Annotated in this window: 95 protein-coding genes, 12 tRNA genes and 6 pseudogenes (1 of these 113 cut by a window edge); 51 read left to right on the top strand and 62 right to left on the bottom strand. The window is 56.9% G+C overall.

Annotated elements, in window-relative coordinates; translation table 11 throughout:
- Positions 1–209: 209 nt before the first annotated feature.
- Complete coding sequence (locus tag ACTG2O_RS07440) at positions 210–833, bottom strand: helix-turn-helix transcriptional regulator (protein WP_439975536.1); 624 nt, start codon at positions 831–833, stop codon at positions 210–212.
- A 106-nt stretch (positions 834–939) separates the two neighbouring features.
- Between ACTG2O_RS07440 and ACTG2O_RS07435 the strand changes: the two genes are divergently transcribed.
- Together ACTG2O_RS07435 and ACTG2O_RS07430 are read left to right on the top strand one after the other, a co-directional pair.
- Positions 940–2,169 (top strand): MFS transporter, encoded by a 1,230-nt coding sequence (locus ACTG2O_RS07435; protein WP_439975535.1) that lies wholly within the window; start codon positions 940–942, stop codon positions 2,167–2,169.
- Between the two features lie 109 nt (positions 2,170–2,278).
- Positions 2,279–3,097: a Cof-type HAD-IIB family hydrolase gene (locus ACTG2O_RS07430; RefSeq protein ID WP_088868474.1), complete on the top strand. Its 819-nt coding sequence runs from the start codon at positions 2,279–2,281 to the stop codon at positions 3,095–3,097.
- Positions 3,098–3,148: 51 nt separating this feature from the next.
- On the opposite strand, the gene ACTG2O_RS07425 is transcribed toward ACTG2O_RS07430, so the two are convergent.
- Positions 3,149–3,712: a DUF2799 domain-containing protein gene (locus ACTG2O_RS07425; RefSeq protein ID WP_058056590.1), complete on the bottom strand. Its 564-nt coding sequence runs from the start codon at positions 3,710–3,712 to the stop codon at positions 3,149–3,151.
- Positions 3,713–3,919: 207 nt separating this feature from the next.
- On the opposite strand from ACTG2O_RS07425, the gene ACTG2O_RS07420 reads away from it, so the two are divergent.
- Positions 3,920–4,759: an isopenicillin N synthase family dioxygenase gene (locus ACTG2O_RS07420; RefSeq protein WP_421209596.1), complete on the top strand. Its 840-nt coding sequence runs from the start codon at positions 3,920–3,922 to the stop codon at positions 4,757–4,759.
- Positions 4,760–4,970: 211 nt separating this feature from the next.
- The gene (locus tag ACTG2O_RS07415) at positions 4,971–6,284 is read left to right on the top strand and encodes a sodium-dependent transporter (RefSeq protein ID WP_202005356.1); all 1,314 of its coding nucleotides are present in this window, start codon (positions 4,971–4,973) and stop codon (positions 6,282–6,284) included.
- A gap of 3 nt (positions 6,285–6,287) precedes the next feature.
- On the opposite strand, the gene ACTG2O_RS07410 is transcribed toward ACTG2O_RS07415, so the two are convergent.
- Positions 6,288–7,007 (bottom strand): substrate-binding periplasmic protein, encoded by a 720-nt coding sequence (locus ACTG2O_RS07410; protein WP_021229589.1) that lies wholly within the window; start codon positions 7,005–7,007, stop codon positions 6,288–6,290.
- A gap of 432 nt (positions 7,008–7,439) precedes the next feature.
- Between ACTG2O_RS07410 and ACTG2O_RS07405 the strand changes: the two are divergent.
- Positions 7,440–8,752: pseudogene (locus tag ACTG2O_RS07405) on the top strand (sodium-dependent transporter).
- Positions 8,753–9,057: 305 nt separating this feature from the next.
- Here ACTG2O_RS07405 and ACTG2O_RS07400 read toward each other — a convergent pair.
- From ACTG2O_RS07400 to ruvA, 25 genes and pseudogenes are all read right to left on the bottom strand, one after another.
- A tRNA-Val gene (locus ACTG2O_RS07400) sits at positions 9,058–9,133 on the bottom strand.
- A 17-nt stretch (positions 9,134–9,150) separates the two neighbouring features.
- Positions 9,151–9,226 (bottom strand) — tRNA-Lys (locus ACTG2O_RS07395).
- 36 nt (positions 9,227–9,262) lie between these two features.
- Positions 9,263–9,338: transfer RNA gene (locus ACTG2O_RS07390), tRNA-Val, on the bottom strand.
- Between the two features lie 16 nt (positions 9,339–9,354).
- A tRNA-Lys gene (locus ACTG2O_RS07385) sits at positions 9,355–9,430 on the bottom strand.
- A gap of 36 nt (positions 9,431–9,466) precedes the next feature.
- Positions 9,467–9,542: transfer RNA gene (locus ACTG2O_RS07380), tRNA-Val, on the bottom strand.
- Positions 9,543–9,558: 16 nt separating this feature from the next.
- Positions 9,559–9,634 (bottom strand) — tRNA-Lys (locus tag ACTG2O_RS07375).
- Between the two features lie 35 nt (positions 9,635–9,669).
- A tRNA-Val gene (locus tag ACTG2O_RS07370) sits at positions 9,670–9,745 on the bottom strand.
- A gap of 16 nt (positions 9,746–9,761) precedes the next feature.
- Positions 9,762–9,837 (bottom strand) — tRNA-Lys (locus ACTG2O_RS07365).
- A 23-nt stretch (positions 9,838–9,860) separates the two neighbouring features.
- Positions 9,861–9,936, bottom strand: a tRNA-Val gene (locus ACTG2O_RS07360).
- 16 nt (positions 9,937–9,952) lie between these two features.
- Positions 9,953–10,028 (bottom strand) — tRNA-Lys (locus ACTG2O_RS07355).
- Between the two features lie 23 nt (positions 10,029–10,051).
- Positions 10,052–10,127, bottom strand: a tRNA-Val gene (locus ACTG2O_RS07350).
- Between the two features lie 31 nt (positions 10,128–10,158).
- Positions 10,159–10,234, bottom strand: a tRNA-Lys gene (locus ACTG2O_RS07345).
- A 174-nt stretch (positions 10,235–10,408) separates the two neighbouring features.
- A complete protein-coding gene (ybgF, locus tag ACTG2O_RS07340) occupies positions 10,409–11,209 on the bottom strand; it encodes a tol-pal system protein YbgF (protein WP_064339412.1) in 801 nt (266 codons plus the stop codon).
- Positions 11,210–11,367: 158 nt separating this feature from the next.
- Positions 11,368–11,892, bottom strand: a complete 525-nt coding sequence (pal, locus tag ACTG2O_RS07335) for a peptidoglycan-associated lipoprotein Pal (RefSeq protein WP_005304908.1) — start codon at positions 11,890–11,892, stop codon at positions 11,368–11,370.
- Between the two features lie 49 nt (positions 11,893–11,941).
- Entirely contained in the window at positions 11,942–13,267 is a 1,326-nt protein-coding gene (gene tolB / locus ACTG2O_RS07330) for a Tol-Pal system beta propeller repeat protein TolB (protein ID WP_005335728.1), read from the bottom strand.
- Positions 13,268–13,362: 95 nt separating this feature from the next.
- Positions 13,363–14,454 carry a cell envelope integrity protein TolA gene (gene tolA / locus ACTG2O_RS07325; protein WP_439975534.1) on the bottom strand — a complete coding sequence of 364 codons (1,092 nt, stop codon included), beginning with the start codon at positions 14,452–14,454 and terminating at the stop codon, positions 13,363–13,365.
- A 5-nt stretch (positions 14,455–14,459) separates the two neighbouring features.
- A pseudogene (gene tolR, locus ACTG2O_RS07320) lies at positions 14,460–14,905 on the bottom strand (protein TolR).
- Positions 14,905–15,592: pseudogene (gene tolQ / locus ACTG2O_RS07315) on the bottom strand (protein TolQ). Before tolQ ends, tolR begins: the two co-directional pseudogenes overlap by 1 nt.
- On the bottom strand, positions 15,582–15,989 hold the full coding sequence (gene ybgC / locus ACTG2O_RS07310) for a tol-pal system-associated acyl-CoA thioesterase (protein WP_064335446.1): 408 nt from the start codon (positions 15,987–15,989) through the stop codon (positions 15,582–15,584). The pseudogene tolQ and the gene ybgC overlap by 11 nt, the downstream one beginning before the upstream one ends.
- 105 nt (positions 15,990–16,094) lie before the next feature.
- Complete coding sequence (locus tag ACTG2O_RS07305) at positions 16,095–16,406, bottom strand: cyd operon YbgE family protein (RefSeq protein WP_041202810.1); 312 nt, start codon at positions 16,404–16,406, stop codon at positions 16,095–16,097.
- Complete coding sequence (cydX, locus tag ACTG2O_RS07300; protein ID WP_005304933.1) at positions 16,393–16,509, bottom strand: cytochrome bd-I oxidase subunit CydX; 117 nt, start codon at positions 16,507–16,509, stop codon at positions 16,393–16,395. The genes ACTG2O_RS07305 and cydX overlap by 14 nt, the downstream gene beginning before the upstream one ends.
- Positions 16,510–16,523: 14 nt before the next feature.
- Positions 16,524–17,657 carry a cytochrome d ubiquinol oxidase subunit II gene (gene cydB, locus ACTG2O_RS07295; RefSeq protein WP_439975533.1) on the bottom strand — a complete coding sequence of 378 codons (1,134 nt, stop codon included), beginning with the start codon at positions 17,655–17,657 and terminating at the stop codon, positions 16,524–16,526.
- Positions 17,658–17,668: 11 nt separating this feature from the next.
- Positions 17,669–19,225: a cytochrome ubiquinol oxidase subunit I gene (locus ACTG2O_RS07290; protein ID WP_005335743.1), complete on the bottom strand. Its 1,557-nt coding sequence runs from the start codon at positions 19,223–19,225 to the stop codon at positions 17,669–17,671.
- A gap of 934 nt (positions 19,226–20,159) precedes the next feature.
- Positions 20,160–21,170: a Holliday junction branch migration DNA helicase RuvB gene (ruvB, locus tag ACTG2O_RS07285; protein ID WP_005335744.1), complete on the bottom strand. Its 1,011-nt coding sequence runs from the start codon at positions 21,168–21,170 to the stop codon at positions 20,160–20,162.
- A gap of 8 nt (positions 21,171–21,178) precedes the next feature.
- Positions 21,179–21,793, bottom strand: a complete 615-nt coding sequence (gene ruvA / locus ACTG2O_RS07280; protein WP_005335746.1) for a Holliday junction branch migration protein RuvA — start codon at positions 21,791–21,793, stop codon at positions 21,179–21,181.
- A gap of 260 nt (positions 21,794–22,053) precedes the next feature.
- Between ruvA and ACTG2O_RS07275 the strand changes: the two genes are divergently transcribed.
- Positions 22,054–24,063 (top strand): methyl-accepting chemotaxis protein, encoded by a 2,010-nt coding sequence (locus ACTG2O_RS07275; RefSeq protein WP_019445707.1) that lies wholly within the window; start codon positions 22,054–22,056, stop codon positions 24,061–24,063.
- Positions 24,064–24,144: 81 nt separating this feature from the next.
- Here the strand turns inward: ACTG2O_RS07275 and lysE are convergent, their stop codons facing one another.
- Together lysE and ACTG2O_RS07265 are read right to left on the bottom strand one after the other, a co-directional pair.
- Positions 24,145–24,753, bottom strand: coding sequence for an L-lysine exporter (gene lysE, locus ACTG2O_RS07270; protein ID WP_026034965.1), 609 nt, complete (start codon positions 24,751–24,753; stop codon positions 24,145–24,147).
- A gap of 195 nt (positions 24,754–24,948) precedes the next feature.
- A pseudogene (locus ACTG2O_RS07265) lies at positions 24,949–25,724 on the bottom strand (LuxR family transcriptional regulator).
- A gap of 62 nt (positions 25,725–25,786) precedes the next feature.
- Between ACTG2O_RS07265 and ACTG2O_RS07260 the strand changes: the two are divergent.
- The 6 genes from ACTG2O_RS07260 (at position 25,787) to ACTG2O_RS07235 (ending at position 33,329) form a co-directional block, all read left to right on the top strand.
- Positions 25,787–26,425 carry an acyl-homoserine-lactone synthase gene (locus tag ACTG2O_RS07260; RefSeq protein WP_026034966.1) on the top strand — a complete coding sequence of 213 codons (639 nt, stop codon included), beginning with the start codon at positions 25,787–25,789 and terminating at the stop codon, positions 26,423–26,425.
- A 209-nt stretch (positions 26,426–26,634) separates the two neighbouring features.
- Positions 26,635–27,534: a LysR family transcriptional regulator ArgP gene (locus tag ACTG2O_RS07255; protein ID WP_019445711.1), complete on the top strand. Its 900-nt coding sequence runs from the start codon at positions 26,635–26,637 to the stop codon at positions 27,532–27,534.
- A 99-nt stretch (positions 27,535–27,633) separates the two neighbouring features.
- Positions 27,634–29,670, top strand: coding sequence for an exoribonuclease II (locus tag ACTG2O_RS07250; protein ID WP_439975532.1), 2,037 nt, complete (start codon positions 27,634–27,636; stop codon positions 29,668–29,670).
- A gap of 254 nt (positions 29,671–29,924) precedes the next feature.
- Positions 29,925–31,565, top strand: a complete 1,641-nt coding sequence (locus ACTG2O_RS07245; RefSeq protein WP_439975531.1) for a sensor domain-containing diguanylate cyclase — start codon at positions 29,925–29,927, stop codon at positions 31,563–31,565.
- Between the two features lie 4 nt (positions 31,566–31,569).
- Positions 31,570–32,673 carry an EAL and HDOD domain-containing protein gene (locus ACTG2O_RS07240; protein ID WP_058056448.1) on the top strand — a complete coding sequence of 368 codons (1,104 nt, stop codon included), beginning with the start codon at positions 31,570–31,572 and terminating at the stop codon, positions 32,671–32,673.
- A 65-nt stretch (positions 32,674–32,738) separates the two neighbouring features.
- On the top strand, positions 32,739–33,329 hold the full coding sequence (locus tag ACTG2O_RS07235) for an HAD family hydrolase (RefSeq protein WP_439975530.1): 591 nt from the start codon (positions 32,739–32,741) through the stop codon (positions 33,327–33,329).
- Between the two features lie 132 nt (positions 33,330–33,461).
- Here ACTG2O_RS07235 and hfq read toward each other — a convergent pair whose 3' ends face one another.
- Positions 33,462–33,821 carry an RNA chaperone Hfq gene (hfq, locus tag ACTG2O_RS07230; protein WP_005335772.1) on the bottom strand — a complete coding sequence of 120 codons (360 nt, stop codon included), beginning with the start codon at positions 33,819–33,821 and terminating at the stop codon, positions 33,462–33,464.
- A 176-nt stretch (positions 33,822–33,997) separates the two neighbouring features.
- Here hfq and ACTG2O_RS07225 point away from each other — a divergent pair, with 176 nt between their 5' ends.
- From ACTG2O_RS07225 to ACTG2O_RS07215, 3 genes are read left to right on the top strand one after another with little or no spacing between them, the layout of a single operon-like run.
- On the top strand, positions 33,998–35,269 hold the full coding sequence (locus tag ACTG2O_RS07225) for a paraquat-inducible protein A (RefSeq protein WP_058059687.1): 1,272 nt from the start codon (positions 33,998–34,000) through the stop codon (positions 35,267–35,269).
- Positions 35,262–36,911, top strand: a complete 1,650-nt coding sequence (gene pqiB, locus ACTG2O_RS07220; protein ID WP_005335774.1) for an intermembrane transport protein PqiB — start codon at positions 35,262–35,264, stop codon at positions 36,909–36,911. The genes ACTG2O_RS07225 and pqiB overlap by 8 nt, the downstream gene beginning before the upstream one ends.
- Positions 36,908–37,474 carry a PqiC family protein gene (locus ACTG2O_RS07215; protein ID WP_075116002.1) on the top strand — a complete coding sequence of 189 codons (567 nt, stop codon included), beginning with the start codon at positions 36,908–36,910 and terminating at the stop codon, positions 37,472–37,474. Before pqiB ends, ACTG2O_RS07215 begins: the two co-directional genes overlap by 4 nt.
- 79 nt (positions 37,475–37,553) lie before the next feature.
- On the opposite strand, the gene rlmD is transcribed toward ACTG2O_RS07215, so the two are convergent.
- The gene (gene rlmD / locus ACTG2O_RS07210; RefSeq protein ID WP_047434556.1) at positions 37,554–38,906 is read right to left on the bottom strand and encodes a 23S rRNA (uracil(1939)-C(5))-methyltransferase RlmD; all 1,353 of its coding nucleotides are present in this window, start codon (positions 38,904–38,906) and stop codon (positions 37,554–37,556) included.
- Between the two features lie 274 nt (positions 38,907–39,180).
- Between rlmD and ACTG2O_RS07205 the strand changes: the two genes are divergently transcribed.
- A complete protein-coding gene (locus tag ACTG2O_RS07205) occupies positions 39,181–40,905 on the top strand; it encodes a proline--tRNA ligase (RefSeq protein WP_139461079.1) in 1,725 nt (574 codons plus the stop codon).
- A 92-nt stretch (positions 40,906–40,997) separates the two neighbouring features.
- Here the strand turns inward: ACTG2O_RS07205 and ACTG2O_RS07200 are convergent, their stop codons facing one another.
- The 3 genes from ACTG2O_RS07200 to ACTG2O_RS07190 form a co-directional block, all read right to left on the bottom strand.
- On the bottom strand, positions 40,998–41,678 hold the full coding sequence (locus tag ACTG2O_RS07200; RefSeq protein ID WP_439975529.1) for an SDR family oxidoreductase: 681 nt from the start codon (positions 41,676–41,678) through the stop codon (positions 40,998–41,000).
- Positions 41,679–41,709: 31 nt separating this feature from the next.
- Positions 41,710–42,342: a TIGR04219 family outer membrane beta-barrel protein gene (locus ACTG2O_RS07195; RefSeq protein WP_019445720.1), complete on the bottom strand. Its 633-nt coding sequence runs from the start codon at positions 42,340–42,342 to the stop codon at positions 41,710–41,712.
- Between the two features lie 95 nt (positions 42,343–42,437).
- Positions 42,438–42,887: a copper chaperone PCu(A)C gene (locus ACTG2O_RS07190; RefSeq protein WP_005335782.1), complete on the bottom strand. Its 450-nt coding sequence runs from the start codon at positions 42,885–42,887 to the stop codon at positions 42,438–42,440.
- Between the two features lie 90 nt (positions 42,888–42,977).
- Between ACTG2O_RS07190 and ACTG2O_RS07185 the strand changes: the two genes are divergently transcribed.
- Positions 42,978–43,727 carry an enoyl-CoA hydratase-related protein gene (locus tag ACTG2O_RS07185; protein WP_019445721.1) on the top strand — a complete coding sequence of 250 codons (750 nt, stop codon included), beginning with the start codon at positions 42,978–42,980 and terminating at the stop codon, positions 43,725–43,727.
- A gap of 17 nt (positions 43,728–43,744) precedes the next feature.
- On the opposite strand, the gene ACTG2O_RS07180 is transcribed toward ACTG2O_RS07185, so the two are convergent.
- Complete coding sequence (locus ACTG2O_RS07180; protein ID WP_005335785.1) at positions 43,745–44,173, bottom strand: DUF2753 family protein; 429 nt, start codon at positions 44,171–44,173, stop codon at positions 43,745–43,747.
- A gap of 285 nt (positions 44,174–44,458) precedes the next feature.
- Here ACTG2O_RS07180 and ACTG2O_RS07175 point away from each other — a divergent pair, with 285 nt between their 5' ends.
- Entirely contained in the window at positions 44,459–45,118 is a 660-nt protein-coding gene (locus tag ACTG2O_RS07175) for a CatB-related O-acetyltransferase (RefSeq protein ID WP_439975528.1), read from the top strand.
- A gap of 101 nt (positions 45,119–45,219) precedes the next feature.
- On the opposite strand, the gene ACTG2O_RS07170 is transcribed toward ACTG2O_RS07175, so the two are convergent.
- A complete protein-coding gene (locus tag ACTG2O_RS07170) occupies positions 45,220–45,927 on the bottom strand; it encodes a ParB-like protein (protein ID WP_439975527.1) in 708 nt (235 codons plus the stop codon).
- A gap of 184 nt (positions 45,928–46,111) precedes the next feature.
- Here ACTG2O_RS07170 and ACTG2O_RS07165 point away from each other — a divergent pair, with 184 nt between their 5' ends.
- From ACTG2O_RS07165 to ACTG2O_RS07155, 3 genes are all read left to right on the top strand, one after another.
- Complete coding sequence (locus tag ACTG2O_RS07165; RefSeq protein ID WP_439975526.1) at positions 46,112–47,716, top strand: peptide ABC transporter substrate-binding protein; 1,605 nt, start codon at positions 46,112–46,114, stop codon at positions 47,714–47,716.
- 118 nt (positions 47,717–47,834) lie between these two features.
- Complete coding sequence (locus ACTG2O_RS07160) at positions 47,835–48,134, top strand: hypothetical protein (RefSeq protein WP_005335795.1); 300 nt, start codon at positions 47,835–47,837, stop codon at positions 48,132–48,134.
- 137 nt (positions 48,135–48,271) lie between these two features.
- Positions 48,272–49,831, top strand: a complete 1,560-nt coding sequence (locus ACTG2O_RS07155) for a methyl-accepting chemotaxis protein (RefSeq protein WP_439975525.1) — start codon at positions 48,272–48,274, stop codon at positions 49,829–49,831.
- Positions 49,832–49,894: 63 nt separating this feature from the next.
- On the opposite strand, the gene dusA is transcribed toward ACTG2O_RS07155, so the two are convergent.
- A complete protein-coding gene (dusA, locus tag ACTG2O_RS07150; RefSeq protein ID WP_338773705.1) occupies positions 49,895–50,947 on the bottom strand; it encodes a tRNA dihydrouridine(20/20a) synthase DusA in 1,053 nt (350 codons plus the stop codon).
- Between the two features lie 232 nt (positions 50,948–51,179).
- Here dusA and ACTG2O_RS07145 point away from each other — a divergent pair, with 232 nt between their 5' ends.
- The 5 genes from ACTG2O_RS07145 (at position 51,180) to ACTG2O_RS07125 (ending at position 58,651) form a co-directional block, all read left to right on the top strand.
- Positions 51,180–52,136 carry a tyrosine-type recombinase/integrase gene (locus ACTG2O_RS07145; protein ID WP_303844259.1) on the top strand — a complete coding sequence of 319 codons (957 nt, stop codon included), beginning with the start codon at positions 51,180–51,182 and terminating at the stop codon, positions 52,134–52,136.
- Between the two features lie 137 nt (positions 52,137–52,273).
- Positions 52,274–54,373, top strand: a complete 2,100-nt coding sequence (locus ACTG2O_RS07140; protein ID WP_275057432.1) for a RecQ family ATP-dependent DNA helicase — start codon at positions 52,274–52,276, stop codon at positions 54,371–54,373.
- Entirely contained in the window at positions 54,370–55,686 is a 1,317-nt protein-coding gene (locus ACTG2O_RS07135; RefSeq protein ID WP_275057431.1) for a DNA-processing protein DprA, read from the top strand. The genes ACTG2O_RS07140 and ACTG2O_RS07135 overlap by 4 nt, the downstream gene beginning before the upstream one ends.
- Positions 55,687–55,819: 133 nt before the next feature.
- On the top strand, positions 55,820–56,896 hold the full coding sequence (locus ACTG2O_RS07130; protein ID WP_275057430.1) for a DUF4297 domain-containing protein: 1,077 nt from the start codon (positions 55,820–55,822) through the stop codon (positions 56,894–56,896).
- Between the two features lie 51 nt (positions 56,897–56,947).
- Positions 56,948–58,651, top strand: a complete 1,704-nt coding sequence (locus ACTG2O_RS07125) for a hypothetical protein (RefSeq protein WP_303844251.1) — start codon at positions 56,948–56,950, stop codon at positions 58,649–58,651.
- Between the two features lie 477 nt (positions 58,652–59,128).
- On the opposite strand, the gene ACTG2O_RS07120 is transcribed toward ACTG2O_RS07125, so the two are convergent.
- Together ACTG2O_RS07120 and ACTG2O_RS07115 are read right to left on the bottom strand one after the other, a co-directional pair.
- Positions 59,129–61,513 carry a DUF262 domain-containing protein gene (locus tag ACTG2O_RS07120; protein WP_439975524.1) on the bottom strand — a complete coding sequence of 795 codons (2,385 nt, stop codon included), beginning with the start codon at positions 61,511–61,513 and terminating at the stop codon, positions 59,129–59,131.
- Entirely contained in the window at positions 61,510–63,300 is a 1,791-nt protein-coding gene (locus ACTG2O_RS07115; RefSeq protein ID WP_275057426.1) for a DUF262 domain-containing protein, read from the bottom strand. The genes ACTG2O_RS07120 and ACTG2O_RS07115 overlap by 4 nt, the downstream gene beginning before the upstream one ends.
- Positions 63,301–63,925: 625 nt before the next feature.
- Here ACTG2O_RS07115 and mobI point away from each other — a divergent pair.
- From mobI to ACTG2O_RS07070, 9 genes are all read left to right on the top strand, one after another.
- Positions 63,926–64,501, top strand: a complete 576-nt coding sequence (gene mobI, locus ACTG2O_RS07110) for a conjugative transfer protein MobI(A/C) (RefSeq protein ID WP_239052880.1) — start codon at positions 63,926–63,928, stop codon at positions 64,499–64,501.
- A gap of 657 nt (positions 64,502–65,158) precedes the next feature.
- Positions 65,159–66,016, top strand: coding sequence for a hypothetical protein (locus ACTG2O_RS07105; protein WP_275057424.1), 858 nt, complete (start codon positions 65,159–65,161; stop codon positions 66,014–66,016).
- A 274-nt stretch (positions 66,017–66,290) separates the two neighbouring features.
- Positions 66,291–66,638 carry a hypothetical protein gene (locus ACTG2O_RS07100; protein WP_045523225.1) on the top strand — a complete coding sequence of 116 codons (348 nt, stop codon included), beginning with the start codon at positions 66,291–66,293 and terminating at the stop codon, positions 66,636–66,638.
- A 341-nt stretch (positions 66,639–66,979) separates the two neighbouring features.
- A complete protein-coding gene (locus ACTG2O_RS07095; protein WP_139394201.1) occupies positions 66,980–67,204 on the top strand; it encodes a helix-turn-helix transcriptional regulator in 225 nt (74 codons plus the stop codon).
- A gap of 11 nt (positions 67,205–67,215) precedes the next feature.
- Entirely contained in the window at positions 67,216–68,898 is a 1,683-nt protein-coding gene (locus ACTG2O_RS07090) for a DUF927 domain-containing protein (RefSeq protein WP_275057420.1), read from the top strand.
- Between the two features lie 50 nt (positions 68,899–68,948).
- The gene (locus ACTG2O_RS07085) at positions 68,949–69,212 is read left to right on the top strand and encodes a pyocin activator PrtN family protein (RefSeq protein ID WP_045523228.1); all 264 of its coding nucleotides are present in this window, start codon (positions 68,949–68,951) and stop codon (positions 69,210–69,212) included.
- Positions 69,213–69,794: 582 nt separating this feature from the next.
- The gene (zur, locus tag ACTG2O_RS07080) at positions 69,795–70,253 is read left to right on the top strand and encodes a zinc uptake transcriptional repressor Zur (RefSeq protein WP_005335805.1); all 459 of its coding nucleotides are present in this window, start codon (positions 69,795–69,797) and stop codon (positions 70,251–70,253) included.
- Positions 70,243–70,704: a chemotaxis protein CheX gene (locus tag ACTG2O_RS07075; protein WP_005335807.1), complete on the top strand. Its 462-nt coding sequence runs from the start codon at positions 70,243–70,245 to the stop codon at positions 70,702–70,704. The genes zur and ACTG2O_RS07075 overlap by 11 nt, the downstream gene beginning before the upstream one ends.
- Positions 70,705–70,708: 4 nt before the next feature.
- The gene (locus tag ACTG2O_RS07070) at positions 70,709–70,939 is read left to right on the top strand and encodes a hypothetical protein (RefSeq protein WP_026034968.1); all 231 of its coding nucleotides are present in this window, start codon (positions 70,709–70,711) and stop codon (positions 70,937–70,939) included.
- Between the two features lie 73 nt (positions 70,940–71,012).
- Here the strand turns inward: ACTG2O_RS07070 and brnQ (ACTG2O_RS07065) are convergent, their stop codons facing one another.
- The 3 genes from brnQ (ACTG2O_RS07065) to ACTG2O_RS07055 form a co-directional block, all read right to left on the bottom strand.
- Positions 71,013–72,290 carry a branched-chain amino acid transport system II carrier protein gene (gene brnQ / locus ACTG2O_RS07065; RefSeq protein WP_439976649.1) on the bottom strand — a complete coding sequence of 426 codons (1,278 nt, stop codon included), beginning with the start codon at positions 72,288–72,290 and terminating at the stop codon, positions 71,013–71,015.
- Positions 72,291–72,739: 449 nt separating this feature from the next.
- The gene (gene brnQ / locus ACTG2O_RS07060) at positions 72,740–74,044 is read right to left on the bottom strand and encodes a branched-chain amino acid transport system II carrier protein (protein WP_040067130.1); all 1,305 of its coding nucleotides are present in this window, start codon (positions 74,042–74,044) and stop codon (positions 72,740–72,742) included.
- 191 nt (positions 74,045–74,235) lie between these two features.
- The gene (locus tag ACTG2O_RS07055) at positions 74,236–74,946 is read right to left on the bottom strand and encodes a tRNA1(Val) (adenine(37)-N6)-methyltransferase (RefSeq protein ID WP_139402735.1); all 711 of its coding nucleotides are present in this window, start codon (positions 74,944–74,946) and stop codon (positions 74,236–74,238) included.
- 119 nt (positions 74,947–75,065) lie between these two features.
- Between ACTG2O_RS07055 and srmB the strand changes: the two genes are divergently transcribed.
- On the top strand, positions 75,066–76,289 hold the full coding sequence (gene srmB, locus ACTG2O_RS07050; RefSeq protein ID WP_005335816.1) for an ATP-dependent RNA helicase SrmB: 1,224 nt from the start codon (positions 75,066–75,068) through the stop codon (positions 76,287–76,289).
- 72 nt (positions 76,290–76,361) lie between these two features.
- Here srmB and ACTG2O_RS07045 read toward each other — a convergent pair whose 3' ends face one another.
- The 3 genes from ACTG2O_RS07045 to rlmB are packed head-to-tail and all read right to left on the bottom strand — an operon-like array spanning position 76,362 to position 78,198.
- On the bottom strand, positions 76,362–76,817 hold the full coding sequence (locus tag ACTG2O_RS07045) for a GNAT family N-acetyltransferase (protein ID WP_439975523.1): 456 nt from the start codon (positions 76,815–76,817) through the stop codon (positions 76,362–76,364).
- A gap of 56 nt (positions 76,818–76,873) precedes the next feature.
- Positions 76,874–77,446 carry a Crp/Fnr family transcriptional regulator gene (locus ACTG2O_RS07040; RefSeq protein WP_439975522.1) on the bottom strand — a complete coding sequence of 191 codons (573 nt, stop codon included), beginning with the start codon at positions 77,444–77,446 and terminating at the stop codon, positions 76,874–76,876.
- Positions 77,447–77,448: 2 nt separating this feature from the next.
- Positions 77,449–78,198: a 23S rRNA (guanosine(2251)-2'-O)-methyltransferase RlmB gene (rlmB, locus tag ACTG2O_RS07035; RefSeq protein ID WP_439975521.1), complete on the bottom strand. Its 750-nt coding sequence runs from the start codon at positions 78,196–78,198 to the stop codon at positions 77,449–77,451.
- A gap of 1,018 nt (positions 78,199–79,216) precedes the next feature.
- On the opposite strand from rlmB, the gene ACTG2O_RS07030 reads away from it, so the two are divergent.
- From ACTG2O_RS07030 to ACTG2O_RS07020, 3 genes are all read left to right on the top strand, one after another.
- Complete coding sequence (locus ACTG2O_RS07030; protein WP_128834192.1) at positions 79,217–79,570, top strand: hypothetical protein; 354 nt, start codon at positions 79,217–79,219, stop codon at positions 79,568–79,570.
- 162 nt (positions 79,571–79,732) lie between these two features.
- A complete protein-coding gene (locus ACTG2O_RS07025) occupies positions 79,733–80,494 on the top strand; it encodes a hypothetical protein (RefSeq protein WP_439975520.1) in 762 nt (253 codons plus the stop codon).
- Complete coding sequence (locus ACTG2O_RS07020; protein ID WP_439975519.1) at positions 80,418–81,185, top strand: AIPR family protein; 768 nt, start codon at positions 80,418–80,420, stop codon at positions 81,183–81,185. The genes ACTG2O_RS07025 and ACTG2O_RS07020 overlap by 77 nt, the downstream gene beginning before the upstream one ends.
- A gap of 609 nt (positions 81,186–81,794) precedes the next feature.
- Here the strand turns inward: ACTG2O_RS07020 and rnr are convergent.
- On the bottom strand, positions 81,795–84,188 hold the full coding sequence (gene rnr, locus ACTG2O_RS07015) for a ribonuclease R (RefSeq protein ID WP_021231727.1): 2,394 nt from the start codon (positions 84,186–84,188) through the stop codon (positions 81,795–81,797).
- A gap of 134 nt (positions 84,189–84,322) precedes the next feature.
- Between rnr and ACTG2O_RS07010 the strand changes: the two genes are divergently transcribed.
- Positions 84,323–85,345: a GGDEF domain-containing protein gene (locus tag ACTG2O_RS07010; protein WP_439975518.1), complete on the top strand. Its 1,023-nt coding sequence runs from the start codon at positions 84,323–84,325 to the stop codon at positions 85,343–85,345.
- Between the two features lie 131 nt (positions 85,346–85,476).
- On the opposite strand, the gene ompA is transcribed toward ACTG2O_RS07010, so the two are convergent.
- Both ompA and ACTG2O_RS07000 read right to left on the bottom strand, forming a co-directional pair.
- Positions 85,477–86,514, bottom strand: a complete 1,038-nt coding sequence (gene ompA / locus ACTG2O_RS07005; RefSeq protein ID WP_005335824.1) for a porin OmpA — start codon at positions 86,512–86,514, stop codon at positions 85,477–85,479.
- Positions 86,515–86,779: 265 nt separating this feature from the next.
- Positions 86,780–87,817, bottom strand: a complete 1,038-nt coding sequence (locus ACTG2O_RS07000) for an SGNH/GDSL hydrolase family protein (RefSeq protein ID WP_439975517.1) — start codon at positions 87,815–87,817, stop codon at positions 86,780–86,782.
- Positions 87,818–88,071: 254 nt separating this feature from the next.
- On the opposite strand from ACTG2O_RS07000, the gene ACTG2O_RS06995 reads away from it, so the two are divergent.
- The gene (locus ACTG2O_RS06995; RefSeq protein ID WP_005335826.1) at positions 88,072–88,458 is read left to right on the top strand and encodes a YgiW/YdeI family stress tolerance OB fold protein; all 387 of its coding nucleotides are present in this window, start codon (positions 88,072–88,074) and stop codon (positions 88,456–88,458) included.
- Positions 88,459–88,543: 85 nt separating this feature from the next.
- Here ACTG2O_RS06995 and mltC read toward each other — a convergent pair whose 3' ends face one another.
- The 3 genes from mltC to mutY form a co-directional block, all read right to left on the bottom strand.
- A complete protein-coding gene (mltC, locus tag ACTG2O_RS06990; RefSeq protein WP_005354839.1) occupies positions 88,544–89,647 on the bottom strand; it encodes a membrane-bound lytic murein transglycosylase MltC in 1,104 nt (367 codons plus the stop codon).
- Between the two features lie 117 nt (positions 89,648–89,764).
- Positions 89,765–90,037: an oxidative damage protection protein gene (locus ACTG2O_RS06985; RefSeq protein WP_005335828.1), complete on the bottom strand. Its 273-nt coding sequence runs from the start codon at positions 90,035–90,037 to the stop codon at positions 89,765–89,767.
- 8 nt (positions 90,038–90,045) lie between these two features.
- On the bottom strand, positions 90,046–91,098 hold the full coding sequence (mutY, locus tag ACTG2O_RS06980; protein WP_019445740.1) for an A/G-specific adenine glycosylase: 1,053 nt from the start codon (positions 91,096–91,098) through the stop codon (positions 90,046–90,048).
- Positions 91,099–91,335: 237 nt separating this feature from the next.
- Here mutY and ACTG2O_RS06975 point away from each other — a divergent pair, with 237 nt between their 5' ends.
- The gene (locus ACTG2O_RS06975) at positions 91,336–92,574 is read left to right on the top strand and encodes a multifunctional CCA addition/repair protein (RefSeq protein WP_019445741.1); all 1,239 of its coding nucleotides are present in this window, start codon (positions 91,336–91,338) and stop codon (positions 92,572–92,574) included.
- Between the two features lie 118 nt (positions 92,575–92,692).
- Here the strand turns inward: ACTG2O_RS06975 and ACTG2O_RS06970 are convergent, their stop codons facing one another.
- Positions 92,693–94,291: a BCCT family transporter gene (locus ACTG2O_RS06970; RefSeq protein WP_019445742.1), complete on the bottom strand. Its 1,599-nt coding sequence runs from the start codon at positions 94,289–94,291 to the stop codon at positions 92,693–92,695.
- A 9-nt stretch (positions 94,292–94,300) separates the two neighbouring features.
- The gene (locus ACTG2O_RS06965; protein ID WP_069526903.1) at positions 94,301–94,828 is read right to left on the bottom strand and encodes a hypothetical protein; all 528 of its coding nucleotides are present in this window, start codon (positions 94,826–94,828) and stop codon (positions 94,301–94,303) included.
- A 163-nt stretch (positions 94,829–94,991) separates the two neighbouring features.
- Here ACTG2O_RS06965 and ACTG2O_RS06960 point away from each other — a divergent pair, with 163 nt between their 5' ends.
- A complete protein-coding gene (locus ACTG2O_RS06960; protein WP_013723454.1) occupies positions 94,992–95,471 on the top strand; it encodes a MarR family winged helix-turn-helix transcriptional regulator in 480 nt (159 codons plus the stop codon).
- A gap of 122 nt (positions 95,472–95,593) precedes the next feature.
- Here the strand turns inward: ACTG2O_RS06960 and ACTG2O_RS06955 are convergent, their stop codons facing one another.
- The 3 genes from ACTG2O_RS06955 to ACTG2O_RS06945 form a co-directional block, all read right to left on the bottom strand.
- Positions 95,594–96,727 (bottom strand): glycerate kinase, encoded by a 1,134-nt coding sequence (locus ACTG2O_RS06955; RefSeq protein WP_439975516.1) that lies wholly within the window; start codon positions 96,725–96,727, stop codon positions 95,594–95,596.
- 9 nt (positions 96,728–96,736) lie between these two features.
- A complete protein-coding gene (locus tag ACTG2O_RS06950) occupies positions 96,737–97,999 on the bottom strand; it encodes a GntP family permease (protein ID WP_439975515.1) in 1,263 nt (420 codons plus the stop codon).
- Between the two features lie 118 nt (positions 98,000–98,117).
- Positions 98,118–99,233 (bottom strand): sugar diacid recognition domain-containing protein, encoded by a 1,116-nt coding sequence (locus ACTG2O_RS06945; protein WP_439975514.1) that lies wholly within the window; start codon positions 99,231–99,233, stop codon positions 98,118–98,120.
- A 209-nt stretch (positions 99,234–99,442) separates the two neighbouring features.
- On the opposite strand from ACTG2O_RS06945, the gene ACTG2O_RS06940 reads away from it, so the two are divergent.
- A complete protein-coding gene (locus ACTG2O_RS06940; RefSeq protein WP_031227767.1) occupies positions 99,443–99,817 on the top strand; it encodes a YacL family protein in 375 nt (124 codons plus the stop codon).
- Between the two features lie 66 nt (positions 99,818–99,883).
- Positions 99,884–100,180: a hypothetical protein gene (locus ACTG2O_RS06935; protein WP_005340323.1), complete on the top strand. Its 297-nt coding sequence runs from the start codon at positions 99,884–99,886 to the stop codon at positions 100,178–100,180.
- Positions 100,181–100,247: 67 nt separating this feature from the next.
- Here ACTG2O_RS06935 and ACTG2O_RS06930 read toward each other — a convergent pair whose 3' ends face one another.
- The gene (locus ACTG2O_RS06930) at positions 100,248–100,985 is read right to left on the bottom strand and encodes a substrate-binding periplasmic protein (protein WP_439975513.1); all 738 of its coding nucleotides are present in this window, start codon (positions 100,983–100,985) and stop codon (positions 100,248–100,250) included.
- A 120-nt stretch (positions 100,986–101,105) separates the two neighbouring features.
- Between ACTG2O_RS06930 and ACTG2O_RS06925 the strand changes: the two genes are divergently transcribed.
- The 3 genes and pseudogenes from ACTG2O_RS06925 to ACTG2O_RS06915 all read left to right on the top strand — a co-directional run bounded on the left by ACTG2O_RS06925 (position 101,106) and on the right by ACTG2O_RS06915 (position 104,234).
- Positions 101,106–101,936 (top strand): lysostaphin resistance A-like protein, encoded by an 831-nt coding sequence (locus ACTG2O_RS06925; protein WP_439975512.1) that lies wholly within the window; start codon positions 101,106–101,108, stop codon positions 101,934–101,936.
- Positions 101,937–102,134: 198 nt separating this feature from the next.
- Positions 102,135–103,452 (top strand): annotated as a pseudogene (locus tag ACTG2O_RS06920) (sphingomyelin phosphodiesterase).
- Positions 103,449–104,234, top strand: coding sequence for a hypothetical protein (locus ACTG2O_RS06915; RefSeq protein WP_439975511.1), 786 nt, complete (start codon positions 103,449–103,451; stop codon positions 104,232–104,234). The pseudogene ACTG2O_RS06920 and the gene ACTG2O_RS06915 overlap by 4 nt, the downstream one beginning before the upstream one ends.
- Positions 104,235–104,236: 2 nt before the next feature.
- Here the strand turns inward: ACTG2O_RS06915 and ACTG2O_RS06910 are convergent, their stop codons facing one another.
- Positions 104,237–105,457, bottom strand: a complete 1,221-nt coding sequence (locus tag ACTG2O_RS06910) for a DEAD/DEAH box helicase (RefSeq protein ID WP_439975510.1) — start codon at positions 105,455–105,457, stop codon at positions 104,237–104,239.
- Positions 105,458–105,600: 143 nt separating this feature from the next.
- On the opposite strand from ACTG2O_RS06910, the gene ACTG2O_RS06905 reads away from it, so the two are divergent.
- On the top strand, positions 105,601–106,428 hold the full coding sequence (locus ACTG2O_RS06905; protein ID WP_439975509.1) for an ABC transporter substrate-binding protein: 828 nt from the start codon (positions 105,601–105,603) through the stop codon (positions 106,426–106,428).
- A gap of 58 nt (positions 106,429–106,486) precedes the next feature.
- Here ACTG2O_RS06905 and tpx read toward each other — a convergent pair whose 3' ends face one another.
- Entirely contained in the window at positions 106,487–106,987 is a 501-nt protein-coding gene (tpx, locus tag ACTG2O_RS06900) for a thiol peroxidase (RefSeq protein WP_151286196.1), read from the bottom strand.
- Positions 106,988–107,171: 184 nt separating this feature from the next.
- Between tpx and ACTG2O_RS06895 the strand changes: the two are divergent.
- Positions 107,172–109,636: pseudogene (locus ACTG2O_RS06895) on the top strand (zinc/cadmium/mercury/lead-transporting ATPase).
- A gap of 195 nt (positions 109,637–109,831) precedes the next feature.
- On the opposite strand, the gene pulA reads toward ACTG2O_RS06895, so the two are convergent.
- Positions 109,832–113,866 carry a pullulanase-type alpha-1,6-glucosidase gene (gene pulA, locus ACTG2O_RS06890; protein WP_439975508.1) on the bottom strand — a complete coding sequence of 1,345 codons (4,035 nt, stop codon included), beginning with the start codon at positions 113,864–113,866 and terminating at the stop codon, positions 109,832–109,834.
- A 263-nt stretch (positions 113,867–114,129) separates the two neighbouring features.
- Here pulA and ACTG2O_RS06885 point away from each other — a divergent pair, with 263 nt between their 5' ends.
- On the top strand, positions 114,130–114,543 hold the full coding sequence (locus tag ACTG2O_RS06885; protein WP_181269257.1) for a hypothetical protein: 414 nt from the start codon (positions 114,130–114,132) through the stop codon (positions 114,541–114,543).
- Positions 114,544–114,590: 47 nt separating this feature from the next.
- On the opposite strand, the gene dmeF is transcribed toward ACTG2O_RS06885, so the two are convergent.
- Positions 114,591–115,343, bottom strand: the 3' portion of a protein-coding gene (dmeF, locus tag ACTG2O_RS06880; RefSeq protein ID WP_203119323.1) for a CDF family Co(II)/Ni(II) efflux transporter DmeF. It continues 213 nt past the right edge of the window; 753 of the gene's 966 nt are visible here — the last part of the coding sequence; the start codon falls outside the window, past its right edge; it ends in the stop codon at positions 114,591–114,593.

Genomic DNA, 115,343 nt, shown 5'->3' with positions numbered 1-115,343 from the left:
CACGGGAGGGATACTATGGTTACATCTTCCGGTGGCAAAGCAGATACCTGACCGGGTCTCTGCGGTGAAGGACCTTACCGGGTCAAGAGCCCCATCAGCCGTCTTACCTTATCGGGAAACGACGGGCTGGAACGAGAGAACCCCCTCCCCGAAGGCAACAAAGCAGGCATCCCGGCGCCTGCTTTGTTGTTTTTGGGCGTTTGGCGCAATCAGAGCGCGGGCGGCGTGATGCGATAGAGGCAGCGATGCGCCCCCTCCAGCAGATATTGCTCCCGCTCCACCGTCGCTGGCGCCAGCAGCTGGCGAAACAGCGCCAGCTCGCTGCGACAAAAACCGCGGCAGGCGCGCGCCGCCGCACAGATGGGGCAGTGGCTCTCCCACAGCAGCCAGCTGCCATCCTCCTCACGGCGGATCTCCGCCATGTAGCCTTCGCGGCTGCGCAGCTCCCTGAGCGCCTCCAGCCGACCGGACAACCCCTTGTTGCCCAGCGTCTGCTGATAGCGCGCCAGCATCTGCTGCTCCCGCTGCAGGATCAGCCGCTCCATCCCCTCCTCGCCAAACAGCTCGCGCACGTTGTCGATCAGCTGCACGGTCAGGTCGCTATGGGTATCGGGGAAGCGCTGCCAGGCCTGCTCGGTGAGCTGCCACAGTCGCACGGGACGACCGCGTCCGCGCGCCTCGTCGCTGAATGTGACCCACCCCTCCTGCTCCAGTGCGAGCAGGTGCTGGCGGGCGCCCATGGAGGTCATCTGCAACTGCTCCCCCAGCGCGGCGGCGCTCTGCGGGCCATGGCTCTTGAGCAGAAACAGGATCTTGTCGGTGCTTGCGTTCATGACCCCATTATGGGGAGCCCCCTTTATTAAATCAACAATTCACTTTACTTAATGCCAATTATCACCCAGCATAAATAAACCAATTACTTTACTTAATAGGTGCGACATGGCGAAACAACAGCCCAAAAACCCCCTCTGGGTGCTGGTGATGACGGTCACGCTGGCGGTCGCCGGCTTCAGCCTCCCCTCCCCGGTATTGGCCCCCTTGCTGCTGGATCCGGCACAGGGGATGCTGACGCCGGAAGCCTCCGACTGGAGCCGCAAGGTGTGGCTGGGGGTCATCATGGGGCTCTATCCCCTGTTCCAGCTGGTGGGCAGCCCCTGGCTCGGTCGCCTCTCCGACCGCTATGGCCGCAAGCCACTGCTGTTGCTCTCGCTGGCGGGGGTACTGGCAGGCTATGCCCTGATGGCACTCGGTATCACCTGGCGCTCCCTCCCCCTGTTGCTGCTCAGCCGGATTGTGGAGGGGCTGTGCAACGGCAACATCGCCATCGTGCAGGCGATGGCGGCGGATCTCGCCGGCAAGGAGCACAAGGCGCGCAGCTTCGCCTGGATCAACATCGGCATGAATCTGGGCTGGGTCGTGGGACCGATGATCGGGGGCTACGCCGCGGTGATCTCGGGGGATTACAGTCTGGCCGCCTGGCTGGCGGTAGGAATGACCCTGCTCAACCTGCTGCTGGTCTACTGGCTGATCCCCTATCGTCCGCCGGTGGCGGCCACCCGTCAGACAGCGACCCTCTCCAGCCGCCAGCTGTTGTTGCAACCGGCCCTGCTCCCCTACTTCGCGCTCACCCTGATCAGCTATGGCGCCGTGCAGCTCTATTTCACCTACTTCAATATCTGGCTGGTGGAGCGGCTGTCCTGGGATCCGGCCCAGCTGGCGCAGGCAGCGGTGCTGGTGAGTCTGCCGATGATGGCGGGCTCCTGGCTCGGCTCCCGCATCGCCCGTCACTGGCGCGGCAGCTCCCTCGGCATTGTCGGCCATCTGGTGATGGCGAGCGGCATGCTGCTCTTTATCCTGCCCGTGCACTGGTGGGGGCTGGCACTAACCTTCGTTCCCGCTGGCATCGGCATGAGTCTGGGGGAGCTGGCCACCTCGGTGGCGATCTCCAACCGCAGTCACCCGGAGCAGCAGGGGCAGGCGATGGGGCTCTACCGCGCCCTCGCCGTGGGCAGCGAGATCCTGGCGGTGCTGCTCGGCAGTCTGGTGCTGCTGGCCGGTACCGAGTGGCCCTTCTATCTCGCCACCCTCTGCTCCCTTGCCAGTGCCGCCGGTTTCTATCTGCTGCGTCGCCGTGCCGACCGTCGTCAACAGCTGGCCAGCTGCACCTGAGCCACGAAGGGATCACAGTTCGGCGCTTCGGCCGCGGGCAAGACTTGCATCGGGGCGCCGGGTCTGGGACGGTAAGGCTCTTGCGGATTTGTTCGATGCTGGAGGAGTTATGAGTGAGTACAAGGCCATCGCCCTCGATATGGATGGCACCCTGCTGACCCGGGATCACAAGATCTCGTCGGCCACCCGGGCAGCCCTGGCGCAGGCCCGCGCCCACGGCATCAAGGTGCTGCTGGTCACGGGGCGCCACTACATGACGGCACGTCCCTTCCACCACGAGCTGGCCCTCGATACCCCTCTCATCTGCAGCAATGGCGCCTATCTCTATGATCCGGTGCAGAACCGGATCCTAAGTGGCGACCCGCTGGCGGCCGCCCCGCTTACCGAGCTGTTGGCCGCGGTCGAGGCACAACAGATGGGCGCCCTGTTCCACCTGAGCGAAGGGATCGGCTACATCGGCTGCGAAGAGCATGTCACCCGCATCCGCCACTGGTCGGCCAATCAGCCGGACCACCTCAAGATCGCCCTCCACCCGGTCGAGGAGCTGGCAGGCTGGCTCGACAACCCGGTCTGGAAGCTGGAGCTGTTCAATCAGGATCCGGCGCGCCTGCACACCTTTATGGGCGAGGTGGTCGAGCAGATGCCCTTTACCCGCGACTGGGCGGCCCCCTATGCGGTAGAGCTGGTACAGCCCGGTTGCAGCAAGGGCAACCGGCTGGCCCAGTGGGCTGCCAGCGAAGGGATTGCGATGGATCAGGTGGTGGCGTTTGGGGACAACAACAACGACATCAGCATGTTCGAGCAGGTGGGGCTGGCGGTGGCCATGGGCAATGCGGCCCCGCAGATCCAGAGCCATGCCCACCGGGTCACGGCCGACCACAACGAAGATGGTATCGCACTGGCGCTGCAGCGCTGGGTACTGCCCTGATCTGACGGGATGCAACATGGCCAGCACGCGGGCTGGCCATGAAGAGAGGGATTAACCGCCGAAGGAGAACTGGATCACCCGATCCGGATAGCGCAGACGGTTGTACTCCCGGCGCAGGGATTCGTAGTGGCGAATGGCCCGATCGCGCTTGGCGCGGTAGTAGTCGCGCTGTTCCGTGTTGGTTTCGTTGCGGATGCTGCGCTCCAGCGTATCGATATCCCGCTCGGTACGCTCCAGCTCGTCGCTGATCTCCCGCATGCGGGCGGCCAGTTTGTACTCTTCGTAGCCGCGTTGATACTGCTTGAGGAAGCTGGCGTCATTGGGGCATACCCCCAGATAGGCCTGCCCCTCCTTGCCCTTGCTGTAAGCCAGCTCGGGAATGCAGTAGAGCTCCAGCCCCTTGTCGTAGCCCCGTTTCCACTCGGCCTCATCCACTTTGAGGCCATATTCGCTGCAAGAAGAAACGTAGTCGCGGGTCGCCTGACGGGTTTTGCCTTCCGATCCATCCTGATAACCCAGGTTGTACCAACTCATGGTGCGGCACTCATCTTCTGACAGGGCACTGCATCCCGCCAGCAATACCGGCAGGGTCAGCAACAGGATTTTGAGGGACATGGACAGACTCCGGAAAAGATAGTGAGCGGCATTCTAGAGAGGATAAAAGGCCATAACAAGGGATGCGCTCCCATGCGGTCTGGCGCGGCTTATTTGATGTTTTTATCACTATTCAACGCCGTGCCGGACGGGGCGGCCAACCCGCTTTCCTTGTTATCAGGTGCAAGGTAAACTGCGCCATCTTTTAACTGGCGCGCAACAAAAACAATGAAAGTCCTGACCGTCGATTACCGCTCACCCGATGCGGCCCAACGCTTCACCGAATCCCTGCGAACCACCGGCTTTGGCGTGTTGACCAACCACCCTATTCCGAAAGAGCTGGTGCAGTCCATCTACGACAACTGGTATCGCTTCTTCATGAGTGAGCAGAAGCAGGATTTCCTGTTCAACCGCGAGACTCAGGATGGCTACTTCCCGCCGTCGGTCTCCGAGGTGGCCAAGGGCCATAGCCAGAAAGACATCAAGGAGTACTTCCACATCTACCCCTGGGGCCAGATGCCACAAGAGCTGAAAGAGCAGGCGATGGAGTACTATCGCCTCGCCAACGGTCTGGCCGCAGAGCTGCTGAGCTGGGTCGAGCAGTACACCCCGGCCGATATTGCCGCCAACTACAGCTGCCCGCTCTCCTCGATGATCGAAGAGAGCCAGAAGACCCTGCTGCGGGTGCTGCACTATCCGCCGTTCGATGGCACCGAGGAGCCGGGCGCCATCCGCGCCGCCGCCCACGAGGATATCAACCTGCTCACCATTCTGCCCGCCGCCAACGAGCCGGGGCTGCAGGTGAAGGGCTCCGATGGCGAATGGATGGACGTGCCGTGCGACTTTGGCACCCTCATCATCAACATCGGTGACATGCTGCAGGAGGCCTCCCGCGGCTACTACCCTTCCACCACTCACCGCGTCATCAACCCGACCGGTGGCAGCGCCGCCAAGTCGCGTATCTCCCTGCCGCTGTTCCTCCATCCGCGCCCGGATGTAGTGCTCTCCGAGCGTCATACCGCCCACAGCTACCTGATGGAGCGGCTGCGGGAGCTCGGGGTGATCTAGTCCGCCGACGAGCAGTTGTCAGAGACCAAACCGGAGCAATCTCGCTCCGGTTTTTTATTTTGTGGCAGGATTGGGCTAAAAACAGAATTAAATTAGCCAATCATGCCAATAAATCGCATTTACACCTGATAACCGTCGTAGTGATTGCGTAGTGACCTCCGTAACATGAGCGCCATTCTGCCCTGCCAAGGGGCGCTCGATTGGAGTTCTTATGAAGCAGTCCCAATGGTCATCCCGACTCGGCTACATCCTCGCCGCAGCGGGTTCCGCGGTCGGTATCGGCGCAATCTGGAAATTCCCTTATGTCACCGCCGTCAACGGCGGCGGCGCCTTCCTGCTGGTCTTTCTGCTGTTCAGCTTCACCCTGGGGGTGGCGGTACTGATGGGGGAAACCCTGCTCGGCAGCATGAGTCGCCGCGGGGTAGTCGGAGCCTTCTCCGATCTGCTCGGCAAACAGTGGCGCTGGGTTGGGGTAATGGGAGTGATCTCTACCCTGCTCATCTACTGCTTCTACAGCGTGGTGGGCGGCTGGACCCTGGGTTATACCGGCATGGCCCTCTCCGGTCAGCTCAACCATGGGGATGCGGCTGCTCTCACCGCCCGCTTCAATGACTATGTCAGCGGCGACGTCTGGCCAATCCTCACTCACCTGCTGTTTGCCGCCCTCACCTGGATGGTGGTGCAAGGGGGCATTCAGAAAGGGGTGGAGCGCACCTTGCGCTGGATGATGCCGGCCCTGTTCCTGATGATCCTGATGCTGGTCGCCTTTGGCCTCACACTGCCCAATGCGATGGCGGGGGTGCGTCACTTCCTGATGCCCGACTTCAGCAAGCTGGGGATGTCCGGCGTGCTCGATGCCATGGGGCTGGCCTTCTTCTCCCTCTCCATCGGTCTTGGCATCCACACCACCTACGGCGCCTATCTGCCGACCAGCGAAGGGGTTGGTCGCTCCAGCCTCTGGGTGGTGCTGCTGGCCAGCATGGTAGCGGTACTGGCGGGTTTGATGATTTTCCCGGTGCTGGCCTCGACCGGTATCGACCCGGCCTCCGGTCCCGGTCTCACCTTTATGACCATGCCGGCGGTATTTCAGCTGCTGCCCTTCGGTCAGGTACTTGAGGTGATCTTCTTCGCCCTGCTGGTCTTTGCGGCACTCTCCTCGGCCATCTCCCTGCTGGAACATTTGCAGTGCTTCCTGTGCGAGACCTGGGGTTGGTCCCGCCGCACGGCCTGCAGCGCCATCACAGGATTCGTCATGGTTAGCGGTGTTCCGGTCAGCCTGTCGTTTGGCCCACTGCAACACGCCACCCTGTTTGGCAAAACCATCTTCGAGTTGCTGGACTTTGTTACCTCCAACCTGATGATGCCGCTGTTCGGCCTGATGCTGACGCTGCTGCTGGGTTGGAAGCTGGGACGCAAGGCGCTGCCGCAGGGGATTGCCAGCCACTGGCATCACTTGCTGATGAACTGCTGGCGCTGGATTGCCCCCTTGCTGATCGGCGGGATCTTGATTCGCGGTCTGGTGTGACGGTTACTCTTCGCGGGTGGGCCCATCGGCCCGCCCCTGTGCGGCTCTGACGGCCTCCAGGGCATGCTGCCAGCGGGTGATCTCGGCATCATCCGTTCCCTTGGAGAAGACGATATAGAGACCGGCCTGATGGAGCAGCACTCCACTGCTGACGATGCTGCGCCGGGATAACCCCATCTTGTCGAGGGTGGCCTCCATCACCAGCTCCGCCATCGGCAAGGCATCGATCTTGCCCAGCATCAGCCGCTCTATCGCCTCCCCGACCGTCTTGTAGCGCACCAGATTGGTGTAGCCCTCATGGGTCAGCCGCACATCATCGGCATTGCCCAGCACGACCCCCACTCTGGGCAGATCTCGCAACTGTGCCAGCGAGGTCAGCGGGTGGCGGCTATCCGGCGCTTGATAGATAAAGACCCGATTGATAAAGAGCGGGCCAACCCATTTGAAATGAGACTCCCGCTCCGGGAGCCGCTGTACCACGAACAGTCCATAGCCGGGCTCGACCCGTGCCAGCGCCAGCGCCCGCTTGAGCGGGTAAATCCGCACCGGATAACGGGTGCCAAGCTCCTCCTGCACCTCATCGATCAGGCGAATGGCAAATCCGTCGAGCTTGCCGTCGCGGTATTCGGTAAAGGGGGGTAAGTCGTGACTCAGCAGGGTTAATGCGGGCTGCGCCGACACACTCAGGCTGATCAGTAACCAGGGCAGCACCATCCATCTCATACGACATCCTGTCTCATCGTTGTTCCCATCAGCGCCATGTCGCGGTCACTAGTTCCAGAAGAAGCTACGTCGATTATCGCCCAGTAAATAGCTACAAGGTAGAAAAGATACGGCCAGGTAACGCGCTCACCGATTGAGTTGTACGTACAGTCAGAGTGATGACAGCGGCACACATAAAAAATTTTTGATTTTATGTGTCAATTATTCTTTCCATGGTTTAGGCTGTTCCCTCATTCATTAGTCAGGTTGTCACCTCATGTCTGCCATCCTCGTGCTGTTTGGTCGATTTTTTAGCTCGCAAGAGAGGTGACCTTGCACGCACAGTTTTTCTGAATGTTCATTGCAAAGGTCGCCTCAGGCGGCCTTTTTTATGGTCTGTCGTTTATTGCTACAGAGGAGTATTGCTTCGATGTCGTGTTACCCGGAGGTTGTATGAGCCAGGTTCAGTGGTCTTCCCGTCTCGGTCATGTGCTGGCCGCAGCAGGCACAGCGATTGGCCTTGGTGCCATCTGGAAGTTTCCCTATGTGACCGCCACCAATGGCGGTGGTGCCTTTCTGCTGGTGTTTCTGCTGTTCAGCTTCACCCTGGGGGTAGCGGTACAGGTCGGCGAAACCCTGCTCGGCAGCCATAGCCAGCGCGGGGTGCTCGGCGCTTTTCGCAAACTGGTGGGGCCGAACTGGCGCTGGATGGGGTATATGGGGATTGCCTGCGGCTTCTTTATCTACAGCTTCTACAGCGTGGTCGGTGGCTGGACCGTGGGTTACGCTGCGCTGGCGATGGCTGGCAAACTCAACCTGAGCGAGGGGAGCGCCCTCACCGCCCTGTTCAACGGCTATGTCAGCAACCCCTGGTGGCCGGTGCTGACCCATCTGGTGTTTGCTGGGCTAACCTGGTGGTTCGTGCAGGGAGGTATTCAGAAAGGAGTGGAGCGGGCACTGCGCTGGATGATGCCCGCGCTCTTCATCATGATGTTGTTGCTGGTAGGGGTCGGTCTCTCCATGCCGGGCTCCATGGCGGGTGTACGCCAGCTGCTGCTGCCGGACTTCTCCATGCTGACCGGCCAGAGCGTGCTGGACGCGCTGGGGCTGGCCTTCTTCTCCCTCTCCATCGGGCTCGGGGTACACACTACCTATGGCGCCTACCTGCCCAATAGCGAAGGGGTGCTGCGCTCCGGGGTCTGGGTGGTCACTCTGGCAAGCCTTATCTCGGTGCTGGCGGGCTTGATGATCTTCCCGGCGCTGGCCTCCACCGGCATCGATCCCACCGCAGGCCCAGGGCTCACTTTATGACCATGCCTGCCGTGTTTAGTCATCTGCCGTTCGGTCAGGGGCTGGGGGTGGTCTTCTTCCTGCTGCTGCTGGTGGCGGCGCTCTCCTCCTCCATTTCCATGCTGGAGCATCTGGTGCGCTTCACCACCGAGGAGTGGGGTTGGTCGCGTCGTGGCGCATGCCGGGTACTGACCCTGCTTATCATGGCCTCCGGCATTCCGGTGAGCCTGTCGTTCGGCCCATGGAGCGATCTGACCCTGTTTGGCAAGACCATCTTCGAGCTGCTCGACTATCTGACCTCCAACCTGATGATGCCGCTGTTTGGTCTGGTACTGACCCTGCTGCTGGGCTGGCGCCTCGGTGATGCCATTCTCCCTGTAGGCCTGTCACCCGCCCTGCGTCTGGCGCTGCTCTGGTGCTGGCGCGTGGTGGCGCCGCTGCTGATCAGCGGGATCCTGATCCGCGGGATCATGTAGCACCTTGCGCATCTTTGCGGGCAGGCCTTGGCCTGCCCTTTTTATTGCTGGCGTTTGCTTTAACAGGCGTTCATATGAACAGCATCACGATGGACAGGAGTGAAGTCAGTGGCCGTCGAGCAATCTAGGAAGAGCAGGATGAAGAAGGATCGGAGTGGCAGAGTGGCACTATAAGAAGTGGTGCTTGGCTCGCCACAACGGCAACAGAAGAAGCTGGAGTACTGAATTGCGGGCAAAAAAAATCCCCATCTGAGTGGGGACTTTCTCTGCAACCGCAGCTGATATCTCAGCCTCGCTTGCGAATATGGTGGTCGTTACTGGGATCGAACCAGTGACCCCCTCCTTGTAAGGGAGGTGCTCTCCCAGCTGAGCTAAACGACCTGGGAATTCTGAAATGATGGTGGGTCGTGCTGGATTCGAACCAGCGACCAATTGATTAAAAGTCAACTGCTCTACCGACTGAGCTAACGACCCATCTAAATCATTTTTTTAAACTTTTTACTGCAAATATGGTGGTCGTTACTGGGATCGAACCAGTGACCCCCTCCTTGTAAGGGAGGTGCTCTCCCAGCTGAGCTAAACGACCTGGGATTCTGAAATGATGGTGGGTCGTGCTGGATTCGAACCAGCGACCAATTGATTAAAAGTCAACTGCTCTACCGACTGAGCTAACGACCCATCTAAATCATTTTTTTAAACTTTTTACTGCAAATATGGTGGTCGTTACTGGGATCGAACCAGTGACCCCCTCCTTGTAAGGGAGGTGCTCTCCCAGCTGAGCTAAACGACCTGGGATTCTGAAATGATGGTGGGTCGTGCTGGATTCGAACCAGCGACCAATTGATTAAAAGTCAACTGCTCTACCGACTGAGCTAACGACCCATCTAAATCATTTTTTAAACTTTTTACTGCAAATATGGTGGTCGTTACTGGGATCGAACCAGTGACCCCCTCCTTGTAAGGGAGGTGCTCTCCCAGCTGAGCTAAACGACCTGGGATTCTGAAATGATGGTGGGTCGTGCTGGATTCGAACCAGCGACCAATTGATTAAAAGTCAACTGCTCTACCGACTGAGCTAACGACCCATCTAAATCATTTTTTTACAAACTGGTGGTCGTTACTGGGATCGAACCAGTGACCCCCTCCTTGTAAGGGAGGTGCTCTCCCAGCTGAGCTAAACGACCTGGGATTCTGAAATTATGGTGGGTCGTGCTGGATTCGAACCAGCGACCAATTGATTAAAAGTCAACTGCTCTACCGACTGAGCTAACGACCCATCTAAATCATTTTTTTACAAACTGGTGGTCGTTACTGGGATCGAACCAGTGACCCCCTCCTTGTAAGGGAGGTGCTCTCCCAGCTGAGCTAAACGACCTGGGAATTCTGTCTCCACCGAGTGGAGAAAATGGTGGGTCGTGCTGGATTCGAACCAGCGACCAATTGATTAAAAGTCAACTGCTCTACCGACTGAGCTAACGACCCTCACCACGACCAGTTCCGACTGCATTACTGCTTCGGCTCTGACGGCGGCCTATATTACGGATTTAAATTTCCGGTGCAACAGAAAATTCGTAATTTAAATCCGTTTGCTCACTGTGCGTACAAATGCAGGCTGTTTTTACAGTAGCGTTACGAAAACAGTGACATACAGCAATGTTACAGCTTGGCCAGACTCTGTTTGGCCAACTGGGCTGGCGAGGTGTTGGGATAGCCCTTGATCACCTGCTCATAGAAGGATTTGGCTTCCGCCTTCTTGCCATCCAGTTGCGCCAGCATACCCAGCTTCAGCAGCGCATCGGCTCGCTTGGGGGATTTGCTGTATTTGTTGGCCACGGTCGAAAACTGGGCCGAGGCTCCGGCTCTGTCACCCTTGTTGAACAGCAACTGGCCGAGCCAGTAGTGTGCATTGGGAACATAGCCCGAATTGGGGTACTGCTTGATGAAGCCCTGGAAAGCCGGAATGGCTTTGTCGTAGTTCTTCTCTTTGAGCACCATGTTGACCGCTGCGTCGTAGGCCTGGTTCTCATCCTGATTGGTTGAGTAATTTGCGGCAGCAGCCGGTGTGGCAGCAGCAGGGGCCGGGGCGGCTGGAGCAGCTTGCTGGCTGCTGGCAACCTTGTCGAGCTCCTGGTAGAGCTGACGCTGGCGCTCTTGCGACTGTTCCATCTGGTAGGTCTGCTGCTCCAGCTGACCACGCAGCTCGGAGACCTCCCCTTGCAGGGAGTCGACCTGTTGCTGCAATTCAGCTTGCAGTCGCAGACGGGCATTGAGGGTGCGCTCCAGCAGGGCAACCCGATCTTCCAGGCTACCGGTGGGCACGATGGCGCCGTTGTTGCCGCTAAGGACAACCCCACCACTTGAGTCACCGCCCAGATCGCTGACCGGTGCCGCAGCTTGCGCATTCAGAGCAACCATTACGGCCAGCGCAACGACAGCTTGCTTGTACACAGATTTCATTCGGATCAAACCTTAGCGTTTAGTACAGATAAAACGGCCAGCGCCATCGTCGCTCGCATATGCAGATTTCATTCGGATCAAACCTTGGCGTTTAGTGCAAATAAAACGGCCATCGAAATGGCCGCTTGCATATAAACGAACTTCGTTCGGTTTAAACCTTAGTAAACCAGAACCGCGCGGCGGTTTTTGGCAAAGGCATCCTCGGTGTGGGACATGTCCAGCGGCTTCTCTTCGCCATAGCTGACGATGGAGAGCTGCTCGGCCTGCACACCCAGGGTTTGCAGATACTTGGCAACAGCCTTGGCACGACGCTCGCCCAGGGCGATGTTGTACTCCGGAGTACCGCGCTCATCGGCGTGACCTTCGATCAGGACTTTCACGCTCGGGCGCTCGCGCAGGTAGCTGGCGTGGGCATCCAGCAGATCAGCGTACTGACCCTGGATATCGTAACCGTCGAACGGGAAGTAGATCACGTTGTCACGCTGCAGTGCTTCGAACTTCTGACGCATCTGCTCTTCCGGGGACAACATGCCGTTGGCGCCGCCGGTTTGTACACCGCCCATGCCGTCGGTCATACCTGATTCAGCGCCAGCGGCGTCGGAATCAGAAGAAGAACTACAAGCGGCCAGGGTGAACAGTGGCAGTGCGATGGCCAAACCCTTGAGCAGTTTATTGAGTTGCATGCTATTTCCTTAAACCTTTATAACAAAACAAAAAACAATTGGATTTTTATCAATTCAAGAAGGGCGACCAAGCTGGTGCACGAATTTCACCGCTACTGGTCGGAAGCACAGCCTTGAAGCGACCATCAGTCGACACCAACGCGAGACTCTTACGACCCTGATAGATGGTGGCATAAATGATCATGCTGCCATTGGGAGCCACACTTGGCGACTCATCCAGAGCACTCTGGGTAAGGACCAACAGGGCATTGTTTTCCATGTCCTGACGGGCAATACGATACTGTCCCTGAACACGGGTCACCATCACCATGATTTTGCCATCAGGAGTGATGGATGCACCCTGGTTGGATTCACCTTCCCAAGTCATCCGGCGAGTCATACCAGTCGCCAAATTTACGCTATAAATCTGGGGTTTGCCACCACGTTCAGAGGTGAACAACAAATTTTGCCCATCCGGCATCCAGGAGGGTTCGGTGTCGATCACACGGCTGGTTGTGACGCGGGTCAGCTGCTTGCTAGCGACATCAACCACATAGAGGTTCGGTGAACCATCTTTGGAGAGAACGATAGCCAGACGACGACCATCCGGAGACCACTCAGGGGCCCCGTTAATGCCACGGAAACTGGTGATCAGGCTGCGCTGCTGGGTGTAGATATCCTGCACATAGATTTCGGACTTCTGGTTCTCGAAGCTCACGTAAGCCAGCTTGCTGCCATCCGGCGACCAGGCCGGAGACATCAAGGGCTCGCGGGAGCGCAGCAGGGTCTTCTCGTTGTAACCATCGTAGTCAGAAATACGCAGCTGGTACGGGAACTGGGTACCCTGCTGTACGGAGACATAAGCCAGACGGGTCAGGAAGGCACCGCGCTCGCCAGTCAGGCGCTCATAGACGATGTCTGAGATACGGTGGGCAAACTGGCGCATCTGGGCACCCGGGATGGTCGCCATACGGCTATCCAGGATGTAACCGTTGCTCTCGCCACCTTGTGCCTTGGCCAGCTGGCCTTTCAGCACATCGACCAGCTCGAAGTTGACCTTGTAGGTGCCGTCACCGACTGCCGAAATGGAACCCACCACCACGGCTTCAACCCCTTGGGAGGCCCAGGGAGCGAAGTTGATCTCGCTGCTGCTGCTCGGGGTTTGCGGCATCTGGCCACGGGCCAGCGGCTTGAACTTGCCGCTGCGCATCAGGTCGTTGGAGACCACTTCCGCGATGTCCTGCGGCAACTGTCCGTTGCCTTCCCACTTGAAGGGGGCGACAGCGATGGGGCGTGCGCTATCAATACCGCCGGTGATGACGATGTCCAGGGCCGCCTGGGCACTCTGGCCCAGCAACAAACAGCCAACCAAAGCAAAAAATACTTTTCTGATCATGGCTTAAATACTCGGTTCCAATATAGATGAGAGGTTAAATTCCTTTCTCGGCGAGAGGTTGCCAACCGGAGGCAAGCAACCTCGTTTTATCACGCTTAGATACTCGGTTCTAACTTCAGGTTAAATTCCTTCAACATCTCGAATGCCGCAGGATCCTTGGGCACAGGCAGTTGATTGGCTTTCAGAACAGCCGCCTTACCGGAACGACAGACCGCCGGGTCACCCTGGCCGTTATCTACCGATATGACAAAGCCACTGCTCGCAAGACGTACGCCGATAGTACATGTTTTGCCCCGCATGGTGGGATCCAAAATCATATACCGCTCAACAGTGGCCTTGATGAGCGCCGCATATTTGTCGACTTCGCCCTGGGCTGCTGCCGATGCCGCCTGACTGCGGGCATTGGCCTCAGCCGACAGCTGCTGCTGCATCATCTCTTCCATCTCTTTTTGCAGCTTGGCCTGCTCGGCTGCTTTACGCTTGCGCTCAGCCGCGATCTTGGCCTGCTTTTCGGCTTCTGCCTTGGCTTTCTTCTCTGCGTCAGCTTTTGCCTTTTTCTCAGCCTCTTCCTTGGCCTTCTTCTCGGCCTCGGCTTTGGCTTTTTTCTCTGCTTCTGCCTTGGCTTTCTTCTCGGCTTCAGCTTTGGCCTTCTTGTCAGCTTCCGCTTTCTTGGCCTTGGCTTCTGCCGCCTTTGCCTTCTCTTCGGCCTCTTTCTTCTCTTGTTCCTTTTTCTTCTTCAGCGCCAACGCCTTGCTTTCGGCTTCCGCCGCTTTACGCTCGGCTTCAGCCTTCTTGGCCTTCTCTTCCGCCTGCTTCTGCTCGGCAACCTTCTTCTGCTTCTCGGCCTCGGCCTTGCGAGTCGCCTCTTCGGCCTGCTTGCGCTTGGTCTCGGCGATGCGAAGCTGCTCCTGTTTCTGAGCCAACTCGCGCTTGGCGAGATCCGTGTCTTCCTTATCCTTCTCTTTCTCTACCTTTTGAGGCTTGGGCTGAGATTTCTGCTGCTGGATCTGCTTGGCCTGTTCGTTGAGGAAGTTCTCATCGAGCATGACGGCATTGACGATCTGCCCCTTCGATTCGGGTCGTTTCGGTTTGCTGAAATCGAGCCCGACAAACAGGATGATGCCGATGATCAGGTGCAGCAGAAACGACGCGATGAGATAACCGGAAATACCACGCTTCACATCCATCTCCGTTAGTTCACCGGATCTGTCATCAGGCCAACCTGAGGCACACCCGCTTTCTTGAGGGCCACCATCAACAGGATCACCTCTTCGTAGCGCACGGCCTTGTCACCCGCGACCACCACGGGGGCATTCTGGTTGATCGCCAGATAGCCCATGGCTTTTTCGGTGATGTATTGCTGCATCGCCTCTGGCGTGCCGCTTGGCACCGGCTCGTCATCGGCTTCGCCAGCCTTGATGACATACTCGCCTTCGGTATTGACGCTGACGATGAAGGGCGGCTTGGCATCTTCCGGCAACTGCTCGGACTCAGCCTGTGGCAGATCCACCTTGACCCCTTGCGGATCACCGGCGTGACCGCCATAAAGATGATAAGCAGCACCAGCATGACGTCGATATAGGGAACCACGTTGATCTCGGCCACCTTCTTGCGCCGGATCCGCTGATAGGTTTGCATTACTGATCACCCTGCTGCTGTGCAATTTGACGGTTCAGAATGGTAGTGAACTCGTCCATGAAGTTGGCGTAGGCGTTCTCCAGCCGCTCGACCTTGTTGGAGAAGCGGTTGTAGAAGATAACCGCCGGGATAGCGGCAAACAGACCCATGGCGGTAGCGATCAGCGCTTCCGCGATACCCGGTGCCACCATCTGCAGGGTGGCCTGCTGTACCTGACCCAGGGCGATAAAGGCGTTCATGATCCCCCATACGGTACCAAACAGACCGATATAGGGGCTGATGGAGCCGATTGTCGCCAGCACCGGCAGGTTGGATTCCAGATCATCCACCGCGCGGGAGAGGGAGACGCGCATGGCGCGGTAGGTACCATCCATCACCGCATCCTCCACGGGCACCGGCCTTGAGCAAGCGGGCATACTCCTTGAAGCCGGAGTAGAAGATATCTTCCATGCCTTCGATATCATCGCGGCGGGAAGAGGACTCCTGATAGAGCCGATTGAGATCGACCCCTGACCAGAAGCGATCTTCAAACTGTTCCGATGCGAGATTGGCCGCCTTGATCGCCTTTGAACGCTGGATAATCAGCGCCCACGAGACAATAGACATGCTCATCAGGGTCATCATGACCAGTTTTACCAACAGGCTGGCTTGCCAAAACAGGCCAATAAACGAAATTTCAGCGTGCACTTAACAGCACTCCCTTGATTTTTTCAGGTATAGCTACAGGTTTCATTTGCGAATGACTGACACAGGCTATCTGTACCATGGCCTGGGTGATCAGTCGTCCATCAGCCGCCAGGATCTGCTGCGAAAAGCGCAGGGATGCGCGTTTCACTTCAATCACTTGCGTTAATACATTCAATAGTTCATTAAAACGGGCCGCCGAGCGGAAATCGATCTCAGTTCGGCTCACCACGAAGGCATATCCCTCCTGCAGCCAGACGTCCTGTTCGACCCCTTTGGCACGAAGAAACTCGGTGCGAGCACGTTCCATAAACTTGAGATAATTGGCGTTGTAGACGATGCCCCCGGCGTCGGTGTCTTCGTAGTAGACACGCACCGGAAACTCAAAGACTTCCCCCATAACAATCTGTGATCCATTCGACAGTCAGATGGGGGGCTATCATAGCGCAGGGCTGAATAGGAAAGAAGCAGGGGGAGACAGGGAAATCCTGCCTCCCCCCGTTTTTTATGAAAGGAAATATGAATGTGTCAGCCAGAGGCCATACAACAAACTGGGCCAGGCGAGCCAGGGGTTGAACAGCACACGTCCGGGCAGGCTTTTCAGATGAAAGCCAAGCCCGTTAAGTACGCCACAACAGACGGCCCACATCAGCCAGGGAGCAAGCCAGAGACCATGCTCGCTGGTGTTGGCCGCGATCAGATTGGGGGCCTGTAAAATAGCGACGGCCAACAAGGCCGCCGCGAGTAACATCAACCCCTGCCACGGCTGCCGCTCCAGTGGAGCGGCCAGCCTGGCGAGTCGATCACTTGTTTTCATCGATCTGACGATCCATGTTCTCGGTGTGTTCCAGCCACAGCGCATTGATGATGCCAAATGCACAGGCCAGCAACAGTCCCAGGATCCAGGTGAAATACCACATTGTCAGCGCACCTCTTAATAGAGAGATTGTTGGTTATCTTCGATGTGCTTGTTGGTTACCCGGCCAAACATCTTGATGTAAGTCCAGATGGTGTAACCCAGCACAATCGGTACGAAGATCGCTGCAGCCACAGTCATCACCTGCAAGGTGTTGAAAGAGGCGGTAGCATCCCACATGGTCAGGCTCAGTGACGGCTCAAGGCTTGAGGGCATCACGAACGGGAACATGGAGAAACCGGCAGTGAGGATGACCCCGGCAATCGCCAGCGAGGAGCTGGTACCCAGCCAGCCGATGTTCATGCGGGCAAACAGCGCAGTCAGCAGGCTCATGGCCAGGCCCAGTACAGGGGCAGCCACCATCCACGGATAGAGGGTGTAGTTGTTCATCCAGGCACCAGCCTGCAGGACAACTTCCTTGTTCATCGGGTTGGATACTGCGTCAGTCGCGGCAGCCTTGACGATGACATACCCTTCCATACCGCTTACCCACCAACCTGCGGCAGCAAACAGCACCAGGGTCAGCAGTGAGCAGATCATGGCGGCAGTGCGGGAACGCGCCAGCACTTCACCGTCGGTCTTCATCATCAACCAGGTTGCGCCCTGGGTGAGCAGCATGAACAGGCTCACCAGACCAGCCAGAATGCCGAACGGGTTAAGCAGGCCGAAGAAGTTGCCGTGATAGGTCAACATCATGAACTGGTTAAACTCGAACGGAACGCCTTGCAGCAGGTTGCCAAAGGCCACACCAAAGACGATGGGCGGTACTGCGCTACCGGCGAACAAGGCCCAGTCCCAGTTGCTGCGCCATTTTGCATCAGCACGCAGGGAGCGGTACTTGAAACCGACCGGACGCAGGAACAGCGCCATCAAGGTCAGGATCATGGCGATGTAGAAGCCGGAGAAGGTCGCGGCATACACCATCGGCCAGGCGGCGAACAAGGCGCCACCGGCAGTGACCAGCCACACCTGGTTACCTTCCCAGTGCGGCCCCATGGTGTTGAGCATCACGCGGCGCTCGACATCTTTCTTGCCGACGAACGGGAGCAGTGCGCCTACCCCCATGTCGAAGCCGTCAGTGATGGCAAAACCGATCAGCAGTACGCCGACCAGAGCCCACCAGATGACACGCAGAGTTTCGTAATCAAACATGGTCGCTCTCCTTATGCCTTGATCTGTTCAAAGTGATATTTGCCAGTCTTCAGGCTGCTGGGGCCAAGACGGGCATACTTGAACATCAGGTACATCTCGATAACCAGAAGTACGGTATAGAACAGGCAGATACCGATCAGAGAGAACCAGATCTCGGCTGCAGGCAAGTTGGATGCAGAGAGGGAAGTCGGCAACACCTCTGCAATGGTCCACGGTTGGCGACCATATTCAGCAACAAACCAGCCAGCTTCGATCGCGATCCACGGCAGTGGGATACCCCACAGCAGACCCTTGAGCAGCCACTTGCGCTTGCCGATCTGGTGACGGGCACTGTCATAGAAGGCCATACCAATCAGCACCAGCATCAGCATGCCGACGGCAACCATGATGCGGAAAGCGAAGAACAGCGGCAGTACCTGCGGAATGGAGTCATCCACGGCGGCCTTGATCTGCTCGTCGGTAGCGTCAGTCACATTGCTGGTGTAACGCTTGAGCAGCAGACCGTAGCCCAGATCCTGTTTCACTTCGTCGAAGCGAGCGCGGGTCTCGTCAGACTTGTCACCGGATTGCAGCTTGGTCAGCAGGTCGTAAGCGGTCATACCGTTACGAACGCGCAGTTCGTGCTCGCTCTTCAGATCCTTCAGACCGGTTACCTGACCGTCCAGAGAACGGGTCGCGATAATGCCCAGCGCATAGGGGATCTTGATGGCGTAGTCGGTGCGCATCTCTTCCTGATTCGGAATACCGAACAGGGTAAATGCGGCCGGAGCAGGTTCAGTCTCCCACTCAGCTTCGATAGCGGCCAGTTTCACCTTCTGCACTTCACCGGTCTCGTAACCGGATTCGTCACCGAGGATCAGCACGGACACGATGGAAGCCATACCGAACGCAGCGGCAATGGCGAAGGAGCGACGGGCAAACGCCACATCACGATTCTTTAGCAGGTAGTAGGAGGAGATACCCAGCACAAACATGGCGCCACAGGTATAACCAGCCGCCACAGTGTGGACGAACTTGACCTGAGCAACCGGGTTGAGCACCACGTCAGCGAAGCTCATCATCTCCATCCGCATGGATTCGAAGTTGAACTCTGCACCGACCGGGTTCTGCATCCAGCCGTTGGCGACCAGGATCCAGAGGGCTGAAAGGTTGGTACCCAGCGCCATCAACCAGGTGGCAGCCAGGTGCTGATGCTTGCTCAGACGATCCCAACCAAAGAAGAACATACCGACGAAGGTGGACTCCAGGAAGAAGGCCATCAGCCCTTCGATAGCCAGCGGGGCCCCGAAGATATCGCCGACATAATGGGAGTAGTAAGCCCAGTTCGTCCCGAACTGGAACTCCATGGCCAGACCTGTGGTGACCCCCAAGGCAAAGTTGATACCAAACAACTTACCCCAGAATTTAGTCATGTCCCGGTAGATGGTGTTGTTGGTCATCACATAGACGGATTCCATGATCGCCAGGAGAAAGGCCATTCCCAGCGTCAGGGGTACAAACAAAAAGTGATAAAGGGCCGTCGCAGCGAACTGGAACCGCGATAGGTCTACCACATGCTCAGCAATCATGATGTTTCCTCACCGATTATTGGCACGGCTATTTTAAGTTTTAAGCACAAAGCTTCCGTTGGAGGTTATCGAATGAGCCTTATTGGGACGTGTCACAACAAAACGCGTTCAGTAACCACTGGCATTAACAACAAGGCAATACGAGAACACAAATAAAGCTAATGTTTAACAATTCCAAAACAATCAGCCTAAATTTATTCTCGCCCATGATGACCGGGTTTTTATATCACCTTTATTTGATTGAAATCAATGTAAAAGGACCCGCCATACATGGCTTTGAAAGGCATTTTTAATCTATTTCACGATTATTGACGCGAGCCAGATCACAAAACACGATAAAGCGTAAAACATTGATTTAAATCAATTTAAGAATTTAACATCCCGCCACTCGGTTTAATTTGAAAAGCGTGAATGACGCGCCTTTTTCCATGTTATCCGAGTCAGGCAATCTGATTCGAAAACTCAATTTAAAATTGCAAAGAATGCATACTCATGCGAACCAATTTCATCAATAAAGACATTAGATAAACTAATTTGAAGAGTGCAATTTTTCTTGTTTGCCGGGGTCGATTCGAACTCCTACAATGCGCCTCGCAGTGAGGGCATACCCCTGGATACAGGCCGGTTAATCCGGGTTCACGGTACGTATTCGACGATCAATTTGAACCTGTCTATTGGAATCGAAGATGAAAAAGTTTGTTGCTAAAACCATCCGTTACTACAAGCTTTCCTTTGTTCAGCTCTATCAACTGAACCGACTCTGAGAGCTCGCGACGGCTCACCTGTTTATTTTCCGGTCTGTGTCCAGACGCACTCACTGTCTGTGAACATCCATCCTGAATTGTCTTTGCCCACCGCATCCGCCGTGGGCTTTTTTTTGCCCGGATAACAAAAAACCGCCTTTGACGGCGGTTTCATGTTCAAACGACTGTTTTTACTTCTCATCTGGTCGCTGAAGACCGAAATGAGCGTAGGCTCGTGTGGTCGCAATCCGTCCTCTGGGTGTACGTTGCAGATACCCTTGCTGGATCAGATAAGGCTCCAGCACATCTTCGATAGTATCTTTCTCTTCCCCGATCGCGGCGGCCAGATTATCGAGACCCACCGGGCCCCCCATAAACTTGTCTATCACAGCCAACAATAACTTGCGGTCCATGAAGTCAAAACCTTCGTTATCGACATCCAGCATGTCCATGGCGCGGGCAGCAATGGGGCCGTCGATCCGGCCATCGGATTTCACCTGGGCAAAGTCGCGCACCCGCCTTAACAAACGGTTAGCAATCCGCGGCGTGCCGCGAGAGCGACGGGCGACCTCAATGGCACCATCTTCCGTCATGTCTAGCCCCAGACAACGGGCACTGCGGGAGACGATATCGGTCAGGTCCTTGACGTTGTAGAACTCCAGCCGCTGGACGATACCGAAGCGATCCCGCAGCGGGCTGGTGAGTGAACCGGCCCGGGTGGTGGCGCCGATCAGGGTAAAGGGAGGCAGATCCAGCTTGATGGAGCGAGCCGCTGGACCCTCCCCGATCATGATGTCGAGCTGGTAATCCTCCATCGCCGGATAGAGCACCTCCTCCACCACCGGGCTGAGGCGATGGATTTCATCGATGAACAGCACATCGTTCGGTTCGAGGTTGGTGAGCAGCGCCGCCAGATCGCCTGCTTTCTCCAGTACCGGGCCGGAGGTGGTCTTGATATTGACCCCCATCTCGTTGGCGACGATGTTGGCGAGGGTAGTCTTGCCCAGACCCGGCGGGCCGAAGATCAACAGGTGATCGAGCGCTTCACCCCGCTGACGGGCCGCTTCGATAAAGATCTCCATCTGCTCGCAGACGGTATCCTGACCGGTGTAATCAGCCAGCTTCTTGGGGCGGATAGCCCGGTCAATAATGTCATCCTCACGGGCGGCACTGGCCGAAATGAGGCGGTCTGCTTCAATCATCAACTACCTCATACCAGGCTACGCAGGGATTCACGGATGATATCTTCCACCGACATCCCCTCTTTGGCGATCTTGCTGACAATCTGACTCGCCTGCTGCGGCTTGTAACCGAGGGCCACCAGCGCACTGGCCGCCTCTTCGGTCACATCAGGTGCCCGCAATTCGGGCTCACTGGCTGGCAAGGTGACCATGGCCGGGGAGAAGAGGTCGTGACTGACCCAGCCCTTGAGGCGATCCTTCATCTCCACCACCAGCCGCTCGGCGGTCTTCTTGCCGACTCCCGGCAGTTTGACCAAAGAGCTTATCTCTTCACGTTCGACACTCAGCACGAATTGGGTAGCTGTCATGCCGGAAAGAATAGCCAGCGCCAGCTTGGGGCCGACTCCGTTGGTTTTGATCAGCTCGCGGAACAGTGCCCGCTCCTGTTTGTGGTTGAAACCATAGAGCAACTGGGCATCTTCCCGCACCACGAAGTGAGTATGGATGGTCGCTTCCTTGCCGATCTCCGGCAAATCATAGAAGCAGCTCATCGGCATCTGTACCTCATAGCCAACCCCGCCCACTTCCAGCAGGACCTCGGGGGGCTGCTTTTCAATGACAATGCCTCTCAAGCGACCAATCACGGCTCTCTCCTCACCAATACAACTATTCGTAAATTGGCTCATAGCATAAAGAATAACTGGATAAGTATCCAGCATAGGGCAGCAACACCCTTGTGGTCAGAGAGGCTTTTTATCCAATTTTCCACCATGCTTGATCGGGTGCAGCCAGTGCACGGGATGTTTCAGCGCCGCACCGGCCCCCGAGCGGGGGATAAATCACTACACTAAACCCGTTCGGAACCGAAACTGGTGCCAATGTCGATACCAAGGAAGGCCATCACATGAAAATTGTTACCACCTCCAATCTGGGTCTTGCCATATTGCTCGGCTGTACGCTGGGCATGGGGGTCGTTGGCTGGTATGGCAGCCAGCGGCTAGCCAATCTGCTCTCCTACGTACTGGGCGCCGCCTGGCAGACCGCCGACGGTGCCATGGAGGGCTCCATAGAGCTGGGCAATCAACAGCTACAGATTCAGAAGATGCAAAACGGCACCCCGCTCAATCGCGCCGAACTCGATGCAGCCAAGGCGGCGACAGATGACGCGCTGGCCCGGGTCAGCCAGGGGCAGCTCATTGATGGTGCGGCCCTTGCCACCATGGAGCAGCACAAGCAGGACTATCAACAGCAACAAGAGAAGCTGCTGGCGCTCTATCACGCCTATACCGAGGTGGATCAGGCACTGCATCACAACGCCGATCTGATGGCTCGCCTCTCGACCCAGCTGGAGGTGATTGGCGACGGCGCGGTCGAGGCGCTGACCCAATCCCCCGACCAGACCATCAGCTGGAACAGCGGCCTCTCCACTCGCTGGGAAGCGGCCGACGGGGGGATGGAATCCAACATAGGCTTTTTGCGCCAGCTCTATGCGCTGGAGAAGATGCGCAGACAAGGAGTCACAGAGGCGATCAAGGCCGAGCTGAAAGAAGCGACCGAGTTCTACCACGAAGCAATCGACAGCATGCTCGGCACCGGGCTGTTCGATATCGAGGGAACCGGCGAATTTGCCGGCAAGACACTGTCGGCAGAGTATCGCGCCCTGTTGGCCCGGCATCAGCAACTGATGGGACAGTGGGTCGATGCGCTCGGCAGCTATCAGGCCCAGCAGTCCGCCTATGAGGTCAGTGCCGATGAGCTGCGACAACAGCTGGTTGCCATCGAGGAGAGCGGCGATGCCACTGTCGAGGATCAGGTGGCCCAGCTCAACGGCATCATCAGCCAGATCCGAACCCTGCTGCTGGGTGGCCTGTTGCTGAGCCTGATCATGGTCACCCTCTGCGGCTTCTGGCTGACCCGCAAACTGGTAACCCCGCTGCTGCAAGTGGACAAACGAATGCAGGATATCGCCGCCGGCGAGGGAGATCTCAACGCCCGCATCAACCTGCAACGGGATGACGAGATAGGTTCGCTGGCCAACAGCGTGGATCGTTTCATCGAGAAATTGCAGAAGATGATCAGCTCCACCATGGACAACAACCAGCACATCAGCGAACACGTTCACACCTCGGTCAACCGGGTGGAGGCAATCAGCCAAAGCAGCCGCCAGACCGCCGAACATGCGCTGGCCCTGCACCACGACAGTGAACAGATGGTGCAAGTCGCCACCGGTATCTCGGACAACTGCAGCATGGCGGCCCACAATGCCAATGAGGTGCGCCAGCTGACCACCGAGAGCAGCCAGTATGTCGCCTCCGCCAGCGCGGGCATGCAGCGGGTGGTACAGGAGGTGAGCGAGTGTGCCATCGCCATCAACTCCCTCAAGGAGCAGGCGGGTCAGATTGGCCAGATCATCTCCACCATCAGCGGTATCTCGGAGCAGACCAACCTGCTGGCTCTCAATGCGGCCATCGAAGCGGCCCGCGCGGGGGAGATGGGGCGTGGCTTTGCGGTGGTTGCGGACGAGGTGCGCACCCTGGCCAATCGCACCGCGACATCAAGCGCCGAGATCAGCCAGGTGATCAGCAACATCCAGCAGCAGACCGAAACCGCCTATCTGATGATGCAGCGCAACCTCAAGACGGTAGAGTCCGGCATGCAGGACTCCGAGAACACCAAGCAGATCCTGTTCAAGGTGGAAGGCGCCATCGACCAGCTGGCCGACATGGTGCAGCAGGTGGCCGTAGCCACAGGGCAACTGTCACACACCCTGAGCCACTCCTCTGACAAGGTCTCCGGCATCAGTCTGCAAGCCAGAACCGGCGAACAGGAGGCGCAGGAGTGTCTGCAACTCGCCTCCTCGCTCCATCAAGCCAGCCTGCTGCAACAGCGCCTGCTCTCCCAGTTCAGGGTCTGACCCCTTTCAATAGCAAAGATGCCACTCATGTGAGTGGCATCTTTTTGTTACCGGTCGCTCATTCCTGCCGCCTTAACTTCCTCAACGTCCTATGGCCAGTTGAACAGCCAGGCTCAACATGATGATGCCTACCAGCAGATCGATCCCCTGCTGCACCCGGCTGCGGGCCAACCAGGGCGCCAGTGCCGCAGCCCCCAGCGCCAGCGAGTAGAACCACACCAGCGAGGCCAGCATGGCCCCCGCAGCAAAGGCCGGACGCAGGGACTCGCTCACCTGACTGCCAAGGGAGCCGAGCAGCATCAGGGTATCGAGATAGACGTGGGGATTGAGCAGCGTAACTCCCAGCGTCATCGCCAGCACGCTTTTGGCCCCCATCTGCTGAGCAGAATCGGCAAGTCCCTCCCCCTTACCGCGCCAGGCACTGAGCAGGGAACGGCCACCAAACCAGCCGAGAAACAGCACGCCACCCCAGGTGAGTAGCGCCATGCCGAGGGGGCTGGCGGCCAGCACATTGGCCCCGCCAAATACGCCGATAGCAATCAGGGTGAGATCGCAGAAACTGCAGAGCGTGGCCGTCAGCAGATGGTGATTGCGATGGATGCCCCGGCTCAGCACAAAGGCATTCTGGGCGCCGATGGGGATGATCATGGCCAGACCGATGGTGAAGCCTTGCAGTGTCGTTGCGAGCATCATGGAGAGTACCGTTCGAAATGATGAATGAGCGGCACTATAGCGATGGCGGTTCCTTCTTAAAAATTCATTGATTTACTGATTGATTCATTTTGCTAATCAGCCTGAGTCACCAAAGCCCCATCCGAAACCAATAGTCAATAGCAGGATCTGACAATTGAGAGTCCGCCGCTCAGCCCCGAGAATCAACAGGTTCTATTGCATCAGCTTGGGGAAGTTGGTGACAACTACATGCTCAAGATTCGGCAGCAAAATGCCACTGCTAATCCCCTTGGCAATGGCCTGATAACGATTCATGGAGCCAGTTTTGCGAGTGACCTGATTGAGGTGGTAATTCACCGTACGCTCGGTGATCCCCAAAATGCAGGCGATCTCCCCCGATGTTTTCCCCTCACTGGCCCAGAACAGGCATTCGGTCTCACGATCCGTCAGGGCGGCTTGTTGATCCGAATCCCTCAGGCGCACAACCCTGATCGCAGCCTCGAAGATGTAATTGGCCATCCAGGAGAGGATCGGCGAGGACTCCAGCAACAATCGCTCGAGGCCCGCTCGGACGTGATAAAGGAGAGGATCCCGTTCTCCCCGGCTGCGCCGTGCAGAGGGAAGGAGATGCCATTGCGCAAGCCGAACTCGGCGGCCAGTCCCATCACGTCCATGCTTCCCTCTTGCAGAAAGCGAGCCCGCTCATCGAGGCGGTTCCAGTAGATGGGCAGAGTCTGCTTGCGTGCCAACTGAATCACGGGGTCGCACGCCAGCATGTTGTTATCGGTATAGGTCTGTACCCAAGAGATAGGGCACTGATTAAACAGTACCACTTTGGGTCTTTGCATCGACATCGGAATGATCAGGGTAAAGCCGTAATAGTCATAACCCATATCGACCGTAAAGCGACCGATCAATCCGGCAAGACGGTCACCATCCGTCACCGAAGTGAAATGTTCCAGATACTCAAACAGTTGCTCTTGTTTCATATGCTAGCCCCCCTGGCCAAGCTTCTGATTATAACGGCGAACAGGCAGAGAGAGAGTTCATAATGTTGGTTTTCAAAGGAAAATTGAGAGATCACCCACGAAACGCCGTAGAGAACGAACTCTATCAATTTCGAAATCGCGTCTTTTCCGACCGGCTAGGCTGGGACGTCGAGTCTTACCACGGTTTGGAACGCGACCGCTTTGACACGCCAGACACCCATTGGGTACTGGTCGAAGATGAACAAGGAGTCTGCGCCTGTATCCGTCTACTCAGTTGCGCCAGCGCCTATATGTTGCCCAGCATTTTTCCCACCGCCCTTGCCGGTGAAAACGCGCCCCGCACTCCCGAGATCTGGGAACTCACCCGTCTGGCTATCGATGCGACCCGCGCTCCGTGCATGACCAATGGTGTCAGCGAGCTGACCTGCGTACTCCTTCGGGAGGCCTATGCGTTTGCTACAGCCAACGGCATCAAAGAGTTTGTTGGTGTAGCCAGCCTGCCCGCAGAACGCATTTTCCGCCGTCTCGGAATCCCTATGGCTCGTCTGGGCCACCGCCAAGCGGTAGATCTCGGTGCAGTTAAAGGTGTCGGCCTGCGCTTTTATCTGGATGAGCGATTTGCCCTAGCGGTCTCGCAGCCGCTTATCGGACACTATCAAACCGCCACCTATCGCTCGCATGAGTTAGCGACCCAGATATAAAAAATCCCGGGAAAACAGGCCCGGGATAAACGTATCGCTGTATCGCTATGACCCCGCAGGGCTGCCCCCTGCGGTCTCTAGCAGTATGCCTTCCTTACAAGACAGACCACCACTGTCAGATATCACAGCGCAACGCCCCTTCCACCGCCCATTGTTGTCCCATGCCGAGTGACGTAGAGTCAGCCCTTGGGCAACGGAAGGGAGAGAAGATGAAAGAGCTGGACTACAAACTGCTGCGGGCACTGGATGCGGTACTGCAGGAGCAGAACTTCGATCGGGCGGCCAAGTCGCTCCATATCACCCAGTCGGCCATCTCCCAGCGGATCAAGCAGCTGGAGCAACAGTTTGCCGAGCCGCTGCTCATGCGCAGCCAGCCGCTGCAGGCCACGCCACTCGGCCAGAAACTGCTGGCCCACTATCGGCAGGTACACCAGCTCGAGCTCGAACTGGCGGGGGAGCTGACTCCCGATGAGCCGCAGGGGCCAATCCGGATCAGTATCGCAGTGAACGCCGACAGCCTGGCCACCTGGTTTTTGCCCGCCATTGCCCCCTTGTTGAAACAGCACCCCATCGAACTCAACCTGCTGGTCGATGACGAGAGCCGCACCCTCGACAAGGTCCGCGAGGGTCAGGCCTTTGGTGCAGTCAGCCTGCATCCCCAACCGCTGGCGGGTTGCTGCATCGACGAGCTCGGTGAAATGAACTATCTGCTTACCGCCAACCCCGCCTTCGTTGCCCGCCACTTCCCTCGCGGCCTGACCCGTGAGGCTCTGGCCAAGGCACCGGCGGTGGCGTTCGATCAGCGCGATGACATGCATGTGAGCTTTATGAGAGAACACTTCAGTCTGGAGCCCGGCGGTTACCCCTGCCACACGGTCCACTCGTCAGAGGCCTTCGTCGCCATGGCCGAACAGGGGTTGGCCTACTGTCTCATTCCCGAATTGCAGATAAGAGGCCAGCTCGCAGGCGGGTCACTGCTCAACCTCAGTCCCGACCACGTCCTGACGGAACGCCTCTACTGGCACCGCTGGGTACTGGAAAAGGGGGTGCACAAGCAGCTCTCCCAACGCCTTATCGACCATGCCAGATCGCAGTTGAAACCACGCTGAGCAGGCCATTCACCTTGGCTTTGCAGGGCTAAAAACGTATAGTGCTGGGCGATCCTTCATCAGGTCTCCACCCAGGTTTTCACTTCAGGTTCCTCACTTATGTTCCAAGACAATCCGCTGCTGGCCCAGCTCAAGCAACAAATCCGCGAAAACATCCCGAAGAAAGAGGGTGTGATCCGCGCCTCGGACCGGGGCTTCGGCTTTCTGGAAGTCGATGAGAAGACCAGCTATTTCGTGCCGCCTCCCTACATGAAGAAGGTGATGCACGGTGACCGGGTGACCGCCCTGATCCGCACCGAAAAAGAGAAGGAAGTGGCCGAGCCGGATACCCTGCTGGAGCAGTCCGTCACCCGCTTCGTGGCCCGGGTCAAGATGTTCCGTGACCGCCTCAACGTGGTGGCCGACCATCCGCTGATCAAGGATGCCATCAAGGCCCGCGTCAAGAAGGGTCTGGATGAGAAAGAGTTCAAGGAAGGTGACTGGGTGGTGGCTACCCTCAAGCGCCATGCGCTGGTCGACGGCAACTTCTCTGCCGAGATTATCCAGAAGATCGCCGCCCAGGAAGATCACAATGTGCCCTGGTGGGTAGTGCTGGCGCGCCACAATCTGGCCCAGGTCGAGCCGGCTGACTTGCCGGAGTGGAAGGTGATCGAAGAGGAAGAGCTGCCCCGTCGCGATCTGACCAAGGTGCCCTTCTTCACCATCGACGGTGCCAAAACCAAGGATATGGACGATGCGCTGGCCATCACCAAGCTGGACAACGGCTGGGAGTTGCTGGTTGCCATCGCCGACCCGACCGCCTATGTGGCCGAGGGAAGCGAGCTGGACAAAGAGGCCGCCCAGCGCGCCTTTACCGTCTACATGCCCGGCCGCAACGTGCCGATGATCCCGCGCACCCTCTCCGACGAGCTCTGCTCCCTGAAAGAGGGTGAGGAGCGCAACACCCTGTGTGCCCGTCTGCTCATCGCCGAAGACGGTCTGCTGCTGGAGGAGACCGAGTTCTTCGCCGCCCGCATCTGCTCCCACGCCCGTCTCAACTATGACGACGTCTCCGACTGGGCCGAGCATGGCAAAGAGTTGGCTATCGACGCAGGCGTACTGGCCCAGCTGCCGCTGATGAAGGCGATGACCGAAGCACGCATCGCGTGGCGCACCGAGCATGCGCTGGTATTCCCGGATCGTCCCGACTACGACTTCGAGCTGGGCGAGAATGGCGAAGTGCTGGCCATCCACGTCGAGCCACGCCGCATCGCCAACCGCATGGTGGAAGAGTCGATGATCGCCGCCAACATCTGCGCCGGTCGCGTACTGGGCAAGAGCGTCGGTTACGGCATCTTCAACGTTCACACCGGCTTTGACGAAGAGTCCCTCGACGGCGCCATCGACCTGCTGAAAAGCGCCGAAGCCCCGTTCGAGCGCGACGAGATCGCCAGCCTCTCCGGCTTCTGCGCCTTGCGCCGCTGGATCGACAACCTCGACACCCGCTGGCTGGATGGCAAGATCCGCCGCTTCCAGAGCTATGCGCTGATGTCCTCCGAACCGGGCGCCCATTACGGTCTGGGTCTGGATGCCTACGCCACCTGGACCTCCCCGATCCGTAAATACGGCGACATGGTCAACCATCGTCTGCTCAAAGCCGTTATCGCCGGCAAGACCCCGGGCGAGCGCCCGAGTCAGGAGCTCACCGAGCACCTGACCGCCTGCCGCCGTCTGCACCGCATGGTGGAGCGCGACATCGGCGACTGGCTCTATGTCCGTTACCTGAAAGCCGCCGCTGGCACCGATCAGGTGTTCAATGCCGAAATCATCGACGTGATGCGTGCCGGTCTCAAGCTACGTCTGCAGGAGAACGGCGCCGTGGTCTTCCTGCCTGCCCGTCACATCCTCGACAACAAGGAGCGACTGGAGTGCAACTGGGACAACGGTCGCGTCTATCTGGACAAGACCGAGGTGGTCTACGAGCTCGGCCAGATCATCGAGGTGAAGCTGACCGAAGCGGTGGAAGAGACCCGTTCTCTCATCGCCAAACCGGCGGTAGATCTGGTACCGGGTCCGGCACCGGAAGCCCCGGCGACCGAGAGTGCGCCAGCCGATAGCAGTGAAACGACCGCTGAGGCTGCCCCCAAGGCAGAATAAGCCGCGCAGAATCATCTGATCTGCCCGAGAGCCCGCCATCGTGCGGGCTCTTTTTTGCCCGGCATCCCGCCATACAAGCTGCCATAGATACCGTTATGGCACACAGTTCTATCCACGATTGGCAGAGAACGCAGTGAATGTCTCCACCAGCATGGCTGAAAGCAACCGTTATGTGCGCTGCCTCTCCTTTCTGACATATTAATCAAGGAGAAATATGTCTATACTCGCTTGGGTACAATCCAAGGGATATTGGCATGCAGGAATGTGACCCGGAACACTTCACCAACTTCGCTCAGTTATGCGAAGTGAGCCTCGCCACCATCCGTGAAAAAACCGATGCCGAACGCCTCTACCTCTGGCTAAAAGCCCCCGAACCGCAGCTCTACAGCTTTCAGCTCGATCACGGACTGACCACGCTTGATCTCGCCCATCTCGGCCAACTGACCCTGCCCCACCACCTGATCGACAAGGCGATGGAGAAGGGACAACTGGTGATCGAACAACTCCAGCCACCGCCGGACCCCGGCGAAAATGTGGAGCCTGCCCAGCCACAGTTACGCGCCTGTTTCCCTCTCAAGCGTCATATGAAACTGGAAGGGGTCATCTATCTGGAGACCCGCCGCCGCATCGACCGCCTCTCCTCCCACCAGCGTCAGGGTATCCAGCTCCTTATCCACTATCTGACGGCCGAGCTCAGCAATCACCTGCTCTCCAGCCAGGTTAATCAGGAGCGGGACCAGCGGCTCCATACCCAGACCGATCTGGTACAGAGTCAGGCACTGCAAGGATCCTTCCTCACCATGTTGCAGGCGCTGCACATGGTCAGCGTCACCCTCTCCCGCAGTCGCAGCGAGAACGATCTGCTGCGGGATGCCGTGCTGCTGGCCCGCAAGGAGCTGCAGTTCGATCGGGTTGCCATCTTCCTGATCGAACCCGATGGCAAGACCATGCGCGGCACCTGGGGCACCAGCGAAGAGGGCGAGCTGATGGATGAACACAACTTCATCAGCCCAATTCCGGATCACCCCACTGTGCAAGAGGCGCTCAGGCGCAAGGACTACGTGCTGGTGATGGAAGATACCCCCCTCTACTACGAGAAGCAGCAGGTGGGCCGTGGCTGGAACGCCATGGTATCGCTATGGGATGGCACCACCCCCATCGGCTGGATCGCCGCCGACAACCTGCTCTGGCACCGTCCGCTCAAGGCCTATCAGAGCGAGATCTTCAAACAGTACGCCGCCATCCTGTCGCAACTGCTGATCCGCCAGCGCACCCAGGAGCAGCTGGAAACCCTCAACCGCCAGCTGGAGGCCAGGGTCGCCGAGCGCACCATGCAGCTGGCCGAGACCAACCGGGCGCTGGAGGAAGCCAATCACCGCCTCTCCCTGCTGTCGCTGGAAGACCCCCTCACCGGCATCGCCAACCGGCGCCAGTGGGACATCACCATGCAGCGGGAGTGGGAGTGGGCACGGCGCACCCAGAACCTGCTGGCAGTATTGATGATCGACGTCGACGAGTTCAAAGCCTACAACGACCACTTCGGCCATGCCAAGGGGGATCTCTGCCTGCAACAGGTGGCCCATGTGCTGCGGGATGCAGAGCGGCGCTGCACCAATCTGGTCGCCCGTTACGGCGGCGAGGAGTTCGTCATTCTGCTCTGCGCCCCCCAACCCGGTGAGGCCGAACAGCTGGCCGGACGGATCCACGATGGTCTTGCCCGCTTGAAAATGCCCCATCCCGCCTCGCGGGTTGCTGATTTCATTACGGTTAGCATAGGCTTTAGCTATCTGGTTCCCTCCCAGGACGGAGCATGGCAGACCCTGACCGAACAGGCTGACCAGGCGCTCTACCACGCCAAGTCACAAGGGAGGGCGCGCACTCTGGCCTATCGGTGATCCCATGCTGTTGCGTCGCTACCCTATCTTCAATCGTCGCCTGGCTCTGGTGGCCTACGGCATCGACTATCAGCTCAGCTCACCGGCCGAATGGCCTTCACTGGCGCAACATTGCCGCCTGCTGGCACAGGGGCGTCAATATCTGGTGCCCTTCACCCACGAACAGCTCGATGAACAGCGTCCCATGCTGCTGGATCAGGACGCGATCCCGCTGGTTGAAGCCTCCAGTGAACGCCAGCCCAACTCGTTCCCGGTGCTGGAGCAGTGGCGCGACAGTCGGCGCAGACTGGCGGTGCACGGCGCCAACCGGGATCCACGCTGGCTCGGCGCCAGCCGCCTGCTGGTGTACTGGATGGGGGAAGAGGGGATCTGCCAGCCCACCGAGCACAAGCGGATGGCGCTGAACATCGAAACCTGGGCGGATTTTCTCCCGCTGCGGGAGGCGGGGGTCGACTTCTTTGCCGGCGGCTTTCTCGCCCGTCCCGAGCTGGTCAATCAGCGGGCCAACCAGCCCGATATGGCGCTGGTACAGCAGATCCTCCAGCTCATCTGCCACGAAGAGTTCTCCTTCGCCCAGGTAGCCCGCCTGCTGGAGCAGGATGCCTGGCTGCCCGGCCTGCTGCTCACCTACGTCAACGCCCCCGGCTTCGATCATGCCGCCCCCATCACCTCGGTACCCCGCGCCCTCTCCTATCTGGGGGAGCAGGAGATCCGCAAGTTCGTGCTGATCAACGGTCTGGCCCGGGTAAGCCAGCACATGCCGGAGGCCTGCACCCGCATGGCCATCGCCCGCGGCCGCTTCTGCGAGTTGATTGCCCTCACGGCGCTGGGTAAAGCGGAGGCAAGCTGGGCCTTTCTGGTGGGACTGGTGCTCGATGGCTCTCTGCTGTCGGAACCGCTGATGGCCCACCTGCCCAAGAGCGTGCAGCGCGCCATCGAACTGCATGAAGGGCCACTCTTTCATCTATTTCAGCTGGTCAACACCTATGAACAGGGTAACTGGGCACTGCTGGAACAGCTTGCCCCCAAATATCAACTCGATCCGGCCCAGCTCACCCCCGTCTATTTTCAGTCACAAATGTGGGGGCAAGCGTTTCTCACCAGCTAGGTGATGGCGAGGCGGGGAGCCACTGGCTAGAATGGGCTCCCTTTTTTCAGAGACTGACCCGCACCATGACCCTTTCCGGATTCCAAGGCCTGGTCTTTGACCTTGATGGCACCCTGGTCGACTCCATGCCGCTGCACCTCGCCGCTTGGGAACACACTGCCCGCGAGTTTGGCTTTCGCTTCGATGCCGACTGGTTCTATGAACTGGGTGGCATGCCGAGCCGCAAGATAGCCCTGCTGGTGGCACAGGAGCAGCAGATCCCCCTCGATCCGCTCGACGTCACCCGCTGCAAGACCGCCCACTATGTGGCCAACCTGCACAAGGCGACCGTCTTTCCGGCCATGCAGGCGCTGGTCGAGCGCTATCATGGCGTCATCCCGATGGGGATCGGCACCGGCTCGCCTCGCGTCAACGCCGAGGCGGTGCTGCGCAACACCGGGCTGGATCGCTACTTCTCAGTGGTGGTCACCGCAGACGATGTAGAGCTGCACAAGCCCAATCCGGACACCTTCCTGCTGGTCGCCAGCAAGCTGGGGGTCGAGCCATCAGGCTGTCTGGTGTTTGAAGATACCGGTATCGGGGTACAGGCCGGAGAAGCAGCGGGTATGCAGACCTGCATGGTCAAAGAGGGCAAACCGGTCGGCATAACGGCGTAGTGCGGAAAAAAATATCGCCCTGCAAGGGGCGATAACCGGAACCGGCTCTCATACGGGACATGAATGAAAATGAGAGCAAGTTCCGTCAGCCGCTGACGCAGGGCGCATCAACGGGGAGTGCGGGGCAGACGATTACTCGTTGTTGCCGCCGCCCTGATTGTCGTCATAACGACCCGGCGCACCGTGGGGGCGCGGCGCCATGGAGACACGTGGCTTGCGAGCACGCTGGATATTCACCTGCGGACGGCCGGTGTGCATGGCGATGGTGGAGATCTTGGCCTTGTAGACCAGCTGCTGGTTACCATGAGCATCGGTCAGCAGCACGCTGTACTGGTCGAACCCGCTGATGGTGCCTTCCAGCTTGATGCCGCTCACCAGAAAAATAGCGACCTGACTGCGGTTCTTGCGCAACCAGTTGAGGGCAGAATCTTGCCCGTTCCCGAGGGAGAAGGCTTGCTCAATCGTGGAGTAGCTGGGGGATTCAGTTGTCATAAATTATTGTCCCGCGGAAAAAAAGTGGCGTTTGATTGTGCTAAATGGGCACTGGCTTGTCAAAGTCATTCTCACTCCCGCCAGCAATAGCGGCCTCCGGGGGCTGGTCGCTGACCGGTACAACTGCGATAATCGCCAGCTCTGGCTCTACCACGGGCCTTATCTGGGGTTTTATCTTGCATCCGGTTTCACACCAACACCACACCACCTATGTCCATGATGCCACTGCCTGCGAAGAGTGTGACCTGCTGATACCGGCCACACCGCTCGAGGTGGGACAGGCCAGCTGCTGCCCCCGTTGCGGACACACCCTGAGTCGCCACCTGCCACAGCAGGAGTTGCGGCCGATCTCCTACGGGTTCGCGGCACTCATCATGTTCGTGCTCGCCAATGCCTTTACCTTTATGTCCTTCTCGGCCAAAGGGGTGGGCCAGGAGATGACTTTTCTGCAGAGCATCACCACCCTGGTGGATGAGGGCTATCTGTTCCTCGGCGCGGTACTGAGCCTGACCCTGATCGGCCTGCCGCTGGTTTATATGGGCTCCATCATGCTGGTGCTGTGGCGGGTCGATAAAGATCTGCACAGCAATGCCCTGCGCTCCCTCGGCCGTCTGCTCTGCCGGATCAAACCCTGGCTGATGGTGGATGTCTTTCTGGTGGGGGTGCTCATCTCGCTGGTCAAGCTGATGGGGATGGCCGACATCAAGATGGGGCTGTCATTCTGGGCTTTCGTCGGTTACACCGTGCTGCTCATCAAGATGATCTCCTCGCTGGATCAGATGTGGCTGTGGCAGCGGCTGTTCGGCCCTACCGAGGCGCGGGAGATCGACCCGGAAGCGGGCGCGCTGGAGTCCGGTCTGGTGGGCTGTCATATCTGTGGCGCCCTGAGCGAGGTGGGTAGCCACAGTTGCTCCCGCTGCGGCGGCAAGCTGCATGCCCGCAAGCCGGGCGGCCTGAACCGCACCTGGGCGCTGCTGTTTACCTCCGCCATTCTCTACATTCCGGCCAACGTCTATCCCATCATGGATACTGTGTTCCTCGGTGATGACAGCCCCTCCACCATCCTCGGCGGTGTGGTGCTGCTCTGGGCCATGGGCTCCTACCCCATAGCTGCGGTGATCTTTTTCGCCAGCGTGGTGGTGCCGCTGGTGAAAATACTGGCGCTATTCTGGCTTTGCTATATGGTGCAGCGCGGCAATGTCACCTCCCCCCTCGGCAAGCTCAAACTCTATCGCATGACCGAATTTGTCGGACGCTGGTCGATGATCGACGTCTTCGTGGTGGCCATTCTGGCGGGCCTGATCCGGCTCGACAATCTGATGACCATCTATCCCGGCCCTGCGGCCGTCGCATTTGCAGGTGTAGTGCTGATCACCATGGTCGCCGCCATGAGTTTCGACTCCCGCCTGATCTGGGATTTACAACAAGGAGAACGCGAACGTGAGTGAGCGTAAAAAAAGGTGGAAACCGGGCTCTGACTTTCTGAGCTCTGCCGCCGCAATCTGGATGGTGCCCCTGCTGGCGCTGTTCATCGGTCTCTGGATGCTGTTCCAGCACTGGTACTCCCAAGGCCCCAGCTTCACCCTGACAGTCGCCACTGCCGAGGGCATAGTCGCTGGCAAGACGGTGATCCGCTCCCGCGAAGTGGACGTCGGCCGTATCGAGGCCGTCGAGCTGAGCGATGACTACAGCCATGCCGTGCTGAAAGGACGGCTGACCAATGCTGCCTCCGGCATGCTGCGCGGTGACAGCCAGTTCTGGGTGGTCAAGCCCAGAGTGGGCCGTGAAGGGGTATCGGGTCTGAGCACCCTGCTCTCCGGCGCCTATATCGAGCTCGCCCCCGGCAAGAAAGGTCGGGCGCGGGACGAGTACGCCATGCTCGACAAACCGCCGCTCGCCTCCCTCGATGCCAAGGGGCTGCGTCTCACCCTCAGCAGTCGCGACACTCGCGCGCTGGGGGAAGGCTCCCCCATCAACTATCAGGGCTTCACCATAGGTCAGGTGGAAGAGGCGAAGTTCCTGCCGGAAAAGAGCGAGATGCAGTATCAAATCTTCATCCACGCCCCCTATGACATTCTGGTGAGCAGCAACTCCCGCTTCTGGATGACCCCGGGCTTCGAGGTCTCCATGAGCAGCGAGGGGATGAAGGTGAAGATGGATTCGCTGGAGAGCCTGATCGATGGCGGCATCACCATGGGTCTGCCACCCGGCTGGGCGCCTGGCGAGCCGGTCAAACAGATGGAAGGGTTCACCCTGTTCCAGGATGAGGCGAGCGTGCTGGCCGGTAGTCTGGATCAGTTCATCGACTACGTCTTCCTGTTCGATGACAACGTGGGTGGCCTGCACCCGGGCGCGGCGGTGCAGTATCGCGGCATTCGGGTTGGTACCGTCATCTCCGCCCCCTACCTCATCGAGGACAAGGGCGTGCAGATCTTCAAGAGCCGCCAGATCCCGGTGCTGGCCCGCATCGAGGTACAGCGCCTCTCCCATCGCTATGCCAAAGCAGAGAAGGATCAGTGGCGGGCCCTGTTCGGCAAGCAGTTCAAGGAGGGGTTGCGTGCCAGCCTCAAGACCTCGAGCCTGCTGACCGGCGGCAAGATCATCGACCTCAACTTCTATCCGGACGCGCCACGTTTCGAGCAGGCCAAGCTGGCCGGTTATCAGGTCTTCCCCACCGTGCAGGGCGGACTGGATCAGATCGAGCGCAAGGTGAACCTCATCCTCGACAAGTTTGTCGACATGGACATGGCAACCACCCTGACCAAGGTCAACGGGTCACTCACCACCCTGGATGGCACTCTGAAGAACATCAGTGCAGTCAGCGCCAACCTGAACAAGCTCACCGCCAAGGATTCCACCCAGCAGTTGCCCGCCTCGCTCAACGAGAGCCTCAAGCAGTTGCAGGAGACCTTGCAGGCCTATGATGCCCAGTCGCAGACCAATCAGGACCTGCGTCAGTCGGTGCAGACCCTCAATCAGTTGATGCGCGAACTGCAGCCGCTGGTGCACTCCCTCAACGAGCAGCCCAGCTCGCTGATCTTCGATCGCGCGCATCCATCGGATCCTGAGCCCAAGCGAGGCAAACAATGAAAAAAGAGATCCTGACGCTGGCCCTGCTGGGCCTGCTGGCGGGTTGCAGCAGCCAACCAAGCCTGCACTACTACTCGCTCGATGCAGACAGCCAGCAACCCGTGACGGCCCCGGCCCAACCGCAGCACCAGCTGGTGCTGCGCCCGGTGGCGCTGGCCAGCCAGCTCGACCGGATCAGCCTGGTCTATCAGCTGGAAGGACAAGAGCTGCACTTCACCGAGTACCATCGCTGGGCCGGTGCGCTGGACGATCAGCTCAACCAGCTCACCCTCAATGGCCTCTCCACCCGCCTGCCGGGCTGGGTGGTGCGGCAGGATGGCGCCCGCAAGGGGCCGGTGCTGACCATTCTGGTGGAGCGCTTTCAGGGCCGTCATGACGGCAGCGCCGTGCTGAGCGGCCGCTGGCGCCTGCTGGCGGAAGATGGCACCGTGTTGCGCGATGCCCCCTTCCGTCAGGAGCGGGTACTGCCAGCCGATGGCTACAACGCACTGGTGAACGAACTGGGTCAGGGCTGGCAACAGCTGCTCGACCAGATCGCCGCCGAGGTGCGCAAGCAAGGTTGAGCACATCAACCTGCGAGTATCAGATAGAAAAAAACGACGCCAGCTGGCGTCGTTTTTTATGGGCAAGAGTCGGGGCGACTTATGCCTGGGCGGGCAGGCTCAGGCGGGCAACCGCTTCCACATGCATGGAGTGCGGGAACATATCGACCGGTTGCACTTCATCCAGCACGAAGCCCTGCTTGACCAGCCAGGCAAGGTCGCGGGCCAAAGTCTGCGGGTTGCAGGAGACATAGACCAGACGGCGGGGCGCCATGGCGACCAGGGTCTGCAGCACCGCCTTGTCACAGCCTTTGCGGGGCGGATCCATTACCACCACGTCAGCTGTCACGCCTTGGGCGTGCAGCTCGGGCATCAGCTGCTCGGCCTTGCCAACGTGGAATTCGGTGTGCTCGATACCGTTGAGGGCGGCGTTGCGACGGGCATCGCTGATGGCGCTCTCCACCGACTCGATCCCGACGACCTTGGCGGCCTTGCCAGCCAGGAACAGGGAGATGGTGCCGATACCGCAATAGATGTCGAACACCGTCTCGTTACCGGTCAGCTCGGCATAATCGAGGGCGCTGGAGTAGAGCACATCGGTCTGGGTCGGGTTGTTCTGGAAGAAGGAGAGCGGCGAGATCTCGAACTCGAGTTCGTGGATCTTGTCGCGGATCACCCCTTCGCCGAGCAGCACCCGGTTGGTGGCCCCCAGAATGCGGTTGGTGCGCTCATCGTTGATGTTCTGCACCAGGGTAGTGACCGGCAGATCGCTTAAGCTCGCCAACAGCTCGGCTTCGAACGGTAACTCCTCGCCCAAAGTGACCAGCACCACCATCAGCTCGCCGCTCTTGAAGCCCTTGCGGGTTATCAGGTTACGCACGCAGCCGCTGTGGTTTACTTCGTCATAGGCGGCGATGTCGTGCGCGCGCATCCAGTTGCGCACCCGGGCGTTGAGCTCGACGTGCAGCGGATCCTGCACCGCACAGTCATCAGCGGGGATGAGATCGTGGGAGTGCTTGCGATAAAAACCGATCTCGGCACCGACATCGCAGCCACGCACCGCATATTGCGCCTTGTTGCGATAGGCGAACGGGCTTTCCATGCCAAGGATATCCTTGACCGGAGTATCACCCAGCCCGACCTGTTCCAGTGCGCTCTGCACCAGTGCCTGCTTGAGCTTGAGCTGGGCCGGATAGGCCAGCGGGCGCACCTGACAGCCACCACACTCGGTGTTGGGGCAGAAATCGGCAACCCGATCGGCGGAGGGCTGGAGCAGCTCGGCAACCTTGCCGTGCAGATAGTTCGGCTTGACCTCGGTCAGCTCCACCAGCGCCTGCTCACCGGGCAGCAGACCTTCGACAAACAGGGGGCGATCGAACAGGCGTCCTTTGCCATCTCCTTTGTCGGTCAGTTCCAGGATCTCGATCTGGTGTTGATGTCCCACTAACGGCATGAGCGGCTCCAAAAGTACTAAAAATGGGGGGTGATGGACGCGGAAAAGCCATGCCCATCGAGAAAAGGTGGCAGAGTTTAGCGGAGATCCGGCCAAATTGCAGGCATAAAAAGCCTGCTTGTTGCAATGGTCATTGCACCAGGCTATCTGCCGGGCGTTGCCACCTTTCGGGTTGCGGCAAATTTAGCCCTTGGGCCATAACGCCCAGCCTGTTAAAATTCCGCCCTTGAAATTATCCTGGGCCCCGCGCCCGTTCTAGCTAAGGTCTACCGCGATGCGTACCAGCCAATATCTGCTTTCCACTCTCAAGGAAACCCCCTCCGACGCTGAAGTTGTCAGCCACCAGCTGATGCTGCGCGCCGGGATGATCCGTAAACTGGCCTCCGGCATGTATGCCTGGTTGCCAACCGGTCTGCGGGTACTGAAGAAAATCGAGAACATTGTTCGCGAAGAGATGAACAATGCTGGTGCCGTCGAAGTCTCTATGCCGGTGGTTCAACCCGCCGAGCTGTGGCAGGAGTCCGGCCGCTGGGATGACTACGGTCCCGAGCTGTGCCGTCTGACCGACCGCCACAACCGTCCCTTCGTGCTGGGCCCGACCCACGAAGAGGTGATCACTGCGCTGGTGCGTTACGAAGTGAACAGCTACAAGCAGCTGCCGCTCAACCTCTACCAGATCCAGACCAAGTTCCGCGACGAAGTACGCCCCCGTTTCGGCGTGATGCGTGGCCGCGAATTCCTGATGAAGGATGCTTACTCCTTCCACATCGACAAGGAATCTCTGGTCGATACCTACGAGAAGATGCACGCCGCCTACTGCAAGGCTTTCACCCGCATGGGTCTGAACTTCCGTCCGGTGCAGGCCGATACCGGCTCCATCGGTGGTACCGGTTCCCACGAATTCCAGGTGCTGGCCGAGAGCGGTGAAGATCTGATCGCCTTCTCCGATAGCTCCGATTACGCCGCCAACATCGAGATGGCCGAAGCGCTGGCACCGGCTGGTGAGCGCGCTGCCGCCACCGCAGCCCTGACCAAGGTTGCCACCCCGAACGTCCACACCATCGACGAAGTGGCTGCCTTCCTGAACGTGGCTCCGACCGCCATCGCCAAGACCCTGCTGGTACTGGCAGAGGAAGATGAGCACGGCAAGCAGGCCGTCATTGCGCTGGTACTACGTGGCGACCACGAGCTGAACGAAATCAAGGCTGAGAAGCTCTCTGGCGTGGCTAACCCGCTGACCTTCGCCAACGACGAGCAGATCAAAGCTGCCGCCGGTTGCGATGCAGGCTCCATCGGCCCGGTCGGCTTTGCCGGTCGCATCATCGTCGATCGCAGCGCCGCCCATCTGGCGGACTTCGTCTGCGGCGCCAACGAGACCGGCTTCCACCTGACCGGTGCCAACTGGGATCGCGACATCGCTTCTTACGAAGTTGCCGACCTGCGCAACGTGGTGGAAGGCGACCCGAGCCCGTGCGGCCAGGGCAAGCTGCTGCTCAAGCGCGGTATTGAAGTGGGCCACATCTTCCAGCTGGGTACCAAGTACTCCGAAGCGATGAAGGCGAGCGTGCTGAACGAGGCTGGCAAGTCCGTCACCATGGAGATGGGTTGCTACGGTATCGGGGTTTCCCGTCTGGTTGCTGCCGCCATCGAGCAGAACAACGACCAGTACGGCATCATCTGGCCGGACGCCATCGCCCCGTTCGAAGTGGCCATCGTGCCGATGAACATGCACAAGTCCGAGCGCGTGGCCGAGCAGGCACAGCAGTTCTACGCCGAGCTGAAAGCGGCCGGTGTGGACGTGCTGTTCGACGACCGTAAAGAGCGCCCGGGCGTGATGTTCGCCGACATGGAGCTGCTGGGCATCCCGCACGCCATCGTCATCGGCGATCGCGGTCTGGACAACGGCGTGGTGGAGTACAAGTGCCGCCGCACCGGCGAGAAGCAGGAAGTGGCCATCAGCGACATCATCGCCATGCTCAAGGCCAAGCTGGGCCGTTAATTCCGCCCTCTTCCCGATATAAAAAAGCGCGCCATTTGGCGCGCTTTTTGTTTCCGTATTCTGACGACGGCAACCGGATGGCGGGTTTCGCCTCAGGGATTGCGACCGATAAAGAGGTCGGTCACGTGGCAGCTGCTTCTGGCTTCCAGTGCGTCGAGCATATAGGCCGCCGCATCTTCCGGGGTCATGAAGCCACTCGGGTCCACGTGATCCGAGTTATCCCAGAATTCGCTGCGGATCCCGCTCGGGTAGAGGTTGACCAGCCGCAGTGGCGAGCTTTGCAGCTCGGCGCGCAAGGATTCGAGAAAGCCGCGCATCCCCCATTTGGAGGCGCAGTAGAGGCTCTCGTTGGCCTTGCCCACCTGAGCGGCGGAGGAGAGCACATTGGCCAACACTCCGCCTTTCTCACCGATAAGCCGCACCGTCTGCTGAGCCACCAGAATGGTGGAGATGAGATTGCTCTCCACCACCCGGCGGATCTGCTCGGCGGTGTAGACACCGACCGGGCCAAACTCGCCCACCCCGGCGCAGTGGATCACCATGTCGGGCTGCCCGCCCCACTCCACCGCTGCAGCGAAGGCGACGTCGACCTCTTCATGGTGCGCCAGATCGGCAGCGATGCCGATCACCGCGCTGCCGAGCAGTTGCTCCTGCTCCTGCAGTCGCTGATAACGGCGCCCCATCATGGAGACCTGATAGCCCCGCTCAACCAGACCTATGGTCAGCGCCCGGCCGAGACCAGAACCGGCACCTGTCACTATGATGTGGCCCATTATCGCTCCTCGTCGTCAGTTGACGGTCAGATTAGAAAGTGAATTCGCCGCCCATGAACCAGCCATCGACAGACTGATCGATATTGGCGAAGTCGACCTTGGCTTCACGCCAGCCGGCACGCAGCTTGATCGGCATGGAAGAGAACTTGTAGGAACCACCCAGACGGTAGTCATAGTTGTCCGCATCATGAGTGCGCAGATCGCCGAAGAAGGCGATGCCGGTGCCCGGGATCTTCACTTCGCTGCCGGCATAGGCCATCAGGGTATCTTCGTCATAACCCTTGCGACCGAAGTAGACCTGCTCGCCATCGTAGTGACGGCCGGTCATACCCAGATCGATCTTGAACAGATCGTTGTTGAACAGACGGTAGTAGAGGCTCAGATCGTAGGCTGTCAGATCGTTCTTGAAGTTGCCACCGGAGGTGCTGAAATCGGAGACTTCAAACTTGGCGTTCGGCAGGAAGATGATGCCGTGTTCCAGTTGCAGATAGCCGTTCCAGTTGTAGCTGTCGTCATAGCTGCCATCGGCACTGGTGCCATAAGCCTGACCACTGCCCTTGGCTGCCCATACGTCGGCACCGGCGGCAAAACGCCAGTCGTCAGCGGCCATGGCACTCTGGCAGCACAGAGCCAGCACAAAACCGGCAATCAGCGTCTTTTTCATTACGTCACTTCCTCTTGCATACATGGAAAAGAGCACTATTTTACTCGGTGCAGCCAAAATACCCAGCGTCAATCCTGAACAAACGACGACAAATGTCAGTGCTTCATATGCTTCATCTCGGCCATCGGCTCAATCGGCTTCACCGGCAGTGACAGATCCAGCTTCTGACCATCATCCATGGTGAGGGTGAGCGGGAAAGGGGTCTGCTCGGAGAGCGTGCCCACCTCGAACAGCATGATGTGCAGGCTGCCCGGCTTGAGCACCGCTTCGCCCTTGGCCGGGATCTCGATATTCTCGACCTGACGCATCTTCATCACGCCATTTTCGTGCAGGTGGGTGTGCAGCTCGGCACGCCCGGCCGCAGCAGAAGCCGCCGCCACCAGCTTGACCGGCTGGTCGGCGTCATTCTTCAGCACCATAAAGGCGGCAGTGTTGGGGGAGCCCGGCGGCAACAGGCGAACATAACCGTCGACAGCCTCGACCTTGGCCAGTGCAGGCGCCGTCATACCCAGAACCAGCAGAGAATAAAACGCACGTTTAAACATGGTTGAAATCCTTTTATGATGTTGTTAAACGGCGCCAAGGTTACCCCAGCAGCAACCTTTTTTGCACCTTTCAATAACAAGGATTTAGACATGGCCCCCATTCTCATTGCCGAGCAGCAGGATGGCTTGCTCACCCTGACCCTCAACCGCCCCGACAAACGCAACGCTCTCAATACCGAGCTCTATAAGCAACTGGTGGCAGCGCTGCGAGAGGCGGCAGCCGATGAGGAGGTGCATGTCCTGCTGTTGCAGGGGCAGCAGGATTGCTTTACCGCGGGCAATGATCTGGCCGACTTTATGGGCAAGAGCTCGCTGGAGCCCGACGACCCCATCCTGCAGTTCCTCCACACCCTGGCCGACTTCCCCAAACCTGTGGTCGCCGCCGTTGCGGGCCCGGCAGTGGGGATTGGCACCACCATTCTGCTGCACTGCGATATGGTCTATCTGGCGGATAACGCCCGCTTGCAGCTCCCCTTCGTCGAGCTGGGGCTGGTGCCGGAGTTTGCCTCCAGCCTGCTGCTGCCGCGTCTGGTGGGGCACCTCAAGGCGGCGGAGCTGTTGCTGCTGGCCGAGGCGATTGATGCCGAGGAGGCGCTGCGATTCGGGCTCGCCAACAAGGTGGTGGCGGCCAATGGAGTGCTCTCCTTTGCCCGCGAGCAGGGGCTGAAGCTGGCGGCCAAGCCGCCCAGAGCGCTGCAAAAGAGCAAGGCGCTGCTGAAACAGGAGCTCAAACAGGCGGTGCACTTTGTCATCGATCTAGAGGCGCGCGCCTTCGCCCAGGCACTGCAAGGGGAAGAGGCGCAGCAGCGGATCGCCCAGAAACTCAAACGGCGGAGCTGAGCCGCGCCCACATCCGTTCAGTTGAGGCGAAAACGGCCGATCAGCTCGCAGCCCTGTACCTTGTCCTGCAACTGGATCAGCCGGGCAATTTCCGGATTCGGGTGGCGCTTGAGAAAGGCGAGCAGGGCCCCACGGCAGCAACCCAGCTCGCTGATCAGTGCCTCGCACTCCCGGTTGGGGCATTGTGGCACCAGCGCCGTGACCAGCTCGGAGGCGAGTTTCAGGTAGCGCAGCTCGTAAGTCGGCTCATCCATCGCCCGCCAGAAGTCGGCCAGCCGGTGGCAGGTGGCGACTCGCATGGTGGCCAATTCGGTCAACTCGACCTGGGTCATCTCGTAAACATCCCCCAGCGCCTGCTGATAAAAGCAGATCGCCGCCCCCAGCGAACCGGCCTGCCAGGCACGCTCCGCCTCCAGCATGTATCGTTGCCAACTTTGCGGTGTCATCTCACTCTCCCGAGTCCGTCATGGTGGGAGTGTTATCATGGCTAATTGAGAATAAATATCAACCAGAGGGTTAGTGCAGGATCTCTGCGCAACCTTGGCAAACCCGGCGCCCGACCTTATGATCGTGCCCTTCCACCCTTCTTTGGAGCACACCACAATGCGACCTCGCCTCCCGCAGATGCTGGGCTGCTCCCTGCTCTGCGTGCCCCGCATGCTGGTCTGGATCTATTAGCTGCGCTCAAGCGAACGCAACCCATCCGATCCATTCAGCAAAGGAGTACCAACATGAACCCCTGCCAACACTGGTCGCAGGTCGAATACCTGCACCTGACGGTGACCAACCCCAATATCTGCCTCAAGGGGCAGCACAGCTACTACTCGGGTGCCTGGGATGGCCCCTTCGAAGAGGTGGCGGTGCGCTACCTCCATGGCGATCCCTTCAGCCGCAGCCCGGACACCGGCTGGGAGCCGCTCTGGCATATCGACCGGCTCCATATCGGCGACTATGTGCAGATTGCCGCCGGGGTAAAGATCATCATGGGCGGCAACCACACCCACAACACGTCCTTCATCAGCACCTATCCGTTCGCCGATCTGGCGGCGCTCAAGCGCAGCTATCACCCCGCAGGTGATACCCGCATCGGCAACGATGTCTGGATCGGCATGGAGGCGATGATCATGCCCGGTGTCACTATTGGCGATGGCGCCATCATCGCCGCCCGTTCGCTGGTCAATCAGGATGTGCCGCCCTATGCCATGGTGGCGGGCACCCCAGCCAGGGTGGTGCGGATGCGCTTTGGCGAGGAGGAGATTGCCCGGCTACAGGCCCTCTCCTGGTGGGATTGGCCGGATCAACAGCTCAACGATCTGCTACCGCTGATCCAGCAAGGTGAAGTCGCCCTGCTTGAGCAGGCGGCTGCCCACTGGGCGGAGCGCCATGAGTGACCACCGCCAGCCAGCAGTAACAAGCTGACAGCAGAAGGGCGACCCCAGGGTCGCCCTCTTTTATCTCCGGCATGCTCTGGATGCCCTCATCGCACATCCACTCATTGCGCGCTTTTGGACTGGTTGAGGCTGCACTGCTTGCCGGGATAACCGGGTAGATCCTTGGCATCGCTGCCGCAGGCGAGCCGTTTGGCCTGTTGCAGGCGGGCCGCCAGATTGGCGCTGTCCACCAGCATCCATTGCATCTGCTTGCCGAGCCAGCTGGCCCAGGCAAACTCGACGAAATAGACCTGTTTATCCTTGCGAAAGTAGCCCGCATTCTGCAGCAGTCCGGCGAGGGTGCGATAGGGGTAATCAGGCAGCTTGTCGATACTGGTCGGCAACTGCTCCGGGGTCAGCGGCTGTCCCTTCTCATCCTTGAGCCAGGCCCAGTGGTTGTTCTGCATCTGGCTCCAGAAGTTGGCTTTGTCCTGCAAACGGCCAATCACCTTGACCCGGGCATCCTTGACGCCCTGCTGCCACAGCGCCTTGGTGAGATGGTGGCGGTCCACCAGCCAGTAGCTGCCATCCGGCGCAATCACCACGGGGATCTCTTTCTTTTTCATCAACTTGTCGAGCTGCTTTGCGCTCATGCCCGCCAATGTGGCCTGGGTCTCATCGACCTGGATCTGGCCGACGCCCCCCTGAGTCGGGTGCAAGGCATCGATGCCGATCTCGCACCAGTTGCCCACCGCCGTGTCGCTCTGGCACGGGGCCAACGCCCAGGCACCCTGGCTCAACACACAGGCCAGCAATAACCATGCTTTCATCGTTTGACACTCCTCACCACATTGAACTGCACAGACGCCGGGAACGCTCTTCTACCCCGATTGGGAGTGAGAGTCGAATGCTGGCGGTCAGACCAGCAAACGGGATATCATGATTTCCCATCTGTCGGCGATATTTTCTCGCCGAGTTTTCTCCCCGCTTCACACTATTTGAAGGATCCGACCCATGAAAGGATGGAGCCCCTTGCTGGCCCTGCTGGGCTGTGCTGCTGTCCAGGCTGCCGATATTCCCGCCGGAACACAACTCGCCGCCGAGCAGATTGTCGTTCGCCACCTCAAGGATGAACCTGCGAGCCTGAGCCCGCTCAAGCTGGTCGGCCTGCCGGAGTTGCAGGTACTGCGGGATCTGTTCGAGGGGCTGCTGACCCAGGGGCCGGATGGCAAACCGGTTGCCGGGGTGGCGGCCAGCTGGGAGAACAAGGGCAACCAGTTCTTTACCTTCCATCTGCGCTCGGATGCGCGCTGGTCCAACGGCGATCCGGTCAAGGCCGGCGACTTCGTCTACGGCTGGCGCAAGCTGGTCGACCCGAAAGAGGCGGCCACCTTCGCCTGGTTTGCCCAACTGGCCCGTTTCGACAAGGTGGACGAGATCGTGGCTGGCAAATTGCCTGCCAGCGAGCTGGGGGTCAAGGCCCTCGATGATCACACCCTGCAGGTGACCCTCTCCCAGCCGGTACCCTACTTCCTGAACCTGCTGAGCCACCCCAGCCTGTCGCCGCTCCATCAGGCCAGCATCGAGCAGTACGGCAACCAGTGGACCCAGCCCGGCAAACTGGTGGGCAACGGTGCCTTTGTGCTGAACAACCGGGTGGTCAACGAGAAGCTGGAGCTGACCCCCAACCCTTATTACTGGGATCGGGCCCATACCGTATTGACCAAGGTGATCTTCATGCCGATCAATCAGGAAAGCGCGGCGACCAACCGCTACCTGGCTGGCGATCTGCATATCACCGAATCCTTCCCCAAGGAGCAGTACGACAAGCTGAAGCAGCAGATCCCGAATGAGGTCTACACCCCGGATCAGCTCGGTACCTACTACTACGCTTTCAATACCCGTCAGGCACCACTGAACGATGTGCGGGTGCGCAAGGCGCTCTCCTACACCATCGACCGCACCCTGATCGCCGACAAGGTGCTCGGCACCGGCGAGAAACCGGCTTATCACTTCACTCCGGATGTGACCGCCAGCTTTACCCCGGCCGCCAACTTGCTCTCCACCAGCAGCCAGTCGGCGCTGGACAGCAAGGCCAAGGCCCTGCTCAAGGAGGCCGGTTACGGCCCGGACAAGCCGCTCAAGCTGACCCTGCTCTACAACACCGCGGAAATTCACAAGAAGATAGCACTGGCGATTGCCAGCATGTGGAAGCAAAAGCTGGGCGCCGAGGTCGAGCTGACCAATCAGGAGTGGAAAACCTATCTCGACAGCCGCCAGAGCGGTCAGTTCGAGGTGATCCGCTCCTCCTGGGTCGCAGATTACAACGACCCGTCAGCGTTCCTCGGCCTGTGGGGCTCTCGTCACAGCGGCAATATGGCAGGCTTTGCCAATGCCCGTTATGACCAGCTACTGGCAGAGGCGGCCAGCACTCAGGATGCCGCCAGCCGCAGCAAGCTGTTTGGCGAGGCGGAGGCGATCCTGCTGGATCAAACCCCCATCGCCCCCATCTACCAGTACACCAATGCCCGCCTCATCAAGCCATGGCTCAAGGGCTACCCCATCAACAACCCGGAAGATGTGGCCTACAGCCGCCAACTCTACCTCGTCAAACACTGACACCGACTACAACGATGCGAGGCCCCGCAGGGCCTCGCTATTGATACTGTTCACACCCCGATTTCCAGCCTAAAATGCCGCCCCTTCTGTTCAATTAATCTTCAATACCCAGTCAGACATGCGTTATTTGATACTGCTCTCATTGTTGTGGACCCTGCCTGCTCAGGCCAACAGCGAATCCCAATGCCAGCAAGAGTTTGTCGGCTGGATGCTGCACCAGCAGCAACAGTTCAGCGATCGCAAGTCTGACAAGATGGAGCGGCGCCGGGCCGAGCGGGCCATCGAGTTGGCTCGTCAGGAGTACGACAAGCAGACCAGCTTTTGCAAGACAATGGAGCTGGTGCGCAGCTACAAAGATAGCGATCCGCGCTTTAAACCGAGAAGCGGCGAAGTCCACGATTTCACACCGGCCAGCTGACCCTTACTTCATCAATTCATTGTGTTGATTAATTGACCCAAGCCAAGTTCGGGGCACTGAAGAGCCTTAGAATGATTAACTGAGAACGACAATAAAAAACATAGTTATCAGTTATTTGGCTTTTTCAGGAACGACACATGACCAAACTCCATCAGGAGGGGGAGATACACTTCCCCGACAACATCGCACTCATCTCGACCACGGATCCCGCCAGTCATATTACCTATGCCAACCAGCACTTCTGTGATGTGGCCGGGTATGGTGCGGCCGAAATGGAAGGGGTACCCCACAATCTGGTGCGACACCCCGACATGCCCAAGGTGGCCTTCGCCGACATGTGGCAGCGGCTGCGGCAGGGCAAAAGCTGGATGGGACTGGTCAAGAACCGCGCCAAAAGCGGTCAGTTCTATTGGGTAAACGCTTACGTCACCCCGATCCTCAATGCGCAGAAGGAGATCGTCGAGTTCCAGTCGGTGCGCACCAAACCCGCCGCCAGCGATGTGGCCTGGGCCGAGCAGCTCTATGGCCTGCTGCGCAGCGGCAAGGCGCTTCCCTGGCTGAGCCGGTTTCACATTGAACCGGGTCAGCTGACCCTCTGGCTCTCCGTTTCTGCCTTGCTCACTACCCTTGCTACCTTTGCCACCGGCAACCTATTATGGCTGCTGCCCACCGCCTTGTTGCTGTTGGCACAGGCAATCCACGGCTGGCGATTGCAGCAACGGCTGGCTCATCTGCTCACCCTTGCCGATCAAGACAAGGGAACCCACCTCTGTCAGGTGCTCTACACCCGACGGCGCGACACCCTGGCGGCCGTCGAACTGGCCCTGCGGATGAAGCAGGCCGAGCTCAAGGCTGTGGTCGGGCGCAGCGCCGACACCAACCAGCAGATCCTGCAGGCAGCCGAAGATGACCGGGGCAATATCCAGACCATCGATACCCACCTGCAGCAGCAGCGCGCCCACAGCGAGCAGCTGGCGACCGCCATCACCGAACTGAGCCACTCCATTCGGGATGTGGCCCACAGTGCCCATGAGGCGAGCAATCTGGTTATAGAGGTACAGCAGGTCTCCGATGAGGGGCTGCAAGCATTGGCGACCACCCGATCTGCCGTCAACCAACTCCATCAGGAGCTGGATGCCAACCACGCCGTGCTGGCCCAGCTCACCAGCGACAGCCAGAAGATCAGCGGCATTCTGGAGGTGATCAGTCAAATCGCCGACCAGACTAACCTGCTCGCTCTCAATGCGGCCATCGAGGCCGCCCGGGCGGGCGAACAGGGGCGCGGTTTTGCCGTGGTGGCGGATGAAGTGAGGGCGCTGGCCCAGAAGACCCGAGCCTCGACCAGCGAGATCCACGAGATGATCCAGGCGCTGCAACAGACTACACAACAGCTGTCGGACGGGATGACACAAGGGGCACAGACTTCGGTGCGCTGCCAGCAGCACGCAGGCACCACCGCCGACGTGCTCACCCAGATCAACCGGATGCTGGGGCAGGTAACCCGCACCAGCGACGAGATCGCCCAGGCGGTGAGTCAGCAGGCCGACGTCACGGCGACGCTCGATGAAGGGGTGCACCAGATCCACCAGCTAGCCAGCCACACCGCCGACAACAGCAGGCAGGCGCTAGATGGCATCACCCTGCTGGTAGAGCGGCTGCAGGATCTCTCGCGGCTGATCAACCAGTTCAGATATTGAAGCGACAGCGATCAAAAAAGCGCGTCAACTGACGCGCTTTTTTCGCTTTGCCTGACAGGAGAGTTATTCGCCCTGCTCGCTGGCGGCAAACTCCGGCACCTTGGCCATGGCATCCAGCACCACCTGAATATCCGCTCCCGGTTTGCAGGCGTTCTCGCTCAGGTGACGACGCCAGGCGCGGGCCCCCTGCATATTCTGGAACAACCCCAGCATGTGGCGGGTCATGTGGGAGAGGTAGTTGCCCTTGGCCAGCTCCTGCTCGATATAGGGCAGCATCATCCGCACCACCTCGTGGCGGCTCGGCACAGCGTTGTTCTGACCAAACACCAGATTATCCACCTGCGCCAGAATGTAGGGGTTCTGATAGGCTTCACGCCCCATCATGACGCCATCGACGTGTTGCAGGTGCTCAAGGGTCTGCTCCATGGAGGTGACACCGCCGTTGAGGGCGATGGTGAGCTCCGGGTAATCCTGCTTGACCCGATAGACGCGAGGGTAATCGAGGGGCGGGATCTCGCGGTTCTCCTTGGGGCTCAGGCCGCTCAGCCACGCCTTGCGGGCATGGACGATGAAGGTATCACAACCAGCATCGCGCACCTGTTCGATAAAAGCCTGCAGAAATTCGTAGGAGTCCTGATCGTCGATGCCGATACGGGTCTTCACCGTCACCGGAATATCGACTACATCGCGCATCGCCTTGACGCAGTCTGCCACCAGCGCCGGTTCACCCATCAGGCAGGCACCAAAACGGCCGTTTTGCACCCGATCGGAGGGGCAGCCGACGTTGATGTTCACCTCGTCATAGCCGCGCTCCTCGGCCAACTTGGCACAGCGCGCCAGATCGGCCGGATTGCTGCCACCCAGCTGCAGGGAAATGGGGTGCTCCTGCTCGCTGTAACCCAGATAATCCCCCTTGCCGTGGATGATGGCGCCAGTGGTCACCATTTCGGTATAGAGCAAGGTCTGGCGGCTCATCAGTCGATGAAAGTAACGGCAATGCCGATCAGTCCAGTCCAGCATGGGGGCAATCGAGAATGTCTGGCGGTGGGCAGGCTTGCCAGATATGGCCTCAGAGCCTGATTTAACGGGGTTTTCACTGATTTGTTTCTGAGTCATTTGCGGGTGTTTCCAGACATTTGTTGATTGATCCTGCCCCATATCTGCCCCACCATTTCATGGGGCAGGTGTACTCCACGAGGTATCTATGGCCGGCTACACAATAGAAAAACGTAAGACCAGCAAAGGCGAGTTACGCTATCGCTGTACCGTCAGGGAACATAAAGGCGAAGAGGTAGTATACCGAGAATCCCGTACCTTTGGCAGACAGTCAGACGCCAAGAGCTGGGGGATGCAGATGGTGACGATGATCGAGCGGGATGGTTTGCCTGGCCTGGTGCAACCCGTCCCCACTATCCGCGAGCTTATCGCCCTCTACCGCGATCACCCAGCCATCAGCCCCACCATAGGCAGAACCAAAGCCTACTGCCTCGATCTGGTAGCCGATTGCGATATCGCTAAGCTCAACGCTGATCAGCTCACCATCAAGGATCTGGTCGACCACTGTCAGGCCAGAAGGGATGCGGGAGCCTCGCCTGCCACCATAGCCCACGATATCAGCTACCTTGGCTCCGTATTTGCTGCCGCCAACCCCGTCTTCAATATCCCGGTCGACAACAAGCTCATCCTTGAAGCTCGTAAGACCCTTAACAACCTGAAACTGGTGGGGAAAGCCCAGAAGCGCACCCGACGTCCGGTGAGCGATGAACTCGATCGGATTATTCTGGGACTGGAAAAACGACAGAGCCGCGGCATGGCCAAGATCCCCTACACCGCTCTTCTCAACTTCGCCATCCTGAGCTGCATGCGGATAAGCGAGGTATGCAAGATCAAGTGGTCTGGCGTGGATGAGAAAAACCGGGCTGTGTTGGTTGAAGACCGCAAAGACCCGAGAAAAAAGATAGGGAACCATATGCTGGTGCCCCTGCTCGGCGAGGCTTGGGAGATCCTCAAACGTCAGCCCAGAGCCGACGATCGCATCTTCCCCTACAACAGCAAGAGCGTCACCGCAGGTTTTCAGCGAGTCAGAACGGAGCTTGGTATTGAAGACTTACGCTGGCACGACCTACGCCGCGAAGGAGCCTGCCGTCTGTTTGAGGCTGGCTTCGTCATTGATGAAGTCGCCCAAGTCACCGGCCATAGAAACATCAACATCCTCTGGCAGATCTACACCGACCTCTACCCAAACCGGGTACACGCCAAGTTTGAACGGCTACAACAGGCCAAGGTGGTGGAAGAGGCCAGATAAAGTGGGAAAAGTGGGATGTAGATTACAGCTAAGGTGTTGCTCTTGTCAGATTAATTCAAGATGATCAACTGCATCAACGATTTGCTGCGAGCCAAGCTAATGCTTGGTGAACCCATAATCTCAATCAAGGAACGATAATGATTCGAGCTCAAGCCCAACAATTACTGCAAGCGGCGTTGGCCAATCCTTCAGCAGAATTCCGTGAAGGCCAATGGGAAGCCATTGATGCGCTGGTGAACCATCGTCAGAAACTGTTAGTGGTGCAGCGCACAGGTTGGGGTAAAAGCTCGGTTTACTTTATCAGCACAAGAATTTTCCGCGATCGTGGCATGGGGCCGACAATAATCGTCTCGCCTTTGTTGGCGTTAATGCGTAACCAGATTGAATCGGCCCAACGTTTAGGCATTGTCGCAGAAACCATGAACTCGACCAATAGTGCCGATTGGCAAGAGGTTACCCGGCGTATTCTTACTAATCAGATCGACTGTTTACTAATTTCCCCTGAGCGATTAGCTAACGATGGTTTTATTGACACCGTGTTGCAGCCTATCGCCGACCGTATTGCATTGATGGTTATTGATGAGGCCCATTGTATCTCCGACTGGGGCCATGACTTTCGCCCGGATTATCGACGTATCGTCAATATACTGCGTCAGTTACCCGCCAATACGCCAGTACTTGGTACCACTGCAACAGCTAATGACCGGGTGGTTGACGATATTCAAATCCAACTGGGCGACATTCAGATCCATCGAGGTCCACTAACCCGTGAAAGCCTCGCGTTGCAAGCTATGATACTGCCAGATCAAGCATCTCGCTTGGCCTGGTTAGCGCAAGTCATCCCCACTTTGCCTGGTACTGGCATTATATATACCTTAACAGTACGGGATGCCGAGCAAGTCGCTAAGTGGTTAGGGTTAAACGGAATCGACGCCAGAGCTTACTACGGTAGCGTTGAGAATGAGGATTTTGAAAACAGTGATACATACCGTCAGCATCTGGAGGGGCTGCTACTCAACAATCAATTAAAAGTATTAGTAGCAACAACAGCCTTAGGTATGGGCTACGACAAGCCAGACTTAAGCTTCGTGATTCACTATCAAGCACCTGGTTCTATCGTCGCTTATTACCAGCAGGTCGGCCGTGCAGGGCGTGGCATCGATCATGCGGTAGGTGTATTGATGTCCGGAGTGGAAGATCAGGACATCCATGAGTTTTTTCGGGCTTCAGCATTTCCGTCAGAGGGCCAAGTTAATGAAATTCTGCAGTTACTGGAGCAGAGTGATGGCTTAACCCTTCGAAGTATTGAAGAGCACACGAACCTGCGTCATAGCCAGATTGAAAAAGTGCTTAAGCTGCTCAGCGTGGAAAACCCGGCACCTGTTATCAAAGACGGTAGCCGGTGGCTCAGAACGCCAGTTCATTACCGAATGGACCATAATCGTATCGCCCATCTTACTAGACAACGTGTCCAAGAATGGCTGGAGGTTCAGGCATACATTACAGATATCGGTTGCAAAATGACGTTTCTGCGTCGAGCTCTAGATGATTTCGATCCAACATCTTGCGGTAAATGCTCATCTTGCCTTGGCCACCCGGAGATCAATGTATATGTTGATCCTATTTTGGCTCATCGTGCGGGTACATTCCTTAAGCACGCAGAAATGGTGATTGAGCCCAAAGCCCAAGTCGCATCTAATGCGTTTCTGGAATACGGATTTCGCGGTAATTTACCTCAACATCTTCGCGCACAAGAGGGGCGTGTTTTGTCTCGCTGGGGGGATGCTGGCTGGGGGCGTTTAGTTGCTGACAACAAGCACGCTGGACGTTTCAACGATGAACTGGTTGATGCCATGGTGGAAATGATCCAGCAGCGTTGGCAGCCTAACCCAGCGCCACTGTGGGTGTGTTGTGTTCCATCCCGTAACCACCCTGAATTGGTGCCGGACTTTGCTCGTCGCTTGGCTGTTCGCTTGGGCTTACCATTCATAGATGCAATCAGCAAGGTGAAAGACAACCAACCACAAAAAGTTCAGCAAAATCGCTTCCATCAATGCCGAAATCTAGATGGTGCATTTGAAGTTTCTCAGCGTTATCCGGGACAACCGGTTCTTCTGGTTGATGATGTTGTAGATTCCGGCTGGACATTAACAGTCATCGCAGCACTATTACAGCAGGCAGGAAGTGGTCCAGTTTATCCCGTAGCCCTTGCCTCTTCATCGGTAAAAGATTCATGAATATTTCAAGCTTATTGTCACCTACAGCACAAGCTACGCTGCTATTGACAAGCTACTTCTCAAAAGCCAGTAGCGAAACCGCCAAGCCACTTACCAATGCGGAATGGGGAAGATTTGCGTTGTGGCTGAAAGAGAAATCTGCCACGCCAGCCGATCTGTTGGTGACGGACCCTAAGACTTTACTAAATGGTTGGCATGATACGCGTATCAGTACCGAGCGAATTATTGAGTTGCTGAATCGTGGGCATAGTCTTGCACTTGCGATGGAAAAGTGGCAACGGGCTGGACTCTGGGTGGTTACCCGTTCCGACCCCGAGTATCCAAAACGCCTAAAAAAGCGACTAAAAACAGACTCACCAGCAGTGTTATTTGGGTGTGGTAACAAAGCTCTGTTGAATGCCGGCGGATTGGCTGTTATTGGCTCACGCAACGCCAGTGTGTCGGACTTGGCTTTTACAGATCAGGTGGGTTTCAAGGCTGCCTCAGAGGGAGTTGCGATTGTCTCCGGTGGAGCTCGCGGTGTCGATGAGACGGCAATGCAAGGGGCCATCAAACAAGGTGGTGCGGTGATCGGGGTGATGGCAGATAGCCTGCTAAAAGCTGCGACCAGCAGCAAGTGGCGAAAAGGCTTGATGGATGGGCATACCGTCTTGATATCACCTTTTTACCCCGAATCGGGCTTCAATGCCGGTAATGCAATGGCCCGCAATAAATACATCTACTGCTTGGCTGATAGTTCTTTAGTTATTCACTCTGGAAAGAAAGGAGGGACAATAAACGGGGCAGAAGAAAACCTGAAAAAAGCTTGGGTACCACTGTGGGTTAAACATACAACGGACAAAGATGCAGCCAATGCAGACCTGGTAGTCAAAGGTGGCCGTTGGTTGGAGGCTGATGCTTACTCATTCACCATTGCCGATTTAATGAGCCATGAAGGCTGTGGTGTGAATCATGCGAAAGAAGAACAGACCGATCTCTTTTCTATGCTTTCTCAGCCAGAATTGTTTACTGAGACCGAACCAGAGACAGCGGTTTATGATGTTGCACGCGATAGTGAGGTTCCCGAGCAGTGGGTAGATATTGACACCACCAAAGAACGACATATTGAAAATGAGGCTGCACTATCAAACTATATCGATTTTTATCAGTTATTCACCACCGAGCTTCAATGGTTAGCAAAGGTACCAGTCTCCGTTGATGAGTTGGCTGAACGCACACAGTTACACAAAGCACAGCTAACTGATTGGTTGAGGCGCGCCGAAGAAGAAGGGGTAGTTAAAAAGCTAAACCGCCCAGTACGCTATCAAGTTTAGCTCACTTAGGTTTAGTCAACAACGCCCATACCTACCTGTAAATATTATGGCCGTTCATTTCATAGTTTTACATGTGATATCATGCAGTTACTAAAATTTCTTCAAAGAGTTGGCTTCGTTATGGTTGGATCACATGGTCGACAACATTCTAAATGAACCCCAAAGAGAAACGTCTGGAGCGGAGACTTTTGCAAAGTACGAGTTCCAGTTTCACTGGGCACTATGCAAAATTCTGCAAAAGCATCATAAGCAGCAAGACTATGCTTTACTTCTTGAGTATCACGAAGACGTAGTTATAGCTGACTCCATGGATGGTCAGAAGGCGCAGTTTGATTTCTATCAAGTGAAAAATAAGACTGGCGCTCGATACACTGTAGATTCCTTAACAAAACGCTCAGCAGCCAAAAAAGGAGAAAAGAACTCCGTCTTAGGGAAGCTTCTTAGCTCATGCGTTGGAACTAAATATACTGACAGGATAACTGAAATAGGCTTGGTCGCTTCCAACGGTTTTAATCTCGATCAGAATAATAATGAGCTTAAACTTGATGTAATAACTATAGGTGACTTATCAGAAGCTTGTAAAAAAGAACTTACAATAAAAATTGAGTCTGAGTTAGGAGAAAGCCAAATCCCTAACAATCTAAAGTTCATCATACCTACAATTAGGTTAGAGAATCAACGAGAGTATGTAATTACTAAATTTTCAGATCTCGTTGACTCACTATTTCCTAATGGTATGTGTAACGCGGTTTCAATTTATAGAGCCATCATTGATGAAATTCATAGGAAAGGATGCGTGAAGTATGATTTCCCTGATTGGGAAAGACTTGTCGATGAGAAGTCTCTGACATCATATAAAGTCAAAGAAGTCATAGCAGTGAACACCACACATCCTTCCACTGAGCGTATGATAAGCGACTTAAGTAGCTTAAAAGATGATATGGGGTGGAACTTTCCTACTTTCAAAAAGTATCGAAGAAGAATAGAAAAGTTATTACTTCAGAGAACAGGGATGCTGACCGCGTTTGATATTAACAGAATGAAACAGCTTGAGGATTGCATCAAATCCATAGATCCTGATCAATACAGCTCATTAAGGGATGGTTTTGCAGCTCAGGTATCAAAGATCAAAGCTGATTTTCCAGTAGACTCTTTTAATGATGACGAAGAGATTACGGCAGAAGTGCTTTACCTTTACCTAAAGGACTAATCATGAACCAAAGCTATAAATTACTAATTAGGAACTTGAGGAAAAGAAAAAATGAAAAGCTTGCAATTCAAACGATTAGTTCTAGTATCAGATTCGAAAAGACTTGCGAATCAGTTCGAATTTCCCAAGAGATTGAATCTAGTTACAGGAAAAGACAATAGTATTGGTAAGTCTACATTAGTAAAAAACATATTCTGGGCGCTAGGCTGTGAGCCAGCGCTGGATGAGGAGTGGAAGTCTAATGATGTAAAAGCACTGCTTTACTTCAACGTTAACGGCGTTGAGCACTATGTGATTCGTTACCAAAATACTATAGTGCTTAATGGAGTAAGGTATACCAGTATTGGGGGGCGCTACTCGGAAGAATTTTCACAGCTAGTTGACTTTAAGCTCAAGCTCCCTAATCGGGATGATGAGACTGAATTACAAGTTCCACCACCTGCTTTTTATTTCCTGCCATTCTATATTGATCAGTTGAAGAGCTGGAGCAAGCCATGGGAGTCATTTGAAAGGCTTGGGCAGTATCGTAATTGGAAGCCTACTGTCGTTAAGTATCACTCTGGTTACATTGGTCCTGAGCATTTCGAGATCGAAGAGAACATTTGCGAACAGAAAATAATTGCAAATGAAGCTAATACGCAAATTCAAAGAATAGACTCTGCAATTGAGGTCTTAGAAGAGGTGTCAGCAGAAACTACGATCGCGATGAGTGAAGAGCAATTCGATATTGTTCAGCAAGAAATTCAAGAGGAACTAAGCCAGTTTGTAGCGGATCAGGTGAGGTTGTTTGAAACTCAAACAGATATTAAAACTGAGTTGTATGACCTGGAAAAACAATTAGAGCTAGCAGTTAACTCAGCTAATGAACTAGAAGCAGATTATGCTTTTGCTGTGGAGTCTATTCCCGGGGATGTACTTGAATGCCCATTGTGTGGCACTCACCACGATAACTCACTAGCTAGTAGGGCTGTCTTGCTTGCGGATAAAAGTGCGGTATTGGATCAGGTGTATCTAATTCAAGATGAGATTGCGAAAAGGAAAAGTCAGCTTCATGTGGTTAACTCCGACCTAATAATGGCAAGAGAAGAAGTCACAAGAATCAACAAAAAATACATTGTTTCAGATGATGGGAATGAGGTTGAATCTTCAGCGTTCTCAAGTGTATTAAGTAATATTGCTAAAAAAAATGTAAACAATAATGTGATTCGTTCTAAAGAAACGCAGAAACTTATCTTAATGAATGCAGAACAAAACCAAAAAAGGTTTAAATCAGACCAGCGAAAGTTATTACCTACGGCTACTAGAAAAGAGCTGGGAGAACTTTTCATGGGAAACCTGATAGAAAACATCAAGGTTCTTGGTGCTGAGGGGCTGAATTTAAGCAAGGTTAAACACCCAACAGATTATAACAAGCTGATGGGGGGAGGTGCAGCAGAGGGAACTCGAGGTTTGCTTGCATACCAACTAGCGATCCTAAGACAGAGTGAATTTGCTCAGAACTGTGCAACATCTCCTTTTGTAGTCGATACTCCTAACCAGCAAGAACAAGCCGTTCACAGGTATGAAAAAGTAGTTAAAGTGATTATGGAGAATGTACCTAAAAATTCTCAAATCATTATGTGTGGTATGGAGAATCCTGCATTAGATGTGTTTGCATCTGAAGCTCATGTGATCGAGTTAGATGGTCATCGGTTATTACGAGAAGATAACTATAACGCGTATTCTATGGAGATCTCTTTACTTTTAAATATTTAGGTATCACCTGACACCGGCCTCAAGCCGGTGTCTTGCTTACGCTATTTTAAGAACCACTTCCTTCGATATCGATATCAATTTCAGGCCAAGCACGAAGCCTTGCAAAAGGCTGTGTCTAACTACCTCGATGAGCGAGGCTTGAAGGAGGGCAGCCATTGGCGAAATCCTCACGAGCACGGCCGTACCTTGTTCGAGGTGGGCTTTGCCTGGGCGATCTGCAAAGTGCTGGGCGGCTGACTTGGCACAGGCTTGATGAGCTGCGTAATCCTGTGGGCTTGCTCACACCTTTCAGATCGATATAACACGGCGCTGCCGCTATGTTGCCGGCATGCTATGTGATCCGTCGGCAGCAACCTGCTAGGAACTGACCGTAACTGCAGTCCTCCTGCTGGGTTGACTAACTACTTCAATATAACGATTTAGCGAGCCTAGCCAGCGCAGCCTTGTGACCACAACAGGCAGCCACTCACAGAGTATCTAGTTAACTTGAGACAATTCAGACGCCGTTGAGATGTGATTATTTAGTTGCTCTAATACATGTCCGACGTCATAGCTATTCAACACTATTTGATAGTGACCATGTTCTTGGTGGTGAAAAATATCTCTAAGCATTGCGCTAATCTGTGGCTCAATTTCCTTGGTCGGTAATGTTGTTCTTATGCAGAATTGGCTCTGATCTGCGACGATGTTGAATTCAGGCCATCCATCAGCCAGGAGGCAAGTCAGTTTGATATAAGGACTGGAGGCAGTACCAACTGCAGTCACATAGGTTATATGTAAATTGTTAAGAGTTTGCGATTTTGCCCTAAGTCTATGATAGAGGCAGAATGTGAGCAGCTCGGCATGTTCACCATTAAGTTGTCTACGTTTTAGTATGTAAACCTTCTCGCTAGATTCAAAGCGAATAGCTTTAGCTTCACAAAACGCCATGACCTCCGGTGTACCGACGATCAATCGTCGCCAACTTTCACACTCGGACACACTGGAGATGACACGCTCCAGTTGATTGGATAAGTCAATGGCGGGGTCCATTTGGTCCCATAGTTTTTTCAGCAGATCGCGCTTTCCCACCATGCGTAGGAATCGCTTCCAGCTGACTTCATCATCTGAGCGATCCACTAAAAAGGATTTATTTCTTCCCCTTTGCAATAAGCAATCACCAAGACTCAAAAGAGCTCTCTGCCAATAATGCGACCCCAATTCTTTTAAGCCCATATTCGAGAAGGTGACACGAGCCCAGCTCCAGTAGTGTTCAAAAGCATGCTGGAGCTCTCGGTGCTGCTCAGCAGCCCAGTCACTGGGAGCTGCTATTTTGAACTTGTTTGTCACCATTGAGAACTCTAAAAGGAAGTCAATTTGTCCGGCGAAGTACCCATGCGATTCTGCTACTTGGATCAGAGGCTTCCACCCTTCATGGGCCAGCATCAACGCGCACTTGATACGCTCCTCGCCGATTTGAACTCTACTGAAGCCCTCTACGGAGTTGTCCGGATTTGCTAGATGCTCCCGAATGTGGTCCGCATGCATCAACAGTACATTCACACTTTCAACGCTACGCCGGAAGTCATCTATCCGGTTATAAGTGGTGTTCACGGATAGGTTCTTGATGACCCTCATCCAGTGATCGAATGCCTCTGGCTCTGGCTTGCCCTCATGTTTATGGAGATAGCCCACATAGGCCGCGAACTGCACCGCCTCACTGTAGCTGAGTGAAATGTTGTTAGGATTAAGAATTTTTCCCAAGATGGCTGACTCATTGAAGGACTGACCGTTTAGCAATCCCGTGCATAATCTGCCTCCTTCGGCGTGTAACGCATTCAGCAAATAAATGAGCGACGTAGAGAAATGTTCATCCAGCCAATCCTGGCGATAGTAGTCATGGAATGAGAGTGATTGATGCACATTGCGTAACCGCTCGGTATCGTTGTTGAATGCTTCTCTCCCTGAGTCTCGCGTCACCAAAGCCACAGCCCGAAACAAGCGTAGGAAAGTCTGATCAAATAGATTGCTGACTTTGTCTCTGAATTGCCAGAACAAGTCCCCCCATTGTGTGTCCAGTTGGATGGCTACGTATTCATGGACGGGGAATGATTGGTCACTGATATTAAACCTGCGATTTACGAGCTGGGTTTTCAGCAACTGCTCATAACGAGCCTTGAAGTTTTCGAAAGCAGTGAGAGGCTTTCCCCGGGCATTCATCTTGATGTAAAGGTCATCCGATAGGCCGAAGTCATGCAGGCCCAAGAGTTGAAAGGTGACTGCTGGACGAACTTCGTCTATCAGTCTGGCGAATAAGCTCGAATGCGTTGCAAAACGCTTATGGATGGCATTCATCATGCCTAGGACAGACTGGATAGTTGGATCGCGCAGCCAGCTTCGGAAAAACCAAGGTTGATCGCACAATGTGACAGCAAGCGAATCTACTTCGTCCACTACTTCGGTTGGACGATACGCCACCAACTGGTCAAAAAAATCATTGCTACTGGGGCGCACTCCGTAGCAGAAACGGGATTTGCCGTCTGCCACGAATAGTGCTGTGAACACTTCCCAAGCGTCATCGTGCCATGCGAGATACCAGTGAAGTAGAAACAGAGTGGTTAAACGCTGCTGTCCGTCCAAAGGAAGGAAGTGTGTCTTTCCATGGCATGCTTCAACACTGCCATAGATGAAGTCTAAATTCAGCGGCAGACTGGCGTCATGCGCAGGTTTGAGCAAGGCATCTTCCAGTGCGGCAAGGAAGGAATCACGAACCTCTTGCTCATCAGGTCGGCCTTGGGCGTAGTCACGCTGGATAATCGGAATCTGGATGTGTGTGTGCCGCTGCAGCAGTTGAATGTAGCTGATTTGTTGACCTAAGTTCATTGCATTCCTCTCCTGCTACCGCAGAAAAAGCGGGTGAGTGTATCCAACATGACTGTTTCGTATGCTTCTCTGTCCTGTTCGGTCCAAAACAGAGTGTTGCCCACCTGTGGGCTGTAGCACTTAAGGAAGATGTTGCGGGTGCACAGCGGCACGAAGATGCCGGCCTGATCCAGCGACAGCAGTCGTTGACGCTTTAACGCAAATACGGCATTGCCATAGCTGCGGTTGGTATGCTCGTCAAGCAGAGTCAGGTTGCCCAAGCCATGCTCTTCCTCCCACTCCTTAGCTTCGGCAAAAAACTCCAGCACTCTGTCATACAGATCGTCAAACACTTCCGGAGTCTTAGAGAGAGCTTGGTCAGCTAAGTAGGTATCAATCTCTTCGCATAAAACATTGGCTGTGCCTTGCGCAGCGAGAAATCTAAGGCAGTGTTCCAGCCAGGTCTTTTGCGTATCAGGACGGCCAGGCCTGTCGTCGCTAACGGAACGAATGTGCTCGATATCCCAGCACTGGGTCTTGAAACTGTCGAACTGGAAACGCAGGTTGGAGCGCTCGTCTTGCAATAAGGTGGCGAGGTTGAACAGCAGAAGCCATGCACGGATGCGTACGTGGCTAACCTTACGTCCATAGCTGAGTCCATCCATATGTGTTAGCAGTCGTTCCCGTACAACCGCCTCGAGCACAGGAACAGACAGCTCATATCCTGTCACGCGTTTGAAGATCTCGCGACGCAAAGTCAGCTCGAAACCGCTCTTGGTTGTGCCTTGCGCCAGTTGGCGAATGCTGTTGATACCGACGCTTTGATGAACCAGATAACCCACCATATGGAAGAGCATGCGGTCCTCAAACCATTCTTCTAACTGCAGAAAGCTGGACTTAATGCGTCCCCACTCGTCCGTAACGCTGGCACCTGATGCCTTGAGCCGCCCATTGACGTGATGGAAAACGGCATAGGCGTCGTGTTGCCATGCCTGCGGTAAACCGTCTTGTTGCGCTACCAGTTCAAACAATAGGCCGATGCGGTTCTGGGCGGGAGCAGGCTTGTTGCTTATGAAGTACCAAAAAGCATCGTTTTGGAGAGCTTTTTCCAGCACATCCCATTCGTAGGCGATGCGTAACTGAGCGCTTGTGGGATCTGCCCCGGCGCCGGTGCTTCGGCGCAGAAACAGCGCGCGGATCAGTTCGTCTGATGTTAGCGGTATTTTACCTACATTCAGCCGGGTGAAGGCCTCGACTGGATGGTCCCCTTCGGCCAACTCGAACCAGATAAGCTTGACCTGGTTTAGTATCACAGCCTTGATCGCTTCCACCTCGCTTTCGTGCTGGGCGAACCAGCTCTCTATTGTCTGCATGGCCAGATAGAGATGAAAATAGTCAGCGTTAGTATCCGCTAGTGCCGGCGATGGTTCGTCTAGAAAGTCCGCCAGCTTGGGGCGAGTTTCATAATCCAGCTGGTAGACTGGTTGGCGGAAGCGCTCTGCCAATCGTTCGTTGAAATGACGGAGGATCAACAACAGTGTAGTCAGGCGTTGCTGGCCATCGACTACCTCCCAGTCCCCTTGTGGCCGAGCCTTGATTACTAAGGGCTGTAGGCAGTAGAACTCCTGAGGCTGAGGATTAGGTCGTTGGGTGAACTCGCGGAAGTCATCCAACAGTTGGGTTATCTGGAGTGAGGTCCAGCGGTATCCTCTCTGGTAGGCAGGGATGAAGAAGCGTTGCGGCCGTTCATCTACATGGAAGGTGCGTAGCTCATGAACGGTTTTCAATTGAATTTGTTGTGTCGCCATACCAGACGGGACCTCTAGGTCATTAGTTCTTGGCTAGTGTTTTGCTATCTACTAGCTCGATTTTTTATGGTCACATAAGAGCATCCCCATGGTGCTGGAATTTGTAGATACTAGCTAGGGGGAATACTTAACTTGCGACTTTCCTCAACGGAGTGTACCCGTCGCATAGCAGCCCTCGAACAGCTGACACGCGAACGTCTGGATTGGCCGATCTCGCACCTGTGGCCTAACACCAGGAACGACTGCTGTACTTTGCTACCCTAAGGTCAGTTGATGACAGCACCAATGAGCGCTGTGGTCGGTAGTTGCCGATCATCATGAGCGGTGGCGTGCTCACCCACGAACAGCACAGCGATCTACCACATTACAGGCAGGTCCCACATCATTGGTGGAACGACTTTTCCAAGGTCCTTGCACCATGTTGCAGCGCTTGATTGTTCGTTATTGATGGGTCCCACATCAGATAAGCTATTGGAAAGGAATTGGATAGGTCTTTGGAGCGGGAGTAATCATCTTGGGACCTGCAATATCTCTCAGAACGCCCCAAAAGGGCAGATACAGAGCGTAGGTTTTTGCAGCCTCATGTTTAACATCTGTGGTGTCATAACCAAGATCAGGAGGATGTATGACACAACAGAACATTTCCCGCATGGCGGAGGCATGGCGAATAATCAGTCGCAAACAGACGACTCAAGCAGATCGGGATAACGCCACCCGTATGGCACTACAGCAGTGCGGGGAGTTCCTCATCGCCATCCATGACATGGCGGAGATTGAGCAGAGGCGCTACGAGTTTTTAGCGAATCGACTCTGCGACCATTTTTGGCAACACAATCGAGCACACAGAACCAGGCAGACCCCCGGTTATCCGGGCCATTTCGGTTGCAGGGCACGAGTTCGTCAATTCAAGCTGGAATGCCACTGGTACTACAACCAATTCATTGAACAGCCAAAAGGATCGGGGAAGCACAAGGTTCTTAGCCATTACCTGCCGCGCAATGGTCAGTTTTCGTATTACAAAGCGACATTTACACCTGCACATGACTGGGAAAAACCAGTCATTTTGGCCACAGAGGAAGGCTTTGCCCTGATACGCCAACTCAATGATCAGTTGATGCAGTTGCGTCGGCTTTCTCGCAGCAGCCAACGTCTACTAGGAACACTGATCCAGCACCTCGATGAGATGGGCGTTCTGTCATGACTCGGCTCTTAGCGCAAACGAATTACAAAAACGGCCGCTGTTCCTGAAGGTAGTTTCCCGTACAGCCTCAGGGAGGGATTAATGAGCTATCGGCTACGATGGTATCGGAATGCACCCTGGGGCTATCTATATGAAAAATAATATAAAGCTAGTCAACTGGCGGCCCCTAACACTGAGTTAGGCGGACGAGCGCGTTTTTGTAAAACCCTGCAACTGAACTTTGTTCTGAAAAGACAAAGTTACATAAAAATCAATAACTTATTGATCAACCTGACCGCGTGATGCATAGTTTTCCATACCATTTGGAGGGCGTTTTATGAACAGCATCGTAATTTTGGTCACTCTATTCCTTTTCCTTCTAGGCGTTGCGGTAGCTGCTGCATATCTCTACAGAGAGAAACTTAAAATTTCACAGGTGAAAGATGCGGATCGAAAAAACCAGTAGAACATCCAAATCAAAGCTCCTATGTAGCTCACTGTGGGCTGCTACAACACCCTAGGTCATTAATGTTGCAACCCAGCTTAGGCGTTCTATCCAGCAACAGTAAAAATGTTCGCTATGTACATATATTTAATAATTTCAATCAGATAGATGCATTTCGTTGCTTTTTATAGGATTCATGCCACCCTATGACAAGCTCCACACGAGACATAACAATGATGAAAAAACTAACCACCATAATCGTTGCAACCGGGCTGGGGTTGGCCTCTGGTTGTGCCATGACACCAAATAGCTACCGGTACAAGACAGAGCACAGTCGCGCCTACAATATTGCCGAGGCTGGTGGTTTGATTACTGGAATTAAGGATGCTGCTGTACCAAGTGATCAGTTGGAACGCATGACAGATACCAAAACCTTTGGTGCAGCTTATGTGATGTCCGGCTATATCGCTCCCAGTGTGGGAGGCCTATCAAACTGGCAAGGTGGGGTAGTCAACATGGCTAATTGGGCGTTTGGCCCCAAGCAGCATGGTGCCCGGAATAGCTTGATAGCTTGGATGCCTGTAATTAAGGCGGCATCGTCAGCCGATGCTCAGACCAAATTGATTTCTCATGTGAAACTTTCTATCGAGTCATCGTTAACCGATCTGGGTGTTCAATTCGACCTGCTGTACGAAAAAGATGGCAACCTGACATATCATTTTTACAGCAACGAATGGGATTGTCCGACTTGGACCAACGGTAAAAGCAAGGTCTCGGACATGTGCTCTATTAAGGTACGAATCGTAGAGCCGAATCAAGACAAGGCACCAGCCTTTATTACTGGAGCTCAAGGGGATGCTTATGCATTCACTTCCGGCCATGACACGGATTTTAATTTTATTAATGTTACGAATGGAGCGGCTAGCCACGCACCAGAACAAGCCGTATACAGCAAGATCAGTGAGAAGCTACCAGTTTGGGCCTTCCTGTACCTAGCTCCTCAACAAGTCAAAATAAATAATAGCGACAAGATCGTATTTCCCTACCTGCTTGAACAAGGGAAACCAGAGCTCTTTGTCTACCCATTCTGATAAAACATCGCACCACTGGCCGCCTCCGTGCGGCTTTTTGTTCGTTTTCAAATGCTGTAGTACTCAATAAATATGCTCTCTCTTTAGGCAGCAGCCATGACGGCTCAGATAATTTCATACGTGAAACTTTTTAGCTCTGATGGCGAATGTTGCCGACTCTACTAATGAACATTACCCTATGCCTTCACTCATTAATGATTTAATCATAGCCTTCTTAAGGTTGCATTTTATGAAATCGCGATAATATGGATGTGAAATATTAAGGGAGGTCACCGTGAAAGATTTAATTAATATATTTTTGATGACTGTTGTCGTCCTTGGCTGGGCAATGCTTGAGGTCACTGGCTGTGGTTATGCCGTTTTAGCCATCCCAGTTGTTTACTGGCTCAAACCCGTGCTGGATCTGCTCCACAAGAACTACTGGGTGGGCCTTGCCTTCTGGGGGCTGATGGCCTTGTTTGCCTGGCAGGGAGCTCTTATTGGAGGGATGTTCTATGGCTTGCTCGCTGCACCAAAGAACGAGGCTACGGGCAATGTAGCCAGAAAAAAAAGCCCGATCCGGCTTGTTTCCAATGGCTATGACATACAGACCGGGGAGTACGTTGGCTCACCTTTTTGGTAATGCGTCGGTCAGTTGAAGGAGAGCAGCCTGACTGGATTTCCCCTTAGGACTGTCTCTTATATATCGGTCCCCGGGCATCGCTCGGGGATTTTTTTAACTATTGTGCCGTCCGTGATTTCACCTAGAGCTACAAGCTAAGTCGACGCAAAAAATTTCACATGTGAAATTTCTGACAAATTAGCGAATCAAAAAATAATACGGTAATAGCCAAGAGATGGGGGAATAGTCTATATCAAGCAAGCTCATGTCATAACCGATTGTTTTTATAGGAAAAATTATTTTTTCGCTTTACCCGAAAAAGGCACTTCCAGCGACGAAGTTTTCTACATACAACATTCAGAATGCTCCTGCCAACACATGAAAAACCAGGAGGATGTATGGCTGAAACACAAAATAGAACATTGCTAACGATGGCTGAGGTCACTGAACTGACTTCCCTTTCACAGTCGACAGTACGGCGCCTTGTAAAATCAGGAATCTTGCCTGCCCCCATCAGATTAGGCCCCACCGGACGTTCAATTAGATTCAAGCTGTCAGACATTCAGCGGTATCTAAATAACATTTGAGGGAGGTGCTTATGGAATTTCGATTACTGCCGGATGCACTGGAAGTCCAAGAGTCGGAACGCTGGGTAAAAATCGGAGGACACATCAAGGTCCTCGCTCGAACCCGCTCTTCGGATCAAAAACGTAGCTACGGCGTTTTACTTGAGTGGAAAAACCTGGACGGTGTTCACTTGCAAGACATCGTCTTAATTAGGCATCTTCAGGGTGATAATAGCAGGTTGGTTCGGGAGATGTTGATCGATTCTGGCTATCAACTGGAGCCAAGCCCTCAAGCCTGGCAACGCCTTCAACGTTACCTGCTCAATGAGCTACAGCGTGCAGAACCAGCAACCTGTGTGGAACGAACCGGTTGGCATGCAGAGGGCTTTGTCAGTCCTGGCTGGATTGCCCCCAGGGGTAATGCAAAAGTACATCTTCTGCGCAAGGGACTGGATGTGGAGCTGAGGTCATCTGGCACGCTGGAACAGTGGCAGGAAGAGATTGGCAAAGTCTGTATTGGTAATCCACTGCTGATTTTTTGCTGTGGAGTCGCTCTGAGTGCGCCTCTGCTCAGTAGCTCAGGCGTCGAAAACGTGATCTTCCATCTCTATGGCGACTCGGGCTCTGGTAAATCCACAGCAATGAAGGTAGCGACTTCGGTCTTAGGCGATGAGTCACTCATGCGAACCTGGTTGAGCACAGCCAATGGCCTGGCTGCAGCCGCGGCACTACACCACGACGTCCCGCTTTTTCTGGATGAATTATCTCAGGCCAAACCTGAAGATGCGGATGTAGCTGTCTACTCAATTTGTAATGGTAGACCCAAGCTGAGATCCAACGAAACGGGGCAGTTAGCCATAGGCGAATCTTGGCGAACCATTGCCCTGTCAAACGGGGAGGTAACGCTGGCTGAACACTTGGCACAACTAGGTAAAGAACCATTGGCAGGACAGCTGAGCCGAGTGATTGAAATCCCGATAACAGGTCAGTATGGCATGTTTGATACACTCCACGGCTTCAAACGGGGAGATCTGCTGTCAGACGAGTTAAAGCGACGCTGTAAAAACTACTACGGTACCTTGTTCCCGGCATGGGTAGACCGATTGGTCAGCTATGAAGAGGCGGAGCTAGCAAGAAAAGTTACAGGTCTACTCAATTATCACAGCGAACTGATGAAAGAGGACGCGGAGGTCACCCTAGACTATTCCGTCAGCCCCCAAGTAATGCGTGTAATCAGGCATTTTGCCATAGTCCAAGTTGCGCTGATCATGGCCAACCATTTCAACCTGTTGCCCTGGCTCGAGCATCATTCAGTGAATGCTATTAACCATTGCTTCAGCCTATGGCTAAAGAACCGCGGTCATGGTCTGGACACTGAGGATTATCGGCTGTTCTGTATGCTGAAAGCAGCCATACAGGGCTGGGGTCCGTATATAAGACCCCTGGAAGGTCGGCTGAAGTCGAGCGTTGGTTACAGCCGAACGTATCAGGGAGAGCCGCAATGGCTAGTCAAAACTGATGTGTTGAAACAGGCATTGAATTTACGTCCACAATATCGCTCACAGATGCTGCGACTAGTCAAAAGAGATTGGCTGCAATTCAATGAGGAAGAGCGACTGACTCTCAAAGTGGTACAAGAAAAAAAGTCGGCCCGGTTTTTTGCAATCTGGCCTGAGCGAATCAAAAAAGCTCTGGCCGAGCTGGAGGTGGATTAATGGATTTCCCGGTTTTCCCAGTTCCACCGGCTCTGTTGTGAGGTGACAGCATGCAAACCGTTTTTATGCTCTTGGCGCAATACGAGAAACCTGTCGTGCCGCTTAAAGACATCTGTAGTGACTATTTTGGTCTGTCATATCAAACAGCCAGACAGCGTGCAAATGCCGGGATGTTACCCATCCCGACGTTCAGAACCAGCCAAAAGAGTGACTATCTGGTGCACCTGACTGACCTGGCCAGCTATATAGATCAGCAGAGAGAGAAAGAAGTGCGCAGGCTAACTGCGATCACGAAGATGGAGGCTCGAAGATAATCTTCTGGAAGGGCAAGCCCGCGAATCGCGGGCTTTTTTCATTTTTTGTCTTTGTCAGTGGTCTGGGTCAGGTGGTAGGCGCTCCTGCTAGCACAGCAAACAGCTCAAGGAAGGCATATAGGCAGAACCGTATGACGATGCTCCTACCCATGTTCCCTCTTATTCGCTCTTAAGATCTGGAGTGGGTATAATCAAATGGTCACCGAAATCAACATAACCTGTTGATGATGCTGACTTTTGTATTTAACGAACAAAGTTGTTGGGACATATTCTCAGAGTAGACAAGAAGAGCTGAAAGGCTTGAGAAAACCCCTGAGTAAAGCCGTTTTGGCAACCACCTGCCCCATATCTGCCCCATGGAAAATGAAGGCCACGCCAGATAAGGGCTAGAGAGAAAATCTCACCAATCCAGCATGGGGGCGATGGAAAAACGCTGCGCCTGCATAAAAATCATCCGGGTTGGCTAAAGAAAGGGGCGGATTTTATCACAACGTGAAGCAGCCCCAGAAAATGAATTTTGTCGCCGCGCCATGCGAGGCCCTGTGATAGTATCCGGCTAATAGAAAGGGTATCTGCGCGATCATGAATCAAGACCAACTTTTACAACGAGCCGAACGACTCTGTATACAGCGAGGGATCCGCTTCACCCCGACCCGACGTCAGGTATTTCGCCTGCTGGCGGCACACGGCAACGCCATCAGCGCCTATGATTTGTTGGCCCAGCTGCAACAAACCGAAGCCAATGCCAAGCCGCCAACCGTCTATCGGGCACTCGATTTTTTGCTCGAACAGGGCTTTGCTCACAAGGTGGAATCTCTCAACGCGTTTATCTTCTGCTGCCACTTCGATCACGCTCACCCGATGCAGTTGCTGATCTGCGACGAGTGCGGGGATGTGGTCGAGCTTCACGATACGGCGATCGATAGCGCGTTTTCCGAGCAGGCCCACTTGCATGGTTTTACTATTACCAATAAGACGATAGAGGCACATGGCCAATGTGCCCGTTGTACGCCCACTGTAGGAAGTCATCATGAAGGCTGATTTTGTAAATCCGTTCCTGCTATCCCTGCTCAATGTGCTCTCGACCATGGCACAGCTGGAACTCAAACCGGGCAAACCGAAACGCAAGATGGATGAGCTGGCGCGCGGCGACGTCTCCGGCCTGATTGGCATGGTCGGCCCGCAGACCCGTGGCTCCCTCTCAATCAGCTTCGAGAAGGGGCTGGCGCTGGAGATCATGCGCCGCATGCTGGGGGAAGCTCCCGCCAACATCAACGAAGAGGTGACCGACATGGTCGGTGAAATCACCAACATGGTGACCGGCGGTGCCAAGCGGATGCTGGGCGAGAAGGGCTACGAGTTTGACATGGCGACCCCCATCATCGTCTCCGGTCCCAACCACACCATTACCCACCGTGCCGATGGCACCAAGATCATGATGCCGTTCGAATCGGATTTCGGTCGCGCCACTATCGAAATCTGCTTCGAGTAACCCTATGTGGAAAGCATTGAAATGGATTTTCATCTGCTGGGCCCTGCTGTTGATCCTGTCGGACATTCAGATCAGCACCTCCCTCTACAAGTACGAAGATAACCGGGTGCTCATCAACTTCCCGCGCTGGGAAGCCAAGCAGCCCTGGGGCACCTTCGAGTGGCATGCCGGACGGGTAGAAACCCACTGGTATGGTCTGGATGGCAAACCCAAGCCGGCAGGCCCGCAAATCTGATCCGGTAACGGATCCGGCAGAAACAGAAGAGGCCAGCAGATGCTGGCCTCTTTGCTATCTCGTTGTTCCAGAATCAAGCCGCTTCGGCAGCCAGCTTACCGCTTGGTCGCATCAAGATGCCGATAATGCAGGCCAACAGAGTCGGCAGCAGCCAGGCAAGTCCCTTGTCGAACAGCGGCAGGAAGGCAAAGCCGTCCATCGCCATACCGGCAGCGCCCAGCCCATCGAGGCAACCAAACAGAAAGGCGACCGTCAGCACACCGCGAAACACCAGCCGTGGCTGGGCAAACCATCCCTTGAGGAAGGTCACCAGCACCAGCGCGATGGCAACCGGATAGATGGCCACCAGCACCGGGATGGAGAGGCCAATCAGCTCGCTCAGCCCCACATTAGCCACCACTGCACAGAGCGCCCCCAGCAGCATCACCCAGTTGCGATAGGCCCAGCCAGTCAGGCCATGGAAGTAGTCGGCACCGGCACAGAGCAGGCCGACCGCACTGGTAAAACAGGCCAGGGTGATGATGGCAGCCAGAATAAACTGACCCGGTTGACCAAACAGACTCAGGACGTAGGCATTAACGATGGCGCCGCCGTTGCTGATATCACTTGCGACCCCACCGGCGCTGTTGCCCAGCTGAAAGAGCGAGACATACACCGCCGACAGCCCAACTGCCGAGATCAAGCCTGCGATGGTCAGATATTTGAACTGGCTGCGATAATCCTCGATCCCCTTCTGGCGCAGCAACCCGATGATCAGGGCTCCAAACATCAGGGAGGCAAGGGTGTCCATGGTGTTGTACCCCTCCAGCATTCCTTTGGTCAGGGCTGCATCTATGTACTCACCGCTGGCATCTGGCATGGTGCCCTGCGGCGTCATAAAGACCCCGACCGCCAGAATAAGCAGCATCGCCATCAGGGCGGGAGTCAGGTACTTGCCGACCGCATCGAGCAGCTTGCCCCGATCGAGCGCCACCAGGATCACCAGCGCAAAGAAGCTCAGGGTGTAGATCAGCAGCCCCTCATGACCGGCATCGCCGAGCCAGGGCTTGAGTCCCATCTCGTAGGCGACCAGACCGGTGCGGGGAATGGCAAAGGCGGGCCCCATGATGATATAGATGGCGATGGCCAGCGCCGTCGCAGCCCCGGCGGGCAGATAGCGGGTCATTCCGGTCCAGCCACTCGCGCCGCCCCCCGAACTCCCCTTGGCCACCGCAATCAGGGTGATCAGCGGCAAGCCCACTGCCGTTAGCAAAAAGCCGCACATGGCGGCCAGCAGATGCTCACCGGCCATAAAACCGGCCAGCGGCGGAAAAATGATATTGCCTGCCCCCAGATAGAAGGCAAACGTCATAAACCCCAATCCGAATACGTCGGACAACTTCAATGATTTCGTCAAACTCAACCTCATCTGCCTTCTCAGCTTGTTATTGATTGCACCCACTGCCTGGCAGATAACCGGTAACAATACCTCTAGCCCCCACACGGCCCGCGGACCGGATGAGGCGCACCACCTTTAGCATAAAGAAGAGGAGTTCGATCTCAATCACCAATTAATATCTTGAAACAATTTACCGCTGCGGAATTAATCGCCGAACAACTCGGTGCTCCATAAACAGGTGTCACACGTGGCGTATGGGAGGCAAGAAGGGGGGAACGGGTTATAGCGGCCAAATTCGGCTGCTCAGATGCTATCTGCATACGGTGACAATTACAGCAGCAAAGCGAGGCGAGAAGCGAGGCTCACAGAAAACAAAAGAGCCTGCACGGGGCAGGCTCTTGGCAATATCAGATCGGGTGTGATCAGGCAGCTTCGGCAGCCATCTCGGTCGGACGCACCATCACGCCAACTACGCAGGCCAGCAGGGTCGGCATCAGCCAGGCGAGGCCCTTGTCGAACAGCGGCAGGAAGGCAAACGCATCCATCTTCATACCGGCAGCACCCAGACCATCCAGGCAACCGAACAGGAAGGCAACCATCAACACGCCACGGAACACCAGACGGGGACGGCCGAAGTAACCCTTCAGGAAGGTGACCAGCACCAGCGCCACGGCAACCGGATAGATGGCAACCAGCACCGGAATGGAGAGGCTGATCAACTGGCTCAGGCCCACGTTGGCCACCACGGCACAGATAACGCCCAGCAACACCACCAGCTTCTTGTAAGCCATGCCGGTCAGATTGTGGAAGAAATCGGAACAGGCAGAGATCAGGCCCACGGCAGTGGTGAAGCAAGCCAGAGTGATGATGGCCGCCAGAATGAACTGACCCGGCTGACCAAACAGGCTCAGTACGTAGGCGTTGACGATGGCGCCACCGTTGCTGACATCGGTCGCCACACCGGCGGCAGTGTTGCCCAGCTGGAACAGGGATACGTACACCACGCTCAGACCAACGGCAGAGATGAGGCCGGCAATGGCCAGATACTTGAACTGGCTCTTGTAATCGTTGATGCCTTTCTGGCGCAGCAGATCGACGATCAGGGCGCCAAACATCAGGGACGCCAGGGTGTCCATGGTGTTGTAGCCTTCCAGGATCCCTTTGACGAAGGGGCTGTTCTGATAGTCACCGGACGCATCAGGCATGGAGCCTTGCGGCGCAACAAATACCCCGATCGCCAGAGTCAGCAGCAGCAGCATCAGTACCGGAGTCAGGTATTTGCCGATGGCGTCCATCAGCTTGCCCTGGTTCATGGAGACCAGAATGGCCACACCAAAGAAGATCACGGTATAGGCAGCAAGACCAACCTGACCCATGTCACCGATGAACGGCTTGAGGCCCATCTCGTATGCAACCAGACCGGTACGGGGCGCGGCAAAGGCCGGGCCTATGATGATATAGATGGCAACAGCTAGCGCAGTCGCGACACCGGCAGGCAGCAGCTTGGTCATGCCAGCCCAGCCGTTACCGGCTTTCGCCACGGCCAGAATGGTCACCAGAGGCAGGCCCACGGCAGTAACCAGGAAGCCAAACATCGCCAGGGAGAGGTGCTCACCAGCCATGTAACCGGCCAACGGCGGGAAAATGATGTTACCGGCGCCCAGATAGAAGGCGAAGGTCATAAACCCTAATCCGAGTACATCGGACAATGTGAGTGATTTCGTCAAGTTCAACCTCGTCTGTCTTGTAAATTATTGCTTGTTATAGTTTTTATCGGTCGCTGACCGGGTGTGTTCAGGGGGTATAAAAAAAGAGCCCCGCATGTTTTTTCATCGCAACCAGTGGTTTTAGCTGGTCTGGAGCGGGCGCTCGATCTGGAACCAGCATAATGGCGTGAAAAAATAGTTCAAGACGAAATTTACATCTTCAAATAGAAGGGGTTGGTCAGTTGGATATATCTGTCGGAATAGGCCCCATCAGCAGAATGGATCACAATTTCACCCCTCTCACACCTGTTTAATCCTCTGCCAAGTAGCAATAAAACACGATTTGCCTCTTTACCCTCTCTGGTGATAACAGCTGTATAACAAATGCCATGCAGATCATAATTCGCCGAAATGCATAAAATTTCATCGGCCATCGCCGTCGGCAGCACCAGCGCCACCTGCCCGTTCGGGCTCAGCAAACGATCGCAGGCCGCCAGTAATGCGGGGCTGTCGAGGGCGCCGGTATGGCGGGCCAACGCCCGCGCCGGATCGCTAAATGACTGGCCTGCCACGAAATAGGGAGGGTTGGAGACGACAAGATCGTAAGGGGCGGCCTGATAATCCTGAATGGCACTCTCTATGACGGTCACCCGATCGGCCCAGGGAGAGGCAGCCGCATTCTCCCGCGCCTGACTGGCCGCATTAATATCCAGCTCGACCGCATCAAGACGGCAGTCAGATCTGCTGCGTTGGGCCAGCATCAGGGCGATCAAGCCGCTGCCGGTGCCGATATCGAGCACTCGACGCGCCTGTTCGACCGGCGCCCAGGCACCGAGCAAAATGCCATCGGTGCCCACCTTCATGGCGCAGCGATCGTGATTGATATGGAACTGTTTGAAGGTAAATCCGCGACTACGTCCCATCTGGCCCCCGTCATCTGCAAAAATGGTGGGCGATTATAGCGGCTAAGACACACTCACCAATAGGAGCCGACGAGATAATCGCCTATAATCTGCCGTTTCCTTAATGACCGAGTATTGCCATGAGCCAGTCCTTTGATGATTTCGACCTGCACCCAGCCCTCAACCGGGCCTTGGCCGAGATGGGATTCACCCGCCCCACCACCATCCAGCAGATGGTGCTGGAGCCAGCCCTGGACGGCCGCGATATTCTGGCATCCGCACCGACCGGTACCGGCAAGACCGCCTCTTTCCTGCTGCCGGCACTCCAGCACCTGCTGGACTTCCCGCGCCGCAAGCCGGGCCCCTGCCGCATGCTGATCCTGACCCCGACCCGCGAGTTGGCGCTGCAGGTGACCGCCCACGCCAAGGCGCTGGCGGCTCACACCAACCTCAGCATCGAGACCATCATCGGTGGCGTCAGCCATGAAGAGCAGTTGCCTGCTCTGACCAAGACCACCGACATCGTGGTCGCCACCCCGGGCCGTCTGCTCGAGTACATCGAGAAAGAGGAGTTCGAGAGCCACGACATCGAAGTGCTGGTGCTGGATGAAGCGGACCGCATGCTCGACATGGGCTTCATCAAGGATGTGAACCGCATTGTGGAAGAGGCGCGCTACCGCAAGCACACCATGCTCTTCTCCGCCACCCTGGAAGGGGCCGGCCTTGAGAAGTTCGCCAACGAGATCCTCAAGGATCCGGTGGAGCTGCACGCCGAGCCGCCCCGCAGCGAGCGTCGCCCCATCACCCAGTGGATCCATCTGGCTGATGACGCCGCCCACAAGCTGGCGCTGCTGACCCATATCCTGAAAGATCCGGAAACCCAGAAGGCGATCATCTTCGTCAAGACTCGCGAGCGTCTGGCGGAGCTCTCCGGCCAGCTGCAGGCGGCAGGTATCTCCTGCGCCTGGATCCGTGGCGAAATGGAGCAGAGCAAGCGTATCGAGTCGATCCGCAAGTTCCACGAAGGGGAAGTACCCTTCCTGATCGCCACCGACGTCGCCGCCCGCGGCATCGACCTGCCGAACGTCAGCCATGTCATCAACTACGACATGCCCTACGGCGCCGATGTCTACGTCCACCGGATCGGCCGTACTGGCCGCGCTGGCAACCGTGGCTGTGCCATCAGCCTGGTGGAAGCCCACGACATGGCGATGGTCGCCAAGATCGAGCGCTACACCGAGGAGCGCCTCAAGCGCCGGGTGATCGACGAGCTGCGCCCGAAACACAAGGAAGCGCGGGTACCGGTGAAGAAGAAAAAGCCGGTCGACAAGAAGAAGTCCGCCAAAAAGAAAAAGAAGAAGTGATCGCCTGGCGATAAAGAGAAGGGCCATCCCGCGGGATGGCCCTTCTGCATTCTGAATCACTCTGACGAGTGGTTATGCCACCACTCTGCGCATCCCCATATGGGGGATATCATCTTCGAGATAGCCTTCCCCTTCCGCCACAAAACCGTGCTGGCCATAGAAGCCTTGCAGATGGGCCTGCGCCCCCAGCCAAATGCTGTGGGTCGGCCAGCGCGCCTCGCACGCCTTGACCGCCTCGCTGATCAGCTGGTGACCGAGACCGCCGCCGCGCGCCTTGGGTGAGGTCACCACCCGACCGATGGCAGAACCGCTCTCGTCGCCGATGCCGGGCGCCATGATCCGCGCATAGGCGGCCAACAGATCGACCTGATAGCCGAGCAGGTGCCAGACCCCTTCGCGGCGATCGAGCCCGTCCAGATCCTGAAAGGGGCAGGTCTGCTCCACCACGAACACCTCGGCCCGCAGCGCCAGCAACTCATACAACTCGTCAGTGGTCAGTTCAGACCAGGGTTTCAGGATCCAGTTCATCGGCAACTCCTTATCAGTTCGGCCTGCCAGCATAATCGCGGCACCAGCGCCCTGCATTAACCTTTGTTAAGTTCTTTCAGCCGTTTGCGAATGCGGCTCAGGCTAATGGGAGTGATACCGAGATAGGCGGCAATCTGGTGGTCTGGCACTCTGGCATCGAGTGCAGGAAAACTGTCGAGAAAGTGCTGATAGCGCGCCTGCGGGCTGCCTGTCAGCAGCAACTGCTCCTTCTCCTCCTTGATGCGCAGCTGCACCTCCAGCAGGTGCTGGTACCAGCGCGGCCAGCCGGGCAGCTGGCGCAAGTCGGCCAGACTGAACAGCTGCAGATGGCAGGGTTCCAGCGCCTCCACGCTGTAGCGGGCCGGATCGCCACTGAGCAGGTGGTGAAAGTCGAGAAACTCGTCCCCCTCCCAATAGAACTCCTTGATGTACTCGCGGCCATCCTCCAGCACCAGCTTGGCCCGCAGCAACCCCTGCTCCACCCTGACCAGCAGATCCGGGCTGTCGCCGGCGTGCCAGAGACAGCTTTTCGGGCTGAGGGTCAGCGGGCGGGCAAAAGAGAGGAGGCGCGCGGCCTCCTCTCTATCTGCGACCTGCGCCCAATCGAAGGGAGGTCTGTCAGTCAGCATGATCAAGCACGGCGCTGACGCACGGCTTCAAACAGGCAGACGCCGGTCGCCACCGAGACGTTGAGGCTGGATACCGCCCCCGCCATCGGGATGCTCACCAGCTCGTCGCAGTGCTCGCGGGTCAGGCGACGCATGCCCTTGCCCTCGGCACCCATCACCAGCGCCATCGGACCGGTCAGTTTGGCCTGATAGAGGTCGTGATCGGCCTCGCCAGCGGTGCCGACAATCCAGACGCCGCGCTCCTGCAATTCGCGCAGGGTGCGGGCCAGGTTGGTGACCTGAATGAGCGGCACCACTTCGGCCGCGCCACAGGCAACCTTGCGAACGATCGGGGTCAGGCCGGTGGCCTTGTCCCGCGGCACGATGACAGCATTAGCCCCGGCAGCATCGGCGCTGCGCAGGCAGGCGCCGAGGTTGTGCGGATCGGTCACGCCATCCAGCACCAGCAGGAAGGGCTGGCTCTGTTGTGCCGCCAGCTCGTCCAGCAGGCTGGCCAGATCGTGCTCGGCGAGCTTCGGCGCCTCTTTCACTCGGGCCATGATGCCCTGGTGATTGTTGCCTTCCGCTTTGTCATCAAGGGTCTTGCGGTTCACGCTCTGTACGCGCAAGCCGAGGGATTCCAGCTCGGCCAGCAGGGGTTGCAGCCGGTCGTCATCCCGCCCCTTGAGGGCCCACACTTCGATGAAGCGCTCGGGGGTGCGCTCCAGCAGCGCGGTGACAGCGTGAATGCCGTAGATCAGTTCAGTGCTCATGTTCAAGATCCGTAGGTCGGGTCGCATAAATGCGCCCCGAAGAAAAATGGCCGTACCGGCAGCCTGACCACCATGATGCAGGTCTCGTCACCGGTCGCTAAATGATGACGCATCATACCAGAGAGACCGGCATCAAGGGAGGAGGAAGCTGCTCGGCCAAGCTCCGAAACTATGACAGGCCTGTTGATCCGGCTGCGCCATCATCCTTTATGGTGCACCTGACCCGGCCCGGTAGTGACTACAAGTGGGCTCGCTGCGCGGCGCTCAAAACGGTAGCTGTCCCAATTTCAGCCCTTGGAGATCAGCCCTTTCGTTGTGGATGTTCGACTTCAACACGGCTCAGGATGACTAATTTATTGATCTTGCCCAGAAAACTATCATCTCCCGCTTCCCTCTCCAGCATCGCTCGCTAACATAGCCGTTTGGCAACAGCCTCGTCGGAGTCACCCATGGGTCATGGCCTACGCCATATCACAGGTTAACAACAGCAGGCTGGAGGCTGAAATTCAGGGGCGGTAGCCTTGCCTGATGACGTGAATAAGCGAGAGTCGCCCATTACAACCCACCCCAAATAGTGACAGTCCCATTTTCAATCAAATAATATGCTTAGCTGAGTTAATTACTCCTGAAAGCAATACAATCAAATGGGTTTGGTCTGCGTTGAAGAAAAAAACACACTAAAAATCAACTTGAACATAGATTTGGTGATGGATTTACACGTTCTCATACTATTGAGGATATGGTGAAATATATAATCCAACATGATTCATGCATACCAGTTTTTTAAAAACGGAGCAGAAAAAGTATGATAAGAGCATTACTCTTTGCATTATGCCTGTGCACATAAACTTATGTACAACTAAAAACAAAAATTGAACAAACAAATTAGCCTTACAATAAAAGCCATACCGCAAGACACTTTTTTATTATCTTATACAATGATAATGCGGCATAGTAATGAATAATAATTTAAGCAACACTCACCATTTTACATGTATTTAAAATCATAGGTGACCTAGTGATATACTCTTCTCAAGATGAGATAATAGCTGACAAATATTTTTCTTTTGCTAATGATGTCATAGGTATTTTAGCTTTGACTCTCGCAGTAACATCACTACAGTTTCAGCATCCTGAACCTTTTGCTATGATTTTTTTCGTTGTCATTATGCTTTGGACATTTTCTAAGGCAAGTGATTATCGCCGCATAGCCAAACGTTATGTTTCACACTACAGAGGAGTTATAGGCAAGCTTATATTATTTTGGAAAATGAACATTTATTTGATTGGGGTTGTTCCATTATTTTACGTGGCTATTGGCGAGTTGAATACAGAAATTATCTATAGTCTTTTTGCTTACAGTGAAAAATAAATTTCCATTTCTATCATCTTAGTGATAATCATCATGAGATAAAACATCCCTCATAGACTAACAAGGGAAGTAGTTACTATCACGGTCTATTATACTGGGATGAGAGCGATAACCATTGACCAATAGCCCCCACTTAAAACAAATTTATAATATGAGGTAAACATGGTATATAATAATTTCAGTGATAGCCAATTCCTAACGGCGTTATCAAACAGACCAGACCTACTAGTATTTAATGAGAATAAGGTTTCCGTATTTGCACTCGAGTTATTTTTTGGATTAGAGGATGTGTTAAATACACTATCATCTGCAGTTACAGGTGGCTCTGATGATGCAAAAACAGATATTCTTTTTACCTATAGAGATCAAGCCTCTATCGTTTTAATTCAAGCTTATGAAGCACAAACTTTTAAGCCCAGCGCAAAGGGTAACAAAGGTGCTGATTTATCATATGCATTGGGTGTTTTACTAACGGCCCCGGAAGCTGATATACCTACAGGTATTAGGCCTCATGTGCTAGATGCAAGGGCTGCATTGAAATCAGGTGAAATTAACATGATACATGTTTGGTATCTGCATAATTTACCTGAAAGCCTACAAATAAAACAACAAATGCAACCAATCATTGAGCCAGCAAAGGCACAATTACTTCCATATCAGACTCACGAGTTCAACATAGATATAAATATAAAGGAAATAGGTTTAGAAACATTAGATTTATTCTATAAATCTTCTAAACAGGCCATTATTATTGATAAGCAACTAACCTTCAACCCACCTAGAGATGGTTTTTTAATATCCAACACAGACTGGGACTCATTCATAACAACAATCCCTGGTGATTGGCTTGCAGAACTATATCGAAACCATAACAACACTGAATTATTCAGTGCTAATGTCCGTGGTTTTTATGGGAGCAAATAAGAAAGATAATGACAAAGTTATAAATGCCGGCATACAAGAATCTGCTGCTAAAACCCCCCTTGATTTCTTTGTTTTCAATAATGGTATTACTGCTTTAGTTCACAGCTTTGAAATTGACCCAAATAACCACCAAAAATTACTTAGCATCAAAGGCATTTCTATTGTTAATGGTGCACAAACAACTGGCTCACTTGGATCATTACCAACAGACGTAGACCTTAGTCAGATAAAGATTGGCGTTAGATTCATTAAGTGTGAACAGAAATCAAAAATTGAGTCAATCACCAGATACAACAACAGCCAAAATAGAGTTATACAATCTGACTTCAGAGCAAATGATTCCATTCAAGAGAGATTAAGAGTGGAATTCAATTCCCTACCATCAGCTGAGTACGATGGAGGCCTTAGAGGTTATGTAACAAAAGATAGAAAATTAAAAATTGATGCACATTCATCAGCTCAGGCACTAATGGCTTGGCATGGAAGTCCATCTGATAGCTATCATAAAAAAATGATGATATGGGACGATAATGATCTTTACTCTTTGGCATTTGACGCATCTATTTCAGCCACTCACATTCTGTTCATTTACACATTGCTTGAAGCCTCAAACCTATTAAAAGATTCTTTACGGCAGAAAGAAAAAATCGGTGATATCCCTCAGCATGAAAAAGAGCTCCTGCTTTTTTAAATGAAAGAGGAAGTTCATTCTTAGTTATTAATGCTATGGGAAAAATAATTGAAACTCTAATGGAGACAAAAATAAAATCCCCGTACGGAATATCTTTTAAAGAGCATTTATCTCGAGAAGCTTGTATTAACCTATGGACGGAATTATTAATGCAACTCTCGTACAATATAAAAACACTACATGCTGGTTTAAAAAACAGATTATCCAATAAAGGAGAGATAATTAAAGTAACTGCCGAGTTCACAACAGCAGTTGGCTCTAACTTTATGGCATTTAAGACCCAATTCGGTGTCAATCCTTATACCAAGTTCGTTGACAAGATTGAAAACAATATTTAAGAGGAAAGTTCGGACTTCCACCTTTCGATATAGAATGGCAATCGCGCAGGGAGTATGCTCCTCGCCATAGGCACGGCGCTTGGCCGCTCTCCGCCGAAGGGCTAAGCCCCTCCCCTTTTCGCTGACCATAAAAAATCCGACCCCCGGTAACAGGGTTCGGATTTTTTCGTTTCTGGGACTATCAGGCGCTGGGGAAGATAACCTGGGGCCATCACATCAGCCCCTTACTACCTCAGCCCGGATCGCCGGACCCAAGCCATAGGCCGAGGGCTTACCCCTTGGCCTTCACCTTATCGCGAGCCTTTTTGCTCGGTCGTCTGTTGCTCGGTTTGGCACGGCCACCCTTGTCGGATTTGCCGTGATCCTTGCCCTCTTTACGTTTTTCGTGGCGCTGGGCGCTCTTGGCCTTCTCTTTCTTGATCTCGGCCTGCTTGCGCGCCATCTCTTTGGCGTTCTTGCCGGTGGCCTTGAGCGGCTCTTCGACCATCACGAAGTCGATCTTGCGATCATCCAGGTTCACGCCCATCACCTTGACGCGCACCTTGTCACCCAGACGGTAGCGGCGGCGGAAGTTCTCGCCGATCAGCTGCATGTGCAGGGGATCAAACTGGTAGTAGTCGTTGGTGAGGGTGCTGACGTGCACCAGACCATCGATGTGGATCTCCGCCAGACGCACGAAGAAGCCAAAGCCGGTGACGCTGGCGATAACGCCGTCGAACTCGTCACCCACGTGATCCAGCATGTACTCGCACTTGAGCCAGTCGGCCACATCGCGGGTCGCATCGTCGGCACGGCGCTCGGTCATGGAGCAGTGCTCGCCCATCGGGTCCACTTCTTCCAGCTGGTAGTGATAACCACCGCTCGGGGTCCACTTGTGGCGCAGGTTGCCCTGTTGCTCCTTGGCAGTCTGGTACTTGATCGCCCGGTGCAGGATCAGGTCGGGATAGCGACGGATTGGCGAGGTGAAGTGGGCGTAGGACTTCAACGCCAGACCGAAGTGACCGATGTTGTCGGCCTGATAGATGGCCTGACGCATGGAGCGCAGCAGCATGGTGGAGAGCAGCTCCGCATCCGGGCGACCTTCAAACTTGGCAGCCAGCTCGGCGAAATCTTTCGGCTCGGGCTCGAGACCGCCCTTGAGCTCCAGACCCAGTTCGGCCAGGAAGTCACGGAAACCGGTCAGACGCTCTTCACCCGGACGGTCGTGCACCCGGAACAGGGCGGCAGCTTCGTTCTTCTCGATGTAGCGGGCGGCAGCCACGTTCGCCTGGATCATGCACTCTTCGATGATCTTGTGGGCGTCGTTGCGCACCAGCGGCACGATGCGGTCGATCTTGCGCTGGGCGTTGAAGATGAAGCGGGTCTCTTCGCTCTCGAACTCCACCGCACCGCGCTGATGACGGGCATGCTTGAGCGCCTTGTAGAGGTTGTTCAGCTCCTCGATATGGCCCACCAGCGGATCATACTGCTGGCGTAGCTTGGGATCGCCATCGAGGATCGCGGCAACCTTGGTGTAGGTTAGACGGGCGTGAGAGTTCATTACCGCTTCGTAGAACTTGTAGCCGGACATGCGGCCAGCGGCGGAGATGGTCATCTCGCACACCATGCAGAGACGGTCAACCTGCGGGTTGAGCGAGCAGAGGCCGTTGGAGAGCACCTCCGGCAGCATGGGCACCACGAACTCGGGGAAGTAGACGGAGTTGCCGCGCTGATACGCTTCGGCATCCAGCGCCGTGCCGGGCTTCACGTAAGCGGAGACGTCAGCAATGGCCACCCACAGGCGCCAGCCGCCACCACGCTTGGCTTCACAGAAGACGGCGTCATCGAAGTCACGGGCATCTTCCCCGTCGATGGTCACCAGCGGCAGAGCGCGCAGGTCGATGCGGCCCTCTTTGGCTTTCTCAGGCACCTGCTCGCCGAGACCGGCAACCTCTTTGGTCACCTCTTCCGGCCAGGTGTGCGGGATACCGTGGGTACGCAGGGCAATTTCGATCTCCATGCCCGGCGCCATATTCTCGCCCAGCACTTCCAGTACGGTGCCGACGGCATTGATGCGGGAGGTGGCGCGCTGATTGATGCGCACAACCACGACCTGGCTCTGGCGAGCCCCTTTGTTTTCCCCTTCCGGGATGATGATGTCCTGGCCGATACGGCTGTCATCCGGCACCACGAAACCAACGCCATTCTCGACGAAGTAACGGCCGACAATGTCTGCCTCACGGGACTTGAGCAGGCGCACCAGACGCGCTTCCTGACGCCCCTTGCGGTCGATCTCGGTCGGCTGTACCAGCACGTAATCGCCATGCATCAGGCGTTGCATCTCTCGGTTGTTCAGATACAGATCCGGACCACCACCTTCCGGACGCAGAAAACCGAAGCCATCCTTGTGGCCGATTACATAACCTTTGACCAGATTCAGGCGATCCGGCAGGGCATAACATTGGTTGCGAGTGAATACCAGTTGTCCATCACGCTCCATGGCGCGCAGACGACGACGCAAGGCTTCCAACGGCTCTTCATCTTTCAGCTTGAGGACCTTGGCCAACTCTTCACGGGACATGGGCTTTTCATGGCCCTTGATGAGTTCCAGGATCAACTCGCGACTGGCGATGGGGTTATCGTATTTTTCGGCCTCGCGTTCGAGGAAAGGATCTTTTTGAGACATAAGCAGGCCTTAGGGTAGGTGGTAACGGTGCCATTATATCGGAGGGGGGGGCGAATGGCATCCATCGGCTGCCTTTTGGCCAATCTCTCTGTCATACTATCTTCAGTTCGCTGGCATGATGAGACACAGAACTCATGAGTAAGGACACATTTGCCCAATCCGCCGCCTATCTCAAACAGGCGGTTCCCTTGATGATCAAGTACCAGATCCCCACGACGCCGGACAATTACCACCTGTGGTACAACTATGTCTCGGCCAGCATGCCCGAGCTCAACCAGGCGATTGATCAGGCAGTCAAAATGCAGGGAACCTGCTCGCTCACCACCTGCGAGCGACTCTATCACCAGTATCTGGCCGCTCAGGACGAAAAGCAGATGGAGGCGATGAAACTGAGCCTCGCCGCCATGGCCAACGAGCTAGGCCACTCCATGCAGGACGCCATCTCCGATACCGGCATGTTTCAGGAGATGCTCGACAAGAGTTTTGACAAGCTCAGCCGCATTGATGACGAGGGCTTCAGTCTGGAAGACACCATGGGGATCCTGCGGGAGCTGGTGCGCGAATCGCGGGATGTGCGCATGTCCACCATGCACTTTCGCAACCAGCTCAGCAATGCGGAGAAAGAGATCAAAGAGCTGCGGGCCGCGCTCAACGAGACACGCAAGCTGGCCAACGAGGATGCCCTCACCAACCTGCTCAACCGCCGCGCCTTCGATCTGGAGCTGGAGGGGTTGATCCGCAGCCAGCACCTCTTCTCGCTGATCCTTGCTGATATCGATCGCTTCAAGAACTTCAACGACGAATATGGGCACCTGCTCGGCGATCAGGTGCTGCGCGCCTTCAGCAAACGGCTGCGCGACGCCTGCAAGGAGGGGGTCACCGCCTATCGGCTGGGTGGGGAGGAGTTCGCCATGCTGGTCCCCCATCGCTCGCTGGCGCTGGCCAGACAGATGGCGGAGAGCATGCGCCGCGCCATCGAGCGGATGTCGATTCTGGATCGCAAATCGGGCCGCCGCATCGATCACATCACAGCCTCGTTTGGCGTGGGTGAGTTCAACGGTCAGGAGAGCGCAGACTGTCTGGTCGAACGTACCGACAAGCTGCTCTACAAGGCCAAGGAGCTGGGGCGCAACCGGGTGATGCCGCTTCCTTCCTGATTTAGTCCCCTGCCCGACCGCAATGCCAATGTAAAAAGCCAGTCAGATCAACTGACTGGCTTTTTGGTCTCTCTTGCTCCGACAGGGGCTGTTCATTCCAGCCCCAGTGAAGATCAGCTCAGTGTTAAGGATTACTCCTGCACCTCGCTGACACCTTCGACTTTCACATCAACACGGCGATCCGGAGCCAGGCAGACGATCAGCTCACGCTTGGACTTGCTGACGCAGCTGTCGCCGGTAACCGGTGAGGATTTACCACGCCCTTCCACATTGATCTTGGCGGCCGGGATCCCTTTACCAACCAGATAGTTGGCAACGGTCTGGGCACGCTGTTCGGAAAGCTTCTGGTTGTAGGCATCGGAACCGATACGGTCGGTGTGCCCAATTACGGTTGCCACGCCATCTTTGGGTCGCGCCTCTTCAATCTGGCTATAGAGGCTATCCAGTGCCTGACTGGCCTCTGGCTTGAGGGTCGCCTTGTTGAAGTCAAACAGCACATCGGAGCTCAGGGTAAACTGCTTCTCAACCATCACAGGTGCAGGAGCAGGTTCCGGAGCCGGGGCGGGCGCCACAGGGGCAACCTGACCAAAGCGATAAACCGCTGCCAGTGAGAGCAGGCCGTTATCCATTCTCAGACCGGTATCATCGCGGCTGCCATACGGGGTGGTGTACTGATACTCCAGGCGAGCGGCCCAGTCGAGATTGAACGCATACTCGGCACCCAGTGCACCGACCATGACAAAGCGGCTGTCATCTTTGTAGACATCGCTCTTGGTATCAGCCCAGCCATAACCGCCACCGACACGACCATACAGATCCAGATTATCGGTAACCGGGAAGCCCAGTTTCAGGGTCAGTTGAGCCAGCTGTGCTTTTACTTCATCACTGAAAGCGCCTGCCGCCGTAGTGGCATCGTATTTGTAATTGCCCAGATAATCGTAACCCAGCTCCAGTCCCAGATTCTTGTTGATCTGATAACCGCCAAACACGCCTGCACCCAAGGCATCGTTGGTCTCATTGCCAAGGGTCAGGGCATTGCTTTCATCAATGCCGTAGAAGTTGGACCAACCCAGTTTGGCACCGCCATACCAGGTGTTGTCCTGACCGGCAGCCTGGGCATTGGCCGCCAGCAAGCCGGTAACCAGCAAGGTAATCAAGGATTTTTTCATGTTTGAGCCTCTGCAACTTTATGTAGGAGGAGGTTGATTGATATCACCTCGTCTTATAGGTGCAACCACCCAAAAGCGATCGCAGCATATCAACGTTAGCCTATTTTCAAGTCACTGATATCAATTAACAAAAAACACTCTAACGCAACCACGTTACAAAAACAGCAACAAACGTTTGTTATTTGAACTGGATATGACGCAAAAAGACGCACAGATGAGGGCTGAAAGGGAAAAAAGGCCAGCAACATGCTGGCCCGAAGCGATATCAGTGACGAACAAACTCGTAGTGCTGATCGATAAAGTCAGCAACACGCTGGCTCAGTACCTTGTGCACCGTCCTGGTCGGATGCACCTGATCCCAGAACATATGCTCATCGCAGTTGAGAGTCGCTGCTCGCCCTTTTGCCTGCCCGCTCACCACCGCCTGCGCCAGGATCGGGTTACCGGCAATAGCCACTCTTTCGGAGACACTCAAAGCCGGGGTCGCAGCCACCTCGGCGGCGCTGCCGGAGAACGGCTTCCATGTATAGCCACCACCGTAGCAGGCGTGTTCTGTGTCACTCAGCCCGAACGGCTGAGGATCGCGCATCATCTCGTCAAACTGCTTGTCCACTTCGAACAGCTTCAAGATGCCAAGGGGAGCCAGCTCTCGAGTGAGGTTCTGCAACTTCTGGTTGTGGTAACTGGCCACATGGCGCACCTTCTCCACCACCTTCATGCTGCGGGCTGACGGGGTCTGCCCCAGATCCGGGATGTTGAACAGCAGGATCTGCTGCGCACCGTTGAGCACCAACCGGTTGGATGCCAGCCGGATGGTATCGATCACCCGATCCGCATCCCGCTCGGTGTTCCAGCCATAGGCCAGATAGTCGTTGGCACCGACCCAGATCACCACCAGATCATCGGGGCGGAACTTGTCCTTTTTCAGGAACTGATCGATCTCGTAATCGAGATTGTTGATCACCTGATATTTGGGATCCCAGGACCAGAAACCGAGCCAGCCATTCAGAGCCCCCAGATGGTTATAGGCCACCGCGGTTGCACCGCCTTCCGCCTCGTTGGCCACGACCAGACCGGGGAAACGCTCGTCACCCAACTGCTCCAGCCACACCGGGCCGTTGCTGAAACGCCCGTTGAAGTAAGGTGGGCTGGAGGGGAGATACCCCCGCATCTTCTTGTACATCTTGCCGGTGTCGGAGAGGCTGTCACCAAACATCACAACCCGGGAAAAAGGTTGGCGTCCCTCTGCCGCTTGCGCGGTCAATGCCATTAACCCCAATAAACAAACAAGCCATTTTTTCATATTGTTATGCTCTTCGATTAAGCAGGTGAGACCTGCGGACTTCTCCTCGAGTGGCGACAGGCATGGGAAGAGTCTGCTGCCACTGACTTCTGGTGAAGACGACAGATTACAGTTCCAGATGAAATCACACATGTTCCGCCACCGATGAAATCGCTTGCGCTCACAAAACAGACAATCACACCAGCCTATTTCTTTCACGCTTGTTTCACGCCCCCCCCGGCACAATGCCCCCATACCAACGACAGGAGTATGAAATGAACAAGGCAAGCGCAAGCGTAATCGGACTGTTGACCCTGATGTCTGTCTCCTCTTTTGCCATGGCGGCCTATACCGGCCCGCAGGAGCAGAACAAGGTTTCCGTTGCTCAACTGAAAGATCTGGCCGATGACAGCTGGGCCACCCTGGAAGGGAAACTGGTCAAGCACCTGGGCGGCGAGAACTATCTGTTCCGCGACGCCAGCGGTGAGGTGGAGGTCGAAGTGGATCAGGATGTGTGGCGTGGCACCGAAGTGGGCCCGGATGATCAGATCCGCATCCGTGGTGAAGTGGACCACAGCTGGAACAAAACCGAAGTGGAAGTGAAAACCCTGGAGAAAGTGGGCGCGGCCCCGCAGACCAAGGGCGGCTTTATCGCCAAATAAGGCCACTTCAACGACGAACTGGCCAGACGTTAAAAGGGCGCTTGATATCAAGCGCCCTTTTGCATGGTTAACCCAGCGTCACCGCTTAACCGGCCCGACTGGCAAAGGCTCTCTTGAACCCCTTCTCGGCCTGATTGACCTTGTAGAGGTAACGGCGCGCCTCCTCTTTGGGATGCTGCTCGGTCAACACCTGATAGACCGCCTCGGGGGAGAGCCGGTTGATCCGGCCCGGCGCCGCCTTGCGATCGCTGGAGAAGGTATTGAGCACCCCGCCAGCACCACCGTTATAGGCGGAGATCACCGCATAGCGACGGGAGCGCGGATCCTGAATATCCGCCAGATAGACGGTCTGCAACAGGTGCAGATAGGCGGTACCAACATCGATGTTGTAGGCCGGGTTGAACAGCTCCTCCCGGGTCGGCTGGCCGTTCTTGCCCTTGACCCGAACATAGACGTCACGACCGGCGGTAGCCGGGATCACCTGCATCAGGCCATAAGCGTTGGCATGGCTCACCGCATAGGGGTTGAAGCTGCTCTCGGTCTTGATCACCGCATAGATCAGGCTCTCCGGCACGCCGTATTTGCGCGACGCTTCCCGGATGATCCCCGCATACTTGTAGCCCCGTCGATCTTCATGGTTGGCCACCATGGGAATATCGACGAAGAAGATGGTGCGAATCCCCAAAGTGCGCTTCTTCATCGCCGTGTTGAGCAGGTAATCGGCATAACGCTCGGCGCGCCAGGAGGCGCGGATTGGCTGGCGCTGGTTGTCCAGCACCTGACCGTAGAGGAAAGGCTCGCCACCAGTCAGAATTTCCCGGTCGGAGTAAAGATCCACTTCGGCCGGATCGTCCGGCGTCAGCAGGGTCTCGATGATGGCGCGACGCAGGTGAGCGCGGGGATCGATGCCCGAGACCGTCTCCACCATGATGTGGCCGCTGGAGAAGTCGATGTGGGCCCGGCTCTTGTACTGATCCGTGTATTTTACGTAGTCAAACTTGCCCGCAAACAGCGCCTCCCGCCCCCATATCTCGTTCACGTTATGGGAGAGCGCGCTGATCATGTGTTCAAAACCGCGGATGTCCTTGCCGTTGACCAGATCGTCATCCTCACTCCCGCTGGGCTTGGGGGAGGATGAGCAGGCAGAGAGAAACAGCAGGGTGCACAGCAGCCAAAAAATTCGGCCCATAGGATCCTCAAACCGGGCAGCAGAGCTGCCCATCATTCATTTGCTGCGACTTCAGGAGCGGTCACGCCAGTGTGGCGCCATTTCCGCACCTGTTCACACGTACAACAGCCGGAGAGCTTACTGGGCAGGCGGGGTGTAACCTTCGATCTGCACTTCACCTGCATCAAACAGGTAGCTGACCATCTCTTTTTCCAGCAGTTGGCGATGCTCAAGATTCATCATGTTGAGCTTTTTCTCGTTGATCAGCATCACCTGCTTCTTCTGCCACTCGGCCCAGGCTTCCTTGCTGATGTTGTCAAAAATCCGCTTGCCGAGCTCACCGGGATAGAGTTGGAAATCCAGACCCGGGCCCTCTTTTTTCAGGCGTTGGCAAAATACAGTACGGCTCATGTTGACCTCTATGGTTGTAACTCTGGATAGGCGAGCAGACGGGCCGTGGCGGCCGCCAGCCCCACCTCGGCAGGATGGCGTAAGTTATACCAGAGTCGGTTATCTGCTTCCATGAGCCGCAGCGGCTGCGCCTCATCAATGTCAATCAGCAACGGCTGAATATCGAGATGGAAGTGGCTGAAGGTATGGCGAAAACCGGCCAGTTCACGATAACGGTGATGGCTCAGGCCGAGGGACGCCAGCAGACCATCCACCTCCGCCAGCGAGGCCACCTGCGGGAAGCAGTAGAGCCCGCCCCAGATCCCCTGCGGCTGCCGCTTCTCCAGCAGCAGCTCATCGCCGTGACGGATCAGCAGCATGACGCCGTCACGGGCCGGAATGCTCTTCTTGGGCTTGCTGTTGGGATAAGCGGTAGGCTTGCCTTGCGACAGCCCCTGGCAATCGGCCCGCACCGGACAGCGATCACAGGCAGGCTTGCTGCGGGTGCAGATTGTCGCCCCGATATCCATCATCGCCTGATTGTATTGCGCCACCCCCAGCTTGGGGGTGAGCCGGATGGCGATCTCCCACAGCTCGTTCTCCACCTGTTTTTGACCGGGCCAGCCCGGCAGCGCCAGCCAGCGGGTGAGTACCCGCTTCACGTTGCCATCAAGGATGGCGTGGGGCTGACCCAGAGAGAGCGACAGCACGGCCCCGGCGGTTGAGCGGCCAATCCCCGGCAGCGCCATCACCTCGTCAAAGCGCTCGGGAAAGAGACCATGGTGGTGATCGCGGATCTGCTGAGCCGCCTTGTGCAGGTTGCGGGCCCGGGCGTAGTAGCCAAGCCCGGTCCAGTGGTGCAGCACCTCGTCGACAGGGGCATCGGCCAGCGCCACCACATCGGGGAAGCGCGCCATAAAACGCTGGTAGTAGGGGATGACTGTGGCGACCTGGGTCTGCTGCAGCATGATCTCCGAGACCCAGACCCGGTAAGGGGTCTTCTCCTGCTGCCAGGGCAGGGTTTTGCGGCCATGAAGCTCGTACCACTCCAGAACCCGGCTTGCGAAGGTTGATTGATTCACGTTGTTCTCATGTCGTTGATATAAGGGGAACTCTGCGGTTCCTTCGGCTCATCTGGCCTGAGCGGGCATACAGTCAACCCGCAGCACAGCGCCAGCTGTCTGGTGCGGCAGCGTAAGGCCTCGTCACGCCCAAGTCAAAGCCGCGCTGACTGACGCTGCGGGCAGGTGGTGGCCAGGCAGCAAAGCGGTAACAAAGACGATATACTCGGCCCCACGATTGATGACGGGAGAGACGGTTTGCAGACTTATCTGGTTGGGGGCGCAGTGCGGGATCGCCTGCTGGGATTGCCGCAGGGCGACAGGGATCATCTGGTGGTCGGCGCCACCGTGGAGCAGATGCTGGCGTTGGGTTTTACCCAGGTCGGTCGCGACTTTCCGGTATTTCTTCACCCCAAAACCCAGCAGGAGTATGCCCTCGCCCGTACCGAACGCAAACAGGGTCAGGGCTACATCGGCTTTGTCTGCCACGCCGCCCCCGATGTGACCCTGGAGCAGGATCTGCTGCGCCGGGATCTCACCATCAACGCCATCGCCGAGGATGATCAGGGCCAGCTCCACGATCCCTACGGCGGCATCGAGGATTTGGAAAAACGGCTGCTGCGCCACGTTTCCCCTGCCTTTGCCGAAGATCCGCTGCGTATCCTGCGGGTCGCCCGCTTCGCCGCCCGCTTCCACGCTCAGGGCTTTACCATAGCGCCGGAAACTCTCGCCCTGATGAGCGAGATGACGGCCGCTGGCGAGCTGGCCCACCTCACGCCGGAGCGGGTCTGGAAGGAGCTGGAAAAAGTGCTGCTGGGGCCGACCCCGCAGATCTTTATCGAGGTGCTGCGCCAGTGCGGCGCCCTGAAGGCGCTGTTCCCAGAGATTGATGCGCTGTTTGGCGTCCCCGCCCCGGCCAAGTGGCACCCGGAGATCGACACCGGCATCCACACCCTGATGGTGCTGGAGCAGGCGTGCCGGATCTCCCCGGAATTGACCGTCCGCTTTGCTGCCCTCTGCCACGACCTTGGCAAGGGAGTGACCCCCCAGGAGTTCTGGCCAAGCCATCACGGTCACGGCCAGAAGGGGCTGCCGCTTATTCGCGCACTGTGCGAGCGGTTCCGGGTTCCCAACGAGTGCCGGGATCTGGCGCTGCTGGTGAGCGATCTGCATACCCACATCCATATCGCCTTTGAGCTCAAGCCAGCCACCCTGCTCAAGGTGTTCGACAAGGCCGATGCCTGGCGCCGCCCCGAGCGCTTTGCCCAGCTGCTGGATGCCTGCCGCGCCGACTTCCATGGCCGCACCGGTTTCGAGGAGCGGGTCTACGCCGAGCCGGACTATGTGGCCGAAGCGCTGGCTGCCGCCCAGGCGGTGCCGGTGAAAGAGATAGTGGCGGCCGGTTTCAAAGGGGAAGAGATCAAGGAGCAGCTCGCCAAAAAGCGCACCGATGCCATCAGCCGCATCAAGGATGAGTGGACCTTTATCGAGGAGTAACCTCGGCCCCATAACAGACGGCCGCCCTGATGATGAGCTCCGCAAGGAGAACATCGCCAGGGCGGCCGTTTTGCATCCAGATTGATATGTGAGGGGGCGCCAACCCCTGCTGGTGCCGTTATGCCGGACCAATTCGCTCCATCAGGCTCATATGGGATGAGCCATCGTGGCGCTTGAGGTTCTGACGATACTCGAACTGGCGCTGGCTCTCCTGCTTGAGCCCCAGCATCAGCGAATAGCACATCGCCAACATGATCACCGAGAAGGGCAGCGCGGCTATGATGCTGGCCGCCTGCAAGGCCGCCAGGCCGCCGGAAACCAACAGGATGGCGGCAACCAATCCCTGCCCCAGACCCCATACGGCGCGGTGCAGCACCGGCGGCTCCTGATCACCGATGGAGAGCAGGGTGGTGATGACCAGCGTGCCCGAGTCACTGGAGGTGATGAAGTAGGTGCAGATGAGCAGGGTCAGCACAGCCTTGGCGATCCAGCCGAAGGTATCCCAGTGCAGCAGCTCGACCGTCTTGTAGAGCGCCAGCGTCACATCCTGATTGACCGCTGCCACCACACCGCCACCACCAAACAGCTCCAGATTCATCGCCGTACCGCCAAACACGGTGAGCCAGAACATGCCGAGCAGCGAGGGCACCAGCAGTACGCCGAGCACAAACTCGCGAATGGTGCGCCCCTTGGAGATGCGGGCGATAAACATGCCGACAAACGGCGCCCAGGCAATCCACCAGCCCCAGTAAAACGCCGTCCAGCTCGACTGCCAGGTCGAGGTGCCGTTGGCCTCGGTGTTGGTCCAGAAGCTCAGTTTGACGATGTTCTGCAGGTAATCACCGATATTCTGTACATAGGCGTTGAGGATATAGGTGGTCGGCCCCAGCACCAGAAAGAGCGCGAGCACGAAGACACTCAGCCAGATATTGAGCTCGGAGAGGATCTTCACTCCGCGCCCGACCCCGGAAACCGCCGACAGGGTGGCGATCAGGCTGATGCCACCAATCAGCCAGAGCTGGTTGGACTGCGATACGTCCATACCGAACATCTGGTTGAGGCCGGTATTCATCTGGGAGACACCCAGTCCAAGGGAAGTCGCCACTCCGAAGACGGTGCCGAACACCGCCAGCACATCGGCCGCATGGCCCCAGAAACCGTAAATCCGCTCACCGAGGATGGGGTAAAGCACGGAGCGGATCGCCAGCGGCAACTTGCGACGATAACTGAAAAAGGCCAGCGACAGGCCAACGATCACATAGATGGCCCAAGGGTGCAGGCCCCAATGGAAAAAGGTGAGGCGCATGGCGATCTGGGCCGCTTCCGGGGTCATCCCTTCGGTAATGAACGGATTGCCCTGCAGATGGTTCATCGGCTCGGCGATGCTCCAGAACACCAGACCGATCCCCATGCCAGCGCTAAAGAGCATGGAGAACCAGGCGAAGTAGCCGAACTCCGGTACCTGGTCGTCGTCACCCAGCCGGATGCTGCCAAAACGGCTGAACATCAGGTAGACAGCGAAGAACAGGAACAGGGCGACCACCAGAATGTAGTACCACTTGAACCCGGCAATAATCTGATCCTTGGCACCGACAAACCAGGCGGCCGCGGTATCGGGAACAAATACGCCAAACAGCAAAAACAGGGTGATCACGGTGAGGGCCGTCATGGCCATGGTGGGGTTGAGGCCTTTCAATAGCCCTTTGCTTGCTCGCATCCAGCCTCCTTAGTCGTTGTTGAAAAAGTCTTCGCCCACATGATCACCGGCACCGCCGATGGCGCGATAGACCAGTTTGCCAGCCGCCTGTTCGCGGTGATCTACCAGCGAAACCGAGGGCTGGCCGTTCACGGCGTGACGCTTGCCAAGGAAGATGGCCATGGGGACACCCAGATTGGAGACACCGCTGGTGATCCAGAGCCGGTTGAAGTCGTAAGAGCCGCCGATGAACTCCAGCTGGGCCAGGCCGGTATCGAGGCCGGTCAGATAGAAGTTCATGGCACTTTCGTCAGGAAAGAGGTGCACCAGCACATAGGCGTAGCGTAATTCATTCACCAACTCCTTTAGGTTGAAAGTACCTGTCTCACTGCAAGAGAGGGGTAACTCACCATCATAGTGGTGTACCTTGAGGTTGTTGGGGTCTTCATCATAGGCAGGCTGATAGCGCACGAAAGCCGAGGTATCCGGCAGTTCATAGCGCACTCTGACCACACGTAACTCGGCCACCAGAGACTTGATATCCAGCTCGTCATTCATCATTTCGCTCCTCAAATGTCAGGGTGAATTCCGTGAAATGCCCGTCAACCTAACACAAAATTAGTTAGAGCAGAAATTATTACAGCAAAAACCATATTGACCTTGTGACGAATTAGGCGGAAAATTTTGCCCCTCTCCATAGCCCTCCAATGACGCACACCCCATGGAAAAACATGATGAAGTGCTGGTCGCCCTGCGCCAGATTATTCGTGCCATCGACATGCACTCCAGGCGCTTGATCAAAGAAGCCGGGCTCACCTCCCCGCAACTCTTGCTGCTCAAAGGGATCGATGAGCTGGGACAGATCTCCATGCGCCAGCTGGCCGATCACACCAACATGAGCCAGGCCACCGCCACCACCATCATGGACCGATTGGAGAGCCGCCAACTGGTGCAGCGCGTTCGCAGCAATACCGACAAGCGCAAGGTTCACGCGACACTGACTGACGCAGGTCGCGCCCTGCTGGCCCAGGCCCCGACCCCGCTGCAAGAGCGCTTCATCCAGCGTTTTCAGGCGCTGGAAGCGTGGGAACAGACCCTGCTGCTCTCCTCCCTGCAACGCATCTCATCCATGATGAATGCAGACGAAATTGATGCCGCCCCGGTGCTGAGCGTCAGACCCCTCACCGAAGAGCAGGCATAAAAAAGCCGACCTGGATGGGTCGGCGAAAAGTGCTAAGGGCAACCGGATTTCTCATGAGTTGAGAAAGACCTGCATAGGGCAAGGGATGGTCGATGCCCGAATAACAGGCATCGACCCAAATATCAGCGGGGCAACCGATAGAGCGCTGCTACGTTGCGCGCGGTGAGTTGAATATTGGTGCTGGCGCTCTCCAGCGCCTCCGGCAGAGACATGGCGCGGTTGACCACGGCGAATACCGCGTCCAGCCCGTGATCATGTACCACACCGCAATCGTCGGTCAGGCAACCGGAGATACCGATCACCGGCTTGCCGAACTGCTTGGCGCAACGTGCGACACCGATTGGCGTCTTGCCATGGATGGTCTGGCTGTCGATACGACCTTCGCCGGTGATGACCAGATCCGCATCGGCCACTTCCTCGGCCAGTTTCAGCGCTTCGATGACGATCTGAATGCCTGGCTTGAGTTCGGCACCTAGCAGACCGACCAGCGCGGCCCCCATGCCACCGGCAGCACCCGCCCCCGGAATATCCTTCACCTGCTTGCCAAGGGCCTGCTCAATGCAGTCGGCATAACGGGAAAGGTTGGCATCGAGCTGCGCCACCATCTCGGGGGTCGCCCCCTTTTGCGGGCCAAACACCGCAGAGGCGCCTTTCGGGCCGCAGAGCGGGTTGTTCACATCGCACGCTACCTCGATAACCAGATCGCTCAGACGCGGATCCAGACTGCTCAGATCGATGGTCGCGAGCTCACTGAGACCTGCGCCACCCAGAGCAATAGGCGCACCATCCGCTTTGAGCAGCTTGCCGCCGAGCGCCTGGATCATGCCGGCACCGCCGTCATTGGTGGCGCTGCCGCCGATACCGAGGATCAGATGTTTCACCCCCATCTCCAGCGCAGCCAGGATCAGCTCACCGGTACCGAAGCTGGAGGTGAGCAGCGGATTGCGCTGCTCGGGAGCGACCAGATGGATACCGGAGGCGGCGGCCATCTCGATAACGGCGCGCTGGCCATCACCCAGCAGGCCGACAAAACCCTGTACCTTGTTGCCAAGTGGCGCGGTCACTTCGACCGGCAGAATGCGGCCACCGGTGGCATCGACCAGCGACTGCACCGTGCCCTCGCCGCCATCGGCCATCGGCAATTTGACGTAGGTGGCGCTTGGCAACACCTGTTTGAAACCAGCCTCGATGGCATCAGCCACCGCCATGGCGCTCAGGCTCTCCTTGAATGAATCGGGGGCAATAACAATTTTCATATCAATTCCTTAGGCGAGGCCAAACACGCCAAACATCAGGGTAGAGACAGCTGCAATGGTCAGACCGACTGCAGTTTCGTAAGGGATAAGTTTCAGGCGCTCACCTACCCCCATGTGGACGCTGCCACCGGTGGCATGGAAAAAAGAGCCGTGGGGCATGTGGTCAAATACGGTGGCACCGGCATGGATCATCGCCGCTCCGGCCAGACTGCTGATGCCAAGTTCAATCAGGGTGGAGCTGAATACGTTGGAGGCCACCACGGTACCGGCGGTGGTCGAGGCAGTCGCCAGCGACATCAGGGCACCGGAGATGGGCGCCAGCAGGTAAGAAGGCAGACCGGAGGCGGTCAGGCCGCTGATCAGCACATCTTTCAGGCCGGAGTTGGCGATGATGCCAGCCAGGGTACCGGTACCCAGCAGCATGATGGCGACCGGCGCCATACGAGCGAGGCCGGAGACCGCAAACTGGTTCACCTTGTTGAATTTACCCATCATCAGGGCGCCGACCAGACCACCGAGGGGCAGTGCAATCAGCGGATCCACCACGATACCGGCGACCGGCCGCAGGGCCAGCAGCAGGATGGCGACCAGAGGCGCGCTGATGGCGGCGGCAAAGCCCGGCAACTTGGCACCGGCAAAGCTCACCACCTCGTCGGCAGCAACCTTGCTGCCCTTGTTGTTCAGCCGCTTGGCCAACCAGTAGGCCATCACCAGACCGAACAGACCCGGGATGATGCCCGCCGCCATCACTGAGGTGAGGGGCAGATGGAAGGCATCAGCCGCGGCAATAGCGTTGGGGTTGGGGGACATGACGTTACCCGCCTTGCCTCCGCCGATCATAGCCAGCAGGATGGCCGCCTTGGAGAGGTCGGCACGGCGGGCAATGGCCAGCGCGATGGGGGCGACCGTGATAACGGCCACGTCAACGAACACGCCGACCGCGGTCAGGATCAGGGTTGCCAGCGCCAGTGCCAGCAGGGCGCGGGTTTCACCCAGCTTCTTGACGATAGTCTCGGCGATAGTGGTGGCCGCACCCGATTCGATCAGCACGCCCGCCAGTACACCGGCCGCCAGGATCCGCATCACCGCAGTGGTGATCCCCTGGGCACCGCCGATCATCAGGGCGACGGTCTGGGTCAGATCGGCACCGCCAATCAGGCCACCGGCCAGGGCACCCACGATCATGCCGTAAGCGGGCGGCACCTTCTTCAAAATGAGGATGATGGCGATGGAGAGCGCCGCGATGGCGCCAAGGGCTGTAACCGGGATCATGACGGACACCTTCAATGGGAGTGAGTGGCCGCCATTATGGAGATCTGCAATCAGAATGCTTTGGCTGAATAGCCAAAAATCACATCATATAAATGTATTTTTTTGTCTAAATTCACAATCACAAGTCGAGATTAAGGCCGAGATAGAGCAAAAACTTGTCGTCTAACTTGTTGAAATTCAACCCGGTTATCTGCTCTATCCGCCCCAGCCGATAGCGCAGGGTATTAGGGTGAATGAACAGGGCTTCGGCACAGCGATGCAGATCACAATCCTGCAAGAAATAGTGGCGCAGGGTCTTCTGCAGCGCCCCCTTGCCATCTTCCCGGGCCAGTTTCTGCAGCGGAGTGCGCAGCTGATCCGCCTGCCAGGAGTCCGCCAGACTGCCGAGCAGCACCGGCAAACGGTAATCCTCAAAGAAGTAGACCTGTTTGCGCGGCGCCTGCCGCATGCCACGGCGCAGGGTATCTCGCGCCGTCTGGTAAGAGCGCGCCAGCCCGTCGATCCCGGCGAAGTAATCGCCCACCGCGATATGCACCTTGAAGTGGGGAATGCGGGCCAGCAACTGCTTGATCCGGCTGCGCTCCTGCGCCGATTGCCAGACGCCATAACTCAATTGTGCCGGTTTGAGCACCACTATCTCGTCGAGCCCGTTGATGGCGACCAGATTGTCCCGCTCCGGATTTTCCAGCTGATGAACCAGCTCTCGCAGACGCGCCGGATCGGCCTCCTCCAGCGCCAGCACGGCCACCACCCGAGGCTGGGCCAACTCCAGCCCGAGAAAACGGGCCGCCTGCTGCAATTGATCGACTCGTCCCTCACCACGAATGAGCTGCAACACTAGCTCCTCCTTGTGGCGCTTGTCCCACTGCAACTGCTCGGTAAGCGCCGCCTGCTCCAGGATCAGTTCTGCCGTCATTCGCACCAGCTCGGCGTAAGCACGAACGATGTCCGGATCGCCGGAAATGCCGATCACCCCGATCAGCTCCCCCTGATAGGAGATGGGCAAATTGATGCCGGGCCGCACCCCTTTGAGCTGCAGGGCTGTCGCTTCGCTGATCTCCACCACCCGGTTTTCGGTCAATGCCAGCACGGCCCCTTCGTGGCGCTGATGGATCCGCTCCGGATTGCCGGACGCAATGATGAGGCCGTGTTCGTCCATCACGTTGACCGAGAACGACAGGATCTTCATCGCCCGTGCGACGATCTGGCGGGCAAGGTTATCGTTTAGCTGCATAACATCTCCGGACAAGGAACTGATCTGAGAGCGCCACTATGGGCCGATTCAGGGCACATGGGCGCAAAGATGCCACATCATCAAGACAAGCGAGAGGGGGATCGCTAGAATAGGCCACTTTACCCGATGTGTGCCCCGCCATGGAGCAGGAATTGCGTGCTTGCACCCGCCTGCCCGTGATGGCCCATCCCTCCGATCTGGACTGTGCTATGGATTATGAATTTCGCCGCGACCCGTTTGGTGGCTATCGCGCCCGGTTCTCCATGGGCCATGAAGCCATCGGTCAGTGGCTGATCGACGAGGTTGGCAAGGATGAGGAGAAGCTCGACGAGCTCTTCTCCATCATTGATCAGCTCTCCAACCGCACCCGAGTCGAATACCGGCTCAACGGCGGTGACTACTCCCTGCTGCTGACCCATGAAGAGGCGGAGGTGAAAGCCAACGCCCTCAATATCGAGCTGGGTGAGGATCTTGACGATCTCGCCTACTACGATGATGAACAGCTGGCCATGTGCGGGCTGGAAGATTTTGCCCAGGTGCTCGGCTCCTGGCGCGCCTTTATCCGTAACGAGGATATGGGCTGATTAACCCAATGTCGGATTACTATGTCGGGCAAACGTGCCCTTTTGCCTAACTCAACAGGATTGACTATGTCTATTTACGATTTTGATGACGAACTGCCGGAAGACGAAGAACAGGAATCCACCAAGAAAGCGGCTGCACCTGCCAAGAAGAAAGGCAAGCAGGTGATGAACACTCAGGTCAACCTGAGCCCGCGCGATGCCAGCCGTCTGAACGGCATGCACGTTGAAGCGATCGCCACGCTGGACGACGTCAGCCTGCCGAAGAACGTCATCTTCAAGGCTGGCCTGATCGCCCTGGGCGAACTGGAAGCCAGCAAGCGCGCCGATATCATCGCCCGCGTGATCGCAGAATCAGGCCGCTAAGCGTCCCTGAAGGCAAATAGAAAGCCGGAGCCACTGCTCCGGCTTTTTGTTTTCCGGCCGTGCACTCTCAACGGCAATCGATCCCCTTTCCGGCTCGGGAGACCAGTTGGTCATAGCGACCATCGGCACGGGCGGCAGCCAAGGCATGATTGAAGCGCTCAAGCAGGCTGGCGGCCTCCGGGTACTGCCTTGAAATGATCAGATAAAAAGTGTCGCTCTGGCGAAAGTGGGGCAATGCCTGCAGATGGCAGGGATCGCCAAACAGTTGGCGGCTGGCATCCCGGGTCACCGTCTCGTTCATCGGCAGCAGATCGATCCGTTTGCGATCCAGCAGTTGCAGACACTGTGCCAAGGTCTTGGGGCGCTGCAGATCCAGCCCGAAACGCTTGATTACCCCGTCGGCATGGCTGGTACTCCACCCCAGCGGAATACAGACACGCAACCCTTGCCAGCGGCCAGCCTGAATGGCCTCGCTCCCCCGATAGGTGAACCAGGAGAGGCGATCTATATGAATGGGAGCACTGTAGTGGAAGAGCTTGGCCCGCTCGGCAGTCCAGGCGTAGGGGAAGGTGGCCGCGACCAACCCATTACGGGTCAACTGATAGCCGCGGGGCCAGGGCAGGTAGTCGACCTGGAGCTCTCGATACCCGGCCTCTTGCAGCAGGGTCGTCACCAGCCGGGTGCTCTCGCCGCCGTCAGACAGTGCCTTGCCGGTATAAGGGGTGAACTCACCGGTCACCAGCAGCAAGGGTGCGGCCTGCAGCCAGACACACCAACAACACAACAACCACAGACAGTGCTTCATCAGCTGCTCTCCCTTTACCCTGTTGATGAGTATAGAGAAGGGATCCGACCACCTCCTGCGCGGTTGTCCTGCTGACGCCCACTTGTTAAGGTTGCCGCCTGCCTCGATCAAGGAGATCCAATGCTACCCCTTCCCGACTCATTTATCTGGGGCGCGCTGGCGCTGGCCGTGCTGCTTGCCCTCTTCCGCCAGCGTCTTCCCGCCTTGGCCCTGCTGGGACTCTCCCTGCTGCTGGCACTGTGGCTTGACCGAATGACGCTACCCGCCCTGCTGGTCTCGGTCGCAGGATTACTGCTGGCGTGGCGTACGCCAACCCTCCCCGCCCGCTGGGCGATGGCGGCCAGAGTGGTGCTGATCCTCTGGGCGATTGCGCTGACCCTGCACCTCATCCCCGGCTTCAACAATCTCAAGGTGCTGGATCAGGCGCTGGCAGGCCCCGCCAGCGTGCCGTTCAACATGTATCTGAACCTCGACAAGCCGCTGCTGCTCTTTGGCTTGCTGCTGGCCTGCCCGATGCTGCTGGGCAAGGGGGGCGCAATCCGCTGGCGCCCGCTGGCCCTGTTGCTGCTGCCGCTGGGTGCCCTGCTGGTCATCGCCTGGCAGTTGGGGGCACTGAAACCGGAAGTGGGTCTGCCCCACTGGTGGTGGCTGTTTGCACTCAACAATCTGCTGTTCACCTGTGTGGCGGAAGAGGCGCTGTTTCGCGGCGCGATCCAGCAGGGGCTGACCGAGCGTTACCGCCCCTGGATTGGCATCGTCGTGGCCGCGCTACTGTTCGGAGCCATCCACTTGCCCGGTGGCCCACTGCTGGTGCTGTTTGCGACCCTGGCAGGCTGCTGCTACGGCCTGGCATTCCAGCTCAGCGGGCGACTCTCCGTGGCCATCCTGATCCACTTCGCCTTCAACTTCGCCCATCTGGCGCTCTTCACCTACCCGCTGGCCCACCGCTAACTCCTGAAGGCGCCTGACACGGGCGCCTTCCCTCGCTCTTCCCTCTCTCTTTAAGCGTGCTGCCTCGCTCGCTTTACTCCGCCAAAAAGCTCCAAACAAAACCAATTCATTTACTTGTAACCAAAATGTAAACAAACTGACCTCTGCATTCGCCATAACAGTCACTTTCCATTGCCCTGCAACCAAAAGGATCCTGTGATGCAGAAAACCCTCAGTTATGCCGCCCTGCTGCTGGTCAGCCAGTTCCCGCAACTGGCACTGGCCGATACCGATGTCTACCTCACCAACAACAGTCCTGAACCGCTCCAGATCGACATCCGCCAAAGCGGCAGCGGCCAACTGCAACCCGGCAGTCAGTGGAGCCAGCACCGCACCGAGCTGGGCCCGTGGGAGAGCGCCATGGTACTCAGCTTCAATCGCTATGAGGGGGTAAAAGCGGGCAAGAGCTATCTGTTCGAAACCCGCGTGAGCACAGCGGGTGGCGACGTCTATCGGCTCAACCAGCTGATGGAGGGAACCTGGTGGAACACCACCTTGCAGCACGGTGGCGAAACGCCGACCGGCGCATCCGGCTGGCAAAACGATCGGGTGATCCACCGCGTTGCGGGGCCACAAGAGCTGGCCTTTGCCGCCAAGTTCACCGGCCGCTACGACGATCTGCACTATATGATCACGCCCCCCCCCCAAAAACGGGAGCAACCGGAACCGGCAGAAAATAGGCTCAAGGTGGCCAGCTACAACGTCTGGGCGCTGCCTGTGATCGCCTCCAGCATCGGCGAGCGGTTGACCTTGCTGCCTGATTATCTCAAGGGTTATGACGCCCTGCTGCTGCAAGAGGTATTCGATGGCCGCCGAGGGCTTTTTACAGGCGCTGGCGAAAGAGTACCCCTACCAGACCAAGGTGCTCGACAAGCCCGGGGTCAACATTCATGACGGCGGCGTGGTGATCGTCAGCCGCTATCCCATCGTGCGGGAGGCCCAGCTGGTCTATCCCCAATGCACCGGTACCGACTGCTTCGCCGACAAGGGGGTGATGTACGCCGAGGTGATCAAGGGGGGCAAGGCGTGGCACCTGTTCGCCACCCACACCGCCAGCTTCGACACCGACGAGGCGCGCAAGCTGCGCCAGATCCAGTTCGGTCAGATCCGCTCTCTGGCAGCCAGCCTCAAGATCCCGACCACGGACACCGTCATCTACGGCGGCGACTTCAACGTCAACAAGCGCAAGTTTGCCGATGACTACGCCAACATGCTGGCCAATCTGAACGCCCATGAACCCGCCTATGGCGGCTACACCGAAGCCACCTTCGATCCCAGGATCAACCCCTATGCCGGTGGCCCACTCTCCGGTGGCGCCAACGTCGAGTATCTGGACTATCTGGTAGTAAGCCGGGAATACGGCAGCGCCAGCCACAACCTCAACACGGTCTGGATCCCGCGCAGCAGCGATGGCAGCCTCTGGCCCGCCAGCAACCTCTCAGACCACTTCCCGGTCAAGGGAGAGATCAGCCGATGACTCGCCGTTACGGGATACTGGCACTGGCTATCCTGACCCTTTTGCTGGTGAATCTGGGCTGGCAGGAAGAGCAGTCCCCGATATCGCCAGAACGGTCGACGACGCCCTCTCCGGCCGATATGCAGTTGCCAGCAGAACCGGGGAGCCCGCCTCCCCGCATGCCAAACGCTGAGGGGATGGATGGCAAAAGCAAAGAAGTGCGCAGCAGCTGGCAGGCGATGCCGGATGAACTGATCAACCAGCTTGCCAGCGAGATCAGCGACAGCGAGTTGCCGCTGGCGCAGCGCGTGAGCAATCTGGAAGCAACAGAGGCCGGGTGGCTGAGCGAGGGGGAGAGCCTGATCCGGTTACAGGGGCGCTATGCCCTGGCGCTGGATCAGTTGGCGCAGGAGAGCGAGCAGTTACCGCTGGCCGAGCGGCTGGACACCCTCACCCATTTGCAGGATCGGTGGGCGGCGGATCATCCGGATCTGGCGGTGGATCTGTTCAACCCGGATGCCCGCCTGCAGCAAGCCCGTCAGCTGTGGGGAGATGAGGAGCTGGCCACCCTGGCCCATCACTTCCTGCCCGCAGAGAAAGTCGAAGCCACGCTGGCGTTTGCCGAGGCGCGCCAGCAGCAGCTCGATCAACGCAGCCGCTACCAGCGAGAGCTGGCCGAGCTGGAGCAGCAACTGGCGATCAGCCAACAGCAGATGGATCCTGCGCTGTGGCAACAGCACAAGGAGGAGGTATTGAGCCAGTGGCGTCGTGACTTCTTCGCGCGGGAGCAAGGCAAACCCTGAGGTCAGCGCTTGCCCTTGAACTGCTTGACGCTGCGTTTGGCCTGAGTACGGCGATTGGCCTGCTTGTCACGAGGGGGGCGCTTGCCCTCCCCGCTGGCAGGCTGGTCAGTGACCGGGAATCCCGCCAGATCGCCCAACGGCAGCTCGCGGCCGGTCAGGGTGCGAATGGCTTGCAGCATGTCACTCTCGCCATGACAAACCAGCGAGATGGCCAGCCCCTCGCGGCCAGCCCGGGCGGTACGACCGATGCGGTGTACATAGACGGGGGCACTGGCGGGCAGATCCAGATTGATCACCACCGGCAGCGCCTCCACATGGATGCCACGCGCCATCAGGTCGGTGGCCACCAGCACCCGAATTTTGCCCTCTTTGAAATCGCCGAGCGCCTGCTCGCGCACCGCCTGCTCCTTCTCGCCATGGAGGGCGGCCACCGCAATGCCCGCCTTGGCCAGCTTTCTGGCCACCCCGTCGGCATCATCCCGCGCACTGATAAAGACCAGCACCTGCGGCCACGCCTGCTCCTTGAGCAAGCTGATGAGCGCCGGGACCTTGCTGCTCTTGTTGACCAGATAGAGCCGCTCTTCGATCTCGTTCACCACGCTGTTGAGGGGGTTGGCCTCGATACGGGTGGGCTCGCGCAGCAGGCCGTTGGCCAGCGCCTCCAGCTCGGCAGGCAAGGTGGCGGAGAAGAGCAGGGTTTGGCGATCCGCCGGAATAAAGCCGAGCAGCGCCTTGATGTCGGGTGCAAAGCCCATCTCCAGCAGGCGATCCGCCTCATCCAGCACCAAGAGTTGCAAACCATCCAGCCCCAGCAACTGTTGGGTCAGCAGATCCCGCAACCGCCCCGGCGTGGCGACCAGCAGCTGTGGCCCCTGCGCCAGTTCGGCCTGTTGCCGCTCCTGCGCAACGCCCCCACACAGCGTCACGATACGCAGCCCCAGCGCCTCGGCGCCCTCTTCAAGCGCGGCAGTGACCTGAGTCGCCAGCTCGCGGGTTGGCACAAGCACCAGACCCTGCACCTGACTGGAGGAAGGATCCAGCCGTTGCAGCAGCGGCAAGCCAAACGCCAGCGTCTTGCCGCTGCCGGTCTGGGCCAGCGCCAGCAGATCCTGCACCGCCAGCGCAGCCGGAATGGCCAGCTGCTGGATGCGGGTCGGCGTCTGCAAGGTGGCGGGCAAAGAGGCAAGCAGAGCGGGATGGAGGGCAAGTTCACTAAAGGTCATGGCGCTACGTCAACAAAGAAGTGGGAGGCGAAGTCTAGTGAGCGGGGGCCGAGAAGTAAAACCCTATCCATGATGGCTTGGCCGGGGGCGCTGGCGACGGGCTGACTACACTTTAGCTGACCCATCACCAAGAGAGACACGCCATGACCAGACATATCCCCCTTCTGCTGCTCGTGGTCACCCTGCTCGGCAGCGCGACTCTCGGCCTGTCGCAGACTCCGGAGAACAACGCTGCCCCCGAGCCGTCTAAACCTGTGCGCATCCTCAATGCCCACCTTGGCGAGCTGCCGGGGCTGATCAATGCCGACAAGACAGGCCCCTTTGTCGATCTGGTACACGCCATCGATGACCTCTACCCCGATGTAACCATCAAGATCACCATCTACCCCATCGCCCGTGCCATGGCTGGGGTGATCTCCGGCAAGGCTGACCTGGGGCTGCCCGCCATCCGCAACCTCAAGGATATCGATATGCTGGCTTATCGCTTCAGTACCCGCAGCTTTGGCAAGGTTGCCCATGTGATTTACAGCAATACCGCCTATCCGGTCACCACGGATATGGCCTACGGCATAGTGCCCACCAAACGGGATCTGCTGATCGAGGCCGTTCCCGACTATATGCCCTTTCCGGTGCAGCGCTCGATGAGTATCGAGCAGTCACTGCGCAAGCTCTCACGAGGCCGTATCGACGCCTTTGTCTGGGCACAAGAGGAGGCCGACCTGATGCTCAAGCAGCTGGGGCTGACCAATATCAGGCGAGAATTTTTCGGGGATTTCGAGGATGTCTTCATCATCCAGAAAGGGGCAGCAGGTGATGAGATGGACGAATTTCTCCGCCAAGCCATTGCTCAGCTGGCCGCCACCGGCAAACTGGCCGAGATTTACGAGAAGATCCACCGCCCCTATGTGGAGTGGCAACCCTCCCCAGCCGCCAAGGTTGAACCGGCAACCACCCCGCCCGCTACGCCCTGAACGGACAATTCCCACATAAAAAATCCCGCCGAAGCGGGATTTTTTATGGATTGCAGCCTTACAGCGCGGCCAGCGCCGCAGCGTAGTTCGGCTCGTCGGCCACTTCGGCGACCAGCTCGCTGTGCAGCACCTTGTTGTCACCATCCAGCACCACGATGGCGCGAGCGGTCAGACCGACCAGCGGACCAGAAGAGAAGGCCACGCCGTAATCTTCCATGAAGGCCGCACCGCGCAGGGTGGAGAGGGTCACTACCTTGTCCAGACCTTCGGCGCCGCAGAAGCGGGACTGGGCGAACGGCAGATCGGCGGAGATGCACAGCACGACAGTGTTCTCCAGCGCGCTGGCCTGCTCGTTGAACTTGCGCACAGAGGTCGCGCAGGTCGGGGTATCGACGCTCGGGAAGATGTTCAGGATTTTGCGCTGACCGGCAAAGCTTGCCAGGGTCACGTCGGAGAGATCCTTGGCCACCAGGGAGAAGGGCTTGGCTTGCTCACCGGCGACCGGGAAGTGACCAGCGACGGAAACCGGGTTGCCTTGCAGAGTGACTGAGTTGCTCATGTGTTATGTCCTTTATTGGTGTAGTAAAAATCCGGGTGATCAGTATAGGGGCGGCGAGACCAGACAAACACCCGCGAAGACAAGGGATATAAAGGGGTTGACCTTGGACTTAACACCAAGGTTTAGACTCCTTCTCGGTAATCAGGGATCTCGCAGGGGCGGGATCCATCAAGAGGGACTCATCATGAGCAAATCCTGCTGCAATCATCAGCACGCCGCCCCCATCAAGGCCGTCAGCAAGGCGACCCCCGGCCAGAGTGAGCATCACCACGATAGCCACTGCTGCGACAACACCACGCCCGTCAGTTGCTGTTCAAGCCCGACGCCTCATGAGCACGCATCCCGTGACGGCAATGAATCCCCCGGGGATGAAGAGCCTCCCCGAGGGGGCTGTCACGATAAAGCGTGCTGCAGCGCCCCCTTATCGCCAGCTCACGATCATAAACATGAGCATGAGCATGAGCATGAGCATGAGCACGATATGCCCCCTGCCGACCCGCTGGTTGCGCCTGCGCAAGGCAACAGCCGCCACAGCTGGCAGGTATTGGGGATGGATTGCCCCAGCTGCGCCCGCAAGATCGAGACCGCCGTCAGCCGCGTCAACGGAGTCCAGCAGGCACGCGTGTTGTTTGCCACCGAGAAGCTGGTAGTGGATCTGGCCCCCGGCCTCTCCCCCGATCCCGTCACCGCCGCAGTGCTGGCCGCCGGTTTCCAGCTCAAGGGGGAAAGCGCTGACAAGCAGGCAACTGGCCGCAAGCAAGCTTCACAACAGCCCCTGCAAGGCAATCTATTCGGTAACTTTTTGGGCAAATATTGGCAGCCCCTGTCACTGGCCGGCCTGATGCTGGTCGCCGCCCTGCTGCCGAAAGAGTTCGGTCAGCCGCTCTTTACCCTGGCGACCCTCTGGGGGCTGTGGCCTATCTCCCGCAAGGCGTGGGCGCTGACCAAAAGCGGCTCCCCCTTCGCCATCGAGACCCTGATGACGGTGGCCGCCGTGGGGGCCCTGTTCCTCGGCGAAACCGCCGAAGCGGCCATGGTGCTGCTGCTCTTTATGCTGGGGGAACATCTGGAGGCCTACGCCGCCGGACGCGCCCGTGCCGGAGTGACCGCCCTGATGGCGCTGGTGCCTGACAAGGCGCTGCGCATCCGTACCACTGCCGAGGGCGAGGTGCGGGAAGAGGTCGCTGCCGATGAGCTGCGTCCCGGCGACATTATCGAAATCGCTCCGGGTGCCCGCTTGCCTGCCGATGCTCGTCTGCTCGACGCCCTCGGTGCGTTTGACGAGAGCGCCCTGACCGGTAATCCATTCCGGTGGAACGTCGCCAGGGGGACAAGGTGCCAGCCGGTAGTCTGGCTGCCGATCGGGTGCTGCGCCTTGAGGTGGTGTCCGAACCCGGCAACAACGCCATCGACCGCATTCTGCACCTCATCGAGGAGGCCGAAAGCCAGCGTGCCCCCATCGAGCGCTTTATCGACCGCTTCAGCCGCTGGTACACCCCGGCCATGATGCTGGTTGCCCTGCTGGTGGTGCTGGTACCGCCCCTTGCCTTCGGCCAGAGCTGGGACGAGTGGATCTATCGCGGGCTGGCGCTGCTGCTCATCGGCTGCCCCTGCGCGCTGGTCATCTCCACCCCGGCAGCGGTTACCTCGGCGCTGGCCGCGGCCACTCGTCAGGGGGCACTGATCAAGGGTGGTGCTGCGCTGGAGCGACTGGCCCATATCGACACCGTCGCCTTTGACAAGACCGGCACCCTGACCCTGGGCAAGCCGCAACTGACCGAGCTGGTGAGCCTCAATGGCCAACCGGAGACCGAGTTGCTGGCACTGGCGGCTGCCATCGAGCAGGGCTCCCACCACCCGCTGGCCCGCGCCGTGGTCGCCAACGCGACTGAACAGGGGCTGACGCTGGCGGAGGCTCGCGACTTGCGCGCCCTGCCGGGCATGGGTGTTGAAGGGCGCATCAACGGCGAGCTGTGGCAACTGCTGGCACCGAGCCGGATAGCTACGCTGAGCAAAGATCAACAGGCCCAGATTGCCATGCTGGAGAAGCAGGGCAAGACGGTGGTCGTGCTCTGCCAGAGCAGCAGCGAACAGGCTCTGCCGGTGGCCCTGCTGGCCCTGCGAGATCAGATCCGGCCGGAAGCGGCAGAGGCGCTGCAAGAGCTCAACCGGCTCGGCCTGCAGAGCATCATGCTGACCGGGGACAACCCCCGCGCCGCCGAGGCCATCGCCGGTGAACTGGGGATGGGCTGGCGCGCCGGCCTGTTGCCGGAGGGCAAGGTCGATGAAATCGCCAAGCTCGCCAGCTCGCAGAAAGTCGCGATGATCGGCGATGGCATCAACGATGCCCCCGCCATGAAGCGGGCCAGCATCGGCATCGCCATGGGTGGTGGCACCGATGTGGCGCTGGAGACCGCTGATGCGGCGCTGACTCACAACCAGCTCGGCGGTATCGCCGCGATGATCCGCCTCTCCCGCTCGGCGCTGGCCAATATTCACCAGAATATAGCGCTGGCACTGGGGCTGAAGGCCATCTTCCTGGTCACCAGTCTGCTCGGCATCACCGGCCTGTGGATCGCGGTGCTAGCCGATACCGGCGCCACCGCGCTGGTCACCGCCAACGCCTTACGACTGCTGCGCAAGCGCTAAGCCAGCCAAAAGCCGTCCCCCAACCGGGACGGCTTTTCATTTTCCTCTCATTTTTCTCACGGCTCCCCGTAAAAGAAAAAGCGCGCCTGCCGGTCGGCAGTCGCGCTTTGCTTACTCTCTCGGAGTTATCCCACCCTTGGCAAGGTGGAATTCAACCCGGGGGCGCCGAGCCATCCCCCGGACTCAATGGCTTGCTTACTTGACGCTGCACTCCTGAATGACGGCAGTACCCGCCTTGACGCCAGCCGGGTCAACCTTCACCAGCACACTCCACAGCCCCTGCGGCAGGGTGATGCTGTTATTGGCACTGCCCCCCTTGGAGAAGGCGAACGAATAGCCGGTTTCAGCGTTCACCGCGCCGCCACCGTTGAGCAGGTACTCCTTGTTCCAGTCCTCGTTGGCGACCTTGAACTCGGTGCTGCCAGCGTAGTTGAACGCCGCCTGATAGATGGCGAGATCGCCGTCCATCCCCTTGTAGCTCAGCTGGTACTGAGGTTGGGCTCCCCAGCCGGAGAGCTCACCCTTGACGAACAGGTTGTAGCCGAGCGGATTGCCCACCACCGTCTCCAGCACCTTGCAGCTCTGCACCGGCTCGGTGAAGCTGACGCTCAGGGTCGGTTTGTCCTTGTTCATGGCGGTGAAGACAAACTTGTAGCTGCCTGCCTTGGCCAGATCGACACCGATATTGCCGGTTTCTCCCCCCTTGCAAAGGGTCAGCGGAGTGCCGACCACCAGCTTGTCACCGGCGTTACAGCTGCCGTAGTTGACCGGCCCCCAGCTGGCGTCAGCGATCTTGACGCTGGTTGTACCCAGCTTGTCGGTGCTCACCTCGGTAGTGAACTCGTACATAAAGTTGCCGCTGAAGGTCATCTGGTTGGTGTTACCCCACTCATCGAGGAACCCCTTCAGATAAACATCGGTGTTGCCAAACGGTGGCAGGGTACTCAGGTCGGTTTTCTTGCTGACTGGCAGGCCCGCGCCCTGTGCACCAGACTGCGGCTTGACGAACACAGCGGCCGACCAGGCCCCCAGCGTCAGGGTACCGCCACTGACAGCGGCATCGCGGGCAATGCTGTTGTTGGCGTGGTGAGCAGAGCTCAGTTGCAGACCGCTCAGGTCGATGGGCTGATCGTTACCGTCACGGAAGTCGCCGATGCTCTGGCTCTGGTTGCTGGCGTTGATCATCACCACCAGACCGTCGATGGCCGGATCCAGATCCCCCCCGGCACTGACGCCATCATCCACCGTCATGACGATAAGGCCGGGCACCTGATCCGGGCCGGTATTGCGGAAGTCGACCCGCTTGATCACCTCGGCGCCACTGCCCAGACGCAGCAGGCGGGAAGAGTTGCGCAGCTCCGCCAGCTCCTGATAGAAGCTCACCATCTGCGCCATCTCGGCCGAGCCCGGCTTGGCATGCTTGCCGAGCACCTGCTCAATCAGCGGATAGTTGTCGCCATCCTTGTCCTTGCGCGGCAACCCCTTGTCGAAGTTGTTGTCGCCCAGGGTGTAGTCGACCTTGTTGTACCAGTCGCCCGAGTCATAACTGTCCCGCTCCATGGATTTGGAACGCAGCAGCTCGACACCGGCGTGGGTGAAGGGAATGCCCTGACCCAGCATGGCGGTCGCCAGCGATACTCCCTGCATCCGTACCAGATCGGCACTGGCAGGCGCCTTGTAGATCAGGTTGTCGAACAGGGTCTGGTTGTCGTGCTTGTCGACATAGTTCTGCACCTCCACCGGATCCTGGGCATAACCGGCGCTCTGACCGTTGTAGTCGATCTCGGCCCCCTTCTTCGGCATGCCATCCTTGTCGGTCAGCACGAACTCCTTGAGGTTGCCCGCCATACCGAGCCGCACCAGATCGGACTGGTGCAAGGCCGTAGCCAGATCCACCTTGCTCATTTCGTTAGGATCGACGAAAGCACCGTTGCCAAAGCCCTGGGTCTTGCGAATGGTATCGCCACCGTCGAACGGACTGCCGCCGCGCACCGCATCGCGCAAGCGGTCCGAGAAGGAGCCGATACCGGTGCCGCCCAGATGCTTCTGGGTAGCCTGCACGAAGCGCTTATCATCCTGCACTTCGCCGAAGTTCCACCCCTCGCCGTAGAAGTACATCTCGGGATTGACCTTCTTCACCGCGGCCAGCGCCTGAACCATCTGATCTTTCGGATGGTGGCCCATCAGGTCGAAGCGGAAGGCGTCGATCTTGTAGTCGCGCGCCCAGGTGACCAGAGAGTCATCCATCAGCTTGGCAAACATGGCGTGTTCCGGCGCCGTGTTAGAGCAACAGGTGGAGTTCTCCACCGAGCCGGTCTCCGGATTGAGGCGCTGATAGTACCAGGGCACTATCTTGTCGAGCACCGACTTGGGCCCCAGGCCCGCCTCGTTGGTGTGGTTGTAGACCACATCCATCACCACGTTCATGCCGATGTTCTGCTTGATGGCCTTGACCATCTCGCGGAACTCCAGAATACGTTTGGTACCCTCGGCGTTGGTAGCGTAGGAGCCTTCCGGCGTGGTGTAGTGGTAGGGGTCATAACCCCAGTTGAAGGAGTCGACGCCGCGCAGATAGCCGGAGAGCTCCTGCACCTGCGGATTATCCTTGCTGTCGCCCCCTTGCAGGTCGGCCAGCACATCTCCCACGGTCTGACCGCCACCACAGTAGCCGCCAAATCTGGATGTTTTCACATCCGGATTGACCTTACAGAGCTTGCTGAAGTCATCGCCGAGATTGGCCACCTTGGCCGGATCCTCGTTGACGGTGGCGATATCGAACACCGGCAGCAGGTGCAGGTGGCTGACGCCACTTTTTGCCAGCGCTTTCAGATGGTTGACCGGTACAGAGTCAGGCTGGGTCAGGCCGACAAATTTGCCGCGCTTCTCTTCATCGGTGGAGGCATCGTTACCGGTCAGGTCGCGAACATGGGCCTCGTAGATGGTGATGTCGGCGGGGTTCTGCTGGCTGTGAGGCGCCTTGAGGCTGTCCCATCCTTCCGGTTTCAGGGCCGGATCGTCGAGATCCACTACCTGACTGAACTCGGAGTTCATCGCCAGACTCAGGGAGTAGGGATCGGTCACCTCGTAGCGCTCGACCTTGCGGCTCAGCGGGTGGTAGACCTCCATGTCGTAGCGGTAGAACTGGCCGCTCAGCTCGCTGCCCCCTTCGTAACTCCAGCTGCCGCTGGCGCTGTCGAAGGTCATCGCCACTTCACCACTCTTCTGGTGGCTGGCGTTGTAGAGGGCCAACTTGACCGACTTGGCGGTCGGCGCCCAGAGGCGGAAGGTCACCCGGTTTCCCTCTACCACTGCGCCATAGCTGAGCTTGGTCGCCTCGGGAGCATAGAGCGCATCGAGGGCGCCGGCGCTCTGCACCAGGGTGGCTCCTTGCAGGATACCGTCGGCATCGGTGCCGATAGCCACCAGTTCCCCCTTGAGCAGGGGCTTGAGATCTTTCCCGGCTGGCAAGGCAAAAGCGGCGGCATCCTTGAGATGCGGATATTTGGCCTGCTGCTCGGCAGTCAGGCCGGTCGCGGTCAAGCTGATATAGGGGAAATCGAACACCCCATCGGCATTAGCCTTGATGGTGCCCGAGTCGCTGTAATAGAGGCGAACGTGGGGCTTGTCCTTGCCCCCTTGCCAAATCAGGGTATTGCCATCGATAAGATGAGCGCTGGCCCCCGCCACGCCAAAGGCGGCGGTAAAGGCTTCGGCACGGCTGCCAAACAGATCTTTCTTGCCCGCGACGATAGCCACGGTGCGATCCGGGTGCTCACTGAAGATCACCTTCATATCGCTGCCGGTCAGGTTGGCCAGATCGCCGTTGCGAGCGATAAAGTTGATGCACCCTTCCACCTTGTTGAGCGGAACAACCCAGGCCGGACCAAAGCTGTCGGCGGTGGCTGGTGTCTTGCTCTTGTCATCCCAACCGGTATTCAGGCCGCTATCAGCGGTAGCGTTACAGGCGTCGTTGTTCCAAAGGTGCAGGCTGTGACTGTCAAACGGAGCCTTGGCCCCTTTGGCTGCCGACTGGGTATCCACCAGCGCAATGACTACCTCGTTGGGACCTGCTTGCAGCAGCTCCTTGGGGGGATCCATCTTGGGCAAGCGAGCGACAGGTCCATCAGAAGGTTCAGGTGTAGAAGTAGATGTGCCGTTGTCATTACAGCCAGACAAAAGCGCGAGCAGTGAGGCTGTTACCAGCGCCACTTTGGTCTTTTTCATATCCATATTTTTATAATTCCCGCTGTAGTTAGTCTCGATAGTCGAGCACCCGGTCATTGTCAGGCGGTGCCATATTAATCAGCGGCAATCGATTCAAATGTGAGCGAAAGGGCAAAAAAACCATCCAGTTTCAACAAGATAACGTTTTCAGACTGAAACTTCGATCCGGCTCACAGACCTCGCGGCCATTTGGCCTCATATCTGGAAAACGGCAGTCACCGGGTCGGGAAAAGCAATGTCTGATCAAGTGGATAGACAAGGAGTAAGCAATGAAACGGATTGAAGAGCAGGCAAGACGACTCGATCAGGAGTATCAGGCGATCGGGCAGCTGTTCGACCAGTTCTGCCAGCAGGCTGGCGCCCTGGCCGAGCAGTATCACTTCTTCAACTGGCCCGATTATGAAGACTCACCCCCGCTGAGCCGCGCCTTCACCCTGCTGGGGGAACCCCGCGAACTGCGGCTGCGCTGTCAGCCCGGTGAGCGCTCCGCCCTCAATGGCCTGATCCAGGTAGTCTCGGAGGATGGCACTATCGATGCCAGCCTCGGATTTCGCGCTGATGGCCAGTTGCTGCTGGAGTCGGGCAAACTGCTGGACAACCCGCCCGGACTGCTGCTCAAGCTGCTGCTCGGCGCGGTGTGGCAACACAAGCCCCTGGATGAAATCACTGGGCAGCCGCACTGACATCAGGGAGCCAACGGCACTGAAACCAAGGGGGCCAACGGCCCCCGTTATTTATCCTGTTCGCTGGCGATCTCGATGGTCACATGCACCAGCTCTTCATGGATCGCCAGCCGCTCGCGGATCTGTTGCGCCGGTAGCGGATTGAGCATCAGCAGAGAGAGCACGCAGGCATACTGCTGCTGACCTACCCGCCAGACGTGCAGATCGCGGATATCAGTGCCCGGCAGCTCGGCGATGACCTCGCGGATCTCCGCCACCAGCGGGGTATCCATCTCGGCATCCAGCAGCACCCGACCGGAGTCGCGCAGCAGACCCCAGGCCCACACGGCCACCAGTCCGGCCCCCACTATGCCCATCAGCGGATCCAGCCAGTCGGCCCCCCACAACATACCCCCCACCAGCGCCAGAATCGCCAGCACGGAAGTGGCCGCATCCGCCAGCACGTGGATATAGGCGGCGCGCAGGTTGAGATCCTGATGGCCGTGGTGATCGTCATGGTCATGATGATGATCGTGGTCGTGATGCTCATGATGGTGGTCATGCCCATGGTGATGATGGCCGTGATCATCCTTGAGCAGCCAGGCACAGGCGAGGTTTACCAGCAGCCCCACCAGCGCGATAGCGATCGCCTGTTGATAGTGGATTGGGCTGGGATCGAGCAGCCGGAACACCGACTCGAACAGCATCAACCCGGCCACTCCCACCAGCAACAGGGCGCTGGTGAAGCCACCCAGCACCTCGATCTTCCAGGTGCCGAAGCTGAATCTGTGGTCGCGGGCAAAGTGGCGGGCGGCGCGATA

Source organism: Aeromonas sp. 61P (assembly GCF_051919545.1).
In the GTDB taxonomy this organism is placed as follows: domain Bacteria; phylum Pseudomonadota; class Gammaproteobacteria; order Enterobacterales; family Aeromonadaceae; genus Aeromonas; species Aeromonas veronii.
This window is presented reverse-complemented; position numbering and strand designations above follow the sequence as displayed.

Coding starts and splice junctions, on each gene's coding strand:
- ACTG2O_RS07440 (WP_439975536.1), bottom strand. CDS start 833: ATGAACGCAAGCACCGACAAGATCCTGTTTCTGCTCAAGAGCCATGGC.
- ACTG2O_RS07435 (WP_439975535.1), top strand. CDS start 940: ATGGCGAAACAACAGCCCAAAAACCCCCTCTGGGTGCTGGTGATGACG.
- ACTG2O_RS07430 (WP_088868474.1), top strand. CDS start 2,279: ATGAGTGAGTACAAGGCCATCGCCCTCGATATGGATGGCACCCTGCTG.
- ACTG2O_RS07425 (WP_058056590.1), bottom strand. CDS start 3,712: ATGTCCCTCAAAATCCTGTTGCTGACCCTGCCGGTATTGCTGGCGGGA.
- ACTG2O_RS07420 (WP_421209596.1), top strand. CDS start 3,920: ATGAAAGTCCTGACCGTCGATTACCGCTCACCCGATGCGGCCCAACGC.
- ACTG2O_RS07415 (WP_202005356.1), top strand. CDS start 4,971: ATGAAGCAGTCCCAATGGTCATCCCGACTCGGCTACATCCTCGCCGCA.
- ACTG2O_RS07410 (WP_021229589.1), bottom strand. CDS start 7,007: ATGAGATGGATGGTGCTGCCCTGGTTACTGATCAGCCTGAGTGTGTCG.
- ybgF (WP_064339412.1), bottom strand. CDS start 11,209: ATGAAATCTGTGTACAAGCAAGCTGTCGTTGCGCTGGCCGTAATGGTT.
- pal (WP_005304908.1), bottom strand. CDS start 11,892: ATGCAACTCAATAAACTGCTCAAGGGTTTGGCCATCGCACTGCCACTG.
- tolB (WP_005335728.1), bottom strand. CDS start 13,267: ATGATCAGAAAAGTATTTTTTGCTTTGGTTGGCTGTTTGTTGCTGGGC.
- tolA (WP_439975534.1), bottom strand. CDS start 14,454: ATGGATGTGAAGCGTGGTATTTCCGGTTATCTCATCGCGTCGTTTCTG.
- ybgC (WP_064335446.1), bottom strand. CDS start 15,989: ATGGGGGAAGTCTTTGAGTTTCCGGTGCGTGTCTACTACGAAGACACC.
- ACTG2O_RS07305 (WP_041202810.1), bottom strand. CDS start 16,406: ATGAAAACAAGTGATCGACTCGCCAGGCTGGCCGCTCCACTGGAGCGG.
- cydX (WP_005304933.1), bottom strand. CDS start 16,509: ATGTGGTATTTCACCTGGATCCTGGGACTGTTGCTGGCCTGTGCATTT.
- cydB (WP_439975533.1), bottom strand. CDS start 17,657: ATGTTTGATTACGAAACTCTGCGTGTCATCTGGTGGGCTCTGGTCGGC.
- ACTG2O_RS07290 (WP_005335743.1), bottom strand. CDS start 19,225: ATGATTGCTGAGCATGTGGTAGACCTATCGCGGTTCCAGTTCGCTGCG.
- ruvB (WP_005335744.1), bottom strand. CDS start 21,170: ATGATTGAAGCAGACCGCCTCATTTCGGCCAGTGCCGCCCGTGAGGAT.
- ACTG2O_RS07275 (WP_019445707.1), top strand. CDS start 22,054: ATGAAAATTGTTACCACCTCCAATCTGGGTCTTGCCATATTGCTCGGC.
- lysE (WP_026034965.1), bottom strand. CDS start 24,753: ATGCTCGCAACGACACTGCAAGGCTTCACCATCGGTCTGGCCATGATC.
- ACTG2O_RS07260 (WP_026034966.1), top strand. CDS start 25,787: ATGTTGGTTTTCAAAGGAAAATTGAGAGATCACCCACGAAACGCCGTA.
- ACTG2O_RS07255 (WP_019445711.1), top strand. CDS start 26,635: ATGAAAGAGCTGGACTACAAACTGCTGCGGGCACTGGATGCGGTACTG.
- ACTG2O_RS07250 (WP_439975532.1), top strand. CDS start 27,634: ATGTTCCAAGACAATCCGCTGCTGGCCCAGCTCAAGCAACAAATCCGC.
- ACTG2O_RS07245 (WP_439975531.1), top strand. CDS start 29,925: ATGCAGGAATGTGACCCGGAACACTTCACCAACTTCGCTCAGTTATGC.
- ACTG2O_RS07240 (WP_058056448.1), top strand. CDS start 31,570: ATGCTGTTGCGTCGCTACCCTATCTTCAATCGTCGCCTGGCTCTGGTG.
- ACTG2O_RS07235 (WP_439975530.1), top strand. CDS start 32,739: ATGACCCTTTCCGGATTCCAAGGCCTGGTCTTTGACCTTGATGGCACC.
- hfq (WP_005335772.1), bottom strand. CDS start 33,821: ATGACAACTGAATCCCCCAGCTACTCCACGATTGAGCAAGCCTTCTCC.
- ACTG2O_RS07215 (WP_075116002.1), top strand. CDS start 36,908: ATGAAAAAAGAGATCCTGACGCTGGCCCTGCTGGGCCTGCTGGCGGGT.
- rlmD (WP_047434556.1), bottom strand. CDS start 38,906: ATGCCGTTAGTGGGACATCAACACCAGATCGAGATCCTGGAACTGACC.
- ACTG2O_RS07205 (WP_139461079.1), top strand. CDS start 39,181: ATGCGTACCAGCCAATATCTGCTTTCCACTCTCAAGGAAACCCCCTCC.
- ACTG2O_RS07200 (WP_439975529.1), bottom strand. CDS start 41,678: ATGGGCCACATCATAGTGACAGGTGCCGGTTCTGGTCTCGGCCGGGCG.
- ACTG2O_RS07195 (WP_019445720.1), bottom strand. CDS start 42,342: ATGAAAAAGACGCTGATTGCCGGTTTTGTGCTGGCTCTGTGCTGCCAG.
- ACTG2O_RS07190 (WP_005335782.1), bottom strand. CDS start 42,887: ATGTTTAAACGTGCGTTTTATTCTCTGCTGGTTCTGGGTATGACGGCG.
- ACTG2O_RS07185 (WP_019445721.1), top strand. CDS start 42,978: ATGGCCCCCATTCTCATTGCCGAGCAGCAGGATGGCTTGCTCACCCTG.
- ACTG2O_RS07180 (WP_005335785.1), bottom strand. CDS start 44,173: ATGACACCGCAAAGTTGGCAACGATACATGCTGGAGGCGGAGCGTGCC.
- ACTG2O_RS07175 (WP_439975528.1), top strand. CDS start 44,459: ATGAACCCCTGCCAACACTGGTCGCAGGTCGAATACCTGCACCTGACG.
- ACTG2O_RS07170 (WP_439975527.1), bottom strand. CDS start 45,927: ATGAAAGCATGGTTATTGCTGGCCTGTGTGTTGAGCCAGGGTGCCTGG.
- ACTG2O_RS07165 (WP_439975526.1), top strand. CDS start 46,112: ATGAAAGGATGGAGCCCCTTGCTGGCCCTGCTGGGCTGTGCTGCTGTC.
- ACTG2O_RS07160 (WP_005335795.1), top strand. CDS start 47,835: ATGCGTTATTTGATACTGCTCTCATTGTTGTGGACCCTGCCTGCTCAG.
- ACTG2O_RS07155 (WP_439975525.1), top strand. CDS start 48,272: ATGACCAAACTCCATCAGGAGGGGGAGATACACTTCCCCGACAACATC.
- dusA (WP_338773705.1), bottom strand. CDS start 50,947: ATGACTCAGAAACAAATCAGTGAAAACCCCGTTAAATCAGGCTCTGAG.
- ACTG2O_RS07145 (WP_303844259.1), top strand. CDS start 51,180: ATGCAGATGGTGACGATGATCGAGCGGGATGGTTTGCCTGGCCTGGTG.
- ACTG2O_RS07140 (WP_275057432.1), top strand. CDS start 52,274: ATGATTCGAGCTCAAGCCCAACAATTACTGCAAGCGGCGTTGGCCAAT.
- ACTG2O_RS07135 (WP_275057431.1), top strand. CDS start 54,370: ATGAATATTTCAAGCTTATTGTCACCTACAGCACAAGCTACGCTGCTA.
- ACTG2O_RS07130 (WP_275057430.1), top strand. CDS start 55,820: ATGGTCGACAACATTCTAAATGAACCCCAAAGAGAAACGTCTGGAGCG.
- ACTG2O_RS07125 (WP_303844251.1), top strand. CDS start 56,948: ATGAAAAGCTTGCAATTCAAACGATTAGTTCTAGTATCAGATTCGAAA.
- ACTG2O_RS07120 (WP_439975524.1), bottom strand. CDS start 61,513: ATGAACTTAGGTCAACAAATCAGCTACATTCAACTGCTGCAGCGGCAC.
- ACTG2O_RS07115 (WP_275057426.1), bottom strand. CDS start 63,300: ATGGCGACACAACAAATTCAATTGAAAACCGTTCATGAGCTACGCACC.
- mobI (WP_239052880.1), top strand. CDS start 63,926: ATGACACAACAGAACATTTCCCGCATGGCGGAGGCATGGCGAATAATC.
- ACTG2O_RS07105 (WP_275057424.1), top strand. CDS start 65,159: ATGATGAAAAAACTAACCACCATAATCGTTGCAACCGGGCTGGGGTTG.
- ACTG2O_RS07095 (WP_139394201.1), top strand. CDS start 66,980: ATGCTCCTGCCAACACATGAAAAACCAGGAGGATGTATGGCTGAAACA.
- ACTG2O_RS07090 (WP_275057420.1), top strand. CDS start 67,216: ATGGAATTTCGATTACTGCCGGATGCACTGGAAGTCCAAGAGTCGGAA.
- ACTG2O_RS07085 (WP_045523228.1), top strand. CDS start 68,949: ATGCAAACCGTTTTTATGCTCTTGGCGCAATACGAGAAACCTGTCGTG.
- zur (WP_005335805.1), top strand. CDS start 69,795: ATGAATCAAGACCAACTTTTACAACGAGCCGAACGACTCTGTATACAG.
- ACTG2O_RS07075 (WP_005335807.1), top strand. CDS start 70,243: ATGAAGGCTGATTTTGTAAATCCGTTCCTGCTATCCCTGCTCAATGTG.
- ACTG2O_RS07070 (WP_026034968.1), top strand. CDS start 70,709: ATGTGGAAAGCATTGAAATGGATTTTCATCTGCTGGGCCCTGCTGTTG.
- brnQ (WP_439976649.1), bottom strand. CDS start 72,290: ATGACGTTTGCCTTCTATCTGGGGGCAGGCAATATCATTTTTCCGCCG.
- ACTG2O_RS07055 (WP_139402735.1), bottom strand. CDS start 74,946: ATGGGACGTAGTCGCGGATTTACCTTCAAACAGTTCCATATCAATCAC.
- srmB (WP_005335816.1), top strand. CDS start 75,066: ATGAGCCAGTCCTTTGATGATTTCGACCTGCACCCAGCCCTCAACCGG.
- ACTG2O_RS07045 (WP_439975523.1), bottom strand. CDS start 76,817: ATGAACTGGATCCTGAAACCCTGGTCTGAACTGACCACTGACGAGTTG.
- ACTG2O_RS07040 (WP_439975522.1), bottom strand. CDS start 77,446: ATGCTGACTGACAGACCTCCCTTCGATTGGGCGCAGGTCGCAGATAGA.
- rlmB (WP_439975521.1), bottom strand. CDS start 78,198: ATGAGCACTGAACTGATCTACGGCATTCACGCTGTCACCGCGCTGCTG.
- ACTG2O_RS07025 (WP_439975520.1), top strand. CDS start 79,733: ATGGTATATAATAATTTCAGTGATAGCCAATTCCTAACGGCGTTATCA.
- rnr (WP_021231727.1), bottom strand. CDS start 84,188: ATGTCTCAAAAAGATCCTTTCCTCGAACGCGAGGCCGAAAAATACGAT.
- ACTG2O_RS07010 (WP_439975518.1), top strand. CDS start 84,323: ATGAGTAAGGACACATTTGCCCAATCCGCCGCCTATCTCAAACAGGCG.
- ompA (WP_005335824.1), bottom strand. CDS start 86,514: ATGAAAAAATCCTTGATTACCTTGCTGGTTACCGGCTTGCTGGCGGCC.
- ACTG2O_RS07000 (WP_439975517.1), bottom strand. CDS start 87,817: ATGAAAAAATGGCTTGTTTGTTTATTGGGGTTAATGGCATTGACCGCG.
- ACTG2O_RS06995 (WP_005335826.1), top strand. CDS start 88,072: ATGAACAAGGCAAGCGCAAGCGTAATCGGACTGTTGACCCTGATGTCT.
- mltC (WP_005354839.1), bottom strand. CDS start 89,647: ATGGGCCGAATTTTTTGGCTGCTGTGCACCCTGCTGTTTCTCTCTGCC.
- ACTG2O_RS06985 (WP_005335828.1), bottom strand. CDS start 90,037: ATGAGCCGTACTGTATTTTGCCAACGCCTGAAAAAAGAGGGCCCGGGT.
- ACTG2O_RS06970 (WP_019445742.1), bottom strand. CDS start 94,291: ATGCGAGCAAGCAAAGGGCTATTGAAAGGCCTCAACCCCACCATGGCC.
- ACTG2O_RS06965 (WP_069526903.1), bottom strand. CDS start 94,828: ATGAATGACGAGCTGGATATCAAGTCTCTGGTGGCCGAGTTACGTGTG.
- ACTG2O_RS06960 (WP_013723454.1), top strand. CDS start 94,992: ATGGAAAAACATGATGAAGTGCTGGTCGCCCTGCGCCAGATTATTCGT.
- ACTG2O_RS06955 (WP_439975516.1), bottom strand. CDS start 96,727: ATGAAAATTGTTATTGCCCCCGATTCATTCAAGGAGAGCCTGAGCGCC.
- ACTG2O_RS06950 (WP_439975515.1), bottom strand. CDS start 97,999: ATGATCCCGGTTACAGCCCTTGGCGCCATCGCGGCGCTCTCCATCGCC.
- ACTG2O_RS06945 (WP_439975514.1), bottom strand. CDS start 99,233: ATGCAGCTAAACGATAACCTTGCCCGCCAGATCGTCGCACGGGCGATG.
- ACTG2O_RS06940 (WP_031227767.1), top strand. CDS start 99,443: ATGGATTATGAATTTCGCCGCGACCCGTTTGGTGGCTATCGCGCCCGG.
- ACTG2O_RS06935 (WP_005340323.1), top strand. CDS start 99,884: ATGTCTATTTACGATTTTGATGACGAACTGCCGGAAGACGAAGAACAG.
- ACTG2O_RS06930 (WP_439975513.1), bottom strand. CDS start 100,985: ATGAAGCACTGTCTGTGGTTGTTGTGTTGTTGGTGTGTCTGGCTGCAG.
- ACTG2O_RS06925 (WP_439975512.1), top strand. CDS start 101,106: ATGCTACCCCTTCCCGACTCATTTATCTGGGGCGCGCTGGCGCTGGCC.
- ACTG2O_RS06915 (WP_439975511.1), top strand. CDS start 103,449: ATGACTCGCCGTTACGGGATACTGGCACTGGCTATCCTGACCCTTTTG.
- ACTG2O_RS06910 (WP_439975510.1), bottom strand. CDS start 105,457: ATGACCTTTAGTGAACTTGCCCTCCATCCCGCTCTGCTTGCCTCTTTG.
- ACTG2O_RS06905 (WP_439975509.1), top strand. CDS start 105,601: ATGACCAGACATATCCCCCTTCTGCTGCTCGTGGTCACCCTGCTCGGC.
- tpx (WP_151286196.1), bottom strand. CDS start 106,987: ATGAGCAACTCAGTCACTCTGCAAGGCAACCCGGTTTCCGTCGCTGGT.
- pulA (WP_439975508.1), bottom strand. CDS start 113,866: ATGGATATGAAAAAGACCAAAGTGGCGCTGGTAACAGCCTCACTGCTC.
- ACTG2O_RS06885 (WP_181269257.1), top strand. CDS start 114,130: ATGAAACGGATTGAAGAGCAGGCAAGACGACTCGATCAGGAGTATCAG.